The sequence below is a fragment of the Moorena sp. SIO3A2 genome (genome assembly GCF_010672265.1).
GTDB lineage: Bacteria > Cyanobacteriota > Cyanobacteriia > Cyanobacteriales > Coleofasciculaceae > Moorena > Moorena producens.
Genome location: NZ_JAAHHC010000019.1, coordinates 1 through 115,343 on the forward strand (window position 1 = coordinate 1; position 115,343 = coordinate 115,343).

The 115,343-nt window shown below is 43.5% G+C and carries 98 protein-coding genes and 4 pseudogenes; 49 read left to right on the forward strand and 53 right to left on the reverse strand.

Features of this window, described 5'->3' with window-relative positions; all coding sequences use genetic code 11:
- Positions 1 to 872 precede the first annotated feature (872 nt).
- Positions 873 to 1,352 carry a 4-Cys prefix domain-containing protein gene (locus tag F6K64_RS21145; protein WP_008189333.1) on the forward strand — a complete coding sequence of 160 codons (480 nt, stop codon included), beginning with the start codon at positions 873 to 875 and terminating at the stop codon, positions 1,350 to 1,352.
- 250 nt (positions 1,353 to 1,602) lie between these two features.
- Here F6K64_RS21145 and F6K64_RS21150 read toward each other — a convergent pair whose 3' ends face one another.
- Both F6K64_RS21150 and F6K64_RS21155 read right to left on the reverse strand, forming a co-directional pair.
- Positions 1,603 to 2,466 (reverse strand): helix-turn-helix domain-containing protein, encoded by an 864-nt coding sequence (locus F6K64_RS21150; protein WP_161603197.1) that lies wholly within the window; start codon positions 2,464 to 2,466, stop codon positions 1,603 to 1,605.
- Between the two features lie 165 nt (positions 2,467 to 2,631).
- Positions 2,632 to 2,778 carry a hypothetical protein gene (locus F6K64_RS21155; protein WP_154659943.1) on the reverse strand — a complete coding sequence of 49 codons (147 nt, stop codon included), beginning with the start codon at positions 2,776 to 2,778 and terminating at the stop codon, positions 2,632 to 2,634.
- 233 nt (positions 2,779 to 3,011) lie between these two features.
- On the opposite strand from F6K64_RS21155, the gene F6K64_RS21160 reads away from it, so the two are divergent.
- The 4 genes from F6K64_RS21160 (at position 3,012) to F6K64_RS21175 (ending at position 9,934) form a co-directional block, all read left to right on the forward strand.
- The gene (locus F6K64_RS21160) at positions 3,012 to 3,641 is read left to right on the forward strand and encodes a hypothetical protein (protein ID WP_143764240.1); all 630 of its coding nucleotides are present in this window, start codon (positions 3,012 to 3,014) and stop codon (positions 3,639 to 3,641) included.
- Between the two features lie 429 nt (positions 3,642 to 4,070).
- Positions 4,071 to 5,240 (forward strand): cysteine desulfurase family protein, encoded by a 1,170-nt coding sequence (locus tag F6K64_RS21165; RefSeq protein WP_044495099.1) that lies wholly within the window; start codon positions 4,071 to 4,073, stop codon positions 5,238 to 5,240.
- 2,079 nt (positions 5,241 to 7,319) lie between these two features.
- Positions 7,320 to 9,308 (forward strand): ribonuclease E, encoded by a 1,989-nt coding sequence (rne, locus tag F6K64_RS21170; RefSeq protein ID WP_008189318.1) that lies wholly within the window; start codon positions 7,320 to 7,322, stop codon positions 9,306 to 9,308.
- Positions 9,305 to 9,934 carry a ribonuclease HII gene (locus F6K64_RS21175; protein ID WP_008189316.1) on the forward strand — a complete coding sequence of 210 codons (630 nt, stop codon included), beginning with the start codon at positions 9,305 to 9,307 and terminating at the stop codon, positions 9,932 to 9,934. The genes rne and F6K64_RS21175 overlap by 4 nt, the downstream gene beginning before the upstream one ends.
- 34 nt (positions 9,935 to 9,968) lie before the next feature.
- On the opposite strand, the gene rppA is transcribed toward F6K64_RS21175, so the two are convergent.
- Positions 9,969 to 10,643: a two-component system response regulator RppA gene (gene rppA, locus F6K64_RS21180; protein ID WP_008189315.1), complete on the reverse strand. Its 675-nt coding sequence runs from the start codon at positions 10,641 to 10,643 to the stop codon at positions 9,969 to 9,971.
- A 296-nt stretch (positions 10,644 to 10,939) separates the two neighbouring features.
- Here rppA and F6K64_RS21185 point away from each other — a divergent pair, with 296 nt between their 5' ends.
- The 6 genes from F6K64_RS21185 (at position 10,940) to F6K64_RS21210 (ending at position 15,323) form a co-directional block, all read left to right on the forward strand.
- On the forward strand, positions 10,940 to 11,647 hold the full coding sequence (locus F6K64_RS21185) for an SDR family oxidoreductase (RefSeq protein WP_008189312.1): 708 nt from the start codon (positions 10,940 to 10,942) through the stop codon (positions 11,645 to 11,647).
- Positions 11,648 to 11,818: 171 nt separating this feature from the next.
- On the forward strand, positions 11,819 to 12,241 hold the full coding sequence (locus F6K64_RS21190) for a FolB domain-containing protein (RefSeq protein ID WP_008189310.1): 423 nt from the start codon (positions 11,819 to 11,821) through the stop codon (positions 12,239 to 12,241).
- Positions 12,238 to 12,699: a 2-amino-4-hydroxy-6-hydroxymethyldihydropteridine diphosphokinase gene (gene folK, locus F6K64_RS21195; protein ID WP_008189308.1), complete on the forward strand. Its 462-nt coding sequence runs from the start codon at positions 12,238 to 12,240 to the stop codon at positions 12,697 to 12,699. The genes F6K64_RS21190 and folK overlap by 4 nt, the downstream gene beginning before the upstream one ends.
- 215 nt (positions 12,700 to 12,914) lie before the next feature.
- Positions 12,915 to 13,574, forward strand: a complete 660-nt coding sequence (gene hisG / locus F6K64_RS21200) for an ATP phosphoribosyltransferase (protein WP_008189306.1) — start codon at positions 12,915 to 12,917, stop codon at positions 13,572 to 13,574.
- Between the two features lie 431 nt (positions 13,575 to 14,005).
- On the forward strand, positions 14,006 to 14,446 hold the full coding sequence (locus F6K64_RS21205; RefSeq protein ID WP_008189304.1) for a hypothetical protein: 441 nt from the start codon (positions 14,006 to 14,008) through the stop codon (positions 14,444 to 14,446).
- A gap of 103 nt (positions 14,447 to 14,549) precedes the next feature.
- Complete coding sequence (locus F6K64_RS21210) at positions 14,550 to 15,323, forward strand: DUF1350 family protein (RefSeq protein WP_008189302.1); 774 nt, start codon at positions 14,550 to 14,552, stop codon at positions 15,321 to 15,323.
- A 31-nt stretch (positions 15,324 to 15,354) separates the two neighbouring features.
- On the opposite strand, the gene F6K64_RS21215 is transcribed toward F6K64_RS21210, so the two are convergent.
- From F6K64_RS21215 to F6K64_RS21245, 7 genes are all read right to left on the reverse strand, one after another.
- Positions 15,355 to 15,585, reverse strand: a complete 231-nt coding sequence (locus tag F6K64_RS21215) for a hypothetical protein (protein ID WP_075873598.1) — start codon at positions 15,583 to 15,585, stop codon at positions 15,355 to 15,357.
- A 52-nt stretch (positions 15,586 to 15,637) separates the two neighbouring features.
- Positions 15,638 to 18,160, reverse strand: a complete 2,523-nt coding sequence (locus F6K64_RS21220) for a serine/threonine-protein kinase (protein WP_008189300.1) — start codon at positions 18,158 to 18,160, stop codon at positions 15,638 to 15,640.
- A gap of 342 nt (positions 18,161 to 18,502) precedes the next feature.
- Positions 18,503 to 19,603: an IS630 family transposase gene (locus tag F6K64_RS21225; RefSeq protein ID WP_287266254.1), complete on the reverse strand. Its 1,101-nt coding sequence runs from the start codon at positions 19,601 to 19,603 to the stop codon at positions 18,503 to 18,505.
- Positions 19,604 to 19,928: 325 nt separating this feature from the next.
- Positions 19,929 to 20,732 carry a hypothetical protein gene (locus F6K64_RS21230; RefSeq protein ID WP_008189298.1) on the reverse strand — a complete coding sequence of 268 codons (804 nt, stop codon included), beginning with the start codon at positions 20,730 to 20,732 and terminating at the stop codon, positions 19,929 to 19,931.
- A gap of 19 nt (positions 20,733 to 20,751) precedes the next feature.
- Entirely contained in the window at positions 20,752 to 20,997 is a 246-nt protein-coding gene (locus F6K64_RS21235; protein ID WP_008189296.1) for a group II intron maturase-specific domain-containing protein, read from the reverse strand.
- 406 nt (positions 20,998 to 21,403) lie between these two features.
- A complete protein-coding gene (locus F6K64_RS21240; RefSeq protein ID WP_008189294.1) occupies positions 21,404 to 21,649 on the reverse strand; it encodes a DUF4278 domain-containing protein in 246 nt (81 codons plus the stop codon).
- A 1,032-nt stretch (positions 21,650 to 22,681) separates the two neighbouring features.
- The gene (locus tag F6K64_RS21245) at positions 22,682 to 25,129 is read right to left on the reverse strand and encodes a GH116 family glycosyl hydrolase (RefSeq protein WP_008189290.1); all 2,448 of its coding nucleotides are present in this window, start codon (positions 25,127 to 25,129) and stop codon (positions 22,682 to 22,684) included.
- 436 nt (positions 25,130 to 25,565) lie between these two features.
- On the opposite strand from F6K64_RS21245, the gene F6K64_RS21250 reads away from it, so the two are divergent.
- Positions 25,566 to 25,742 (forward strand): hypothetical protein, encoded by a 177-nt coding sequence (locus F6K64_RS21250; RefSeq protein WP_287266256.1) that lies wholly within the window; start codon positions 25,566 to 25,568, stop codon positions 25,740 to 25,742.
- Between the two features lie 188 nt (positions 25,743 to 25,930).
- Positions 25,931 to 26,263, forward strand: a complete 333-nt coding sequence (locus tag F6K64_RS21255; protein WP_287266258.1) for a hypothetical protein — start codon at positions 25,931 to 25,933, stop codon at positions 26,261 to 26,263.
- Positions 26,264 to 26,531: 268 nt separating this feature from the next.
- On the opposite strand, the gene F6K64_RS21260 is transcribed toward F6K64_RS21255, so the two are convergent.
- From F6K64_RS21260 to F6K64_RS21275, 4 genes are all read right to left on the reverse strand, one after another.
- Positions 26,532 to 28,568, reverse strand: a complete 2,037-nt coding sequence (locus tag F6K64_RS21260; RefSeq protein ID WP_287266260.1) for an ABC transporter ATP-binding protein — start codon at positions 28,566 to 28,568, stop codon at positions 26,532 to 26,534.
- A gap of 162 nt (positions 28,569 to 28,730) precedes the next feature.
- Positions 28,731 to 29,888, reverse strand: a complete 1,158-nt coding sequence (locus tag F6K64_RS21265; RefSeq protein ID WP_044495134.1) for a glycosyltransferase family 4 protein — start codon at positions 29,886 to 29,888, stop codon at positions 28,731 to 28,733.
- A gap of 1,264 nt (positions 29,889 to 31,152) precedes the next feature.
- Entirely contained in the window at positions 31,153 to 32,184 is a 1,032-nt protein-coding gene (galE, locus tag F6K64_RS21270) for a UDP-glucose 4-epimerase GalE (protein ID WP_044495096.1), read from the reverse strand.
- 458 nt (positions 32,185 to 32,642) lie between these two features.
- Positions 32,643 to 32,924: a hypothetical protein gene (locus tag F6K64_RS21275; RefSeq protein ID WP_008189281.1), complete on the reverse strand. Its 282-nt coding sequence runs from the start codon at positions 32,922 to 32,924 to the stop codon at positions 32,643 to 32,645.
- Between the two features lie 241 nt (positions 32,925 to 33,165).
- On the opposite strand from F6K64_RS21275, the gene F6K64_RS21280 reads away from it, so the two are divergent.
- Both F6K64_RS21280 and F6K64_RS21285 read left to right on the forward strand, forming a co-directional pair.
- The gene (locus tag F6K64_RS21280) at positions 33,166 to 34,380 is read left to right on the forward strand and encodes a DUF790 family protein (RefSeq protein ID WP_008189279.1); all 1,215 of its coding nucleotides are present in this window, start codon (positions 33,166 to 33,168) and stop codon (positions 34,378 to 34,380) included.
- A 479-nt stretch (positions 34,381 to 34,859) separates the two neighbouring features.
- Positions 34,860 to 35,067 (forward strand): annotated as a pseudogene (locus F6K64_RS21285) (helix-turn-helix domain-containing protein); the annotation flags it as partial.
- Between the two features lie 76 nt (positions 35,068 to 35,143).
- On the opposite strand, the gene F6K64_RS21290 reads toward F6K64_RS21285, so the two are convergent.
- Positions 35,144 to 35,953, reverse strand: coding sequence for a PQQ-dependent sugar dehydrogenase family protein (locus F6K64_RS21290; RefSeq protein WP_008189274.1), 810 nt, complete (start codon positions 35,951 to 35,953; stop codon positions 35,144 to 35,146).
- A 322-nt stretch (positions 35,954 to 36,275) separates the two neighbouring features.
- On the opposite strand from F6K64_RS21290, the gene F6K64_RS21295 reads away from it, so the two are divergent.
- Positions 36,276 to 37,544 carry a GTP cyclohydrolase II gene (locus F6K64_RS21295; protein WP_008189272.1) on the forward strand — a complete coding sequence of 423 codons (1,269 nt, stop codon included), beginning with the start codon at positions 36,276 to 36,278 and terminating at the stop codon, positions 37,542 to 37,544.
- Between the two features lie 92 nt (positions 37,545 to 37,636).
- Positions 37,637 to 39,073: a URC4/urg3 family protein gene (locus F6K64_RS21300; protein WP_008189270.1), complete on the forward strand. Its 1,437-nt coding sequence runs from the start codon at positions 37,637 to 37,639 to the stop codon at positions 39,071 to 39,073.
- A gap of 104 nt (positions 39,074 to 39,177) precedes the next feature.
- Here the strand turns inward: F6K64_RS21300 and F6K64_RS21305 are convergent, their stop codons facing one another.
- A complete protein-coding gene (locus F6K64_RS21305; protein ID WP_008189269.1) occupies positions 39,178 to 40,305 on the reverse strand; it encodes a site-2 protease family protein in 1,128 nt (375 codons plus the stop codon).
- Positions 40,306 to 40,460: 155 nt separating this feature from the next.
- Positions 40,461 to 40,727 carry a hypothetical protein gene (locus tag F6K64_RS21310; RefSeq protein WP_008189267.1) on the reverse strand — a complete coding sequence of 89 codons (267 nt, stop codon included), beginning with the start codon at positions 40,725 to 40,727 and terminating at the stop codon, positions 40,461 to 40,463.
- A 34-nt stretch (positions 40,728 to 40,761) separates the two neighbouring features.
- On the opposite strand from F6K64_RS21310, the gene F6K64_RS21315 reads away from it, so the two are divergent.
- On the forward strand, positions 40,762 to 41,292 hold the full coding sequence (locus F6K64_RS21315) for a 2TM domain-containing protein (RefSeq protein ID WP_008189265.1): 531 nt from the start codon (positions 40,762 to 40,764) through the stop codon (positions 41,290 to 41,292).
- On the opposite strand, the gene F6K64_RS21320 is transcribed toward F6K64_RS21315, so the two are convergent.
- On the reverse strand, positions 41,282 to 42,337 hold the full coding sequence (locus tag F6K64_RS21320; protein ID WP_008189262.1) for a tetratricopeptide repeat protein: 1,056 nt from the start codon (positions 42,335 to 42,337) through the stop codon (positions 41,282 to 41,284). The genes F6K64_RS21315 and F6K64_RS21320 overlap by 11 nt on opposite strands.
- 87 nt (positions 42,338 to 42,424) lie before the next feature.
- Complete coding sequence (locus F6K64_RS21325) at positions 42,425 to 43,090, reverse strand: sigma-70 RNA polymerase sigma factor region 4 domain-containing protein (RefSeq protein ID WP_008189259.1); 666 nt, start codon at positions 43,088 to 43,090, stop codon at positions 42,425 to 42,427.
- 216 nt (positions 43,091 to 43,306) lie between these two features.
- On the opposite strand from F6K64_RS21325, the gene F6K64_RS21330 reads away from it, so the two are divergent.
- From F6K64_RS21330 to F6K64_RS21340, 3 genes are all read left to right on the forward strand, one after another.
- Positions 43,307 to 43,516 (forward strand): hypothetical protein, encoded by a 210-nt coding sequence (locus F6K64_RS21330; RefSeq protein ID WP_287266261.1) that lies wholly within the window; start codon positions 43,307 to 43,309, stop codon positions 43,514 to 43,516.
- 45 nt (positions 43,517 to 43,561) lie between these two features.
- Positions 43,562 to 44,158 (forward strand): hypothetical protein, encoded by a 597-nt coding sequence (locus F6K64_RS21335; RefSeq protein WP_008189255.1) that lies wholly within the window; start codon positions 43,562 to 43,564, stop codon positions 44,156 to 44,158.
- 500 nt (positions 44,159 to 44,658) lie between these two features.
- Positions 44,659 to 45,702 (forward strand): hemolysin family protein, encoded by a 1,044-nt coding sequence (locus F6K64_RS21340; RefSeq protein ID WP_008189254.1) that lies wholly within the window; start codon positions 44,659 to 44,661, stop codon positions 45,700 to 45,702.
- 184 nt (positions 45,703 to 45,886) lie between these two features.
- Here the strand turns inward: F6K64_RS21340 and F6K64_RS21345 are convergent, their stop codons facing one another.
- Entirely contained in the window at positions 45,887 to 46,165 is a 279-nt protein-coding gene (locus F6K64_RS21345) for a hypothetical protein (RefSeq protein ID WP_008189253.1), read from the reverse strand.
- A 286-nt stretch (positions 46,166 to 46,451) separates the two neighbouring features.
- Here F6K64_RS21345 and F6K64_RS21350 point away from each other — a divergent pair, with 286 nt between their 5' ends.
- A complete protein-coding gene (locus tag F6K64_RS21350; protein WP_131826919.1) occupies positions 46,452 to 46,697 on the forward strand; it encodes a hypothetical protein in 246 nt (81 codons plus the stop codon).
- 301 nt (positions 46,698 to 46,998) lie between these two features.
- On the opposite strand, the gene F6K64_RS21355 is transcribed toward F6K64_RS21350, so the two are convergent.
- Entirely contained in the window at positions 46,999 to 47,181 is a 183-nt protein-coding gene (locus tag F6K64_RS21355; RefSeq protein ID WP_131826918.1) for a hypothetical protein, read from the reverse strand.
- A 569-nt stretch (positions 47,182 to 47,750) separates the two neighbouring features.
- A complete protein-coding gene (locus F6K64_RS21360; protein ID WP_008189251.1) occupies positions 47,751 to 48,662 on the reverse strand; it encodes an MBL fold metallo-hydrolase in 912 nt (303 codons plus the stop codon).
- A gap of 737 nt (positions 48,663 to 49,399) precedes the next feature.
- Here F6K64_RS21360 and F6K64_RS21365 point away from each other — a divergent pair.
- Complete coding sequence (locus F6K64_RS21365) at positions 49,400 to 49,558, forward strand: hypothetical protein (RefSeq protein WP_287266262.1); 159 nt, start codon at positions 49,400 to 49,402, stop codon at positions 49,556 to 49,558.
- Positions 49,559 to 49,701: 143 nt separating this feature from the next.
- Here F6K64_RS21365 and F6K64_RS21370 read toward each other — a convergent pair whose 3' ends face one another.
- Positions 49,702 to 50,214 carry an inorganic diphosphatase gene (locus F6K64_RS21370; RefSeq protein ID WP_008189248.1) on the reverse strand — a complete coding sequence of 171 codons (513 nt, stop codon included), beginning with the start codon at positions 50,212 to 50,214 and terminating at the stop codon, positions 49,702 to 49,704.
- A 486-nt stretch (positions 50,215 to 50,700) separates the two neighbouring features.
- Between F6K64_RS21370 and alr the strand changes: the two genes are divergently transcribed.
- From alr to F6K64_RS21390, 5 genes and pseudogenes are all read left to right on the forward strand, one after another.
- Positions 50,701 to 51,927 (forward strand): alanine racemase, encoded by a 1,227-nt coding sequence (gene alr, locus F6K64_RS21375; protein ID WP_008189245.1) that lies wholly within the window; start codon positions 50,701 to 50,703, stop codon positions 51,925 to 51,927.
- A gap of 55 nt (positions 51,928 to 51,982) precedes the next feature.
- Positions 51,983 to 52,084 (forward strand): annotated as a pseudogene (locus tag F6K64_RS38315) (hypothetical protein); the annotation flags it as partial.
- Between the two features lie 322 nt (positions 52,085 to 52,406).
- Positions 52,407 to 53,237: a 30S ribosomal protein S2 gene (gene rpsB, locus F6K64_RS21380; RefSeq protein ID WP_071103950.1), complete on the forward strand. Its 831-nt coding sequence runs from the start codon at positions 52,407 to 52,409 to the stop codon at positions 53,235 to 53,237.
- 158 nt (positions 53,238 to 53,395) lie between these two features.
- Positions 53,396 to 54,049, forward strand: a complete 654-nt coding sequence (tsf, locus tag F6K64_RS21385) for a translation elongation factor Ts (protein ID WP_071103951.1) — start codon at positions 53,396 to 53,398, stop codon at positions 54,047 to 54,049.
- Positions 54,050 to 54,063: 14 nt separating this feature from the next.
- Complete coding sequence (locus tag F6K64_RS21390; RefSeq protein WP_154659941.1) at positions 54,064 to 54,261, forward strand: hypothetical protein; 198 nt, start codon at positions 54,064 to 54,066, stop codon at positions 54,259 to 54,261.
- Between the two features lie 410 nt (positions 54,262 to 54,671).
- Here the strand turns inward: F6K64_RS21390 and F6K64_RS21395 are convergent, their stop codons facing one another.
- The 4 genes from F6K64_RS21395 to F6K64_RS21410 all read right to left on the reverse strand — a co-directional run bounded on the left by F6K64_RS21395 (position 54,672) and on the right by F6K64_RS21410 (position 57,975).
- On the reverse strand, positions 54,672 to 55,502 hold the full coding sequence (locus tag F6K64_RS21395) for an Rpn family recombination-promoting nuclease/putative transposase (RefSeq protein WP_287266266.1): 831 nt from the start codon (positions 55,500 to 55,502) through the stop codon (positions 54,672 to 54,674).
- A gap of 351 nt (positions 55,503 to 55,853) precedes the next feature.
- On the reverse strand, positions 55,854 to 56,744 hold the full coding sequence (locus tag F6K64_RS21400; protein ID WP_287251494.1) for an Rpn family recombination-promoting nuclease/putative transposase: 891 nt from the start codon (positions 56,742 to 56,744) through the stop codon (positions 55,854 to 55,856).
- A 618-nt stretch (positions 56,745 to 57,362) separates the two neighbouring features.
- On the reverse strand, positions 57,363 to 57,554 hold the full coding sequence (locus F6K64_RS21405) for a hypothetical protein (RefSeq protein WP_008189231.1): 192 nt from the start codon (positions 57,552 to 57,554) through the stop codon (positions 57,363 to 57,365).
- A gap of 4 nt (positions 57,555 to 57,558) precedes the next feature.
- Positions 57,559 to 57,975, reverse strand: coding sequence for a hypothetical protein (locus F6K64_RS21410; RefSeq protein WP_008189230.1), 417 nt, complete (start codon positions 57,973 to 57,975; stop codon positions 57,559 to 57,561).
- 462 nt (positions 57,976 to 58,437) lie between these two features.
- Here F6K64_RS21410 and F6K64_RS21415 point away from each other — a divergent pair, with 462 nt between their 5' ends.
- The 4 genes from F6K64_RS21415 to F6K64_RS21430 are packed head-to-tail and all read left to right on the forward strand — an operon-like array spanning position 58,438 to position 59,181.
- Positions 58,438 to 58,668 carry a ParB N-terminal domain-containing protein gene (locus tag F6K64_RS21415; RefSeq protein ID WP_287266267.1) on the forward strand — a complete coding sequence of 77 codons (231 nt, stop codon included), beginning with the start codon at positions 58,438 to 58,440 and terminating at the stop codon, positions 58,666 to 58,668.
- 6 nt (positions 58,669 to 58,674) lie between these two features.
- Positions 58,675 to 58,851, forward strand: coding sequence for a hypothetical protein (locus F6K64_RS21420; protein ID WP_287266268.1), 177 nt, complete (start codon positions 58,675 to 58,677; stop codon positions 58,849 to 58,851).
- A gap of 38 nt (positions 58,852 to 58,889) precedes the next feature.
- Positions 58,890 to 59,018, forward strand: coding sequence for a hypothetical protein (locus F6K64_RS21425; protein WP_287266270.1), 129 nt, complete (start codon positions 58,890 to 58,892; stop codon positions 59,016 to 59,018).
- On the forward strand, positions 58,996 to 59,181 hold the full coding sequence (locus tag F6K64_RS21430) for a DUF4351 domain-containing protein (RefSeq protein ID WP_287266271.1): 186 nt from the start codon (positions 58,996 to 58,998) through the stop codon (positions 59,179 to 59,181). The genes F6K64_RS21425 and F6K64_RS21430 overlap by 23 nt, the downstream gene beginning before the upstream one ends.
- 114 nt (positions 59,182 to 59,295) lie before the next feature.
- Here F6K64_RS21430 and F6K64_RS21435 read toward each other — a convergent pair whose 3' ends face one another.
- The gene (locus tag F6K64_RS21435) at positions 59,296 to 63,741 is read right to left on the reverse strand and encodes an nSTAND1 domain-containing NTPase (RefSeq protein WP_287266272.1); all 4,446 of its coding nucleotides are present in this window, start codon (positions 63,739 to 63,741) and stop codon (positions 59,296 to 59,298) included.
- Between the two features lie 456 nt (positions 63,742 to 64,197).
- Between F6K64_RS21435 and F6K64_RS21440 the strand changes: the two genes are divergently transcribed.
- Positions 64,198 to 64,800 carry a Uma2 family endonuclease gene (locus F6K64_RS21440; protein ID WP_287266274.1) on the forward strand — a complete coding sequence of 201 codons (603 nt, stop codon included), beginning with the start codon at positions 64,198 to 64,200 and terminating at the stop codon, positions 64,798 to 64,800.
- 13 nt (positions 64,801 to 64,813) lie between these two features.
- On the opposite strand, the gene F6K64_RS21445 is transcribed toward F6K64_RS21440, so the two are convergent.
- Positions 64,814 to 68,530: a DUF7379 domain-containing protein gene (locus F6K64_RS21445; RefSeq protein ID WP_287266275.1), complete on the reverse strand. Its 3,717-nt coding sequence runs from the start codon at positions 68,528 to 68,530 to the stop codon at positions 64,814 to 64,816.
- Positions 68,531 to 68,973: 443 nt separating this feature from the next.
- Between F6K64_RS21445 and F6K64_RS21450 the strand changes: the two genes are divergently transcribed.
- Positions 68,974 to 69,111, forward strand: coding sequence for a hypothetical protein (locus F6K64_RS21450; RefSeq protein ID WP_154659939.1), 138 nt, complete (start codon positions 68,974 to 68,976; stop codon positions 69,109 to 69,111).
- A gap of 97 nt (positions 69,112 to 69,208) precedes the next feature.
- Here the strand turns inward: F6K64_RS21450 and F6K64_RS21455 are convergent, their stop codons facing one another.
- Both F6K64_RS21455 and F6K64_RS21460 read right to left on the reverse strand, forming a co-directional pair.
- Positions 69,209 to 69,463, reverse strand: a complete 255-nt coding sequence (locus F6K64_RS21455; protein WP_008189203.1) for a hypothetical protein — start codon at positions 69,461 to 69,463, stop codon at positions 69,209 to 69,211.
- Positions 69,464 to 70,103: 640 nt separating this feature from the next.
- Positions 70,104 to 73,673 (reverse strand): WD40 domain-containing protein, encoded by a 3,570-nt coding sequence (locus F6K64_RS21460; protein ID WP_502708057.1) that lies wholly within the window; start codon positions 73,671 to 73,673, stop codon positions 70,104 to 70,106.
- 866 nt (positions 73,674 to 74,539) lie between these two features.
- Between F6K64_RS21460 and F6K64_RS21465 the strand changes: the two genes are divergently transcribed.
- The 5 genes from F6K64_RS21465 (at position 74,540) to F6K64_RS21485 (ending at position 77,844) form a co-directional block, all read left to right on the forward strand.
- Positions 74,540 to 75,196 carry a helix-turn-helix transcriptional regulator gene (locus F6K64_RS21465; RefSeq protein ID WP_287266278.1) on the forward strand — a complete coding sequence of 219 codons (657 nt, stop codon included), beginning with the start codon at positions 74,540 to 74,542 and terminating at the stop codon, positions 75,194 to 75,196.
- Between the two features lie 98 nt (positions 75,197 to 75,294).
- On the forward strand, positions 75,295 to 76,065 hold the full coding sequence (locus F6K64_RS21470) for an RNA polymerase sigma factor (protein ID WP_287266279.1): 771 nt from the start codon (positions 75,295 to 75,297) through the stop codon (positions 76,063 to 76,065).
- On the forward strand, positions 76,035 to 77,111 hold the full coding sequence (locus F6K64_RS21475) for a tetratricopeptide repeat protein (protein ID WP_287266281.1): 1,077 nt from the start codon (positions 76,035 to 76,037) through the stop codon (positions 77,109 to 77,111). Before F6K64_RS21470 ends, F6K64_RS21475 begins: the two co-directional genes overlap by 31 nt.
- A gap of 53 nt (positions 77,112 to 77,164) precedes the next feature.
- Positions 77,165 to 77,482: a hypothetical protein gene (locus F6K64_RS21480; RefSeq protein ID WP_287266282.1), complete on the forward strand. Its 318-nt coding sequence runs from the start codon at positions 77,165 to 77,167 to the stop codon at positions 77,480 to 77,482.
- The gene (locus F6K64_RS21485; protein WP_287266285.1) at positions 77,479 to 77,844 is read left to right on the forward strand and encodes an aspartyl protease; all 366 of its coding nucleotides are present in this window, start codon (positions 77,479 to 77,481) and stop codon (positions 77,842 to 77,844) included. Before F6K64_RS21480 ends, F6K64_RS21485 begins: the two co-directional genes overlap by 4 nt.
- Positions 77,845 to 77,987: 143 nt before the next feature.
- On the opposite strand, the gene F6K64_RS21490 is transcribed toward F6K64_RS21485, so the two are convergent.
- The 3 genes from F6K64_RS21490 to F6K64_RS21500 all read right to left on the reverse strand — a co-directional run bounded on the left by F6K64_RS21490 (position 77,988) and on the right by F6K64_RS21500 (position 81,443).
- On the reverse strand, positions 77,988 to 79,559 hold the full coding sequence (locus F6K64_RS21490; protein ID WP_287266288.1) for a beta-1,3-glucanase family protein: 1,572 nt from the start codon (positions 79,557 to 79,559) through the stop codon (positions 77,988 to 77,990).
- Between the two features lie 74 nt (positions 79,560 to 79,633).
- Positions 79,634 to 80,227, reverse strand: a complete 594-nt coding sequence (locus F6K64_RS21495) for a phage tail protein (RefSeq protein WP_287266289.1) — start codon at positions 80,225 to 80,227, stop codon at positions 79,634 to 79,636.
- A gap of 160 nt (positions 80,228 to 80,387) precedes the next feature.
- Entirely contained in the window at positions 80,388 to 81,443 is a 1,056-nt protein-coding gene (locus tag F6K64_RS21500; protein ID WP_287266292.1) for a RhiA family protein, read from the reverse strand.
- A 105-nt stretch (positions 81,444 to 81,548) separates the two neighbouring features.
- Between F6K64_RS21500 and F6K64_RS21505 the strand changes: the two genes are divergently transcribed.
- Complete coding sequence (locus F6K64_RS21505; RefSeq protein WP_287266295.1) at positions 81,549 to 81,776, forward strand: hypothetical protein; 228 nt, start codon at positions 81,549 to 81,551, stop codon at positions 81,774 to 81,776.
- A gap of 118 nt (positions 81,777 to 81,894) precedes the next feature.
- On the opposite strand, the gene F6K64_RS38320 is transcribed toward F6K64_RS21505, so the two are convergent.
- Complete coding sequence (locus tag F6K64_RS38320) at positions 81,895 to 82,338, reverse strand: AbfB domain-containing protein (RefSeq protein WP_071103999.1); 444 nt, start codon at positions 82,336 to 82,338, stop codon at positions 81,895 to 81,897.
- A gap of 437 nt (positions 82,339 to 82,775) precedes the next feature.
- Here F6K64_RS38320 and F6K64_RS21510 point away from each other — a divergent pair, with 437 nt between their 5' ends.
- Positions 82,776 to 83,033, forward strand: coding sequence for a type II toxin-antitoxin system ParD family antitoxin (locus F6K64_RS21510; RefSeq protein ID WP_287266296.1), 258 nt, complete (start codon positions 82,776 to 82,778; stop codon positions 83,031 to 83,033).
- Positions 83,034 to 83,387: 354 nt separating this feature from the next.
- Here F6K64_RS21510 and F6K64_RS21515 read toward each other — a convergent pair whose 3' ends face one another.
- On the reverse strand, positions 83,388 to 83,600 hold the full coding sequence (locus F6K64_RS21515) for a hypothetical protein (RefSeq protein WP_287266298.1): 213 nt from the start codon (positions 83,598 to 83,600) through the stop codon (positions 83,388 to 83,390).
- Positions 83,601 to 84,710: 1,110 nt separating this feature from the next.
- Between F6K64_RS21515 and F6K64_RS21520 the strand changes: the two genes are divergently transcribed.
- Positions 84,711 to 85,013, forward strand: a complete 303-nt coding sequence (locus F6K64_RS21520) for a hypothetical protein (RefSeq protein ID WP_287247909.1) — start codon at positions 84,711 to 84,713, stop codon at positions 85,011 to 85,013.
- Positions 85,014 to 85,052: 39 nt separating this feature from the next.
- Complete coding sequence (locus F6K64_RS21525) at positions 85,053 to 86,165, forward strand: FHA domain-containing protein (RefSeq protein ID WP_008177896.1); 1,113 nt, start codon at positions 85,053 to 85,055, stop codon at positions 86,163 to 86,165.
- Here F6K64_RS21525 and F6K64_RS21530 read toward each other — a convergent pair.
- The 6 genes from F6K64_RS21530 to F6K64_RS21555 all read right to left on the reverse strand — a co-directional run bounded on the left by F6K64_RS21530 (position 86,107) and on the right by F6K64_RS21555 (position 98,079).
- Positions 86,107 to 87,393 carry an ATP-binding response regulator gene (locus F6K64_RS21530; RefSeq protein ID WP_008177898.1) on the reverse strand — a complete coding sequence of 429 codons (1,287 nt, stop codon included), beginning with the start codon at positions 87,391 to 87,393 and terminating at the stop codon, positions 86,107 to 86,109. The two genes, F6K64_RS21525 and F6K64_RS21530, sit on opposite strands and share 59 nt — an antisense overlap.
- A 4-nt stretch (positions 87,394 to 87,397) precedes the next feature.
- Positions 87,398 to 90,130, reverse strand: coding sequence for a CHASE2 domain-containing protein (locus F6K64_RS21535; RefSeq protein WP_008177901.1), 2,733 nt, complete (start codon positions 90,128 to 90,130; stop codon positions 87,398 to 87,400).
- Positions 90,131 to 90,810: 680 nt separating this feature from the next.
- Complete coding sequence (locus tag F6K64_RS21540) at positions 90,811 to 91,530, reverse strand: DUF928 domain-containing protein (protein WP_131827273.1); 720 nt, start codon at positions 91,528 to 91,530, stop codon at positions 90,811 to 90,813.
- 334 nt (positions 91,531 to 91,864) lie between these two features.
- The gene (locus F6K64_RS21545; RefSeq protein WP_008177907.1) at positions 91,865 to 94,558 is read right to left on the reverse strand and encodes a CHAT domain-containing protein; all 2,694 of its coding nucleotides are present in this window, start codon (positions 94,556 to 94,558) and stop codon (positions 91,865 to 91,867) included.
- Positions 94,559 to 95,415: 857 nt separating this feature from the next.
- A complete protein-coding gene (locus tag F6K64_RS21550) occupies positions 95,416 to 97,161 on the reverse strand; it encodes an ABC transporter ATP-binding protein (RefSeq protein ID WP_008177909.1) in 1,746 nt (581 codons plus the stop codon).
- Positions 97,162 to 97,398: 237 nt separating this feature from the next.
- Positions 97,399 to 98,079: a hypothetical protein gene (locus F6K64_RS21555; protein ID WP_008177911.1), complete on the reverse strand. Its 681-nt coding sequence runs from the start codon at positions 98,077 to 98,079 to the stop codon at positions 97,399 to 97,401.
- 498 nt (positions 98,080 to 98,577) lie between these two features.
- Between F6K64_RS21555 and F6K64_RS21560 the strand changes: the two genes are divergently transcribed.
- The 6 genes from F6K64_RS21560 to F6K64_RS21585 all read left to right on the forward strand — a co-directional run bounded on the left by F6K64_RS21560 (position 98,578) and on the right by F6K64_RS21585 (position 103,484).
- Positions 98,578 to 98,913 carry a hypothetical protein gene (locus tag F6K64_RS21560; RefSeq protein WP_044491879.1) on the forward strand — a complete coding sequence of 112 codons (336 nt, stop codon included), beginning with the start codon at positions 98,578 to 98,580 and terminating at the stop codon, positions 98,911 to 98,913.
- Positions 98,914 to 99,450: 537 nt separating this feature from the next.
- Positions 99,451 to 99,840, forward strand: coding sequence for a hypothetical protein (locus F6K64_RS21565; protein ID WP_287250233.1), 390 nt, complete (start codon positions 99,451 to 99,453; stop codon positions 99,838 to 99,840).
- A 326-nt stretch (positions 99,841 to 100,166) separates the two neighbouring features.
- Positions 100,167 to 100,445, forward strand: coding sequence for a hypothetical protein (locus tag F6K64_RS21570; RefSeq protein ID WP_131827274.1), 279 nt, complete (start codon positions 100,167 to 100,169; stop codon positions 100,443 to 100,445).
- 126 nt (positions 100,446 to 100,571) lie between these two features.
- On the forward strand, positions 100,572 to 101,702 hold the full coding sequence (locus F6K64_RS21575) for a glycosyltransferase (RefSeq protein ID WP_008177918.1): 1,131 nt from the start codon (positions 100,572 to 100,574) through the stop codon (positions 101,700 to 101,702).
- Between the two features lie 100 nt (positions 101,703 to 101,802).
- Positions 101,803 to 102,534, forward strand: a complete 732-nt coding sequence (locus F6K64_RS21580) for an undecaprenyl-phosphate galactose phosphotransferase family protein (RefSeq protein WP_008177920.1) — start codon at positions 101,803 to 101,805, stop codon at positions 102,532 to 102,534.
- A 389-nt stretch (positions 102,535 to 102,923) separates the two neighbouring features.
- On the forward strand, positions 102,924 to 103,484 hold the full coding sequence (locus F6K64_RS21585; RefSeq protein ID WP_044491881.1) for a 5-formyltetrahydrofolate cyclo-ligase: 561 nt from the start codon (positions 102,924 to 102,926) through the stop codon (positions 103,482 to 103,484).
- 59 nt (positions 103,485 to 103,543) lie between these two features.
- On the opposite strand, the gene F6K64_RS21590 is transcribed toward F6K64_RS21585, so the two are convergent.
- From F6K64_RS21590 to ccmP, 11 genes and pseudogenes are all read right to left on the reverse strand, one after another.
- Complete coding sequence (locus F6K64_RS21590) at positions 103,544 to 106,099, reverse strand: HD family phosphohydrolase (RefSeq protein WP_044491856.1); 2,556 nt, start codon at positions 106,097 to 106,099, stop codon at positions 103,544 to 103,546.
- 95 nt (positions 106,100 to 106,194) lie between these two features.
- Positions 106,195 to 106,563, reverse strand: a complete 369-nt coding sequence (locus tag F6K64_RS21595) for an RRXRR domain-containing protein (protein ID WP_008177928.1) — start codon at positions 106,561 to 106,563, stop codon at positions 106,195 to 106,197.
- Between the two features lie 448 nt (positions 106,564 to 107,011).
- Positions 107,012 to 107,971 (reverse strand): ADP-ribosylglycohydrolase family protein, encoded by a 960-nt coding sequence (locus F6K64_RS21600; protein ID WP_008177931.1) that lies wholly within the window; start codon positions 107,969 to 107,971, stop codon positions 107,012 to 107,014.
- Between the two features lie 80 nt (positions 107,972 to 108,051).
- The gene (gene aroQ / locus F6K64_RS21605; RefSeq protein ID WP_008177933.1) at positions 108,052 to 108,522 is read right to left on the reverse strand and encodes a type II 3-dehydroquinate dehydratase; all 471 of its coding nucleotides are present in this window, start codon (positions 108,520 to 108,522) and stop codon (positions 108,052 to 108,054) included.
- A 9-nt stretch (positions 108,523 to 108,531) separates the two neighbouring features.
- Positions 108,532 to 108,672, reverse strand: coding sequence for a hypothetical protein (locus F6K64_RS21610; protein WP_008177935.1), 141 nt, complete (start codon positions 108,670 to 108,672; stop codon positions 108,532 to 108,534).
- A gap of 753 nt (positions 108,673 to 109,425) precedes the next feature.
- Entirely contained in the window at positions 109,426 to 110,391 is a 966-nt protein-coding gene (locus F6K64_RS21615; RefSeq protein ID WP_008177938.1) for a CHAD domain-containing protein, read from the reverse strand.
- A 14-nt stretch (positions 110,392 to 110,405) separates the two neighbouring features.
- Positions 110,406 to 111,626, reverse strand: a complete 1,221-nt coding sequence (locus F6K64_RS21620; RefSeq protein WP_131827275.1) for an RNA-guided endonuclease InsQ/TnpB family protein — start codon at positions 111,624 to 111,626, stop codon at positions 110,406 to 110,408.
- Positions 111,508 to 112,086, reverse strand: a pseudogene (locus tag F6K64_RS21625) (IS607 family transposase). Before F6K64_RS21625 ends, F6K64_RS21620 begins: the two are co-directional and overlap by 119 nt.
- A 314-nt stretch (positions 112,087 to 112,400) precedes the next feature.
- A pseudogene (locus F6K64_RS21630) lies at positions 112,401 to 112,607 on the reverse strand (1-acyl-sn-glycerol-3-phosphate acyltransferase); the annotation flags it as partial.
- A gap of 129 nt (positions 112,608 to 112,736) precedes the next feature.
- Positions 112,737 to 113,573 (reverse strand): pentapeptide repeat-containing protein, encoded by an 837-nt coding sequence (locus F6K64_RS21635; protein ID WP_008177946.1) that lies wholly within the window; start codon positions 113,571 to 113,573, stop codon positions 112,737 to 112,739.
- Positions 113,574 to 113,664: 91 nt separating this feature from the next.
- Positions 113,665 to 114,306 (reverse strand): beta-carboxysome protein CcmP, encoded by a 642-nt coding sequence (ccmP, locus tag F6K64_RS21640; protein ID WP_044491860.1) that lies wholly within the window; start codon positions 114,304 to 114,306, stop codon positions 113,665 to 113,667.
- Positions 114,307 to 115,343: the final 1,037 nt, after the last annotated feature.

A 115,343-nucleotide genomic window follows, 5' to 3' on the forward strand; every position in this document is an offset into this window, starting at 1 on the left:
AAATACGTTCTCTAATATTTCCATTTTCTTCTATTTTTAAGGCTTTTTGAAGTATTGTTTTTTGCTGTCAGATAATTTTTTGCTGGCATATTTCCTATTATTGGGTTATTTATTAATTTTTATTATACCAATTTAAATGCCGAACAGCTTACCTTGGCTATTTTACATCCGTCTAAGGTTTAATATTAATAATTTAAGATTGATAATCTATCCTAAAAATCGTTAATAGCGATATCTTTATTATTTCATAATAATTAGATTTTTATCAGTAATTAAACGGAGTTAAAATTAGCTGTATTTGGTTATAGTAGTGATACCGTTATATAGCATTTTTAGTTGAGTTGTGAACATAGTCGCGCTTGGGTATTGGCAAAATGCAAGAGGCAAGAGGCAAGAAATTATATAGGGATTTTTGGTAAGGTAAAGAACTGTCATCCTTTTCAAGTGATCAGCAACAAATGCCAAATTGGCATGACAAACAATACCTAATAGACTAAGCTAATAATTAGATTGACATCCCCACGGGTTAAAACCCCGTGGATTCTGTGGTTATACTACAGCCAATGGGTTTAAACTACCTTGGCTTTAAGCCTATCAATAGACTACTAAATCCTTAGGCTATTATTAACAACCTGTCGATTAGTTTGGTGGTGGAAAAACCAATCAAAACATCTGTTCAAAACCTCTGTTGTTTTGGTATGAAGCAGGACTGGCAACCCAAAACTAAAGTAAAGTGCCATCGCGCTTGTGTCCCTCGAAGATTTTTGAGGTTTTGCGATCGCTTAAGTAGCTCATATCAGTAGCTCATATCAGTAGCTCATATCAGTAGCTCATATCAGTAGCTCATATCAGTAGCTCGTAGGTAGGGAACCATGACTTGGTGCATTAATCCCGATTGTTCTAAACCTTACAATACAGAAGATACCCTATTTTGCCAAGCCTGTGGCTCGGACTTACTCTTGGCAGAACGCTATCGCGTGATTGGGTTACTCAGTGACAAAGGTGCTTTCGGTAAAACCTATGAGGTACTTGATCACAACAGTGATCAAAAAAGTAATCACAACACTCTCAAAGTTCTCAAAGTCTTGACTGACTATCAATCTCGGGCAATTGAGCTGTTTGAGCAAGAAGCATGGGTGTTGAGTCAGCTGAATCATCCAGGAATTACCAAATCAGAAGGAACCTTTATCTTCTCCCCCAGAAACCACGAGATCAGCTTAAACTGCATGGTGCTCGAATACATTGAAGGACTAGATTTAGAGGAGTATCAGCACCAACACAACAAGCACCCTATTGACGAAACCTTAGCCTTGGAATGGCTATCCCAACTGTTGACACTCCCCGTCCTTTAAGGACGGGGAGTGTCAAATATATCTCCTTTGGTTTTCGGGTAGTCTGTGATTTGATCTAAACTTTAGCAAAGGGAACAGCGGATCACCGGAACAAAAATTATCACAATTCCTACACGGATTGCTATTTCAATCTAAACTTTTGATTTAAAGTGCAGCATTAACGCAATGGTTTATTTGTAGACAGTTTGCTTATCTTCAGCCTTGACAGTCAACCGTCAACCGTCAATCGTCAACCGTTAACAAAACCTGCTTAACACAGGACTGAACTAGACTTGGTACTCACTCCATTACTAATGTCTTCTAAGTTCTCAATAAAATTACTCCAAGGTTCTGTATAAGTTTCTGTGTAAGTTCTCGAAAAATCTAGAATAGGAGTTTCTTGTGCTGACCCAATCCAACCACTCACTGGAGAAATTAACGGGAAAAGCCACTCATAGTAACTCTGGGGAAACGGAGTACTAGAGAGTTCCATGATGCTCTTATAAAATAGCCCAAACGTCCCTGGGTCAATTTTGTGCTTCTCGACAGCAACTTGGATGAATTCCTCTGGACTCAAGCCTACATAACTTTGGCAGATTGTTACCCAATTCTTTAATCGTCGCCTCGCCTTTAAGCTCAGCGAAATAAATTTAACTCCCTTGAGTTCCTCAAATTTAGGAGACTGATTTAACACCTCCTCTAGGCCGGTGGTATCCGTCGAGCCACTGAATTCCCTTTGCAACCGTTTAGCGATCGCTAAATTAATCTCAACTAATTGCTCTACTGGTCGCCACTGAAGCTCTGCCAAAATTTGCTCCATGGAAATAGGTGGTGTCAAAGTAGAGGGACTCGATTTCTTGTTCCGTTCAATAGCTTCGATCGGGTTTTCCTCACTTACCAAGAAGCTGATCAACTCTTCCGTTGTCCAACCAATACCTTTAGCCAGCCTCTCTAGCTTCTCTAAGCTGGGAGTATTATCAAAATTCATCCAATTTGTCAAGGTGTTGTTAGTGACATTGACTTGCCTAGCAAGTTCCCGGACACTACCAAATTTTTGAGCCAGTACCTTAATCAATTGACTTAGCCTTTGGTGAATTTTGCTGTGTTTTAAGGAACTGTCTTTACTTGTGTCCAATTTTTTTACCACTCTGTTCTGATGAAATAATCTAACACTTCCCGATCCGGTAAGTGTGGGCTCGGGCGTGACCATTATCGGCTTTGGTAGGGAGCACCCTGATCGAAATTGACCCCAACTGGCTATGCGATCGCATAGCCAGAAGCGAAGCGCGTCCATATAGCACTACGCATTCAAATTAGGACATTTTCTTGATGCAATAGCGAGTGGGGGAAACCACGGCAATAGCGAGTGGGGGAAACCCCCAAGACCGCGCTGCCTCCCCAAGACCGTAATGGTGCGTTTTCCGCATCTAATTATTAAATTCGCCACGGGTCGCACCTCTGCATCGCTCCTAAACTCCGAAACGTGAGTCTAGCTTACTTCTGACTTCTGACTTCTGACTTCTGACGCTAAGCGTAGCGCCATACCACCATCCTGCCAAAACATGAATGGACCATCGCTAATCTTCTCCGTGAAAACTCAGTGGCAACTCCCTGGTGGGCAAAAGAGTATCTTACGTATAATCACGGTTGTACAATATTTTTAACAAAATTAGGATGGTTGTGAAAAGGGTTGAACATCGACACCATATGTTAAAGCATCAGAACTGGGATAAAAGGGTAACCGCGAAGCAAAGCAATACCCTTAATCAGGAAAATCAGCAACTCAAAATTAAGTCAGATAAGTGCTACATTCCCATGACAAGTGGCCACGCTGGTTCTTCAACGTTAGTCCGTTGGAAGCAGAAAGTCACTACACAGAAAGTCACTACACAGAAAGTCACTACACACAATCGAGTGAATTTCTCGAGCTACCCACTGTGCCCTCCCCGCTACACCAAACCGGAGAAGCCTGTAGCTCCCCAAGAACAAGTAAGTAACTTAGAAGAAACCTGTGGTAAAATCATTCATCTGCTCTGTACATCTGACTATGGGAAACTGACTCAAGATGAATTGAACAGGAAGTGCCGGTATTCAGAACAGCGACTTGCCCAAGGACTGAAACAGCTTGAGCTTGAAAAGGTAATTCAGTTCAAGTGGGGCATGTGGGTGATCATTAATCACCAACCCATCTGTCCTAAATGTGGTCTCAAAACTCGTGTAGTTAATTCTGCCTTGACACCAGGGAAAATTAAATCAATCTGTTCAACATGTCTCGAGTTAAAGCGTATTCAGTCAAAATTGCCGTTTTGATGAACTGCACTAAATTCTTAAAGGGTGGAGTGCGTTGTGAGGAGAATGAGCAGCGAAAGCTGCCAAAAAATGGAAAATGGACAAGGAACCATCCACAAGCAGCCATTGGATAATGTGATTTATGGGATTTTCACCTGTAGCCATTGGTCATCCAAGAAAACAGTCTCAAAAACTGTTGACTCGAGATCTAGGAATCTGATTTGAGTTGTCAAACCTCTTAGGTGCGCTTTCCGTTTGCTAATTTAATTCGCCACGGGTCGCACGTGATCATGGGGTGATCAGGTGATGGGGAGGAAGTTGATAATAATGTATCCCTTAGCAGTCCTATGGAAATCAGGGAAACCATTAGTTTAATGCAGCATTCCTCCCCTCCTAACTCTACGAGTGTAGGCGGAATATCCAGCTGCAATTTTTAATCAACGAAAAACCATGCATCGCCCAATTTACCTAGACTGCCATGCCACAACACCTATGGATCAACGGGTGCTTGAGGCAATGTTACCCTACTTCACTGAACATTTTGGCAATCCATCCAGTATCAGCCATACCTATGGCTGGGAAGCTGAAGCGGCGGTGAAACAAGGGCGTCAGATTCTGGCAGATGCTATTCATGCCACACCGGTCGAGATCATTTTTACCAGTGGTGCCACAGAGGCTAACAATCTAGCCATTAAAGGGGTGGCTGAGGCATATTTAAGTAAAGGACGTCACCTGATTACCGTACAAACTGAACACAATGCTGTTCTTGACCCCTGTCATTATTTAGAAACCCTAGGGTTTGAGGTGACATTTCTACCAGTAAAAGCTGATGGACTAGTGGATTTAAGCCAGCTGGAGCAGGCTTTCCGTCCTGATACCATTTTAGTGTCAGTGATGGCAGCCAATAATGAAATTGGAGTGTTGCAGCCATTGGCCGAAATTGGGGATCTTTGTCGCCAGCATAATGTACTTTTCCATACAGATGCTGCCCAGGCTATTGGCAAAATCCCCTTGGATGTGCAGTCGATGAAGATTGATTTAATGTCCTTGACAGCCCATAAAATTTATGGACCAAAGGGCATTGGGGCTCTCTATTTCCGGCGTCGTAACCCCAGAGTAAGGCTTGCACCCCAGCTCCATGGCGGTGGGCATGAACGAGGGATGCGTTCTGGTACACTTTATACCCCTCAGATTGTGGGGTTCGCTAAGGCTATAGAACTGGGGTTAGAAGAACAACCCTCAGAATCTCAACGGTTGATGGAACTGCGGGAGAGTCTGTGGAAATCTCTCTCTAGACTAGAAGGTATCCAGATCAATGGTCATCCTACCCAGCGATTGTCCGGAAACCTTAACATTAGTGTGGAGGGAGTAGATGGCGCAGCCCTGATGCTAGGATTACAGCCTGTGGCAGCCGTTTCTTCTGGCTCAGCTTGTTCCTCGGCAACTGTAGCTCCTTCCCACGTACTATTAGCCCTAGGACATCCGGAAAATCTGGCTTATGCCTCCATCCGGTTTGGAATGGGACGCTTTAATACCATGGCGGAAATTGAGCAGGTGGCTGAGCATACGATCACAACTATTCAGTCTCTGCGGCAATCTCAAACAGTCAAAATTAATTGAACAAAATTGTTGAGCGCAGTCCCTAGCCATATTTTATAATTTGGGTGGGGTAACCGAAACCAGCTTTGAAATTGCATAGGTGCGCTCTTACTTGGCGAATTAAATTCGCCACGAGTCGCACCTGAAGCCTAAGCTTCTAGGCTACGATCAGATCGGTACGGCAGTGGTGCTATCCCGGTGAGGTTCCAACGCCCACGGGAACGGGCACCAAGAGAAAGGAGATTTCGCTCCTTAGGCACAACCAATTCCTGCAAGAACTTTAATAGATATTTTCTATTAGCGAAAGAATCCCCAACTATCAATCTTTGAATTAGTTCCGGTGCGTTCAATGTGAGTTTCCCTTGAGTTATCAAAAGAATTGATCTGCTATGATGATTGAAGCTAGCTAAGGCTGTGTGAAAATTCACCGTTAGCAGTCCGGCAGGGTCGAAGCCTATTAACTTTGGTTCTAGTGTTAACCACGACAGGACAAACCAATTCGTCGTCAATCTCTCAATGGTAGGGCGGGAATCGTCGAAACCCCAGTCAGAAAGACAAGCGGGAAACCCTTGAGTAGGCGAATCAACAGGGGATCAGGACATAACACGGAAATACGCGGGAGCGTGGTAGCCCCGTCTTTTTAAAGCGGGGAGGAAACGCGACACGGCAGTTTTAACTGCCGTCAAAAAAAATGTATAATGATGATGTGAGTACAGGCAGACGCCTATGTGATGAAGCGACTCTAGTACCGGAGAGATACCGACCCTCAACGATTACATTGCGCTAATCCTCTTGTGAACGGGTAAATAATTGCAGATCGCAGAGCGTACCGAACTGGCTAAGTGGTAGTACCTGGAAAGCATAATTTTTGCAAGAAAAGTAGCGGGAACTGTTGGGATTGAACTGACTGACAGAACTCAGTAGGGGCGCTTTGACTACGCCTGTAAGATTCGTTTATGGATTCTTAACGAATCCCCGCGTCTAAAGACCGGGGAGTGTCAAATCCCCAACAAGGCAAACATGTGTGCCTGTAAACCCTAAATCTAAGCAGTAAAGCTGCTGAAACAGGGAGATTCAGGAGATATAGACAGAAACCCTGAAGAATATCTTGACCTCTAGTCAGGAAATACTCAAGCTAATAAAAAATCAGAACTTTTGGATAGATTGGTGCCAATTCGGTAGTTTGTGGTAAATCCCGAACAATGCCGATAAGGGGTCAACTGACTTGTAAGTCCTAATCAATGATTCTCCGGAAGTTTCCGGAAAGTCGTCGGATTTACCTGGTATAATTGCCGTAACAGCCACAGAAGCTTGAGATTTGGGAGTCTGCTGATAAAGACTCCAGAAGCAATAATCGAGCTGAGAGCCATTGAAGTATCAAACAATAGTTAAGTTATTCTGTAGTAAATGCATTGGCTGTAAGCAAAAGCGCTTTTGGGATTTTTTCCTGAAAGCCAAAAGAGATACCTCCTCGTCAATTAACAATTGACGTGCTATACACGGCTTCCGGCATCTGCCGAGAATTACCGGGTTAAATTTATCTGTATGAAGCAGTTGTGGAAAAACTCAAGTTAATTAGGTGCCCTTGACCTTGGCGAATTAAATTCGCTGTTTGTCCGCGCCTCCAAGGCCGCGAGGGATTGCTCGCGGCCTTGGGTCGCGCCTTCGGGTCGCACCTCAAAAATTTTCGACTTTGGGACAGAAGATCCTAGTGGAAAGCGAGTCTTAAAGTATAGAACCAATGTCGCGCCTCCAAGTGGTACAATCAACAGAGCCGCTACAATCCCATTCACCAAACCACAAAACCCCCTGTCAGCACCCCCCTCTAAACAGAAGGGGCTTCGAGACAGTTTCAGGGCCATTGACTACAGCCATTAACTACAGCCATTAACTACAGCCATTGACTACAGCCATTGACTAAAGTTGTCCCTCAAACAATGAGCAACAAAATACTCTAATTATTCATAGTATATTTATTAGTCCCTGTGGCCGATCAGTTTAATGGCAGTAAATCACCGAACATTTCAGACCTAGAAATAGAGTACGACTCCTATCGTTAACTGTAGGACTAAGCGTACTACCAAGTTTTGAGGAAATTGCATGCCAAAGCAAATTATTATTGCAGAGCAACATCAACTTGCTGCTGTATTTTGGGAAGATCAAATTCAAGAACTAGTAGTTGCCACCGGTAATCACCAGGTCGGTGATATTTATCTCGGCGTTGTAGAAAATGTCTTACCGGGTATTGATGCAGCATTTGTCAACATTGGTGATCCCGATCGCAATGGTTTTATTCATGTGACAGACTTAGGACCATTGCGCTTGAAACGCCGGTCTGGTGCGATCACCGAACTGCTGACTCCCCAGCAGAAGGTGTTGGTACAAGTGATGAAAGAACCCACTGGTAACAAAGGGCCAAGGCTCACAGGTAATATTAGCTTACCCGGTCGCTATTTGGTGCTGATGCCTTATGGCCGAGGAGTGAACTTGTCTCGGCGGATTAAGAGCGAAAGTGAACGCAATCGCCTCAGAGCTCTAGCAATTCTAATCAAACCATCGGGCATGGGAGTGCTGGTGCGCACCGAAGCTGAAGGCAGAGCCGAAGAAGCCATTATGGAAGATTTGGAAAACCTGCAAAAACAATGGGAAGCTGTCCAGCTCGAAGCAACCTCTACCAGAGCACCAGCCCTACTTAATCGGGATGATGATTTTATTCAGCGTGTCCTCCGGGATATGTACACTGCTGATGTTAATCGGATTGTGGTCGATTCTAGTACTGCAGTCAAACGGGTTAAACAACACTTGTTGAGCTGGAGCGGAGGTCAAGCACCAGAAGGGGTCTTGATTGACCATCATCGCGATCGCATGCCAATTTTGGCATACTTCCGGGTCAATGCTGCAATTCGAGAAGCCCTCAAGCCAAGAGTAGATTTACCATCTGGTGGCTACATTATCATTGAACCTACCGAAGCCCTAACTGTAATTGATGTGAACTCTGGTTCCTTTACCCGCTCAGCTACAGCACGGGAAACGGTTCTGTGGACTAACTGTGAGGCAGCAACAGAAATTGCCCGCCAGCTGCGCCTACGTAACCTAGCTGGGGTGATCGTTGTTGACTTTATTGATATGGACACTAGGCGGGATCAGTTGCAGGTTCTCGAACACTTCAATCAAGCCCTAAAAGAGGACAAAGCCCGACCACAGATTGCCCAGCTTTCGGAACTTGGCTTAGTGGAACTGACTCGCAAGCGCCAAGGGCAAAATATTTACGAGTTGTTTGGTAAAGCCTGCGCTACCTGTGGCGGGTTAGGTCATCTGGTACATCTTCCCGGTGAAGTGGAAGCAGAAGCACTAGAGACCTTAGCACCGATCCCGTCACCGACGGAGCGAAGCATTCCAGAGTTCCCCGAACCCGTAGAGTTATCTCCTGAGAATGATCAGGAGTTGGACTTGCTCAATCACCCCAGTTATCAGGAACGGGGAGCGGTAAATAATCGCCGCCGCCGCCGCCGTCGTATTGATGACCCCGTGATTAGGGAAGAACCAATTACTAGGGGAGTAAATAGGGTGATCTCTGTCTCATCCAACTTTGATGCCATCACAGAAGCCGAGGTATCCACCTCAGGAGTAGAAAAACCCCAGCTAGTCAAGTTTGCTCAAGAGAAGGAACCACCAGAATTGGTCAGGGTTGAAATGAGCCCAGAAGAACAAGATGTTTATGGGTTGATGGGCATTTCCCCTATACTACATTTAGACCGAGAGGTGAAAGATCCTAGGTCAGCAATTATCTCAGTGTTACTGCCGGGAGAAAAAATCGAGGATAATGAAGAAGAATTATCCAATACAACTACCGATTCAACTACCGATTCAACTACTGATTTAACTACCGATTCAACTACCGATTCAACTAATAGTCAATCCTCCATCGACGATCAGCTAGAGTTAGATGAATCAGAATTGGTGCAATCTACTGCTGCCACACCAATTCCAGAAACTGAATCTGATCAACTGAGTACTACCAATGGCACTATTAACAGTCCCCCCATAGTGCGCCGCCGCCGTCGCCGTTCTTCAGCATTGGATAAATGAACACGGACAAAGCCACTGAAGTGTGTGAGTTACCGGATTTATCCGGTACTCCCTCCTTAGTGGCTGGAGTAGATGAAGTAGGGCGAGGTGCCTTATTTGGTCCAGTGGTGGCAGCAGCAGTGATTTTACCTGTATCTGTCCTGCCACAACTGGCTCTAGCTGGCGTTAAAGATAGTAAAAAGTTGTCCCGGAAACGACGCCAAAGGCTGTCTGAAGAAATTCAGGGATTGGCACTGGATTGGACTATTGGTTATGCCACTAGTGCAGAAATTGACCAGCTCAATATCTTACAGGCGTCATTGTTAGCTATGAAACGGGCTGTGCTTAAATTAAAAGTTAAGCCCGATATTTGTCTGATTGATGGGTTACAGGTGTTGCCAGATTTACCGATAGCACAACGAAATCTAGTAAAGGGGGATCAGCGATCGCTTCATATTGCAGCGGCCAGTATTGTAGCCAAGGTGTGGCGTGATGATTTAATCATTCGTCTAGCTGCCAAGTATTCAGAGTATGATTTGACAGCAAACATGGGCTATGGTACCAAAAAGCATCGGTTAGCACTACAAAAATACGGACCATGTCGGCTGCATCGCATGTCCTTTAGCCCCTGTAGTATAACTTGTTAACAAGTTAAATAAGTTGTTTATTAACAAATAACAATCAACCAAACCGATAACCCTTACCATAAACTGTATGGATCAGGGGGGCGGAACCCTTAATTTCGATTTTGCGACGCAACAAACGAACTAGAGCAGCTAAATTGTTACTTTTTGGGATTTCCTCGGATGGCCACAAATGTTGATAAATTTGCTTGTGAGATAATAATAGACCAACATGGCTCATGAAGTACCCTAGCAGTTGACTTTCTTTTTCCGATAGCTCAATTGGGTGTCCGTGGCGATAAGCAATTTGATTGTTTAAGTCTAATTCTAATTGTCCAACCCGTAACCGCTGGCTGGGATGGGCATCAGTCGCAGCAGAACGCCGAAGCAGAGCCCGGACTCTAGCGAGTAACTCCCGCAGTTCAAATGGTTTAACTAGATAGTCGTCAGCACCAGCATCTAATCCCATGACTCGGTCATCTACAGTGTCCTTGGCGGTTAGAAAAAGAACTGGGGTAGTGGCGTCATGCGATCGCATTTGTTGGCAAATTTCTAACCCAGAAATGTGCGGTAGCATCCAGTCTAAGATTAACAAGTCATAAGCGCCAACGCAAGCTAATTCATTTCCTGACGCCCCATTATAAGCCACATCTACAGTGTAACCTTCACGAGTTAATACCCGAGACAGGGGGTCAGTCAGCTCAATTTCATCATCTACTAATAGGATACGCATTTTTTAGCGATTAGCAATTAATCGATTTTGTTGATAGTTGACGGTTGACGGTTCACTATCAATAGGTGCGACCCGAAGGCGCGCGCCTTGAGCTAATTTAATTCGCCAAGGTCAAGCGCACCTAAGTAAAAATTATACGACTTACGCAGGTACTCTATCTGTAGCGTGGGTTATTAACGAACTTGTAAACACCCAATTTATTGATAAATGGGATCAGCTACTTGATATACTGTCTTAGTTAAGATACAGTTAATCACAAGGTAATTATCATTTAAAGGCTAGAAAGACAAACCAGTATGGCTTGGGCATTGGTTACAGGTGGCACCAAAAGGATTGGTAAAGCGATCGCATTAGACTTAGCGAAACACGGCTATGATCTAGCGATTCATTACAACAGTTCTCGCCAAGACGCGGAAATCCTAGGGAAACAGATCCAGTCCCTAGACCGAAATTGTCGGTTTTACCAAGCTGATCTAACCTTTGACCAAGATATGCTCAATCTTTTGCCAAGGGTGAAAGCAGATGTTCCTGAGCTTGATGTGTTGGTGAATAATGCTTCTATTTTTGAACCAGCAACCCTAAAAGAAACGGAACTTGACTTGTTTGACAGTCACTTTGCTGTAAACTTTAAGGCTCCGTATTTCTTTACCCGTGATTTTGCTCGTCTTTATCAAAAAGGGAACATTATCAATATTATTGATACCAGAATCAACAAGAATGATTTTTCCTATTCTGCTTATACATTAGCTAAGAAAGCCTTGGCTAACTTAACCGAAATGGCAGCTTGGGAATTAGCTCCAAATATTCGAGTGAATGGAATTTGCCCTGGGTGGATTTTACTTCCAGCCGGGGCAAGTGAACAGTATATCGAAAAACTTAGACAAAGAGTACCCATGCATAGCCAGGGCAATGAGTCGCAGATTTGTCAGGCTGTTCGCTATTTGCTCTCTAATCAATTTGTTACCGGACAGTTATTATTTGTAGATGGTGGTCAACATTTGTAATCAACTGTAAGCCCTAAGCTTTTCAATTATAACTGATATCTGATAACTGATATCTGATTCTGCTAGCTGAAGGCACCTCAAGTAGCGTGGGCGTAGCGCATCAGCTGATGGCTGATAGCTTACGGCTGATAGCTGACAATAAACTTAATCAAGACTAGATACATCAAAGATATGACACAACTTACTGATATTACATCAATAAAAGTTAATGATTTCGGGAGCAAAAAACAACACAGTTATGTTGAAGCGCTGCTGGAGATAAAAAATTTAAGACTCAGAACGATAATTGGCTTTAATGACTGGGAAAGAAAAACTAAACAAGATGTTGTGATTAATATTAAGGCTGGCTTTACCCCAGGAAATTCTACAAAAAGCGATCGCGTTGAAGATACCCTAAATTATAAAACCCTAACTAAGCGTGTAATTAAAGCAGTGGAAGAAAGTGAGTTTAATTTACTAGAAAAGCTAACCCAGATGATTTTAGATATTGTAATGGAAAATCACCGGATAATATGGGCTAAGGTTAAAGTTGATAAACCTTTTGCTTTGCGATTTTCCGATTCTGTGTCTATAGAATTGAGTGCTAAACGATGAATGAAGTGGTAGTGAATGAAGTGGTAGTGAATGAAGTGGTAGTAAGTGTTGGCTCTAACATTGAACCTAATAAAAATGTAAAGCTAGCAAAAGATAAATTATCAAAAATTGATAATTTTGTTAATGAATCTCGATTTTACCTAACAAAACCCATAGGCTTTACTGATCAACCGGATTTTCTAAATGGTGCCTTTTTAATTCATACAGAAGACGGTTTTGAGACCTTTCGTCAAAAACTTAAACAAGTCGAAATTGACCAAGGGCGGGTTAAGCAAGAGGTGCGACCCGTGGCGAATTTAATTCGCCAACGGAAAGCGCACCTACCCAATAAAAATGGACCGCGCTGTATAGATTTAGACATTGTGGTCTGGAATCGAAGGATTGTTGATCCTGACTTTTATCAGCGGGATTTCATTAAAAAAACTGTGCTAGAGCTGATTCCTGATTTAAACGTTTAACAAATAACTAATGACTTACCCCCCGGAATCATAAGTATTCAACAGGTGCGACAATCAAGCGAATTTAATTCTTAGTGCTAAGAGCGCACCTAAGGACATGATCGGGTTGGTGATAATTTGAGGAGCACGGGCTTCTATAATTGAGCTTCTACAGGTATAGTTGATCTGATCAGTGAACTAATTGACCCCCTGCCAAAGCTCCCGAAGCTCCTTATATGATTACCATCGCATTACCCAAAGGCGCACTCCTAAAAGACAGCATCAAGCTACTGCAATCCGTTGGCTTAGACTTTAGTACCTTCCTAGACTCCGCCAACCGCCAACTCCAGATTCAAGACCCCAGTCAAACTGCTCAAGCTCTACTGGTACGAGCTCAAGATGTACCGGTTTACGTGGAATATGGTCAAGCTCAGTTGGGGATAGTTGGTTACGATGTGCTACGGGAAAAAACCCCGGCAGTGGCTACTTTAGGTGACTTACACTTTGGTTATTGTCGCATGTCATTGGCAGTTCGTGCAGCTAGCTCTTATCTAAGCCCTTTGGATTTGCCAGCTCATGGTCGCGTAGCCTCCAAGTTTGTTCACTGTGCTCGGGAATATTTCAATAACCTGGATTTGCCAGTGGAAATTATCCCACTCTATGGTTCTGTTGAACTTGGTCCGATTACTGGGATGTCGGAGGCAATTGTGGACTTGGTGTCCACAGGTCGTACCTTGAAAGAGAATGGCTTGATTGAAATTGACATTTTGTATGAGAGTACAGCACGACTGATTGCCCATCCCATCAGTTATCGCCTCAATACTGATGGTATGAACAATTTGATTGAGCAGATTCGAGACTTGACTCAGGTCAGTGCTGAGTCCTTAGTGAGTTAGTTATGAGTCTTTAATCAGTAGGGTGCCTTATTAACGCACCCTTACAACTAGAGTTATTCCGTAAGTACTGTAGAGTTGTTTAGCATAAACCTTTACAAAGTAATGCGACACTTATAATATATGATAAATGACATAAAAATAATCATAGTGATTAACTAATAAAGTCTCAATATGATTCATATTAGTTGTCAATCTATCTATCAAGAATAGCATTTTTTTATAAAATTAGTACGCCTCATCTTCTTCATCTCCCCTCTCCCTATAGTTGCCTATAGACTGTTACCTCACTAGACACTTTCGGGAATTGTATGGATAAGTGCCGCTAACCAGTTTTCCTGATACTGCCCCATAAGCAGTGCTAATTGTCATGGGCACTCAAGATGTGTTCTCAACTGTGTGCTCATAATCATCTCAACTAAACGAGACTCAAGATGAAGGTAAAAAATACGTTAATTGCTGCTGCAACTGCTATGGTTTTGGCTTTTGCTTCAGGGTTAAATGCTCAAGAACCAGTTATTGGTGATATCAACACCGGATCAGAATTGATTACCTCGGCAATTCAAGGCTTAGCTTCTAACAAGCAAATCATTAATGAGTGCGGTAAAGAGTTAATAATTGAAGATATTACTAGTGTTACTCAAGATTTACCTAATATCGAAGCCTACCCTACACTAGGAGAAATTCAATACAGGATTTCCTTCACACCTGGAGCTAATACTAATCCTAGCTACTGCGCTGGTAGCTTCAAGAGTCGCATGAAGTTAAAATTAAACGGGCGATACCTTAATCCTAGGGGTGCAGAATTATTATCTACTCCCAACACTTATGAATTTCGATTCATGATACCAGGTCAAGAAAACACTCAATTGTAAATTCAGAATGCCTAAATTTTATATGATACTACATTAATAAAGTACTCTAGGGTACTCTACAAACTTCTTTACAATAAAAGAGGTAAACCCTGTAGAGTATGGCATGGACTGGCAAGAGATATCTGGTAACTGGGTTTTAATCCCCAATCGTCCCACCGGGATTATCCATTTCCTGGGTGGGGCGTTTATTGCTACAGCACCCCACGTAACTTACCGATTGTTACTGGAAAAATTAGCAGCTCAACGGTATGCAGTGATTGCGACACCGTTTGTGAATACCCTCGACCATATTGCGATCGCACGAGATGTACTCAACCGCTTCGAGACTACTCTAAATCGCTTACAGGTAACCAATGTTTTAAGGAAACGGTATCTACCCATCTATGGTATTGGCCACAGCATGGGGTGCAAACTGCATTTGTTGATTGGCAGCCTCTTCAGTGTAGAGCGAGCTGGTAATATCTTGATTTCCTATAACAACTATTCCGCTGACCGTGCCATTCCCTTTGTGGAACAGTTAAACCTAAATCCTATCTTCCAGGTCGAGTTTACTCCCTCACCCCAAGAAACTAACTATCTGATTACTCAACGCTATCAAATCCAGCGTAATTTACTGATTAAATTCACTGATGACGAGATTGACCAAAGTGTTAGCTTGACCCAAACCTTGCAGAAACGTTTTCCAAATATGGTTGCCCTACAGCGGATACCAGGAAATCATTTAACACCTTTAGGGCAAGATGTCACGTTAAACCCAGGAGCAGTTTTTACCCCATTGGATGCCGTAGGTCAGTGGGTCAAGCAAGAAGTCTATCGCGATTTAAATCGCTTGCAACGGGAAATTTTGCGATGGTTGAATCCTCTAGCAGTGGCCTAATGTTGAAGGTTTAAGGTTGAAGGTTTAAGGTTTAAGGTTTAAGGTTAGTAGGTTCAAGGTTAGCTGGTTCAAGGTTAGTAGGTTCAAGGTTGAAGGTTAGCAGGTTGAAGGTTAGCAGGTTGTTCGCCTTTGGCGTTCGGTGTAGGGTAGGTTGTCTGTCAAAATGCAGAATGTAGAATGCAGAATGTAGAATTCTAAATTCTAAAATGTTGTTCGCCTTTGGCGTTCGGTGTAGGGTAGGTTGAATCTTGAAAGTAGACACTTAACATTCAACTGGCCTATTGACTGACTAATCACTTGACTAATCACTAGGATCAGGTTTCGTCAGACTCTAGCACTGTGGTAGATTCCGACAACGGAACAGTTTTCTGTGAACTCGAATAATCACTATCGGGCATGGTTTCCTCCTCTAGCACTGTGGTAGATTCCGACAACGGAACAGTTTTCTGTGAACTCGAACAGTCACTATCAACCATGGTTTCCTGTAGTGCTGGCACGGTGGAAGCCTCAGATTCTAGCACTACGGATGACTTAGGGCTACTAAACGAGAATGTTGGCAAGGTTGTGGTTAAAGGTTTCAGTGCTTCTAATACCTCCTGAGCCGACTGATAGCGACTTCGGAAGCTATAGCGCACCATTTTGTTGACCACTGTAGCTAATTCAGGACTGACCTGTGCCTTATCGAACCAAATTACTTCTCCAGTTATGGGATCTGTGGGTAATTTGCTAGGAGGTATGCCAGTAAGCGATCGCACAGCAATCATACCTGTGGCATAAATATCACTGTTAAATCTTGGACTACCCACAGCTTGTTCATTAGGCATATAACCTTTAGTACCAATGCCCACTGTGAAATTAGTCAGGTTTCGTCTTGGATGCAATTGATTAGTAATTTGTTTAACAGCGCCAAAGTCAATTAGCACCAGCTTGTGATCTAATTTGCGCCGAATTAGATTATCGGGTTTAATATCTCGGTGAATCACACTGTGACTGTGGACAAACTGCAATACCTGTAGAATATCTACCACTATGGCAATGACGTTGGCTTCAGGAAGAGGTTTCTGTGGTAACTCATCGCTGAGAGGATGACCATTAATGAACTCTTCAACTAGATAAAATTCTTGATTTTGATCAAAATAGGCTAACAGCTCAGGTATTTGGTGATGTTTGCCCAACTTTTCCAGAATTTCTGCTTCGGTGTGAAATAACCGTCGAGCCAGTTGCCAGTGTTGAGGATTATTGCTAGCAGGTTTGAGCTGCTTGACCACACAGGTCGGATTTCCCGGTCGTTGGGTGTCTTCAGCAATAAAGGTTTCGCCAAATCCTCCAGCACTAAGTCGTTTGATGATTTGATAGCGTCCACTTAACTTAGTAGCAAATAGTTCCTGTTCCGTTTCCTCCAGCAAATTGCGTAAATCATCCTGTCCAGAGATAATTTCTTGGACAATCGGCGCAGAAACGTAATGTTTGAGAGTTTGGCGTAGTTGCTGTTTATTCTTCAGGTCTTGCATTGCTCCCATAGCGCTACAGAAAATACCACTGAGAGTCATGCTAACTAAAGGCACTGCTGTAGGCAAAATTAGCCGCCCATACACGAAAAATAGATAACTGATTCCTCCCCAAGTGATTACCCCGAGCACTGTCCAGCCTAGGCAAACTTGCCATCGCTTAATCCGACTGAATAAGTACCTTACGACAGTAACCCCTAAGAAGATCAACACTCCTCTGTGGATAGGATTGGGAATTGCTTGGACAATGGCACGACCTTCGAGTAGTGTTGCGATCGCATTAGCATTGATTTCCACCCCAGCCATTCTGTCGGACACAGGAGTCCGATGAAAATCTGGTAATGAGCTAGCAGTTGGTCCAATTAACACAATCTTGTCTTGGAAAGACTTACCATCTTCTAGGCGAGTGTGCCAGCGATTATCGTCTAAGACATACCAGAAGGGAATAGATGGAAATACATCCGAACCGTAGAAGAAAATATTCTCTGCTTTGGGTTTCGTCCTCAGTCCTGAGTCTTGAGCAGCTGCCTTCGCGTAGCGTGGCCTTTTGGCCAAGGTAGCCTCGTTAAAGGAAGGTACTTTAAAAATCAGCTGATTAGATGTTTCTGCCAATTCTGGATTATTCTTAGCCCAAACTTTGGGATACTGATTGGCTAGACGATAGATTCTGCCATCCGGCTCAACAGGATAATTAATCGAACCTACAGATAGCTGGGGTGTCTCAAACAAAGAATTTGGCTTAACTAGCTTGATAGTCTCACCTTCAACAGTTTCGTAAGTCTCATACATAGCGGCCAGAGTAACCTTTTCGCCATAGTTTTTTAGCACCTCTCTCAACCGTTGATCATCTGCCTCACCGTAACTACTGGGACTATCTAACACAAGACTAACCGCGACAGACCTAGCTCCGGCAGCCATCAGCCGCTCAATCGCTGTAGCATAAGCAGCTCGTTTCCAAGGCCAGCTTTTGATAAGTTCTAAATCAGTTAGTGCTTGAGACTGATCATTAGAATAGGATTGATTTAAATTCAGAGACTCCTCATCAATTGCCAAAATCACTATATTGTCTGGGGGAGTCACCGGAGCCCTAAGTTGGAAAAACCAAGCTTGGGTTTGTCTTTCCATCCGTTGCACTCCCTCCCAATCACGAGCCGTTGAAATTGCTCCGAATAGGGGAAAAAAAACAGCTAGTATAAAACCTAATCTAGCTGGATTTAACCGAGTGTTATGCTGTGATGATGTATCTTTATTTGTAGAAATATCTGTATACTGAGTTGGTGTATGGGAAGGAATAATCTTCCCGAACCACCCCCTAGGATTAATAAACATTTTGAGTATTTTACTCGTTTATTATCTATAGTATCGAAGCAAATTTATTAGCTGCATAAAGATTATTAAAGCCTGTTTGAAAATTTGCTTAAGGAGTATATAGCAATTCTCATAGCTATGAGGTACAAAATTTCGGTATTTTAGGGAACAGCGGATCACCGGAACAGGGAACAGGAACCAACCCCTAACCCCTCCCAGGAGGGGAATAGGTAATAGGGAATAGGGATGCGCTGCATCAATACAGGGAATCAAAGTCAAAGAATACTGTACCTCATAACTGCGATAAACGCTATAACCTAAACAGAACTTATACTAAATCCGGTTTATAAAAGCTTATAAACTTTAGTCATAAGTTAACCAATGATAATTAGTTAAATTTTTAATCTCTGAGGTCATGGTTTGAAGGAGCTGACAACGAGTTACTAAACGTTCTTCAATTTCATCTATAGTTTGAAAATATTCATTCACCAGAGGTTCATCTATCAAAGACCACAATCTCTCTGCTGGTTGTAGTTCCGGAGAGTAAGGAGGAAGAAATTTCACAATTATTCCCTCTGGTATTTTTACCTGTTGACTCCGATGCCATCCGGCATTATCTTCTACTAAAAGAATAACTTTTTTAGGTTCCCTTGACCCAAGGTCAAGGGCTTCTTGATAAATTCCCACATCTAATGCGAAGGCTTGATCGACTAAACTTAACCATTGATTGTTAACTCTTGGTATTAAATAGCAGAGAGTTTTTCCGGTTTTTGGTTCAACAAATCCATAAATATATAACCACTCATAACGATGTTGGACTACTGCTGTAGGTCTTTCTCCTATAGGAGCCCAGATTTTTTTGATAATTGGCTTTAATCCGACTCTGTGTTCATCAAAAAACCAGACTTCTACCTGAGTATCGGGAAATTTTGATCGTAATTGTTGGACTATCAAAGGAAAATTATCCTTAAATTTTTGTTGTTCAATCAGGTCTCCTTTCTGATGTTTGGGTCTGGGTTTCTGCCAAGAATATTTGGACTTTTTTAAGTAATCCCACCCCCTTTGATTCCAAACTTTTTTCTTTCCGGTTATAGTTTCAATCCATCTAGCTACTTTTGGTCCAGTCCATATTCCTCCATCTGGTGGTCTTTTTTTAAGTTGAACTGTTAATTCTTGGAACTGTTGTTCGTTTAATAATGGCTTTTTTCCTCTGGGATGGTTAACGCTTTTTTTCTTAAGATTTTTGACTCCTTGTTCTCCCAATTCATTATATTTTTTAATAATTTTAAAAGCATATTGATAGTTAATTCCTACAGCGACTGCTGCATTTTTTATTGTCCATCCTAGAGAAATTTTCCATAGTAAATGCCATCTTCTTGCTTCTACAGGGTCTTGAGAAGCTCTGTATCTTTTTTTCAGTTCACTATTACTCAGATGGTCAGCTAAATAAGCTTTTTTGGGCATTTGAAATTCTGTTCTTGTATTAAGTCTATTATAACCGGATTTAGTATTACCCCAAACTGCGTACCCTCATCTCTACGTAGTAGTAGAGTAGAGTGCCTGATTAAGGCACCCTACAGGTAGAGTCACTGCCCAATATCATGTCCGGGAGCATCGGTATTGTAAAGGTTGGGTAATTGGTAATTGGTAATTGGTAATACCAATTTCATCTCGCCATCTTCCTACTCCCAGCTCCGAAGTCCCAGCTCCGAAGTCCCTACTCCCTACTCCCTACTCCCTACTCCCTACTCCCTAAAACCATTGAGAACTACTATCAATGAAATTGATATTACGTCATCCCAACCCGTTTGGTTCTTAGAGTAACATTAACCCCTTCAGTGGATTGCTCCAATACTAATAATGGCGTTGGTTTTGCCTTTTGATCCCAACGCATGCAAACAATACGTCCTTGAATTGTTGGTTGCCAGGTATCATTGTCCGCATCTGGACTAAGAAATGTTTCAATACAGTCAATAATTTGGCTAACGGTTGCCGAGGTGCGTTGAGTGGGTAATTTCATTAACTTAACTTGAATGCGGAAAAGCACTCCCACACTGCGTTTACCTCGAATTTCAGTCTCGTACTTAACATCAAATATTTCATTAATTTTACGACCTGACGTACTAGCAACACCGATAACATTTCTAGAGTCTTGAGTAGGTCGTAATGCTATACTGATTAACTGTTTTATTCGAATTTTAATTTGATTGATAACTCCAAAGTGGAATACCTCTTCTTCCATTCGCATTCTGAGGTAGTCCAGATTAAATTCCCGCGAGTGAACCAAATCGGGATTGGATTCCATTTTCCGGATGGTATTAAGCGCCAGCTTTAACTTTTTTCGGAGATCAGCAGTTTTATACTGCTCCAATTTGAGCTTTTTGTCCTTATCCTTGAATTGCAGCTTACCATACACTACTAATCCAATCACCACTAAAGCTAGTCCAATAGACACAAAAATCCAATGATTCAAATTCCCCAGTTGCCCAGCAGACCCAGACGTATTGGGAATGGTAGATGGAGGTGAGGATGCAATTTTCACAGGTACAGAAACCTCAGTCCGTGATTCTCTGAAGATGAGATGATGGGACATAATCACTATCGAATAAAACTCAAAACCTCTTAACTATAAGGAACCAGAGAGAGTGTCTTACACTGTCAATTTTGCCGGAGCGGTGATCATTTCGCCATCCTCTTACAATTGGTGCAAGTTTTTCTGCCTTAATCTTAGCTCCATAATTCGAGTTGTTGACGATGTTTTTGACTTTCTTTTGGAACCCTTTGTGCTTCTCCTGAGAAGGAGAGCTACGGAAATTTCCCTTGTCCGGTGCAGGGGTGGAGCTTCCAGCCATATCCATCCATCGGTTATTAGTTTCGATTAGTTAGTCTTTGGGTACTAACCTATATCATAACCTGGTGTTCGCCACCAGTTTCTAGCTATAAGGAGGCGAACTAGCTCAACCAATCATCCAGAGGTTTTCCTCAGCAGAAGCGTCCCAAGGATATAACGGGCTTTCCCCACCCCTACGGGAAGGCATCCAAAGCATCTATAGTATTGTGCCAAGTATTGTGGCAATTTGGGTAAGCCATTGAAGCCTTTTGCATGAAAGCCTTTTGCCTTAGTTTAGTAATAGTGTTGCTATCGTGGATTACCCAAAGCCCAACTTAAGGAACAATTTCAAGATACTCTATAGCTTATGTATGTAAGCATTCAGCTAAGGCCGATTGGCGCTATAGCTGATCTGGGATAAGGCAATAGCTTAGCTATTTAGAACAAGGATGCTTTGCTCCGTAACGTTGCTTAGTAAAATCAATCGGTTTACCCCAAACAACGTGGAGATAATATGCCCCACGATACTTTAATTTACCGATAGCTTCCGGTAAAAGCACACCGTTGAGCTTTGGCTGTCGCCAACGGACACCACGATACTTACCAACAATTTTTTCGGATTTCATCTCAAAATTTACCGGATCATTTTCATAGGTAATACCACGGTAAGTGAATTTCATTATTTTATCCTCTTAATTGTTTGTTATATCTGTAATTGATCACTCCAAGTCAGAGCCTATACTTAGAGAATGCCCGAAAGTTAGACTAACGGAACAGTAAGCATTCAGCCTAGAGCTATCAGCTATCCGCTGATTGAAGGTTGTCCAAGATAACTCATGTACTCGCTCCTCTCAGGAAAATTTCTAAGTTTTGCTTGATTGAAAAACTGACGGATTTTGTGCTGATAGCTCAATGCTTACAAGTAACAAATCTGGTTGACTGACTTTACTCCTAAAACCCTTGATTTTATGTAGAGAGCAGTTGAGGAGTAGCGAAACCAAAGCAAATTATTGCCAAGGTTGGTTTCACTATGTTAAAATAATCCCTGGCAGAGAAAAAATCACTCAACCAGGTAAAAAATTTACCGAAACAGCAATAAAATTGGCGTTGCTGAATTAAAGAATGAATGCGCGATTATCTGGTTTTATGACAGCCCCCTAAATCCCCCAAGCGAGCAATCCCTCGCTTGGGGGACTTTGAGAGTTTTGTTCCCCCCAAGCGAGCAATCCCTCGCTTGGGGGGCTAGGGTGTGTTTTCAAAGTTTTCCGCAAGATATTAGATCCCCCCCAGCCCCCCTTATTAAGGGGGGAGCCATACTCAAAGTCCCCCTTTTTTAAGGGGGATTTAGGGGGATCTCGGAGTTTGAAGACACGCCCTAGGGGGGCAAAACCATACCCAGAATCAGCAACGCCATAAAATTAACTATCATCCTGACGGTGCGCTTTCCAATGGGCGAGTAAATCCCCCTTGGGTCGCACCGCAAGATCCCCAAGCTGCTGTAGCTTGGACTATCAATCAGGCTTGCTCCCTTAGCTACCTTCTTATTGCTAAGTTCATCATCAGGACATTATAAAATTTGGCTATAGGATTTTCCGTTGAAAAACCAGCGATTAGGGCATCTTGCTGATAGTGTGGCAGTACGTTCCCGTAGCGGCTCCAAAGGAGCATCGCATAACTAAGGGTACATAACCCCCGCCATTACCTGTCTTTTTCTATTTGGTATTATCCTTAAGGATTAAATAAACTGCCCAAATCCCCATGGCTCGCAAATAGTGACTAGCCCGGAATGTCCCTGCTGCTGTAATTGCTTCTGGTGTCCTAAATTGCAAGCCATGATCGTAAACCTGCCTCACCACTGCTTCAGTTATACGTAAAGCTTCATCTTTCATGCCTTGCTGAATCAGAAATGCTGCTAATCCAAAATTAATTCCTGTCCACACTTCCATCGGATGAGTGGCATCGGGATCTTCTGGTGTGCCATCGGGTCTGACTCCATTAACTGCTCCGAGTTGACCCTGATGGAACTTTAAAAAACAGGCATCATAGACAGTCTTGAGGGCTGAGAGAGTACACTCTGGTGGCACAATATCCGGTAATCCCAGTAACTGAGCATAAAATTGACCACACAACTGGTCTGCCATCACCACATCTGAGCCACTTTCACTATCTAGTTGATAGTACTGCCCATTCCACAGCTTTTCTTGATAAATTGGCATAGCTTGTGCTAACCACTGGCGATAGCAGTCAATGGTGTCTTGAATGGAATCTAGCTCAGGTACTTCTACGAATGGGGATGTTGGTGGATAATTTTTGGTCAGAATTTCTCCAATTGCGATCGCACTCTCCAAGGCCGCTAACCACAACCCCCCACAATAAGCACTTACTCCCTGCAATCGCCAATCATCAAAGGTCTGATCTGGTGCGCCATAGTTTTCTGGTATCCCATCTCCGTCTTGGTCAAACCTCTTGAGATAAGCCAGTGCCTTGACAATGGATGACCAGCACTCCCACAAAAATTCTATATCTGTAGCGCTATAGAAAACAAAATCCCGATAGACTTGTAAAACAAAGTCACTGGCTAAATCCTTCCACTGGTTACAATCCTGGTAGCTAGTATAATTAGTTTGTTGCCAAGGATGCTCATTAGGAGCTCCTAGATCATGGGGAGTAGCATCCGCAATTTTACGTACAGCTTGAGCTTGGTTGTATCCAATAATACGCAGTGTTTCATCGCTGGTCGGGATAGCTCTGGCAAAGGCTTCTAGCACCGCTTTATCCAGTTTCGGCCACAGCATTGCTAGGGCAAAAGAACCATAGAGCCGCACATCCAGGCTTTCGTACCAACGGTAATCTAGACATTCTAATACACCAAACTGTCCAATTGGGTCAAGTTCAGTTGCTGCTGTCCAGAGAGTACCGCCATCCGTGAGCAAGTACAGCTCATTAAACAAGGCCATCTTGAACCAATTCGGTAAATCTTCCTGATTTAAAATCGGTTCTTGCCATGATTCAATTTGTTCTCGCCACAGATCATGGTGCTTGAGAGCAGTGCGCACCATCGGCCAGCCATTATTACCGTTGCGTCCAAAAAAGTCCGTGTATCTCCGGTAATAGTTAATACCTAATTTAAATTCCGTCACCGGGAAGTCCCAAGCCAGGATAAAGGGAATTTTGCGGGTTTTACCTGGACGAAGAGTGAAGCGAATTGCGATCGCGCAGGCAATTTGTTCTCCTGGTGCCGCTGGGGTTTCATCTTGATGGTCTACCAAGCTACCATCCGTAGCAAAGGTATCCCAAACCTCAGCACCATCACCAACTGGATTCCAGCGACCGTGGTAGAACACCTCCATACTGGGATTAGTAACTGTAGCCAGGCACAATTGCCCTTCCCCTTCTTTAATATCATCCCCCAGTCTCACCCGGTCTAGAACAAATCCGACCCGATAGTGATCCACAATCCACTGATTCAAATTCCCGGTACTATCTCCCCACCGAGGCTGGTACTCATACACCGGACTACCATCATCCCTTACCCGCACCTCGGGATTTTTAATCCCATTGGTAAACCAACCCACCATATTCTGCCAAGTGAGCATGATGCTAACGGTAATCGGGGTATCAGTAGGGTTGTGAGCCGTCCACTCAAACACCGCCACCGGGTAACTACTTTCCTGATAACATCCTGCCCAAATCGGAGAAAACTGCTCACAGGTTAGTTCAGTCTGAAAGACATTTTGATAGGTAAACCAACTGCGAGGATACAAAGCATAGTAGTGACCAGAAACCTCTGAGCTGTTTTCCTCACTTTTGCCTTGGGTTGGATACCATTCCCAAGAGCCTAGCTTACCATCCTCTGGTGGTTGAGTGCATAAAGCATAAGCCTGGGCTAGAGAATGCTCTGGTTGCTCAAATACACTAAATTGACAAGCGGGGAGGCTTTTAAAGATGTGTTCTCCCCCATCCAAGTGCCATAAATTAAAATCTCCTCGGGGAGAGCGACCAATACAACCAGCCCCAAATCCCCCCAAGGGCATCCCATGCCAAGGCCCATCATCCAGATTACTTGGGTAACGAACAGTATAAGGGTTATCCCAGCCTAGTCCCAGGGGACGTTGCCAGCTACACTCAGGAATTTTTGGCCGTGGTGGTTGATAGATCATTCCCTGATTGTCACATGATCACCTAACTATAGCTGCTTTAGTCAGTTGGGTCAACCAACAGCCCCTAGCCACGCCACTGATCTGCTTGGGTCGGACAAAACTAAAATTAATTCTTGAAATAGGGAGCAGGGAGCAGGGACTTCGGAGCAGCGATTTGTACCTCATGGGTATAAGAGTCAATCCTTCCCCTTTGATACACATTTTGTTTATTTTGTCAATGCTTAAGTCCTATTTATGAGGTTTTACATGAGTTTTATGAGGTTTTACATGAGGTTTATGAGGTTTTACATGAGGTTTTACATGAGGTTTATGAGGTTTATGAGGTTTTACATGAGGTTTTACATGAGGTTTTACATGAGGTTTTACATGAGGTTTATGAAGTTTTACATGAGGTTTTACATGAGGTTTATGAGGTATAATAGCGTTTCTCATAGCTATGAGGTACACATTATTTTTTTCTCTTCCCACTTCCCATATCCGCTGCTCCCATATCCGCTGCTCCCTGCTCCCTGCTCCCTGCTCCCTGCTCCCTAAAAACTTAGGTGCGCTTTCCGTAGGCGAATTAAATTCGCCACGGGTCGCACCTCAGAAATTTGTACCTCACCAGTCGTAGAATTGCTATCTGAGTTTTTACATGAGTTTTTACATGAGTTTTTACATGAGTTTTTACATGAGTTTTATGAGATTAAAAACTGTGGAGAATACTAATCTAGTATGTGTAGTGAAACTAAAGAATGTAATCAATTCTTTTTTCCTACAACCCTTTGTAAACAGTCAATCTAACAGGAGTTAGTAGTAACAATGGTTACATCTGATGGTGAGCATGACGAGCATATCTTCGGTCTTGTTGATAAAAACGGCAAGATTATATCTTGTAAAGATCCAAAAAATCCAGGCTTCACAGTTGATAAAAAGCGAGGAGGAGTTTACATTATAAATTTTGATCAGGCATTTGCAGAATGTCCTGGAGTAACCTGTACAATTTATGGGTATTCTTGGATAAGTTATCAAATGTCTATTTCAGTCGTTGAAATTGAACGTAATCGCTTCGTATGCCAAACTTCAACACCCGATCATCCTCAAGATAGTGGTTTCAGCTTTATTGCTGTTGGTTATAAGCCGGAAGCTGACTAGGTGACATGAGCCCTAAAAAGCTTAGTATATAAGGCTTTGATGCCAATGAGCTTAGGGAAGATACAGTCCCCAATTAACCCTAGATTCATTTAATAGCAAGCTCAAACCCTTATAACTAAGGTCAGTTCAGGATAAGAAAAAGAGCTATCAGCTATCAGCTATCAGCGATTAGCTATTAGCTTTGGGCCAAGGCTCACGCTACGGTAATCGCTCAGGGCTGACGGCTGACCGCTGATGGCTGAATGCTTACGAGAAAAGGGATCACAAATCAGGCTGTTGATTTTATAGTTGAGCTTTCTTCTAAATACTCCAAGGTTTTAAGCAGACGAACTGCTGAGTGATAGGCTTCTTCAGTTAATTCATGACGTTCCTGAGGGCTATCCACTAGGTCATTAACCACTAACTGCAAGCAAACAATCATTGGGGTCAGGTGAGTTCGCACTTCATGGGAGGTCTTGACTAACTCCTTTTTGACCACATTTTTAACCTCTCCATTGCTATTGTGCTCAAACTGCATCTTGTACAAACGAGAGTAGTAACCTTCCTTGTTAAGCAGTTCCTCATGGGTACCAATCTCAACCACTTTCCCTTTGTCCATAACCACGATTTGATGAGCTTTTTGGATCGTGGAGAGTCGGTGAGCAATCACTACCGTTGTGCGATCGCGACAGAGTTCATCAATAGCTTGTTGTACTAGCCGTTCGGAAACCGTATCTAAGGCACTGGTTGCTTCATCTAAAATTAAAATATCTGGATTCCGCAGCAGTGCCCGGGCAATGGCCATGCGTTGGCGTTGTCCACCGGATAAGAGTACACCGCGATCGCCTACTTTGGTATCAAACCCTTGGGGTAATTGCATGATAAATTCATAGGCATTGGCTCGTTTCGCTGCTGCAATAATATCTTCCTCGGTCACATCTGTCATTCCATAAGCAATATTGTTGCGCACCGAATTATTAAATAAAAACGTATCCTGACTAACAACCCCCATCGCTTGTCTGAGGGAACGGATATCGTAATCCTTCAAATCTTTGCCATCGATAGTGATTCGTCCTTCAACTGGGTCATAAAATCGTGGCAACAAATCTGCCAAGGTTGACTTACCGGCACCGGAAGCACCTACTAATGCCATAGTAGTGCCTTTAGGAATCGACAAATTCACCCCATTGAGTACCGAATCCTGATGACCAGGATAGGCAAACGAGAGATTTTCAATGCGAATTTCTTGGGATAGCTTTGTGTAGATATTTTTGCCATTGGTCATGATCGGTTTGTTGTCTCGCCGCAAAAAATCAGCCACGATTGCTGTACTAGCAGACACATTAGCAAACCGACTTCTTTGCCCATTCAACTGACTGATTACTGGTAACAAACGGAATAGTAAGAATAAATAAATCCCCAAAACAGTAGATATCGCTTCCAGTTCTTCTGCTGAACTATCTTGCAACAAGAAGTTTTTGCCCACAAATACGATAGCTAAAATTGCCAAGATTCCCGAGACTTCATTGATGGGGTTAATTGCTGCAAAATTAGCCTGGGATTGAAATTCAGCCTGTTCCCTTTCATCAATAACTTTTTCAATCCGTTGATATTCATCTTGTTCATTACTAACTGATTTAATTAACCGAATACCAGTTAATATTTCTAGTAATGCTCCTGAATATCCTCGGGATTTTTCTGATAGAATTTTACCAAATTTCTTAGAGCGCTTAACAAAAACTTGATTAATAATGAATACGCCCAATAGTAAAATACTTGTTGCAATAGTGAGTTGCCAGGAAATCGATATTAGAAGAAATACAAATACAAAAATTGTGATTACCGTCGTAAATAATTGAATGGCAATTTTAATGGCATTAGCGGCTCGACCAATTTCTTGACTAATCCGATTTATAATATCACCAATTTTGGTCTTAGCATAAAAATCTATATCCACATCCAGGAGTAATTTAATCCCTTCTTTACGAAAGGTATTAATTATTTTTTTGGATAAATGGGTAGACACTAAGATATTGACATAGTTAGCTACATTTTTCAGGACAATGGCTAAGAGCACTACCAGTACCATGAACAGCAAGCGATCGCCCCCTTCAAAGCCTTCAAAAAAAGCCATGGTTTTCTGAATGATAGGCGGGGCTTTGCTTAAATCTAGTTTCTTTTGACCTAAAAATTCCAGCACTAACGGCACAATTATGGTTGTACCGACACTATTAAACATGGCACTGGAAAATCCCAGCAGGACAGTAAAGACAATCAAGATAGGATGCCGTAGTGCGTAGCTAAGGAGTAATCGATTAGGAGACATGATTACTGTTTTTTTTATTGTTGAGTGTTGACTGTTGACTGTTGGTATAGGGGAAGACTTACGTATGCTCCATTCAAGCATAAACAGTCAACAAAAAAGCTGTTAGTTAAAAAAGCTGTTAGTTAGTGATCCAAATTATATTATGTTGAACAGCGTAGCAGATTATAAATCAGCAATAACATCTGCAAGAACTGCCGCCATGGCATCAACACTATGGTATTTTACACATAGCTCCCTGGCTTGAAGTCCTTTATGATTGGCAACATCTAGATTCTGAAATATCTGTTGAATCCCCTCAGCTAGTTGTTGTGGCGAACTAGGCTCAACCAGATAACCGGTATCACCTAAAATTGTTGGGATATCCCCAACACGGGTAGACAAAACTGGCTTAGCCATTGCCATACCATCTGTCAATTTTAAAGGAAACTGAGCTCTAGCCGCCAGAGTATCTCGCTGGGGAACCACCACAATATGAGCCGCTGACACGACCTCTGGCATTTCTTCGACTGGGGTTCTGGGCAATTTAAGAATCCAACGTCCCCATTGTTTGATCAGTTGTTGATCATAATCATCATAGGGACTGCCTCCTACAATCACCAATCTTAAGTCTGGCTGATTGAGATACTCTAGCGCTACTAAAACATCTTCAACTCCTTTGTGGGGTCGTGGCGCACCAGGAAACATTAATACCCGATACTCCGATAACCCATAACGCTTCCTGCTCAGTTCTGGGTCATAGTGCTCGGGGTCAAACAGATCGGTATCTTTACCATTGGATAGATAGACACCACCGAAGCGTTCCTTGAGAAACTGAGTATCTATAGTGATAGCGTCCGCATAATTGACCAAGTTTTCTAGCCATTTGATATAGAGGGGATGGTCTGGATATCTCAATTGACCATCTTTGGTAATAATATCCCTACCGAACTGTTTAAGGGTTGGACGATACTGCCATTGGTCCCCACCATACCAACTTAGCTCCCAATCATCCATATCTAGAATGATTGGACGACGGCTAGTAAACTTTTTCAGCACAGACAGACCAAAACTGGTGGGTTTGGGTTTTACGGCATAGATAATATCGCCATCTATCTTTTTTAACAGGTCTCGGCCAGCGGTTAAGACTCCAGGATATTTACCACCAGGGACGGAAGTAATGGTAAAACCAGAAGGAGGAGTGGCATATAACTCCTTCCCAAACATAAATCCCACAATGTCTATGGCATAGTTGAGCTTTTTCAGGACTTGTCCGAGCAAAAATGCCCGGATAGCACCACCACCGGACAAGTCACTGACAACTAGGGAAACTTTTTTGTTCATCGGATTTTGATAAAACTGGTACACGATACATGGTGATCAACCTCTCGTGTGAAAGTTATTACTCCCCTTGGGTTTAGCAAGATGTCCCAATTACCACGCACTAATGCTCAAGACAGAGGGAGTCGGGAGCTTGTAGGGTGGGCAAAAACCATTTGATTCTTTTGAGTATTCATGATTAGATTACTTTGCCCACCCTACTAATGGTCTAATGGTCACTAAAGAGGAAGTCGGGAGTCGGGAGTCGGGGTAACAAAATTGAATTTACCTCATAATTATGGAATTGTCCGATAATCTCAACTCGGGAGCTATTCGGAAGTGCTTACCAGCTAAACCCAAGCGTGCTAAGGGTCAAATCTCAGGAAGACCAACCATTACCTGTCGATTTAGGTGGGGTGATTGACACTTTGCTAGATAAACACTTTAATCAGGGAAATGCAAAATGGCGCATAGAATCAGTATTCCCGTTTCAACTGCTATAATCTCAGGTGTGATCAACTATCAAGCTTTCCACACCCTAATCTAATCAAACAAAAAATCGACGAACGACACTAAGGGTGCATCTCCTAAAAGCTGTTTGACACGGTGGTGCGTTACGGGGCGGGCTATCCAAACCCTGACTACGAGGCGAAAAATGAAGGCTCCCCTAACACACCCTACGCAAAATTTTCAAATATGAGATGCACCCGACATTAACCCCTAAAGCGTTGAACGTTTCAGGGGTGTGGTAGATGGAAATTTAGAAAATAGGGAAGAAAGGGAAGAAAGGAAACAGAGGGAACATAGGGAACATAGGGTTAGTAAACAGCTAGAGAAAATGTCGCAGAGTCTACCAAAAACTCTTATTATTTGTTAGACTTAAATTATGGTAACACCGACAGGGATTATTATGTAACTTAAATTAAAGCCGAAAACCAAGGTAAGATAGTTGCGGTTACATCCCGGTGTTAGACTTTTTTGACATTTTTATGGCGCTCGCGGGATATTCCCGAGAGCTTTGGGAGATACCCCCTGGATGCTATTGCATCTTGCCTTGGCGATCCTTGGTCTATCTTGGTAGACTTTGGTAGCTAAAAAGTATCGGACGTAAGAGTTGACCATTGCGGTGCGCTTGACTAGGTCAAGCGCACCGGTACATCCAGCCAATTGGTAAAGCTGTCCCTATGTGCCTACTCCATAGTTTGATTAGGCGATAATAGTTAATTTTTAATCATACCCTACACCGAACGCCTAAGGCGAACATTCTTAATTCTTAATCCTTAATCCTTTATGCGACGGGAACTCTAAGGCCAGCATCCTTGAACCCATGGCGCTTCTGATGCCATTGCCAGGCGTTGGATAAGATGGTGTTTATATCGGAATACTGGGGATACCAACCCAGAAGTTTTCTGGCTTTGTCACTACTACCGACCAAAGCGGGCGGATCACCAGGACGGCGATCGCATTCTATAGCTTTGATGTTTTGTTTTGTGACAAATCTGGCTGCCTCAATCACTTCTTTGACTGAGAAGCCGTTGCCATTGCCTAAGTTAAAGATTTGACTATCCCCACCCTTTAACAAATAGTCCAACCCCAAAACATGAGCAGAGGCTAAATCCTTGACGTGAATATAGTCCCGAATACAAGTTCCATCAGCTGTGGGATAATTGGCACCAAAAATGGAGATCGACTCCCGTTTACCTAAAGCAGTAAGCAGCACTAAGGGGATAAGGTGGGTTTCGGGAGTGTGATCTTCCCCTAGCCTACCCTCTGGGTCAGCACCAGCAGCATTAAAATAGCGGAAGGTTACGGATTTTAAATCATAGGCGGTATGGAAATCCGATAGAATCCGCTCTACCATTAATTTACTCGCCCCATAGGGATTAATTGGGTTTTGGGGATGATCTTCTGGAATCGGTACAGTTTTTGGTACCCCGTAGGTAGCACAGGTAGAGGAAAAGACTAATTTTTTAATTGATGCTGCTACCATAGCTTCCAGGAGTGTTAGTGTCCCGGTGACATTATTGCGGTAATATTTAGCCGGGTCAGTGACCGACTCTCCCACATAGGCATAGGCAGCAAAGTGCATTACTGCACTGATATCATAGTCTCTAAAAAGATTGTCGAGTAATACCCGGTCATTGGTATCACCGACAACTAGCTTCACCTTTAGAACATCTTCGACTATGTCTCGATGACCATAGACTAAATTGTCTAGAACCACCACGTTGTAGCCAGCTGCCAAGAGTGCTAATACAGCATGGGAGCCAATATATCCGGCTCCCCCTGTAACTAGCACAGTTGCTTTGGATTGCGACACTTGAATACCTCGCTAGTCTAGATTTTTGCTTTTACCAAATTATTCCCTGGGATTGCTTGTAATTCCGCAAATTTGGGTAAAATAGTAATCCCATATGGAGATGCCAGATTTGATTTGGTGATGCTTGAACCTAATTGTGACGCAATAGTCAAGCTGATTCATTATTCCGGTTAATTATTCTGGCTTCAAGCCCCACCTCCTAGCGGTAAGGGGGTTGTGGGATTCAATGCCTGTCAGATGCGCTTTGACAACAGTTAAAACAATGTCCCATCCATCAGGATGCTCACGGGGAAGTGCTTATCTAGTCTGGGATAAGGTAGTATTTCTGAGATAATCACAACCAAGATGGATGTCTTAAGGAAACCCTGAGGCTAATAACGGCTAATAACAAAGGCTTGGTTGTCATCCCACACTTTCGAGACCGGAAAGTGTGGGTAGTTATCACTGTGCGTCCCTAATCAAGTAACTTGACAATCAACTAATTTCACACGACCAGTCTGAACATGATCAAATATCCGATTAATCTGGTGGCGTTCTGCGTCGCTTATATTGTAATCGCAGAGGAAGGCACTCGTCAGCTGTAGATACTCTTGACGGCTCAATTGACCCCTGGTAATCATCTGGTTTACCATTGTCTCTATGTCCAGGTTGGATTGGCGTTCAGGTGTAGACGCCACAGATTTATGCTTTAGTCGGTGGGAAATCAAAAATGGCGATTCTGGGGATAGAGCGATTTTCATGATTATTTAGCACCTCTGTATAATTCAATCGAGCCAACCTGAATGGTTAGGGTCAAAGGAAGTATTGTGAGTAAAGAATAAATTTTGATGCTAGAAAAGACAGTTGACTAGGAACCTCCTTGACCATTTACTCTCTGTACCAGGCAAGCTGGCAGTGTCTTTACCCGTTGCTCTTTATCATGACACCGCCATTACCAGCAAGATATCACAGCAAAGAAAGAAAAAAAACACTTAATTATTAATGCTACCGACTGATTTGCTAATTAGTAGACAAAATGGCGAAGAAATCATTCCCAAACGGTTGCTGATTAACAATCAGACCTGTGCTATGGCAGCTGAGTTAATCCACTGCTTTATTGAGGCTACTGGTAGTACCCAAGGGGAACTAGACCGTAAGTTGTTGGATTGGGAAGGAGATAGCCCTGACTACCGGGTTAAACGAGGTTTAGCCCATATTCTTAAAACGAGCTTCAGTACCTTTGAAGTTGTTAGCCCCATAGACCCTAAGGCACTCCGCCAACGAGTTTTTGCCCTGGCGGCTCAATCTGTTCCTAGTCGCCAGGCAACTCAGACTACTCTAGAAAGCCTGAGCACTGCTTTATCTGAGGAATTAAACCAGGAAGTGTTGCCTGAGCAAATTTCTAAAGGACTTTATGCGGATTTACAAGAAAATCGTATTCTGACTCAATTCGATCACCCAGCACCAGAGGCATTACTGCATCGCTATAATTTATCTCAAGTTCAGGGTATTTTTTATCGGGCATCTGAGATGACTCTGAATGCTCATCGGAATGTTCCAGGGGAGTATAAGCTATTAATCCGCTATTTGAAGTTGTTTCAGCTGATGACTTACATTGAAGGGGATGCGGACCATGGCTTCACGATTACTATTGATGGACCGACTAGTTTATTTAAGCCGAGTACTCGCTATGGTTTAGCGATCGCAAAACTGATTCCAGCCTTACTACACGTTACTAAATGGAGTCTCAAGGCTACCTTACAAAGCCGTGACTCTTACAGCGGTACGATCAAGACGGGGCATTTTAGCCTTAATGACCGCTGTGGCTTGGTGACTCACTATCCCCCTGGTAAACCTTACGACAGTATGTTAGAGGCTTCCTTTGCTAAGCGTTGGGAATCTCAGAAAACTGAGTGGGTATTAGAGCGAGAAGTGGATTTAATTCCTATTCCTGGTAGTGTGATGGTGCCCGACTTTCGGATTGTTCATCCTGATGGGCGAAATTTCCTATTAGAAATTATTGGTTACTGGCGTCCAGAGTATTTAAAGAAGAAATTCGCTCAGGTGCGCAAGGCCGAATGTGACAATTTGATTCTGGCGATTTCGGAACGGTTAAATTTGGATAAAGCTGGGGTTACGGTGAAGAATTTGCCAGCTCAAGTTGTTTGGTTTAAGGATAAACTTTCACCGAAAGCTGTGTTGGAGCTTTTGGAATAGTTTGGGAAAATGTATTCTTGTTAAGTGCGTAGTGGAGTGACCATGTTAAATTAGTGTAATAGAGCCAGGGAGCGGTGAGAACCATGGGTAGAGGAAGACGGGACAAGATGGCACTGAGTACAGAGCATTGGCATTGACTCGAAGCAATTAGCCGGATTGACACTCCCATCACTAAATCTTTCGCGTAGCGTGGCCTTTTGGCCAAGATTATAGTGAGGGATTCTTAAGAGTATAAAACCCTTAACGGCTGAGCCAAACAGCCTCTACACCCTCCGTTCAAATCATTGGGCTTACTTTTTCAAGGTTTTTATTGGTTTATCCTTCTAGCAGAGGCTTTTCAGCTTGCCGACCGGCACCTAAAAGGTCCATTAATATACGATAATCCTAGCATAGATTATCAAAAAGCGCAACAGATCCAGTCTCCAATTCCCCTCCCGCTAACATGCGCGGGTATAACGGGAGTCCCCTTGGAGTTGAATGATGGACAGGCACCAGCCCAAAAAATCCTTCATGCACAAATCTTTTTGATGTCCGATGAAGGAGAGCTGGCAATCGAGTTCATGGACAGATAACGAAATCCCTCAAGCTCTGAATCGGCATCGCAACACAGTGGGTCGAATCCGCCAGGGATTTCTAGAGAAAGGGGAAGCGCTAGCATTGGAAAGATTTGCGAGAAGAAAGCCCCCGGTCATTGGTGACAAGTTAAGAGAAAAAGCCTTTTGTCAAGAGGGGGGATTGCCTCAGGGTTCAAGTCGTGTGAAACTCAGAACAGACAAGTAATTGAGCCATGGTGAATCCTGATGAGCGGCCACCGAAAAACCCACCGAGACCATGCCAAAAAGACCCAACGTCCGTGAGCTTCGGTATCGCTAACAGGGTAGCCATCACTACCGCCATCAGCTACAGCAATGTAGAGCAAGCCATAATCATCATCCCCTGGTTTAGCATTGGGATTAAAGCCCAATTGTCCAACATTATGATCTGGGTAAGGCTCTTCAATGCGCAAAATCTCACGGGATGTTCCGACAAAAGTATTGCTAGAAGGGTTTGTTGCCTTCCACTCGCGAATTACATCGTGGTGGGCACTTTCGATAATCTTCTTGTTACTGTCAATAATTGGTTTGGTAACGGGGAAGTCAGGAGTACTGCCAGTTTTAACTTCGCTAGTTACAGTATAAAAAATTCCATTCTGAGCAAATTCTGGATGAAAAGCAAAATAAGCGAAGCCCTGTTGAGGAGTTTCATAAGTAAAGTCTGCACAAATTAATTTTTTCAGATTCATATAAACAGTAGCAGTGCCGTCAACAATGACATACAACTTGCCACGCATATCGTTAACAAATAATCGTCCGCTACCATCTCCTGCATGGGTAAGCAGGTTCAAGCGAGCAGCTTTGTTTCTTCCAGTTCCACTATTGGGAATTTGAACAACTTCTTCCAATCCCACAGAGAGTTCTGACTTTTTAATTTGCTCGGGAATGGGATCGGTTATCTGGGCAGAAGAAATCCTGCCAACAGCAAAGATGACCAATAATAGTGATAAAATAAAACATAGAAGGCGATTTTTTTTCATAGATACATAATATTAATGCCCCTAAGTTAAGAGCGCGGACGCTAAAAATATAATAAATCCAAAAATACGAAACCCCTTGTTATAACTAGCTTGTGAGACTAGATTGTGAGCAATTTAGGTTGGAGTCATGGTGGCATAATGTGGTTTTTTGTATGTTACAGATCAAGGCACTGGTTGCATAATTCTTGCCCACTATAGCAATAGTAATAGAAACTACTGATAGTCCTGTTATAAATTGTTACTATAGTAGTTTATCCCTATTAACCAAGTCTTAGATACTAAGACCTAGACACTCGTTGGTGCATTCTACAGATTAACTATAATGGAAGATTCAAAAACTATAACCAAACCCAAGCATATTGTTTTAACCTCCCATCCTAACTCTTCTAGATGCAATTCTCCAGCAATTAACTGGGGAGAAAGTGACCCCCTCAAACGAGGACCTATTGTCGGTACCTTAGTTAACTCAGCTCATCGCAATGTTATTGGTACTCACTCAGGCTCCTATTCAGTGTATCGAGCTTTAGCCGTAGCCAGTGGCACACTCGAGCCCAATCACCGCCCGGATCTCACCAACACTGCTCCCATCGTTCCCATTGGTCCTCATCCCAGTTGGACTGACCCTAATTTGATTGTCTCTCTCGACCCCTTTGGGGCGATGGTAGGTGAGGTTTATAGCGATTTATATCAGCAGGGATATGACATTAGACCCACGATTGCCATCACCAAAGCTCATATTAATATGCCAGAACTACAGGATGCTGTAGATAAAAAGCGTTTAGCAATTGATGGCAAAATTATTAAAAACGATGGTAGTTTAGTAGTCACTAAAGTAGCAATTGACCCGGTTTGGTATCTACCGGGAATTGCCCAGCGATTGGACATTCAGGAAAGTTACCTGCGCCGTGCTCTATTCCAGCAAACCGGTGGCATGTTCCCAGAACTGATCACTCGCCCCGATTTAACGGTATTCTTACCCCCGATTGGTAGTATCACTGTTTATTTAATTGGTGATGTAGCAGCCATTACTGAACCCAATCGACTGCTGGCTGTACGAGTTCATGATGAATGTAATGGTTCTGATGTTTTCGGTTCCGACATCTGCACCTGTCGTCCGTATCTAGTCCATGGTCTAGAAGTCTGTGTCCAAACAGCCCAAGCTGGAGGTGCAGGTGTCATTGTTTATTTCCGTAAAGAAGGTCGCGCCTTAGGTGAAGTAACTAAGTTTCTAGTGTATAATGCCCGGAAACGTCAGCAAGGAGGTGATAGCGCTAATGCCTACTTCAACCGTACAGAGTGTGTCGCTGGGGTTCAAGATATGCGCTTCCAAGAACTAATGCCTGATGTGCTCAATTGGCTGGGAATTAAACGAATTGACCGTTTTGTCTCCATGAGCGATATGAAATATAACGCTATCGTTGAATCCGGTATTGAGATTATTCAGCGCATTCCCATTCCAGAACATTTAATTCCCGCTGATGCCCAAGTAGAAATCGCTGCCAAAAAAGCTGCTGGTTATTACACTGAAAATACAACTGAACAAGATGCGATCGCATTAGCTGAAATTCAAGGGCGCGGTTTAGCCGATTAGTATTTATCGTCAATAGTCACAATAGTCAATAGTCAATAGTCAATAGTGCTTAGTTAACCCCGAATTGCCTATTCCGTAATTTCCTGTTGCCTATGTCACCTGTGGATAATGCACAACAGCAGTTAATCGCTTACTTAAGAACCCCATTGGCAATTCGGGAGAGATGCGATCGCATTTTCACCTTAGCTAGTGCTGACCAGTTGCAGTACTTTCGCTGCAATTTAACCAAGCTAGAGCAAGTAGCTAACTATGTCATCGAGGTAATGCACCAGCACTACCCCGATTTCCAGATTCCATTTCATAGTCGCTGGCGGCATTTTGAGGTAGGAAATGTCCCTCGTCTTCGGGAACTAGACCAGAAATTGGCAGGATTCACTCCACTCCAAAAAGCCCAAACCAAATTCGACTTAGTCATCATTAGCGTCCTGCTCGATGCTGGAGCTGGCAGCAATTGGCAGTATCATGAACCAGAAACCGGACTAGTGTTTCGCCGTTCCGAAGGATTAGCCGTTGCTAGTTTCCGCATGTTCTGTCAGGGAGCTTTCTCCAGCGACCCAGACCTACCTTGGCAAGTCGATGCCAAAGGACTTCAATCCTTGAGTGCCCACCACTTAGCCCAGGGATTCCAGGTCAGTCAAACCAATCCACTCATAGGCATAGAGGGTAGGCTAGCCTTACTACAGCGCTTAGGGCAATCCCTAGCTATTATACCACAGATGTTTGGCAAAGTCAATCCTCGTCCTGGCAACTTAGTAAATTACTTGGTAAATGACTTGGTAAATTACCACTGGCTAGATCAGTTGCAGGTTACCAAGGGATTGCAGCTTAGCAACTTAAACCTTGAAAGTTGCCAAGACAACCAAAGCTGGGTCAAGCCACTTACAGATTCACAACCTCCCCAGGAACAACCTGCAACTTGTCAACCAGCTAACCTACAACCTGGCAACCAACAACCTGCAACCTGTGAACCTGCCAACCTTCTGAGTGCCACTAACCTATTCAGCACCGTCCTCGAAGGATTAGGGGATATTTGGCCAAAACGAGAATCAATAGCGGGGGTCAACTTAGGGGATGTGTGGCAACATTCTGCTCTCAAAGGGGATAACTATGGTTCCGAGTATGTACCATTTCACAAACTCTCCCAGTGGTTAACTTACTCCCTATTAGAGCCATTGCAGGAACTGGGTTTAGAGATTACTGAACTTGAGCAGTTGACCGGCCTAGCAGAATATCGAAATGGGGGCTTATGTTTAGATCTAGGATTACTAGAAGTCAAGGATAGCGCTATTTTACAACAGTCTCACTTACCCAGCTCCGAAGTGATTATTGAGTGGCGAGCACTCACCGTTAGTTTGCTAGATCAAATAGCAGGAACTATTCGTCAACAACTGAACCTGAGTGCTACTGAATTGCCACTAGTAAAAGTTTTACAAGGAGGAACTTGGACAGCAGGACGTAGAATTGCTGCTCAATTAAGACCAGGAGGCTCTTCCCCGATTCAGATAGAAAGTGATGGCACAGTCTTTTGACAAAATTTGACCTGCTCAATTGGGTACTCAAGTCTAGTTGGGTGATCTAGTAGTTGGTTCATTTACCCATTACCCCTTACCCATTACCCCTTACCCATTACCCCTTACCCCTTACCCTCAATAGCCTTTTTTCGTTCTTCGAGGATACTGCGAATGGAAGCTGTATCCAGAATTCCCATCACTACACCGTTGTCACTAACCACAGGTAGCTGCTCTAGCTGCTCTTTCTCCATAATTTTGACAACGTCTAACAGGGAATGGTCTGATTGAACAGTTCTCAAAGTCTTAACAGACTTAATCAGTGCTCTTACTGGAGTCACCGGCCAATTAGAGGTAGGAACAGTTTTGAGATCATCGACTATCACAACTCCTAGCAGTTGGCCCGCTTCATCAGTTACTACAAACTTGCGCCACTGATTTTTACCGATAATGTACTCGTTGGCAAACTCCCTTAGAGACAAATCAGCGAATACAATTGGGCTGTTGGCAATGACCGCATCTTCTGCTGTCAACCCATCGAGCTGGTCTTGAACCATAGCAGATTGGGCAGACATGCCAGCATTTTGCAGCAAGAACAAACCAATTAAGGCAAACCAGATGCCATTAAAGCTACCATAAAGTAGGATTGGAAGCACTCCATAAATAATTCCTCCCCAACCAAAGAACTGACCAACACGGCTAGCAAATAACACACCTTTGTGTGGGTTGTCCGTAACTTGCCAAACCAGTGCCTTCAGGATGTTACCCCCATCTAGGGGTAAGCCAGGAATTAAGTTGAACAATGCTAAAGCCAAATTGATGGAGGCGAGGAGTCCAACAATTGATGCCAATGAACTAGCTAGATTAGCATTAGCCTGAACGGCATATAGTAGAGCAAATAGTAGCAAACTAACAGCTGGACCAGCAATCGCAACTAAGAACGCCTCTAGTGGACTTTTTGATTCTTTCTCCAGGCTAGCTAGACCACCAAATAGGAAGAGAGTGATAGATTTAACCTCAATTCCCTGCTGAATCGCTACAAAACTGTGTCCTAGTTCATGAGCTAAGACAGAGGCAAATAACAAAAGTGCAGTCACAAATCCTAAAAACCATGGCAAAACACCGCTCAATCCTGAAAAATTTGTTAAGTCACCTCCGAAATCAAAGGTGACTAAAGCTAGGACTAGAAACCAGCTTGGATTCACATAAAAGGGAATCCCAAATAAATTCCCAACACGAATACTGCTGTTCATGCAGACTACCTCAAACTCTCCTAAGACGTTTTTTTATACCAAGTTGGCTTCTAAGGTAGTAGATAGGTTATGGTTCATAGTTAACATTTCATGAAAAATAGTTCATGAAAAATAGATCATGATACCATTGCCAGTTATCCTTGGCAGTAAAGGGTTTATCGCTTTTGCCAATCAACAATCAACCAAGAGCAATGAACAATTAACCTACCTGAAGGCAACTCGATAGTAGTTTCGTCTTTCATGGTTCTATCGTAACGAAATGTAAAAGATTTGCCGATTGCTAAAATGCCGTAAAATCCGTCCACGCTTAGTGCGGTTTTAGGAATGCAGGTGGTTTGACCCCTCTCTGTTTCCATCGGCATAATAAAATTAAGCACCGCTCTTAGCTCAAGCGTGTTTAGAGCAACATCTTCTTTAAGCACTACCCCCCTTCCTACTAGTAAAACTGACTAAACGATGTCCGTCTTTCAAACCAAAAGCACCCACTCTTACAACCAACAAGACATCCAGCAAATCCTCAATCTAGCCCTGGCACGTCAGGAAATGGTTGAAGAATTTTCCCGTGAACAGTTGGTGGAAATTGCTTCAGAATTAGGGATTTCAATCCACACTCTCTTGGAAGCAGAACGAGAATGGCTAGCCCAACAACAAGAACAGCAAAAACGTCATGAATTCAATAGCTACCGACGTAGCCAATTCAAAAAAAGTTTTGGAAAATTTGTAATCGTTAATAGTTTTTTATTGGCGATTAATCTAATTAACGTTGGTTTTAACTTTGCTGCCCTGTCTTGGTCTTTATATATTTTCTTGTTCTGGGGTTTGTGGATAGCACTCAGAGCCTGGAATACTTATCAAGTACAGGGCGATGACTACGAAAGAGCTTTCCAAAAATGGAAACTTCAAAACCAGGTCAAACAGATAGCCCAATCAACTTATTCTAGTCTCAAAAACTGGATTCAAGACCAAGGACTAACTACTAAGGACTAACATAAATAATTTGAGCTAAATCGCTCATCAACAATGTTTCTTCCTGAATATCTCCTAAAGCATGAGCCACTGCGATCGCTTTTTCATAAAAAGCCCGAGCTTCCAACAAGTTACCAGTGTCTTGATATAACTGGGCAAACAACTTTAGAGCAACAAGCTCTTCACGGCGATTGTTTTGTTCTTGTGCCAAAGCCAGATATTCCTTCAGTGCTTTCACCGCTTGCCGATTCTTACCTGTAGCGATATGGGTTAACGCTATACCCTTAATAGCACGAATCTGATTGAACACATTGTCAACTTTCTCAGCCAGTATCTGGGCAATGCGGTAAGAATACAAAGCATCTTTTTCCCGTCTAGCGGCGAGATAGGCATCTCCCAAGTTATTCCGGATATTCGTCTCACCCAACTTATCCCGAGAGCGACGCCGTAAAACTAGGGCAGCTTCATACCACTTAATCGCCTCGGGATAATTTCCCCCTTGAGCTGCCACTAAGCCTAAATTATTCAGACTCAACCCTTCACCGTCATCATCCTTAATAGTACGGGAAATGGTCAGTGCTTCCGTAAAAGCTTCCTGAGCCGCTTTGAGGTTTCTCGTTTGCAGCAATAATATTCCAATATTATTTATACTATAAATCTGTGGCTGAAAACTTTGTTGAGAACGGGCAGCACCCAAGCCTCGGCGCAAGGCTCGCTCTGCATCTTGATAGCGTCCCAACTTGGCGTAAGTCTGACCTAGGGAATTGTAAGTCTTACCCAATCCCTCAAAGTCACCAATTTGCTGATAAATTTCTCCCGCTTGGGACAAATACGCGATCGCTTCGTTCAAGTTACCACTCTGTTTGGCCAGCTCTGACTGTTCCAGGAAAAAATCTGCCCGATTTCTTGCTCTGCGGTCACTACGATTGTCTAAAGGGATTGCCAGTTGTTGGTCGATGCTCCGAGTCTGACCCCAAGCCATAGGGCTAGCCAACATTACCAAGGGAATAAAGGCTAGCGCTATGATTCCGGAAAGACTAGTCAGCAACCTGCTATGATTCGCCATACCAAAAGACTCCGTTTGATCAACGTTTCTGCTATTGTTGAACCTATAATCAAAGTACCCCGATCAAGGGTGCAAACTAACCGCCCCTTATTCACTCAAAACCGGTACTGCAAATAGATCAGATTCTTCTCGATTCTTGGCTTCGACCCCCAGATAGACCACCCTAATATCATCTGGTAAAGCAGCTTCCAACAGTTCATAGCCTTCTTGGAGTTCAGTTCTGACTTGAGCTGGAGTAATCATTTCTCCCTCCGCTTGCAGATAAGCCGCAATTCGCGTTTCACTCCAGTGAAAGGTCTGAGCCATGATTACCATCAACCGCACCGCTGGTGGCAGCTGTTCCAATGCCATTTCCAGATAACACCACAAGGGTGGTGGTGCTAAATTCAGGTTATAGTGAATAGATTCCACTGGTGGCAAGTCGGCCTGGTTAATACAAACCGCCGTTAGGTTTATAATCTGGTTTTGGAAGGACGTTGACTCTAGTCCATAATCCTCCCGCAAATCCATGCCACCCAGTTCGTGATAGATGTGACGCCAAGTCAGAGCAAATAGATATTCCGCCTGTACAGGCGATCGCGCTGAGTGGCGCACTAATGTATAGACAATAGGACTGTAGCGACAGAAAATTGCTGTAAAGTACTTCCCTTCAGACCGATGACGCTGAAACAAAGTCAGCAATTCCTGATCACTATGATGAAACAGTGATTTAATAAGTGGATGCTTAGATTCAGGAAAATTGGGAATTTGCACAATCTTTCAATAAAACCTGTAATTAGGAGAATTAGAGAGGTGCCCTTGACCTTAGGGAATTTAATTCGCCACAGGTCGCACCTGTAGATGCATCCTGATCTCACCACAACCCCCTCGTGTTGAGAAAGGGGAAATGCCGATGATTAACTGGCATTGGAGTTGATCAATCTCCAAACCTAGTATCCTAGGTCTGGACTAGACCTCAAGATGAAGGAGATGGATGCCGATACCAAGTCTACAACCTGTGGTGCTCCGATGCTCCTTCAGTTGAAGCTAAAATTGAGAAAAAGCGTTCGCGTAGCGTGGCCCAAAGGCCATCGCCAAGGTGCGCGCCTCCAAGGCCGTGAGGGATTGCTCACGGCCTTGGGTCGCACCTCAATGTCTGATGGTAATAATATTACCTACGATTGGACAAAAAGTTCATAAGGACCTTTAAACTAATTTATCCAGTTGCTAACTCTGTTTAAGTTTATGATTCTATCAGTTGATATTATTTCCTGGCTAACTTCGCCCCTGCCTCTTGGCGCATTTTTACCCTCTTTGCCTTTAGATAGCCTGTTTTCCACTCAAGGTATCATGGTGATGCTCCTAGGGGCCTATGCCTTTGCCATGTGGATGTTTTTGACCAGCGCTCCAAAAGTTCACACCATCATGGTGTCTGATTTGGCAATAGCGCGACAGTTTTATGAAGGCTTGCTAGAGTTATCCGCAGCAGAAGTCCCCCTACATTACTACTATAATTACGAGCAAACCATGGGGAGTACCAGCATTGACCCCCTATATATGTCAACCAATCTGGGAACCACCCAAGCGACCCAGTTCAGTGGTGCTGATGGGCTATGGTACCAGTTAAAGAAGAATACCCAGCTCCACGTGATTTCCGGAGCTAGCTTGGGCAATAAAAACCAACAACGTCACGTGTGCTTTGACCATGAGTGCTTGGATCAAGTTTTGATGCTGGTGCAGATGAGACGGCTGAAATACAAAGTGCGCACCCTCAAGCCCCTGAACTTTTTGGTCAAGGATGTGGACGATCGTGTAATTGAACTGGCAGAAGTTTCTAATTAGCGGTTAAATCAATAATGGTGAGTTAATCAGGGATTAGGCGGGTAACAATTGCGCGTAGCGCACCAGCCTAAGGTTTTACGCCTAATCACATTTACCAAAAATTTTGGGTAATCGCGCCCCGTCCTTATAGGACGGCTTTCTTTTTAAGTTAAAACTTGACAGTTTTCGCACTGCGTGTTATTATAAAAGTATAAACAAGAAACCAAAAACTAGATAAATACTATCTAATCATAAGTAGACAACGTAAAAAATATGTAAGAGATACATATTGCGTAATTTGGTCTAACGACTTAAACGTCTATGAAAAAAAATTAGATAAAAAAAGTATCTATCTATATGTAAAAAAAAGGTAAGGTACGGTGGGGCACACCGAAACCTAGATCTATAATATCTAAACTCTTATGGAGAATTGTCCTCTACCTTTCCTGGTTCCGACCTGGTTTGGCAAGACAGCTCGTTGAAGTAAGAATCCCCGTCCTTATAGGACGGGGATTGTCAACATGTTTGAAGTCATTATCGCAGTACTTATTGTTCTGTTGGGTTCAGCCATCTGTGCTATGGCAGAAACGGCTTTGTTTTCAGTGCCTATCGTTAAAGTCCGACAGTTAGCGCAGTCAAACAAGCCTACACCGTTAGCACTACTGGCGATTCGCAAAAACATGAACCGGCCCATAGCTACCATTGTTATTCTCAACAACACCTTCAACATTGTTGGCAGCATCGTAATTGGTTCCCTTGCTGCTAGGGTCTTAGGAGAGGCTTGGTTGGGGGTTTTTTCAGGTCTATTTACCTTTCTCATTATTGTATTTGGGGAAATTGTCCCGAAAACCCTTGGTCAGATCTACGCCCAAAACATCGCCCTACTCGTGGCTCTACCAGTTCGGTTCTTAACCGTTGTGTTTACCCCTCTGGTGTGGTTGATGGAAAAAATTACTGCTCCGTTTACTAAAGGTCAAAAACTTCCTACCACCAATGAGGCGGAAATCCGGTTTTTAGCGAAGGTTGGGTATCAAGAAGGGGTGATTGAAGATGATGAAGCAGAAATGATCCAACGAGTATTTCAGTTAAATGATTTGACTGCATCTGATTTAATGACGCCGCGAATCCTAACCACCTATTTACATGGTAATACCACTTTGGCTGACGCTAAACCAAGCATTATTGCTTCGCCTCACACCCGGATGCCTGTGGTTGAAGACTCTATTGATAAAGTTATTGGAATTGCTCTCAAAGATGAGTTACTCACAGCAATCATTGAAGAAAAACATAACCAACCCCTTGCTTCTCTGATTCGTAAAGTCCGCTTTGTCCCTGAAACTGTTCGGGCTGATAAGCTACTGAAAACCTTTCAGCAAACCCGTGAACATCTGATGGTTGTACTGGATGAATATGGGGGTGTTTCTGGTGTAGTCACCCTGGAGGATGTACTGGAGGTGCTAACCGGTGAAATTGTTGATGAGACCGATCGAAACATTGATCTACAAGCAATTGCTCGTAAACGGCGAGAAAAAATGTTGCAATCTTATGGTCTTGATCAGGATTAGTTTTCGGAAAAGAATAAAGAGATAATTTTTATTTGAGATGTAAACAGATGATTGATAAAAAAAGCGATGCATTGCTGCTATCCTTTTCCTGTTCCCAGATCCGCTGTTCCCAGATCCGCTGTTCCCAGATCCGCTGTTCCCAGATCCGCTGTTCCCTTTAAACCAAGCTATATAAATTAAAAAACTAGATTTTTTGACATATTTGATAAGCTTTTTCTTCTGATTCTTCAAGAATTTGAAGTTGTGAGTATAGCTTTTCAATTGTCTCTTGATCGGGACTTTCTAGCGTCAAATTAAAAACTATACTATTGAATTTATTTTGGGCTGTTTTGACAACTTCTTCAGCTTTCCTACAAGATGGATTTCTGAATAGTTGATCAAGTTGAGGAAAACACCCACTTAAGCAAAACGTTAGTATAAAGATTATTATTCTCTTAGCTTGGGCAATAGTAGCAAATTTCATCAGACAAGGGTGTACCTTAAGTTAAGTCTAATACCCACTACTTAAGGAAATCTAGAGTTTCAGGAAATTTCATCAAAACCTTGGCCGTGGGCCACCCTTCGCGAATGAACGATTCCACAACTCAAGTACCTAGGATTTCAAGTCTTTTCTAGAGCATCACTTCAGTCAACAGAGTCTTCTGTTGGTTACTAATATACAGATCCACTATACAGATCCATGCTTGTGCGCCTTTACTGAGTGATCAGTATCGACCTCAGTTTTTAGTTATCTTCCCACTGGCACAAGCTTGAGATCATCTCTGCCATTAAGCGATCGCTTATGTCAATTTGCTCTAAATCCCCTTGACCAATTCCACATCACCTTGAATTATTACGAATCTGGATTTCTGTCCGATCGGATAGCCTTTAGGACACTATTTTTGGGCTTATCCGGTGAAATTGAGGCAAAAATCAGCCAAAAGGGCAATATACTCTATATCGGACAGGTAATATCCCACAGGTATTTAGCCCATTGGTATCAGCCATTTGGCTGATTTTTGCTATGAGGGGTCACACCCCTCACCATTTGTGATAAATTTTAATTAGTAGATGCACCCTGATGATCGAGAGAGTCAAAAACGTGGCTCTCTTTTTTTTTGGGCATAGGGATTGCCTCAGACGAGGAGCGTTTTCCCCAATCACTTGCCCCAAGCCAGCTGATCAAGCTGATCAAATAGACATTTTTAATGCTTTAATATCATGATTGAGAACTATTGCGAAATATATTTACCTGACAGGACGACTATTGAACTGTAGCGCTATATATTAAAGGATTGGGCTAATCTAATAGAAAACTTAATTAGAGGGATTTCCAGTAACCGACAACCACCAGGGTGAACCATTGGGTTCAGGATCAGTACCCCGAAAGCGAGTAATAACCAACAGCATTCCCCAGAGTGCGATCGCGCATCGCCAGTGGGATAAATGCGATGCTCTCGAAGAGCCGCTACGGGAACACACTCTGGGGAATATCAACACTACGTGACATCTCCCGACGCTGCCCTAACGGGACAGGGCGGGCTTCTTACCAACTCCAGCTACTGCTTTTGGATACAAGGCCGTAGGCCACGCTACGCGAACGATAAGCTTTATTAACGACACGGTCAGAAGTTACCCCAGCGAGCAATCCCTCGCTGGGGCAGCCTTTATGGTTAGTCGGCTATGGGTAAAGGGTTAAAACTTTATGATTAAGGCAAGAGACGAAACCTTAGATCAGGTCGCCTTTATAACAATAGTTTTAAACCTTTTCTGCATAACCTACAACCCAAAAAGGCGACCTGATCTTACGGTAACTTCAAACCCTATTCTAAGGTTTCGTCTCCGGGATGCCCCGACCCGCCGGAACAATACAAAAAGTTATATTTTTATTTGGTAGGTGGCGGTTAGCTCTTTATTTATCTTCCCTACCATTTCTAGTATATCACATTGGTAAGCTTCGTTCCGGAGCTTACCCCGCGCTTCCCATACGACACTTAGCCAATGAAGGTAAAGTGCGGGGCTTCTCGCGGTTCAGCTAAAATTCCAGCACTATAGTCATACCTAATAACCTATACCCTTGAACAAACAGGCAAAACCATCCCCTCGCGAGCCAGTAAGTGATTACCATTGAAAGACTGGAGTTGCTTTTCTAGTTTGTCGAGATAATCATCATTATAGTCAGGATGATAACGAGACATAACTATGCGCTTAACACCTGCCACCTTTGCCGTTGCTATGCCAGTTTGCCAACGCTGATCTTGCCAAATCAAAGGTGAATAATTAGACAGATCATCTCCTGTGAGGGGAAAGGGAGCATCCAAAATTAGCAAATCTGCTTGACGGGATAGGTATCGTAGATTTTCATCAATGGCACCCCAACCATTGGAGTGAGTAGTGGCGTACACAACAGCATATCCTTGCCAGTTTACCCGATAGCCCATTGCTTGATGTGAGTCATTAAGAAGCACAGCCTCTACAGTTACATCATCTAGGGTTACTGTATGACCTGACCTCAGCCCGTGAAATTTCAGATCTGACTGCATGACCTGAAGGGGCACTGGAAAATTTGGAGCAATCATTTGCTGACCTAGACACTGTTCAATGGATGCCCCATCAGGTGCTGCTGCTCCATAGATATGAAAACAGTTACCAGGAATAAACGCAGGAGTAAAAAAGGGAAACCCTTGAATGCTGTCCCAATGGCTATGAGAAAAAAAAATGTGAGCTTCTATGGGCATTTGCTTAAGCCAATGATTTCCCAGCACCCGCAAACCACTGCCACCGTCAAAGATTAAGCGTTTTCTACCAACACGCATCTCTACACAAGATGTATTGCCACCATAGCGAATTGTATCTGTCCCAGGAGCCGAAATTTGACCCCTAACGCCCCAAAATCGGACGCTCAAGTCGCCTCCAGTGCCATTGTTTAGGCTGGGTTTAGCCTTATAGTTGCCTCGTGTGGGTGCTACTAGATTTTGCATCTTGAATCTGTGAATTACGTCAGCCTAAGTTATAAATTATTCCCATTGGTAGATTCCGACTAGAGGATACTCGGGTGAAAATGAGTAACCATCAGGGTTAACCACTACTTTCTGTTAAAGTGGGCGGATTTCATACATCAAATTGAATACATCAAGAGTAAATAGATGGGGGAAAGCAACCACAACAGCCCCAGTAATTTAGTCAGATCTCTAATTTGGAACCTTTCAGCCCCCCTAAACAAGTTAAGATACAGTTATGCTTTCTCTTAACTGTATCTTAAGTGTTGGTTAATTTTAACGGATTTAGGAACAAACAGTTTGTGACCTATGTCACAAACGCATCAAATTAATTCAATCAATTAGAATGGGAACTGGTAAATCATCGGTTATCCCTTGATCGGTCAGCTTTCATTTATCGGAAGTCAGCCCATTTCCTTATAGCTTAACCTCGACAGCTAAACCAAAAGCTCAGTGTATGCCCATCTCAAGTATAACTGCTCACCCCATCCCATCCTCACCTGATTATCTCCTCACCTAAAAAGGTAATATCTTTTAGCTTCATCCGCAATTCATCTCACATCTCAATGCTACGCCATGAGTGTGAGATGAATTGCGGACAGGATCGAAGACCGTGTATACTAAATCTAGTAGGGAAGACAAATGAAGAGCTAACCACCACCTACGTGCCTAAGAAAAAACTCAAACTCATTGTATGTTCCGGCGCGGAGGGGCATCCCGTGTCATTAATAAACCTTGCCGAACGCGCCCCGCGTGGCCTACGGCCTTGTATCCTAACTGTTGGGTGGAGTTGGCAAGAAGCCCACACTGAACTCAAAGAGTCAGTGTGGGAGTATGTCACCTTCTGTTGGGATCACTCCCTGACCCTACTTGATTAGGGTTGGGGTATTTTTTGTTATGCTTGCCCTTAAAACAGAGAATGGCTAATCGCTTTGCTAGCTTTCTAGCATCTAACCATTAGCCTAAGAAAAGAAACTCTAGTGGAACTCATCTCACCGATGAGTCCCTACTTGATCAGTCCCTACTGCTTATAGTTGTTGATTGACTCTTCCACCAAAGGCATTACCTGATCAAGATCTTTCCATCCTAAAATTTTAGTGACTTTTTTTTCCAGATTTTTGTATGTCCTGAAAAATTCAGCAATTTCATCCAACCGATGGGGCGCGATATCTTGGAGAGTTTTTACTTCAGCGTAGCGAGGATCCTTGTCAGGAACACACAGAATTTTTTCATCCCGATCACCTCCATCGATCATTTCCAGCATCCCGATTGGTCTAGCGGTAATCACACAACCAGGGAACGTAGGTTGATCCATTATCACCATACCATCAAGAGGATCACCATCATCTGCTAGAGTGTTAGGGACAAAGCCGTAGTCATAGGGGTAGTGTACCGATGCATAAAGTACCCGGTCAAGGGCAAAGGCTTCTAGATCCTTGTCAAACTCATACTTATTTTTACTACCTGCGGGAATTTCAATTAAAACGTTGATCAGACCTGGTTTAGGTTGAGCAGGAATCTTTGATAAATCCATGAACTATATGTTTCAAAAAAACAGCAGATGTGGGTTATCTCATCTTTAGTGCTTAAGACATCCTAATAGCTGCTTTAATACTTACCCAAACAAATCCCATAGTTCAGGATTTTTTAGGTAGGTAGAATAGCCAACCGATCAGATTATCCTGAGCAGGGTGCTAAGCTATCAGCTATCAGCTATCAGCTATCAGCTATCAGCTATCAGCCAAAGGCATGTGGCCACGCTAAGCGAACAGTTTATGCGCTACGCGCACCCTACTTGAGGTGCTTTTGAATAAAATAAGCTGACGGCTGACGGCTGACTGCTGTTCGCGTAGCGTGCGCGTAGCGCATATGCTTACGCAGGGTGCCGTTCAATGGCAGCTATATTGAACTACTAGCCCCGTGGAACATTGTGACATCTCACAGCAACTTTTCAAAGCGTCATTCGACCTATAGTGTGTAATGTGTGTGTAATGTGTGAGTGATTGAGGAGTGAAGTGCTATGGGAGAGCTTCAGCAGAGGATTGGTATAACACCATTACAGTCGGAATCTGTCACACAAATCCTACGGGATGATACTGACTGCCTAACTGACTCGTTTTATCCTGGATTACGCCAAAGAGCCTGGGCCGAAATTGATCAAGTTGCTCTTCATCACAATTTACGGCAAATACAGCAGCTTTGGCGCCATCCTACCCAACTAATGGCAGTGGTGAAAGCGGATGCTTATGGCCATGGTGCTCTAACCGTTGCCCGCACAGCGATAGAGGCTGGTGCTGGGGGGTTATGTGTTGCTACTGTCTCAGAGGGCATTCAACTCAGGCAAGGGGGAATTAAGGCCACTATACTCTTGTTGGGAGCGACTAATACCCCAGAACAAGTCAAAGCGATCGCTCACTGGCAATTGGAACCAACTCTGTGTAATCCTCAACAAGCGTTAGTGTTTTCGGAAACCTTGAGTGGTCTAAACCAAAGCCTGCCAGTGCATCTGAAACTAGATACAGGAATGTCTCGCTTGGGAATGCCTTGGCAAGATGCCATCGAGTTTGTACGCTTAGTCCAACAATTACCTAACTTGGAAATAGCTAGTGTCTATTCCCATCTAGCCACTGCTGATAGTCCTGACCCCACAGTGATGAGACAGCAGCATCAAAGGTTTAAAAACGCGATCGCACAATTGCAGGCTGGTGGCATAACTCCACCCCGATTACACTTGGCAAATTCCGCTGCCACCTTAACCGACTCAGCATTGCACTACGATTGGGTGCGTGTCGGATTAGCCGTCTATGGTCTCTACCCAGCAGAGCATCTTCAAAAGGTTATTCACCTCAAGCCAGTGATGCAGGTAAAAGCGCGGATTACCCAAATTAAAACTATTCCCCCTGGCACTGGTATCAGCTATGGCCATCAATTTATTTCAAATCGACAGATGCGTCTAGCAGTAGTCGGTATTGGCTATGCTGACGGTGTTCCCCGAAATCTCTCCAATCGCATCAATGTCATCATCCGAGGGCAGCAAGTTCCTCAGATTGGCGCAATTACAATGGATCAGCTCATGCTCGATGTTAGTGATATTCCTAATATACAAGTTGGGGAAATTGTTACCTTAATTGGACAGGATGGGGAAGAGCAAATCTCAGCAGATGACTGGGCTATGGCTTTAGGCACCATTTCCTGGGAAATTATTTGTGGTTTTAAGCACCGACTACCCCGTGTAGTAGTCGGGTAAGCATTCAGCGGTCAGCGGTCAGCGGTCAGCGGTCAGCGGTCAGCGGTCAGCCGTTAGCCGTCAGCCGTTAGCCGTCAGCGGTCAGCGGTCAGCGGTCAGCGGTCAGCGGTCAGCGGTCAGCGGTCAGCGGTCAGCGGTCAGCCGTTGGCCACGCTAAGGGAACAGCCGTCAGCTTATTTTATTCAAAAGCACCTCAAGTACCCTGGCCTACGGCCAATGGCTGATCGCTGTTCGGTGTAGCGTGCGCGTAGCGCGTAAGCTGATAGCTGATCGCTGATCGCTGATCGCTGATCGCTTACCAATTAACAATTTTAATGTTATTAAAATAAAATTTATCCATCTAATCCCTTTGCCATATGGGATTCAGAATGTGTTACCCTAAAAGGGTTTTGTAAACATCGCACATCCAGGGTTTCGGGTGTTTCTAAAGGGAAATCCACCTGGATGGAGGTTAAACCCGAATTAGGAGTTAAAAAATTATGCCTGTAGTTTCTTTAGCTGAAATGCTAGAGTCAGGGGTTCACTTTGGTCACCAGACTCGCCGATGGAACCCCAAGATGGATCCTTACATTTACACTGCTCGTAATGGGGTCCACATCATTGACTTGGTACAGACAGCTCAGCTGATGGAGGACGCTTATCACTATATCCGCACCTCATCAGAGCAGGGCAAAAGATTTCTGTTTGTGGGTACTAAGCGACAAGCGGCTGGAATTATTGCCCAAGAGGCAAGCCGTTGTGGTGCCTACTATGTCAACCAGCGCTGGCTAGGTGGTATGCTCACCAACTGGGAAACAATTAAGACCAGGGTGGAGCGACTGAAAGATTTAGAGCGTCGGGAAACCAGTGGTGCCCTTGACTTACTGCCAAAAAAAGAAGGCTCCATGCTGCGTCGGGAACTAGGCAAGCTTCAGAAGTATCTAGGTGGCATCAAAATGATGCGTAAGGTTCCCGACATAGTTATCATCATAGACCAAAAGCGTGAGTACAACGCTATTTTGGAATGTGAAAAGCTAAGTCTACCGATAGTATCACTATTAGATACAAACTGCGACCCTGATTTAGCCGATATTCCGATTCCAGCTAATGACGATGCGATCCGGTCGATTAAGCTAATCATAGGTAAACTCGCTGATGCCATTTACGAAGGCCGTCATGGTGAGCTAGACACCGCAGAGGAATATGAATACGAAGAATTTGAAGAGGGATTAGATGAGTTCCCAGACGAGGAGGAAATTCAAGAGACTGAACAAAGTGAGGAAATTGAATCCGTAGATCAAGGAGATAACCAGGATACTGAGCAAGAATAGTTAGTTGTCTTCGAGCTTGAAGCCCTACGCTGAATTTACCCTTTGATAAAAATCAACTAGTTTTCAGCGTGGGCTGGGAAGCCCATACTCACGGATCGAGTAGTGTGGGAAGATATCACGGTGTAATCAGTTTCACTAACAGTAGGAACAAAAACAACATGGCAATTTCAGCACAACTTGTCAAAGAGCTACGGGAAAAAACCGGCGCTGGCATGATGGATTGCAAAAAAGCTCTCGTAGAAAGCGACGGAGACATGACCAAAGCGATGGAATGGCTGCGGAAAAAAGGCATTACCTCAGCTGAGAAAAAATCCGGTCGTGTGGCAGCAGAAGGAATTATCGGCAGCTACATCCACACTGGTGGTCGAGTCGGTGTACTCGTAGAAATTAACTGCGAGACCGATTTTGTTGCCCGCCGCGACGAGTTCCAAGCCCTAGTCAAGAACGTCGCCATGCAAGTGGCAGCTTGCCCTAACGTTGAATACGTGAAGGTCGATGACATCCCTCAAGAGATTGTTCAAAAAGAAAAAGACATTGAAATGGGTAGGGATGACCTAGGCAAAAAGCCAGAAAATATCAAAGAGAAAATTGTTCAGGGTAGGATTGAAAAACGCCTTAAAGAACTCTCCTTGATGGATCAACCTTACATTCGTGATCAAAGCATCACAGTGGAAGAATTAGTCAAGCAATGTGTTGCCCAGTTGGGTGAAAACATCCAAGTGCGTCGCTTCACTCGCTACGTTTTGGGTGAAGGTATTGAAAAGGAAGAAAGCAACTTTGCTGAAGAAGTTGCTGCCCAGATGGGTTCTTAAACCGAAGCTTACCTTTGAGCTTCATCCTTGAGCTTGATCAACACGCTTCAGTGAATCTGGGAGTAAGCATTCAGCTATCAGCCGTCAGCCGTCAGCCGTCAGCCGTCAGTCGTCAGCCGTCAGCCGTCAGCTTATTTTATTCAAAAGCACATCAAGTAGCGATGCAGCGCGGTCTTGGGGAGGCAGTGCGGTCTTGGGGGTTCCCCCCATGAGCAACTGCCGTGGTTTCCCCCACTCGCGCTTTGCATCAAGACAGCGTGGCACAGGCTTCGACGCTGTGACCCATAAGCTGATAGCTGATAGCTGATAGCTAATAGCTGATAGCTGATAGCTAATAGCTGATAGCTGAATGCTCACATCTGGGAGATAGGGAAGATCAGCTAGTTTAGCAGGAGCCTCACACCAAATCAAAGATTATGGTGTGAGAGGAATGCGCGGTTCCACCAGGGGGTTAAATGCCCCCGTATGGAACCAATCACAACGCTTTCACAGGCAAGTCGTCAGATGGCCCTGATCGCTCCAAGGGCAGACTTGACCTAACCAGGTGTTCAAGGCATTGTAAAGTTGGGAGTTTTTTTCACAGCATTTCTAGAGTATGAGTGGTATCAACTCCATGTGAGCATTATTGGTCTAACTGTGACAACCAGCTCAACAAATCTTCCCAACTTTTTAACTCAAAAATAATATCTGTTAACCCTTCCAAATTTGACAAAGACAAACCTTGAACTACATTGTTTATTTCCTCGGTCTTTTCTGGGAATCGTTTTTTCAGCAGACGCATCACCAAAATCTGTGCCTCAGTGATGCGACCTTCAGCATTCACTTCCTGATAAAATCTGGTCTGTTTCCATTCAGTAAGTCCAAACATCGCTTCTAATTCCCTCCAAGGACGTTCAGGAAATTTATAGACTAAGGCTTGTTCTATTAATTCTATCGCATTTCTTTGCTGTGCTACTGGTAGAGCCCTCGCACATCTTTCTAGTTGTCGTACTCTGTGTTGGACATTGGCTTGAGGTTCTACTACCAGCCGTACCAGTCCCAATCCGATTGAGTCTGAGGTGTCTGGAGTTTCATCAAGGTAAATTGAGCGCAGATATCCTGTTTGGACTTCGCCATCGTAACATCTGGGAATCCCTGTATCCAAGCTGCGCTTAGCCCAAAATACTACCGCTTGCCAGCCATGTCGCCAACGATTTTGTCCTAAGTAGACAAACACTTCTTGCATCAGGCGGTAGTACAAGTCTTCATCTTTCTGAAATTGGACTTCTACGAAATAAATAGGGTCGCCATCTCGTTTGGGGAGAAATACGCCGTCGGTGCGTTTGGCAAGTTCTTTGAGTTCGACGGCCTTAAAATTATAGTTTTGTGCTAGTTGAGAGTTTTCTTCCAGGAGTTCAAAGAAAGTACCAGGGAGGGTTTGGAAGACTTTATAAAATAGGCTGTCAGTGCGCATTAGTCTGCATTGCGAGGAACTGGCATTTGGGTTATCTGGCCAATATTATCATCGGTTGGTGTTATTTTTTGATATTATTTTTTTATAATGACAAAGGTGTACGCCCATATATAAAGTGCTCTTCTGATATCGAGTCCGCCTCAGCAGTTGAACTATCAGTAAGTCTTGGGGAGTAATTTGGTGGGCAAAGGGAAAAGGGGGTATTTGATGAATCTATTGGTAAAGTTTCCCCTTGCCCACCCTACGAGTTCTGCGATCGCTTGACCTAACCAGGTGTTCAAGGCATTGTAAAGTTGGGAGTTTTTTTCACAGCATTTCTACAGTATGAGTGGGATCAAATCCATGTGAGCATTATTGGTCTACCTGTGACAACCAGCTCAACAAATCTTCCCAACTATTCAACTCAAAAATAATATCTGTTAACCCTTCCAAATTTGACAAAGACAAACCTTGAACTACATTGTTTATTTCCTCGGTCATTTCTGGGAATCGTTTTTTCAGCAGACGCATGACCAAAATCTGTGCCTCAGTGATGCGACCTTCTTGATGACCTTCTTGGTGACCTTCTTGGTGACCTTCTTGGTGACCTTCTTGGTGACCTTCAGCCTTAACTTCCCGATAAAATCTGGTCTGTTTCCATTCTGTGAGTCCAAACATCGCTTCTAATTCCCTCCAAGGACGTTCAGGAAATTTATATACTAAGGCTTGTTCTATTAATTCTATCGCATTTCTTTGCTGTGCTACTGGTAGAGCCCTCGCACATCTTTCTAGTTGTCGTACTCTGTGTTGGACATTGGCTTGAGGTTCCACTACCAGCCGTACCAGTCCCAATCCGATTGAGTCTGAGGTGTCTGGAGTTTCATCAAGGTAAAGTGAGTGCAGATATCCTGTTTGGACTTCGCCATCGTAACATCTGGGAATCCCTGTATCCAAGCTGCGCTTAGCCCAAAATACTACCGCTTGCCAGCCATGTCGCCAACGATTTTGTCCTAAGTAGACAAACACTTCTTGCATCAGGCGGTAGTACAAGTCTTCATCTTTCTGAAATTGGACTTCTACGAAATAAATGGGGTCACCGTCCCGTTTGGGGAGAAATACGCCGTCGGTGCGTTTGGCGAGTTCTTTGAGTTCGATGGCCTTAAATGTATAGTTTTGTGCCAGTTGAGTGTTGTCTCCCAGGAGTTCAAAGAGAGTGCCAGGGAGGGTTTGGAAGATTTTATAAAATAGGCTGTCAGTGCGCATTAGTTTGCATTGCGATGAACTGGCATCTGAGCATCTGGGCTATCTGGCCAATATTATCATCGGTTGGTGTTATTTTTTGATATTATTTTTTTATAATCACAAAAGTGTACGCCCATATCTCACGGGGTGACAAGTGAATTAAAAAGTAGGTAGGTTGTGGGGTGTAGGGTATAGGGTGTAGGGAAAAAAGAAGAGCAACACCTTGTTAGTAGAGAAAATTGAATTGGGTAATGGATGATTGAATCAGGGAGAGTGAGGCTTGATGAAACCCACATAGCAGTGATATGTACCTTCATTTTAACCACACCCCACACCCGGTCACCCTACACCCAGTCTCCTTTTTAACTTTGTTGTCACCTCTAGAGACTTTATGCTCATCTTTCCGCTAGAAAAGATGGGGGATGCCAACCATTAATTGTCCATCGAAACCGTGCTTCTACAACGAGGGGATTATTCATTTTAAGCGTAATGACTGTTACTCGTCCCACAGGGGTTAGTCCTTGAATTTTTGTGAAATCCACATTCCATGAGAAATGTTCATCCCAATTCTGAGTGCGGGGATTAAATAAGTGAACAGTTTGACTAGTTAAAGGGTCGAGGGCAACAGTTGTATCCGATTTAAATTGGTTGCAGGTATAGCAGGCGAGGCAAACATTTGAAAATATGCTCTTTCCCCCAATAGAGCTGTGGTAAAATGTGATCGTAAGTTAAAGGAATACCACTATTTGCTTCACTAGTTTGGCAATAGCAACAATAACGGCGATCTTGGCGATCGATCTCATTCTTCAAAGATATTGGAATATAGGCCATGAGGTTACACAATACTTTGAGGAACTGGGTAACCGCGCCATTTCAGGAGAGCCGCTGCATGAGCTTTGCGTAGCATAAAACGATCTGCTGAAATCTTAAGCTGCTCAAGTTCAATCTGTTCTGCATCTGTTAAAGAACGCTCTTGATTTTGAGCTAACAACCAGTAGTGACGCTCCATTTCTTCCGGTGTTTTTTTACTCTGGGCAATCGGCCACAAAGCTTGGTCTTCCAACCTATCTAAGGCAGCTAGATCTGCTTGAAATTCTTCAGGTACATCAGACCAATTGGGGGGACTACCAATTTGTAAAGCATGGAGCATGACAGCTTCAAGAGAGCGTTCAGTTGCTTGGGCAGTGTTGACCAAGCGCTGATAGAGGAAGTCAGGAATTTGCAGAGTAATGGTTGTTGAAATAGAATTCATGACGGCATCTCCTCAAAGCGCAGTCCGTTAAGAGTCTATTGTAGCTCAGGGGGTAGGGTGTTAGGCAGGGTGTAGGGTTTAGGGTGTAGGGTGTAGGGTGTAGGGAAAAAAGACCGAGCTTCGCGAAAGTTGCTAGGGATGGTTGAATCGGCTAATGTACGATTAAATCAGGTAAATGTTGGTTAATGAAGCCTTTTCTAGCTAATTTGTGTACATGCCTATTTTCACCACACCCCATACCCCACACCCCACACCCTACACCCTCCATCCTTGTGGGATAGCCAGGGGATTGTCTGGTGTGGTGGCTATGTTTCCTACTCCAAAAAGGCCAGAAATATGGCAGTCATGTCATATAATCGAAATTTCTGATTATTCTTTGAGGAAGGACTAGCAGACGTTGACCCAGAGTTATTAATCAGACTCCCATTCAATGAACTGATCTATATCAACAACTCTGGAAATGTGGAACGATTGATCAAGGAATTGGATGGGTCGAATCCAGAAATAGTCCCTCTCTTAGTTGATCAATGGGGAATAATTATCGATGGCAATAGTCGCCATGCCGCAGTTGAAGCATTAAATGCAGGTTCAGATGGCAAAAAATTCCCAATAGTCCCAGTAGAGATTAGGAATTTTTGTGACAACCTAGAACGACTAAGGCAACTCAAGTTACGAAATAGCTATCTTGTCTAGACCAAGATGCAGCAATACATAGAAGTTCAACTGATGCTGCAAATTGAAAAACAGGAAGTTGAGCGGAAAAAGAAAAGAGGAGAATATACCGCGATCGCAAGACATGGCAGATCGATTGATCGAGTTGCAGCGACCGTTGGTTCTGGTAGAACTACTTTACAAATTGGCTTCATTGTGGTTTAGGCTATTCAAAAAGAGGAGAATGCTGATCTTGCCAAAAAGTGGTCAAAACTTCTGGAGGCACTGATAAGATCGCCTATGACATCTTATCAGTGCCTCCAGAAGATCGTGAAGCTGTTATAGATCAGCTTTATAACCCAGAAGGAAATGCGATTGACCTTGGCCTTTAGGCCACGCTACGCGAATGGTCACGCTACGCGATCGCAGGTTCAAGCCTTATCCCTCCCTCAGCTTGAAGCTTTGGGGGAAGCGTTGTTGGGCTTTACGAAACCCGAGGATTTGGATGAATGGATGCGTTCACTATCTGTTGCTGATAGCAAATCGAACTCGTAGGCCAATCGCACTTTTGTCCCAACAGTTTTAAAAAGGCGATTGCAAATTATTAGACAATTAGAAAGATGAGCCAATTGCCAAAAACACAATCGTGGCTACCAAAACTTTTAGGAACTACTTGTTAACATTGTCGCAAAGATGGCGATCGCTTTTCTCAATATTGGGGTTATTCTCCAAATAGTCACGCACCCAATTGCAACCCCGCACCATCAGTTCATCGAAGGATTCAACCCGCCAAAACTTAGCGATGCCGTCGTTTCTGACCATAGCCAGTAGCTTACCATCAGGACTGAAGGTTAGGTCTTTGACCTGACCTCTGTGCTCTGCATTGAACTCTGCTACCTGCAACTTGCTCTCTAAGTCCCACAGCTTAACAATCCCGTCCAATCCTGCCGTAGCCATTAACTTGCCGTTAGGGCTAAAACTGATACTAACTACTCCGTATGGATATGCTGTTGTGAATTCCGCCACCTTTTTGCCAGACAAATCCCATAATTGGGCAGTACCACTACCACTAGTAGCCAGTAGGTTACCATCTGGGCTAAAAGTCATACTATATCCAGAACCTTTAAATTTAGCTAACTGCTTGCCCTCCCAGTTCCACAAATATACAGTACTATTTTCCACTAGACCTTGTTCTAAAGTGGCAAGTTTGTTGCCATTGGGACTAAGACTGACACTTTTAATATCACCTTTGAGATCTTCAAATTTAGCTAACTGCTTTCCCTCCCAATTCCACAAAATAGTATCGTCTTTGTCTTTGTTGGTTAGCAAGAAACTGCCATCGCGTAGTTGGGACTTTTTGGATTCGGTTTTAAGCAATGTTCTGTTTTTTACATCCCACAAGCGGATAATACTATCCTCTCCACTAACTGCCAATTGCTGACCATCGGGGCTAAAAATTACCCTCGAACTCCGCCTTTCTAGATTAGGTCCATTGAATTCTGCCAACTTCTTCCCTGACAAGTCCCACAAGCGGGCGTTTCCATCCTTTTCTGCGGTGGCAAATTTGCTGCCATCAGGGCTAAAACTGAAGCCGTCGAACGAGATTTCCTGCTGCCCATTGAATTGGGAAAACTCTTTGCCATTTAAATCCCACAAGCGGACAGTACCGTCGATTCCTGCGGTCACTAATTGCTTGCCATCAGAACTAAAAATCACACCAGATCCCCCGCCTTGATGTCCTTTGAATTCACCCAACTCATTGCCCCACAAGTCCCACAAGCGGGGAATATCATCTTCTCCTGAACCAGCTAGTAATCTGCCGTCGGGGCTAAAAATCACATCACCAAAAGCTCCTTTTAATTGCCCCACCTGATTGCCCAACAAGTCCCAAAATCTAACCGTACCGTATTCGGTACTGCCATAGGGTCCTGTGGTAGCAAGCCAAGTACCATCTGGACTAAAAATTACCTTTTCAACTAATACATTGCCTTTTAATTGCCCTATGTATTGACCTTTTAAGTCCCATAAGCTAACTTTGATACTTCCTTCATATTGATTACTATCAAAACTCCAATAACGGGTAGAGTTAACAGCAGCAAGCTTAGTACCATCGGGACTAAAAACTACATGAGTCACCCGATCTTGCCCTCCTTTAAATTCAGGTATCTGTTTGCCATTTGCATCCCATAAGCGGATACCTTCATCTCCAGCGATCGCAATTTTGCTGCCATCGGGGCTAAAGCTGACACTCCAGACATCACCACTACGTCCTTTGAATTCAGCTAATTGCTTTTTGCTCTTTAAGTCCCACAAGCGGAGAGTGAGTGGACTGTAATCGGATAGGCTGCCATCAGGACTAACCTTGTTACTAGCTATGATAAGTTTGCTGCGATTAGGGCTAAACTTGATGCTTTTGAGAGAGTGCTGAGGCTCCAGGAACTTAGCCATCAGTTCGCCTGACTTATCCCATAAACAAATGAGGTTGTCCCAGTAGCAGTCGAAACCATATTTTTCAAGATTTGCTAGTTTGCGACCATTGGTACTAAGACCGCTAATCATCTGTCCTTTATCTTGTTCGAGGCGATCACGCTCTCTAATTCCATAAACTGCCTTTTGCAGCGTTGCTCTTACTCGAGCTTCAAGCTTGCTGTCTGGCTTAAATAAGGATAAGTATCTTGGCCAATCTTTAAGAGATTTGCTTGCCCGTAAACTGTTAAGCAACGCATCTAACTCTTGGTTGAGCAGGTTTGCTTCTGCTGCTTCTCTATTAGCACTAATTTGACCTATCAGAACATCTCTCTGTCCAATCAAAGAAAATACTAAACCTGTACCTAACCCCAGCATAACTGCGATCGCAACACCCCAATTCCGACGAGTATTAAAGCTTTTTCGTCCAATACTGCGCTGCAAAAACTCAGCTTCTACTTGGTTAAGCCAATTATCATCGGATAAAGATACCTTTTTCAACAAATCAAGACGTGGGTTAGTATGCCAAAGAAACTTTGCCTTTTGCTGGCTTTTCCACTCCACCGCCGCAGGAGTCAACCGCCGTTGTAGAAGTAAATTTTCCTCATCTAAATGTTTCCACTCCAGCAACCTTTGCCAACCCCGCACCAAAGCATCATGGGCTGGTTCTACATAAAGATCACCATCAGCATCTTCTCCTTTCACCAATAACCGTGCATTGGTAAAACGCTCAATTACTTCCTTGACTAAACCATTTTTCTCTCCCGGATATTCTAATTCTGATAAAGGGACGCGCCTACGGGCTAACTCACCCCCAGTCAGGGCAACCATCCGCAGCATTACATGACGGATAACTTGGTCATAAGCGGGGTTTTTATTAACTAGCGCCTGATATTCTTCATCAGCCCTTTGAGTTAGCGATCGCATTACTCCCCCCAATTCCATATAATCGGCTTGAGTCAAGGCCCGATCAATAGTGATTCCTCTGTATTGTGCCTGCCGTTGTCGCCTTAAGTATTTCAGATACAGTTCGCTCAAGGCAAAAGAAAGCAAGGGCAATGCTCCCGGCATATCCGCCACTTCATCAATCAATTGTTCTACTAGTTCATGGGGCTGAAAATACATCACCCGTGCTTGAGCCGGTTTCTCAATGGCTTCCTTTAGTTCCCCTCGCGTCATCCCTGATACAATAAATCGTCCGTTGTGCCAACAATTTTTAAGCACAGTATTTCCCACGTTATAGTCTGTGGGGACAAACCTTAAGCCAGCATCCCTGACTTGGGCTTCAAAGTCAGACCGTAGGGTTAATATTACCCGTAATTTATCCCCATGAGCATTGATAGCTGTGAGTATCTGTTGGAAAAACTCCTTACGCTCATCTAAGTTTCGACAGAGTGTAATAATTTCTTCGCTTTGGTCAATAAACAGTAATAACTTAGAATTGGGGTTATTTTTTGCCCAAACATCAATGCTCATTGCCAGGTTATGCTCTGGGTTTTGTGGCTCAACATTAGGTAAGTTAGCATTACATAGCACATTATTTAACCCTTGCAAGGGCGTCTCACCAGGACGGATGGGTGGCAGAATACACCAAGTTTTATATTGCCGTAGGTTGGGAATTAATCCTCCCTTGACCAAGCTAGATTTACCAGAACCGGAAGCACCCAACACCACTGTTAAGGGATTAGCTTTGACAAAATTCTGTAACTTTTCTACTAGTAATGTTCTACCGAAAAACAGAGCACTGTGTTTCTCCTCAAAGGACTTTAAGCCCCGATAGGGATTTTGTGACTGATCTAAAGGTGGTGCTGGTGGTAAATTAAGTTCATGTCCGGGAGAAAGAAAGATATATTCTCCCTTATCATGCTTATTTAAACACCAAATTCCAGGGGTTTGTCGCTGACGGCATTTTCCTGTGGGAATTTCGACTCGATCCCGTAAATGTAAATATAATTCTGTGGCTGTAATTACCCCATCTCCAGCTGGTTTACCATTCGTAGCAGGAGGATAGATATCTGCTGCACCTTCGAGAGCGTCTAATAATGCACTAGCAAAAGGGGAATGATTACCGACTTGACCGCGTACGCTATCTAAATTAAAGTTATCTAAAGCCTTTTGGTCAGAAGCTGAGGACGTAATAATTTGCCAGGCTGGGTCACTAATAAAACGGTCGTATCGTTCTTGGTGAATTACTTCTGGCGATGTGAGTAAATCCCTAGTATTCGACCAACGGAAAGCACCAGCAAAACAGCAGTCTAGGATACCCAAGAAATGACGACAAGGTAATGAAATGAAAGCATCGTGTAACTTCGTCATGGGCAGATAACTATTAGTATCCCCCAGTTTGGCATCTTGAGGAATTAAGTAACCAGCCGGGCCATCATCCCCATTGAGTGCAACTCCATGACCAGCAAAGTAAAAGAATAAGCGGTCATTTTCAGTAACTTGTTCGGGTAAGGTATGAAATAAAAATTTGTGGAAGTTAGACAGAGTTGCCACTTCGTCTAAGCAGACCCAGACTTGGTAATCATGCTTGATGCGGAGAATTTTAACTAGTTTTTTGGCATCGTTGACGGCGGTATTCAGAGGAGAAATACCGTTGGTGTAGTTATTGATGCCGATAATAAAGGCGAAATTGCGGGAGAACATGTTATTATAAAAGCACTGATAAAGATAACTTTAATACTAGTGATTTGAAGCATCCAATTTTGGCAAATATATATTTTTATGTGGGCGGGATAATAACGCTCACACAGCTGAATGGAGTATAGTTTTTCCAAATTGGAAGGGTCTCTATTTATTCATCAAGAGAATCTATTTACTTTATGAAGAGATTATTAGTTTTGTAATAAATCTTTACATATCGCCTTGGCAGACAACCCCTAGGGCGTGTTTTCAAAGTTTTCCGCAAGATATTAGATCCCCCCCAGCCCCCCTTATTAAGGGGGGAGCCATACTCAAAGTCCCCCTTTTTTAAGGGGGATTTAGGGGGATCTCGGAGTTTGAAGACAACCCCTAGGGTCATGGGCGGATATATCTTTCCCCTCTTGTATCCAAGCCTTTTTATGCAATCAGCGTGTTTACAAACTAGATACAAACCCTATAATGACTAGGCTACTCATTCAAACCCAAACTGTCCCTGTGATGGTGAATCTTCCTGGGATCATCCCCATGACTGCTGCCCAGTTTTCTGAATTCTGTTTAGCCAATCGAGATCTACGAATTGAGCGCACCGCCAGTGGAGAAGTTGTGATTATGCCCCCAGTCTTTTCCGATACAGGCAATCGGAACCTTAAAATTGCTCAACAATTGGCTAACTGGGCTGATCTCGACGGTACGGGTGAAACCTTTGACTCCAGCACCGGCTTTACCTTGCCCAATGGAGCGATCCGCTCTCCAGATGCCTGTTGGATTAAACTGGAGAGCTGGAATGCCTTAACCGAGGAACAGAAAGCTTCCTTTGCCCCCATTTGCCCCGACTTTGTGATCGAGTTACGTTCCGCCAGCGATACACTCAGTGCCTTGCAAGACAAAATGCAAGAATACCTTGATAATGGCACATCACTGGGTTGGTTAATCGACCGCCACAACCGGAAAATTTACATTTATCGTCCTAATCACAAACCAGAGATTTTGGACAATCCTGAAACCGTTAGCGGTGCTCCGGAACTGGCGGGTTTTGTGCTAAAAATGACCAAGATTTGGTGAAAACAATTTACCATCATTGACCTAAATTATCGCTTAGTTGAGATTGATTACTAGGTTCGGTATTATTGGATGGCTTTAATACCAGCCAACCCACAATAGCCGCGACTAATACCCCAACTACCCCAATAATCCACCATTTCAGTGCTTTGTTTTCTGGAGAATTATTAGTAATAATATTAACTACAGGATTTGCAACTATAGTATTTGTAGCAGCAGTTTTAGATCCAAAGTCAGAGTTATTTTCTAGGGCTTGAATCACCGCCTGAGAAAACGCAGTTAACCCCACTGGTTCAGCAAAGTAAACCAGGTGATCGCAGCCGATTTCCTGGATTTGCGGTTGTGGATTCCGGTCTGAACCTACGCTTTTTATACTTTGTACTGTAACAGCGATATCATTGGGTTGCTCAAAGAAAGCCATAACTACAGCTTTATCAAATAACTTCTGCATTAGTCGTTGCAAGGGACTAGAAGTTTGATTGGCTTCTGCTTTCAGGGCGGCAGGAATAATAGATGTATTACCAGCAATAATTGAGTAAGGTACTTTGGGGTCGGGACTTGCTGCTAATTGTTCCAAAAACTCAGAACCAGGATGCATCTGGTCTAGGGAAATATCAATAGTTTCAATCTCATCAACAAACCGGTTAATAGCCTTAAGCAAAATCCCCATCACTGGTACTGGCCAAGTAAATTCTGACAGCCCATTTAAACCGATACTTAAGGTAGCTAATGCCCAATCTTCAACCGTAGACCAAGGGGAACCAGCATTGGGTGTACCCAGCATAATTAAATGCCCAACTACCTGATTACCTCCTTCTCGTTCAATAAACCAACGAGAAACCAACCCTCCCATGGAGTAGGCGACAATGTGAAAAATTTTACCGTGGTTCTCCCCTAACCCTACAGCTTGTAGTCTCTGCTTCAGCAATTTAGCATTCTCTACAATTGAGGTATTTATAGTCTCATAATCATAGGTAAGCACCAGATCATACAATTCGGCCAGGGGTTTTTCTGTTCCATCCACCTCAACCTGGGCGGAGCGAAGGCTGGGCAGCAAGCTCTTGGTATTGCCAATAATACCGTGTATGTAGAGGACTATGCGTTGGGCTTGGGCAACCCGCGACTTGACTTGTTCAACATCTCTTGTATAGTTGACCACTCCAGAGCCAGTGACATCCGCTGCTGCCAAAATTGGGTAATTAAACTCTAGCCCCAGTTGTTGAAACACTACTTTTTGGAAGAAAATTCGGATCGAACCCCCCAAGCTGCGGCTACCTTCACTAATTGGTTCTGTTAACCGTTCCAGTAAAATCTCCGTTTTGCCCTCCGGGGTAGACCGAGCCCGTCCCAAAGGCAGGAAAAACTCCCCATCGTAGCTAATGGGTAACAGTTGTTCATTAGAAGCAAGGGGTCGATCAACAATAACTTTCAGGGGATTTTTCGGTGTAACGGCTGACGGATTTTCCACCTCAGTTAATTCCAGCGCGCTTAAACCAGGATCCGTTCCCCGACTGCTAGTAAACTCAAATGACTCAATGCCCGGATGGTCCTCCCGCAGTATCGGTGGTAACATATGATTACCTAAATCCCTGGTTGATTGGGTGAGAGTGGTTAGACGTGCCTTTGCTCTAAATTCGGAATGGGCGTATAGGGCGGAACCTACTCCCAGAAAGACAGACTCGTCCCCTGTGGGAATAGGAGTACTGTGTAGAGGACGCACGGTAGTAATGCTAATTTGGCTAGTTAACCAGTCATCATAGATTTCGTATTCTTTTGGTCTGCTGGGGAGGTCACGAGCTGGAATCCTTTGCATCAAGCGGTTCAGGGTACCATGACCGCGATGGGCTGTAGGCACGGGACGTTGAGGTAGGTCAAGTTTTGGTTGTTCGAGCAAAGTGGCATCAAATTCCGTGGAGCAGACAATCAGTTTGAGAATATCTTTAACTTCCGTAATCCCCGCTTGTTGCCATAGTTGTTGGGGCACCGTAGGACAAATCGGATTGCCGCGATTAACCCAGACTTGATCTCCCTCTTGCCCCCTTGGTTGCAGAAAAATTCCGCCCCCATCTAACAACTCAGCTGAGACGGCGTAACGGTCGGTTAAATCGAGCAGGGCGCAATAAAGCGGCTCATTACTGGTGTTTTTCAGCTTAATTTTCAATGTGGGCGATCGCCACCTGCCATTTTCCTGTCGATATTCCAGGCGAATGTCAGTATCTAGCAAAGGTTGCCCATCCTGCTGGTAAATCAGCATTTGCACAGCATCGGGGCGAATGCGGCTGGTAGCTGGGCTGGCCAGTTCAGTGATAGTCAGCCAACGGGTGATATGTTCTAATCGCTGAATCGCCTGCAAGGCAGTGGCATCGGTGTAACCTGAAATGGCAGCCACTAGAGGACGGTCATCCGCTGGTCGTGTAATTAAATAGTTACCGTCACGAGCCAGTAACTTAAACTCGGCAGCTTCAGGGGTTGCCACTTCCCGAACATACAACGAAGGCTGATTGTGACCAGTGTTGAGCAGGGTGCTACGGGCTAATTCTACACCAGCTGATTCTCCTGACAATAAAACCCCTTTCGGTGGCAGGGGCAGACTAATGATCACTGCTTTCCAGGTCATTTCGGGATCTAAATCCCCAATACCACTAATTTGAACTTTACTCAGCTGGGGCATTACTGCCAAAATTTTTGCCTCACCTACTGCCGTTGAGAGTTGACGTAGTTGTTCTATAGGGGTGTCAAAGGGAAATAAGGCAAGTATTGTAGTCTGATCTCGAACCGGTTGAGAAATGCCGTGAACTGCACCACCATCAATCACCCAGTCGTGGTTTTTGTCATAGAAGACAGTAAAGTAGGGTGTGCGGTTAGCGATCGCACCGCCCAGAAAAGGTTGGTCTAAATCATTCAACTCCGTCGCTTCGATTTGGGGAGATTGGGCGTTGATCTTACTGCGGACTAGGGCATTGACACGCTTGAATAAATCCCGATAAGTCAGGCTGCCATTGGCTTTCTTTAAGGTATCCAGTAAAAAGTAAGAAAACGCACCTCTTGGTTGGCCATTGCTGTTGAATTCTTTCGCCGTCTCACTATCTCGACAAGCGGCTAGGACGATATGTTTTCCTGTAGGGAAACTCCAACCACTAGGATTTTTTTCTGGGCTGAGGGCAGCTGATAATTTGTCAGTTTCACTCAAGGAGAAAATAAAACTATCCCAGGGTCGCTGACGTTTGTCGGTGGAAGTTTTACGAATTGCTGTTTCTGCTTCTAGTTCGCCACGGGTTGCAGAACCCGAGTGACAGCAGTCTAAAATAATAACAGTGTGGGGGTTGTTCTGAGCTACCTCAGAAATTAGCTTGGCTAACTCTTTATCAGCCAAGTCCCAACCCCCCTCAGTGCGACTGTCATAACAGACTAGAGTTTCATCCAATCGGTCTGGTTCTATTGTCCAAAACTCTTGTGGGGCTTGCTCTTGAGAACCATGTCCCGCGTAGTAAAAGAAAGCAACATCTTCACGGCTAGCTTGACACAAATGCTCCCGAAAACCATCAATAACTGCCTTACGGGTAGCATCTTGATTCAAGAGTGTGCGGATGTGAAGTTTATCTCCATCTGCAGCGACCCGCCCTTGCAAATAGTCCTGTATTTCTAGGATGTCATTGACACAGCCATTCAAAGAAGGAACAGGACTGGGATATTCATCAATAGCTACCAGCAGCCCATATATATTGTAGGTCATGGCATTCTCTTAATACTTATTGAAGGAGTTCCAGTTTTGTTAATTCCTGATTGAGATCCCCCTAAATCCCCCTTAATAAGGGGGACTTTTTCATCTAATTCCGTGCTTAATAAGGGGGAATTTTTGCTCTAATTTCCTCCTTCATCAGTAGCACTTTTTGCTCTAATTTCCTCCTTCATCAGTAGCACTTTTTGCTCTAATTCTATCCTTCATCAGTAGCACTTTTTGCTCTAATTTCCTCCTTCATCAGTAGCACTTTTTGCTCTAATTTCCTCCTTCATCAGTAGCACTTTTTTATCTAATTCTATCCTTCATCAGCAGCACTTTTTTATCTAATTTCCTCCTTAGTTAAGGGGGGTTAGGGGGGGAGCAGGTCAAAGTTGCAGAACAAAAGTACTATGTACCATTAGAGCAAGCTTAAACCCATGAGGGGGCTATAGATAATGTACAAATATTCGGCATTTGTGACATGCTCCCCTGATGACCTATTACCCATTACCTATTACCCATTACCTATTACCCATTACCTATTACCCATTACCTATTACCCAGATAAGCGTACAAATGTTCTGCATAAGTGACATGCTCCCGGTTAGGGGGGATCTATGTACCTAATTACAAAGGTGACATGCTCCCGGCTGAGTTGGTCAATTCTCGCCCAAGAATATAACTCCTGGATTATAAACCTCTATCGGTTTTTCCTGGAGAACGCTCACTAGTAGTTGGATTAGATTCTGGTGCGGGAATTTCTTTAGTGTCTTGATTATCTGTTTCGACATTTTCATCACTCGATTCAGCTTTTACTTCAGCTTCTTCAGGAGTTGTTACTGTTTCCTGAGAGTCGGAGCGAGCGTCCCCTAAGGGGTTAGTATCGCCAGATGTATTTTCTACTACTTGATCTTCAGAATTTTGGTTAGGTTCTGTATTTTCCATAGCCACTTTTTTTAACCCCAACTGATATGATACAGGGTAAGCGCAAGACTCAATAAAGAGGAATTATTGGCGTTGCTGATTCTGGGTATGATTGAGCCCCCCTAGCCCCCCTAACCCCCCAATACTGCGGTGGGAGCAGTGGCGAATTTAATTCGACGACTGTAAGCGCACCGGGGGGGGAAGAGCACGGATGCAACGCTATTTTACAGATGGGGACCAACGGGGGCTTTCCCAAAACCAGAGGATTTAAATTAATACTTCAATTCAGCAACGCCGAATTATTCTTAACAATAGCGATAAATAAGCGCTATAGTGCTAAGAATCAAGGCTTACTATGGTCATAATCCTTGCCCTAGATCACATTTTGGCTGAATATTTCTTGAGCTTACCCTGCTGTATGATAATAATCTCTATTTATACTATAGCATATTAAGAGCTGATTTGTCAAGGGATATAGAACCATTGCGCTGCCAGGCTTTAATTCAGGGTATTTTGAGCCCTGAATTAAAGCTCCTGACTCCTCGGATAGGTAGGGTACTTGCGTATACAAAAAATACCAATTCAAGTAGGGTGGGCAAAGTAATCTCCGACAAGAATACTCCAAAAAACCAAACTGTTTTTGCCCACCCTACAAGCTGGCTTAGCCTTTCTCTACTGCACCTAGAGCTTTTAACGTGTTTTTCTGAGGTTTTGTTAACCCAATGGCGTTTTTAATATTCATCCCTTCATAGGGTCGATCAATTCTCAGGGTTTTTACACATTTACCGGTTTCCACATCCCAAAGCTTAATGGTTTCATCTTCGCTGCTACTCACTAACACAGGACGATTAGGACTAAAGGCAATTGACCGGACTGCTTTGTGGTGTCCCTGAAATAGTTTAAGAACAGTACCTGTAGTGATATCCCAAAGTTGAACAGTCTGGTCATCACTGCCACTGGCTAAAGTCTTGCCATCTGGACTAAAGGCAATGGTTCTGACTCGAGATGTGTGACCGGATAAGGTTTGTAGACATTGCCCCGTCTCAACATCCCACAGTTTAATCGTCTGGTCTCCACTGGCACTCGCCAGCAGATTTCCACTGGGACTGAACACAACCGATAAAACCCAATCCCCGTGACCTGGCAATGTTTGTAGACAGCTTCCCGTACTGACATCCCAAAGTTTGATAGTGTTGTCATGGCTACCACTGGCTAGGATTTTACCGCAGGGACTGAAACTAATAGTTTTGACATGGTGAAGATGCCCTTCTAAGGTGTGCAGACATTCTCCGGTATGCCAATCCCAAAGCTTTACGGTTTGGTCACGACTGCCACTGGCTAAAATTTCTCCCTCTGGACTGAAGCTGACCGAATGCACCCAACTATCGTGTCCCCACAGGGTTTGCAAACACTCTCCTGTATTTGCATCCCAAAGTTTGATAGTTGTGTCGTCACTGCTACTGGCCAGAATCTGATCGTCTTTGGGAGCAAAGGTAACGGATGAGACCAGATTAGTATGTCCTGACAAGATTTGTAGACATTGCCCCGTCTCAATATCCCACAATCTTACCCGTTGGTCTTCGCTGCTACTGGCCAACATTTCACCATCTGGACTAATAGCAACGGATAAGATCCAATTACTATACCCCTCCACTGTTCTTAAACATTGTCCTGTGTGGATATCCCATAACTTCATGGTTTGGTTTTCACTCACACTCAGCAAGGTTTGACCATCGGGATTAACAGCAACCAACCAAATTCGTGAAGGGTAGCTATTACCTAAAGGGGAATTGCTATACTCGTGCAACGTTTGCAGACATTTCCCGGTTTCCACTTCCCAGATTTTAACCGTTGTATCCTCACTACCGGTGACCAGTGTTTTACCATCTGGGCTGAAAGCAACTGACCACACATAACTGTTGTAGTCTGGTAAGGTTTTGATACACTCACCACTGGCTAAATCCCAAAATTTTACCGTTGTGCCATCACTTCCAGTTACCAATGTTTGTCCGTCTGGGCTAAGGGCAATCGATAATATCCAATTGATGGAGATTTCTAGGACTTGCAGGCAAGAACCAGTGTTGACATCCCAGACTCTCACCGTTTGGTCTTCACTGGCAGTGACCAACCTTTGTCCATTGGGACTGAAAGTAGTAAAAAATACCGGATTCCTATGGCCTGACAAGGTTTGCAGACATTTTCCGGTGTGAACATTCCACAGCTTTACCGTTTGGTCATGGCTACCACTGGCTAAAATGTCTCCCTCTGGACTAAACCCTAGGGATTGCACCCAACTGGTATGGCCTCGCAATGTTTTTAGACATTGCCCGGTCTGGACATTCCACAACCTGATGGTTTGGTCGTTACTACCACTAGCTAAAATTTCTCCCTCTGGACTAACAGCCAGGCATTGCACCCAAGCCCTATGACCATTGCAGGTAATAATTTGTTTGATATTGGCAACATCCCACAACCAAATCTCATTATCCACACTGGTTGCCAGGAGTTTCCCATCTGGGCTAAAGGTCGCTGATAAAACTCCTCCTAAGGTGCGAGTCAAAGCCGACTTACTTAAATCGGCATTGGAAAAGTTGACTCCATGCAAATTCATGCCCTGTAGGTAAGCTTGCCAAACCGTTAAGTTAGAAAAATCATAGCCAGTCAGGTCAAGATTAAGCTGCCAGAGTAAATTGAGAACATTCCCCCCGGCATATCCTGGTTTTCGAGGGGGAAAAGACTTCAGTTTTGATAAAATTTGATTCAAATAGTTTTGCACATTTTCCGAGAGACCAAGCAGGTTGAGTAGTTGCTCGGTAATCGGTTTTAGAATCAGCTCAATTTGGGTAGTTCTCAGATAATCTTTGGCTTGGGCTTTGATTAAGGCACAGCGCTCCAATAGTGCTATTTCTCCCGTTTGAATTTCGCAGAAAATCTGTTCAATTAAGCGATCGCTGACATACTCCATCACCACGGGTTGTTGAGTAAATTTACCCGAGGTCTTCTCAATCAGTGACCGCAATTGGAGAGATTCTAAGGTTTCTAATAAATGTTTGAAGGAAACCGCTGGAATACTGTCCCGTTGTAGCTCCTTAAATGAAACCAATTCTCGATTAATTGTCAACCAGTACATCACCTGTTTTTCTAACGTTGACAAGCGATTAAACTGCTGATCGAGTAAATCGGAAATATCACCAAATACAATAGTGCCTTCTTCTAAAAACTGAGCCACGTCGCCGTCAAACAACTCATAAATTGTGGTGGAAACAATCTTCAACGCTAAAGGATTGCCTGCATAAAACTTTATCAGTGCTTGACATTCTTCTTTTGATACAGAAAAGCCTTTTTCTGCGAGAATTTTTTCCCCTTCTCCCTCGGTTAAACCAGGTAACCTCAGGGAACGAATGGGAGCATTTACACCTTCTTTATTTCTAATTTCTCTGGGTTTCTCCCGACTAGTCAACACCAGACAACTTTGATGGTTAGTCTCCCCCCAGCTTCTGAGCAGCTGCCCATAGCCTTCATATCCTGGGCGATAGGCTCCTGCCCGTTGGTCAGGGGATAGAATTGACTCTACATTATCTAAGATGAACAAACAACGCTCTGCCCGCAGATAGTCGATTAAACAGGATATTTTACCATCTAAGCTTTCTGGTAAAGTGGTTTCTTGCTGATGGGACAAAAACCCAATCAGGTCGGTCAAAAGCTCGTGAATGGGTGGCGCATTACGCAAACTTCGCCAAATCAGGTACTGAAATTCCGATTGTAGAAGCTGGGCTAACTTGACAGACAAAGTTGTTTTACCAATTCCACCCATGCCAATTAAGGTAATCAGTCGGCAATGGTCACTAATAATCCATTGTTTGAGTGTGGCTAATTCTTCCTTGCGCCCGTAGAAATTGGTAACATCAATTGCTTCTCCCAAGTCTTGGCGTTTGCTAGAGCTTCTGATCTGTGGGTTTTGAGCTACAGTCTGGGATATTACATCATCTACAGCCTGGGATGGCAGGTCAAAATCTAAATTGGCAATGGCTCTCCATTCCAGTGCCAATTTATGACAAATTTCTTCAAAAGTAATATAGTCAACGGGTTTGCCAGTTAGGAAGTTGCTAACTGTGGCTAAGGCAAACCCCACATCTTCAGCCAAAGCCCTCTGGCTCGGAAAACCGTTACGCCTGACTGCCAGTTTAACTTTTTCAATGCACTCCTGACGAACTTTGAGCGACCTGGGCATGGCTGATGGAATCTTGAATGCCGGAATTATACCATTGACAGACGAAAAGTCAGTCACAAATTATTCACAAGTTAGTCACAAGTCAGATCATCTCAGGCGGTAAGTCAGTATGCAGTCGGGTTTTATGAATATATAGCAATTTAAAGCAAAAGGCAATAGGCAATAGGCAATAGGCAATAGGCAATAGTTCTTTAGGGTGCGTTAGGGCGTGTTTTCAAAGTTTGTCGCATGATTATGATCCCCCCCAGCCCCCCTTAAAAAAAGGGGGGAGCCATACTCAAAGTCCCCCTTTTTTAAGGGGGATTTAGGGGGATCTCCGAGTTTGAAGACACTCCCTAGGGGCGCTCACCCTAATTTTCAGCCTCAAGCCCCGGGTTAGGTTGCTGCCCGTAACGCACCACTGAGTCAAACAACTGCTATATATTCTAGTAATTTTATCCTAAAGAAAACCATGAATGTGCTTTATAAAAAACTATTAGCCAGAACAACATTATGGCTAGTGTTGGAAATTTTACTCAACTTCCTTGGACTAGATAACCTAGCTGATTACAGCGAATTTATTTTTGATAATAATTTCAGCATTCAGCATTCAGCATTCAGCATTCAGCTTATGCGCTATGGGCAGGGTTAACTAGGAAACCAGAATAAAACAGTTCAGCATTCGTTTAATTTGAGTGAATTCACAGCGGTTGTGGCCAACGGCCAAGAGCTTTTACCCAGACTTTAAATTATCATTAATCTCGAACTATTCAATTCTACCGTTTCGCTATGGGCACGCTACGCCAACCAGGTTTATTTTAAGCTGAAGCCTGATAGCTTAATGCTTACGAATAACCCCAATTAATTTATCATAATTATATTTCACCATGACTAATCAACAACTCTTGACCAAAACCATTGGTATTGATGTTAACCAAGTTGCTGATTCAAGCAGTGAAGAAGCTACTAAAGCCGAAACCAGTAAGCCCGAGTTAAATTCAGACGAAGGTTTGCCATTACTGATCAAAGCAATTATTGAAGGCTTTGTTGATGGGGTGCTGATTATAACTACTAACCAAGAGTGGTTTCATGCCAATGAGTCTGGACGTCGAATGTGCTCTCAAATCTCTCAAGGTAAGTCACCGATAAATTCTATTCCTGAGCCAATTTGGCGAGTTTGCCAATCATTAATTGATAGTCGTGAGTTGTTTAGCGATCGCAAACTAATTATCGAAGATGAAATTAAAGTGAATAAGTCAGTTGAGTTTCGGGTTAGGGTGAGATGGTTAACCTTAGAATTATCCCGCGACCCTTATCTGTTAGTAACCCTAGAGAATAAACATCAATCTACCAAAAATTCCGCTATCACTGATGTTATTAACTATGGACTAAGTCAACGGGAGGAGGAAGTCTGGTTACTAAAAAAAGCCAACTTGACTTACGAAGAAATTGCCCAACAGCTATATATCAGCCTCAATACGGTTAAGAAGCACCTGAAAAAAATTTACGTTAAACAAAAAGAAGTGATGCAGCATCAAAATTAATATATACAGCGTTTTTCGTAGCTATGAGGTACACAGAATTGTTTCCCGATTCCCGATTCCCGATTCCCGATTCCCGATTCCCAATTCCCTAAAAAAAAATGAAAACAGAAACAAAATTAGACGATATTAATCTATTAAAACGTATATCTAAAGGCGATCGCACTGCCTTTTGGAAATTATGGCTACTCAATCAAGACTATCTTTACGGTCGGTGCGTAACTTGGATGGGAGGCGATCGCACCAATGCTGAAGAAGCATTAAGTTTGGCCAGAATCAAGGCGTGGGAGAAACTACCACACCACGCCGAAAAAATTACTAATCCCAAAGCATGGCTAACTCGAATGACTCATAACCTGTGCGTGGATCTGCATCGAAAACGCCACAAAGCTGCAATCGGTATGGAGAGCATTGAAGAAATGGCAGTGGGAGAACACCAAACATTAGCGTCTAGTCAGTACTCTCCTGAGTCAGCTATTCTCCGTCGCGAGTTAAAAATGTACATCTGCCGTGAAATAAAGGCTCTGTCTCCCCAACTGCGAGAGCCTTTTGTGCTGCATTTTTACCAAGATATACCCTACTCAGACATTGCTAAAAAACTTGCTCTATCGGTGGATAGCGTTTACAAACGCATTCAAAAGGGGCGAGCAATTATGGAAAAGCACTTAAAGCGGTATCTATCAGGAATGGATGATTATCCTCCTTTGTTAAAAGAAGTTGTAAAAGATGATTTTTTCGATGAGTTTAAAACTCATAAATCAGTTACTTCATCTCAAACTCCGACGACAGAGTGCAAATTTGAGCAAATTAATGATCAGATTAATTATCAGGTAACAGCGATATGTCTAGAAACACTACCCCCTGTTTGGTAACCTTATCCCAGTCTTCATCCCAGTCTTCAAAGATCGAGTTAAATGTAAAACTGGTATTAGATAAAAAAAACACCCGAAAACAGCAGAAGTTGAAAACCTTAACTAACTATGTGCAGCAGTATCCCTCTGGATGGAAAAAACGGTTGGAATTGGCTGATTTACTCTATGAAACTGGAAACTGGGAGCAGGCTGTTAAGGAGTATGACCAAGTTATTCAGCGGCAACCTCAATTAATTCAGGTAAGGTTGAAACTCGGGAAACTTTTACAGTTGATGGGAGAGGTGGCTAAGGCAATTGAGGTTTATCACAGTGCTTTGCCATTATCCAGTAATGTTGCTACTGGGCATCATATCCGGGGTTTGATAGAAGTCTGTCGCCGTCAGCCAGACAAAGCAGTAAAAGCCTTTGAGACAGCGGCATCTTCTGAGCCAGAAAATCCCTCTCACTGGCTGGCATTGGGGCAAGTTGAAATGAAACTGGATCATCCTCACGCTGCTTTGAACGCTTTTGATAAAATCTTGTTACTTCAGGCAGATGATATTGTGGCTTTGATTCACAGTTATGACGCACTCCTAGTAGTAGGTGATTTTCAGTCAGCAGAGTTGAAGTTAAGTCGAGCAGAAGAGTTAGCTCCTGGTGATTACTCAGTTTTAAAACGACGCTTGGCCTATCGTTGCCAGATGAAATTAGTATTGGGTAAGGAAGGGAAGCAGACTAAAAAGATAGTTAATGCTGTATTGAAACTGGCTCCCCACTCCGCTGATGCTCATAAGTTGCAGGCTGACTATTATCGGTTGCGAGGAGAATCAGCAAAAAGCCTGGCTATATTGAAGCAGTTTACTGAGGAGTATCCAAATAATCCTAATGGCTGGTGTTATTATGCCCGGTTTTTGTCTGACAGGGGTGAAAATAAGAGGGCGGTTGAAGCTATTGAGAAAGCTGATCATCTATACCCGAATAATTGGCTAGTTTATGGAGCATTATGTAATATTTTGAACAAGTCACCCCTTATGCCTTTATTAGCAGGAGAGGGTGAAATAACTTGAGGAGGGATATATTTGTTATTATAAACCTATCTACAGCGTTTTGTATCACTAAAATGACACAATCATCTTCCCATCACACTGTAAGGCGAGGACGGGTTTTTCCGGAGAAACGACTGTCTCCTGAAGAAAAAGCCAGAATTAAAGCTGAAGATGCAGTATTTTATAAGCGTTGTCGAGAGGTCTTTGAGCGAGTACAACCAGAGTTGATTCAAGAGCATTATGATTGGTTTATTATTATTGAACCTGATAGTGGGGAGTATTTTATCGATGAAAATGAAAAGGTAGCGCTGGCAAAATCACGTTCTCAACATCCACAAAAAAAATGTATTATTATGCGAATTAATGAAACAGGAACTTGTGGAACAATATGATCCAAGGGGAATTTAATAATCGAGGAGAGTTGTTTTTTGAAGTTGGCTTGATCTCTGCTGATGGAGAGATTGTTCCCGTAATGGCGATGTTAGATACAGGGTTTACGGGTTGGTTAGCTATTGATAATCAAGATGCAGATAGTTTAGGGTGGAGAAATTATAACTATACAAGAGATATGCAAACAGCAAGGGGAGAAGCACAGTTTAATTTATATGAGGCCAAGGTGGTTATTGAGGAAGAGGAGTTTACGGTTGAGGTGTTAGGAGGGAATGAATTGGTGAATATTATTTTAGGTGTTTTGTGGTTACGAACAAAGCGTTTAGTTGTGGATTTTCCCATGGGAGTGTTAACCCTAGGATAAGTGATTGGCCTATGGCCACGCTACGCGAACACACTGATAGTTAAAGAGGTGCGTTACACTTTGTTAACGCACTCTATAAGATCAGCGATCGCACTAGTGCTTCGTCAACTTCAGATTAGCGAAGTTGTAATTGTCTTGAAAAATTATTCATTGAATGCCGTTAATGTAAGGACAATTTCTGTTGGTGAAGTATCAACGAGAGTGCTACTTTGGTCACACCTATCATCATAGGAAAAAGCATAACACTTTCCATTAATACTCAATTCGTGCAAAATTTTGGCATAGTAATTGGTGATTGAATTGAGATAATATGTAGATGGATCACACCAAGTTGATGAATCACTATTCAGCAAAATTGTTCGATTCAATGCTGATGACACTTGATTTTTAATATCTCCATCAATGATTTGATATAAATCGCTACCAGTCGGGTTAAAAACACCATCACAACCAAAGACATTATCAGAGGTTGGTTTTTTAATTGTATGTTTGGTATTACCTGGCGTTGTGACAAAGTTAAAGACGTTATTTTCATCAACACTTCCCGTTGAAATATAGGTCGCACCATTGTACGGTAATGCTTGCAGCGTTAATTCATTGGTTTTATAATATTTCCAACATTGGTCAATATAAGGATCAAAGTAGGTTGAATCAAATGTGGAATCTTTTTGCGGTGCTAGGATTCTTAACTGTTTATTATCAGCAGTGCGAATCAGTGATTTAAAGGTAGCATTTGCTTGAAATTCAGAAAATACTTTACTCCTCGACACCGAGAACCCTACACTCTGGGTCTTATTGCCTATTAGTTTGGCAGTAATTGGCAGCCCGAAGAAATCCACGCAAGTCGTATTACAATAAATTATATTGTCTGGAGTGTAGGTAAATTCAAATTTATCAAAAATGATATTATAATTGGGATCTGTTGCTACGTTAAATGCTGGACCTACAAAGCCATCATCCCAAATAGGAACAGTTAAAGGTTTACCAATCGAGAGCCAGCATCGACCAGAAATAAAGGGTGGAGAGAAGGTAATTGAGGCTTGAGAAGCGAGGTTAAAAAATGGAACATCTACTTTCTGATCCATTGGGGGAGCTTTTTGCCAATTACCGTTAGTATCGATGAATCCCCATTTGCCTGATTGTTGTCCAATGATACCGAAATAAATATCCTCATCCTTGTACTGAACCGTACTATTGACAATCGATAACTTCAATTGTTGATATGGGGTAAAATTGCCGGTGCTGCGTTTTGCCAAAGCAACTAAATTAGCATGAGCCTTTGACAGAAACAAGTGGCTCTGAATCAAGCTGCTGATGGAATTATTGGCAGCTAACGCCGGGGGTTTTCCTGGAGTTACGACTTGTCCTCCAGTGGGAGTATCTGTGACAGGGTAAGGCACTGCATCCACTTCAATCAAAACTTCACTCTCTTGTTCCTTTACATTCCATAGCACCGAATCTTCAGTGCTTTTAATAAGCTCTTCTTGGTTGTAAATATTGAAGTATAGATCGGGTTGTCTGTCTGAAAATAATTCTCGGAAGTAGGACTTATCGAACGACAGTTGAAAAGTACCATCAGCTTTGGTCATTGCACTGCCAAGTAGATCGTCAATTATGAGATCCTTATCCCATGCTTCGACACGTAAACCAGCAACCCCCTGACGAGTTTTATGTCCAATTATACGACCAGAAATGTGAAATGTTTTGTTTGTCATAGTATTCTTCCTTTTCAATAGGTTTCTAAAATCCTTTCGTTGCCTCAAACCAAACTACAAGAGCTGAAAACGTACTACCTATACTTGATGATGTAGTTAACCGAAATATTTTTGGGTCGAGTTTCGTACATACTGATGCGAGCAGGGTTATTGGGAGGATCGTTTGTCTGCTTCATCTCGGATGGTATACCACCTACAACAACAGGGCCTTGTTGTGCTTGTGCCGACAGTCTTAGGGTGTTGTAGTTGTGTTGATGTTCTTGAAAAGCATCACACTGAAGTGAGCCGATACCGCTACTTTTACCACTGCCGTCTGGACCAATTCGTTCAGCAGCTTCTGGATCTAATCCAGAGCCAGCATCAACTCCTCTCATAAATAGTCCACGGTAATCAGGGAGTCTAAATTTATCGTTCCCTTGTGTTCCATAAAGTGTTCCGATAACTGCAAATAGTTCAGGGTAGGCATCTATCTCAAGGTAGCGACCATCACACAACATCCAACCTGATGCTTCAGGGTAGATGATGGGGATGTCGGCATTCAAGCTACCGGCTTGTGCATCTTGGCTTGAGCAACCCGATGAAGGGAAAATATTGTTCGCATCGCCAGTGACGGGATGGATTTGCCCAGCAAATGGGCAGACTGTACCAATAGGAACTTCATTTAGCATAATTTCTCCTGTTTGATCTCTTTGATATGGCTTTTTTGATGGTGATAACAGCTATGAATCCCTAGCTCCCTCTCCCAAGCTTGAAAGAGGGGTTAGGAACTTTGTTAAGTTTTGATTCAAACTTTGAACATAAGCCTAAAAGCTATTCATAGCAATGCTTTCAGCAGCTTTGGAACTTGGTAACAGCTTCCCTTGAGGCCGATGTATAACAGCTTAAATCTGTGTAAGAGACACTTGAGGAGTCCAAAGACGCACACTTCTCTGCCTGTAGTAATGATGTCGGTGCATTGTCTTCAATTGCTTTAACAATTGCATCCATTGCAGTAGCACAGGCTAACGCTGATTGGCCTACAACTTTAAATGTACATGCAGCGCGATCAAAACTAGAAAAATTGTCAATGACAACCCCTGCTGCATTAGCAATCAAATTTTGGTGGCTATACGCCCATTTTGCTACTGTTAAAGCACCAAAAAATAACGTGGCAGCAAACGTATAGTTAATGTCTAGTCCAGGAATACCTTTTTGAACTTCACTATCGTCCAAGACTTCATTGAACTCAGAACCAATTGATCGGGAAAGTGTTTGAACTTGTTCATAGTTAGCAACCAAAGCGTTCTGATAAGTAAGGGCTAGCTTAAGCGTGGAACCATCAAGTGTGGCAGTCAAAACAGCTTTATTCATTCCAGATGGAAATTGAACTTTCAATGGACCTACTATTACATTACTGGATATCACTGTTCCTAAGACCAAGTCGTTAAATATACCTACATAATACGTGGGAGTTACCTTAAACTGACCACCACTACCACTATAAACGTCTCGCTTGTAAACAGATGCATCCCCTGACATTCCTATACCAACATCAGCTAATTGGTTTGACTCATTGTTAATTACAATTAACTCTGGTTTTTCTGCATCCCCATCCGGTTCAAGCTGCTGAACACCATCCTTAAAAACAACCTTCCACTTACTTCCTAATGAGATATTATTTAACTTTTGGGATGCTTTATAAACACCTACTCCTCCGGTTTGTTTGTAATTAGCGAGAGCAACAATATATTCAATATCCCAATCAACTCCAGATTCTCCACTTCGCGGCACTGTAGTTTTTTTCCAAGCTACACTGTCTAACCCTATTGAGTCGGGTATTTCTTGAAATACTACCATAGTCCAAGTGCGATCTGTTTGGTTCTTAAAGTCAACAGAATAAGTCATTTGATTAGTCTCCAAATTGAGTTATTGGTTTTTGTTGGAGTTTGGACAAAATGCTAATTTCTGTCCTCTGTCCTTACACCCTTAAGACGATCTCAAAACCCAATTTTGGAATTTTTCGAGTTAGCACCAATTTTTTTTCTCGACTCACCCCATTTAAACCCACTTCAAAACTCAAAACCCTTTTGTAAGCTAACTTGTAGTCGTTTCAGTGTGTTGGTTGAGAAAGGGATGCTCGTCAGCCGCTACGCGATAGCCGCTACGCGATCGCTCAATTATAAAAAGCAGTCAGCAAAAAAAGCGATCGCCTATCTTGTAGCGATCGCTCTAATTTAGATGGGTTTATCCTGTACCCCTAAGGGTGCTTTTTGTAATAGGGGTCTCAGCTCACGGGGTGACAACCCCGTCAGGGTTTACCCACCTGTTTGTCGAGTCTAATTATTACAGCTTTGCTTCACTGAATAAAACCTTTGACTATACTAAAGGTGGTATCTCTCTTAAAGAGTTCACTGCCATCTGATTGATGAAGGTACAATTGATAATTTTGATGCCTTATGTAATAACCAGGATAGTTAATTGACTCAAAAGAGAAGCCTCCATTTCCATACAATCCTGGTACGATTTTGAAAGTTGCATCTTTTCTGAAAAGATCGCTTCCATCCGATGTATGTAGTTTGATTTCGTAATTTTGATGTCTCAAAAAGTGATCGGGATAATTAACAGACCTAAAAGAGAAATAAGCTTCGTTATCTAGCCCCGGGACTAATACAAAGCTCGCGTCTTGTTGGTCTAGCTCAGATCGAATAGGTTCAATGTAGAACATGAAACCCTTGTGGCGAATATACCGATCAGGGTAATTCACAGACTGGAATGACGAATTCATCATTTCTTTCTCCATTTATTAATTTTAGACTTTGGACAAAATTTGAGTTTCTGTCCTCAGTCTCTACACTCTTAAGACGATCTCAAAACCCAATTTTGGAATTTTTCGAGTTAGCAGCAATTTTTTTCTCTCGACTCACCCCATTCAAGCCATTGCAAAGCCCAAAACTCTTTTCTCACCTAACGTGTAGCTGTTGCAGTGTGTTGGTTGAGAAAGGGATGCGTGCCCATTGAGCCGCTACGGGAACCCATTACTGATAGTTAAACAGGTGCGCCCACATCGGTTTCGGGAAGCTTGTCACCCAGTCAGGCCAGGGCACAGGCTAAGTAATAACAACCGTTAACATAGGCGTTGGAGTTGGATTGAGTGGGGAGCCAGTCTCTACATTGACAATCCATTGGCAATTATTGACAATGTAGCTATAAACAAGCAGTAAGCAACTAAGTATCCCAATGGACACAATGAACATTGCCCTGCCCTCGGAAATGAAAGAGTTTATTCAAGCTCAGGTAGCCGTAGGGGGTTATAGCAGCGCTAGCGAGTACATTCGAGAGCTAATTCGAGCTGACCAAAAGCAGAAAACTAGATACGCCCTAGAAATGGAAATTCTCAAAGGACTAAGTAGCGGAGATCCAACACCGATGACAGCCCAGGATTGGGAAGATATTCGCGCCAATATCAGACAGCGGTTTGACCAATCCGGGAAATAATAGCGTTTCTCATATTAATTAGGTACACAGGATTTTTTCCCTACTCCCTATCTCCCTATCTCCCTATCTCCCTATCTCCCCACACTCCCGACTCCCTAAAAAAAAATCGGTCAAGTTTGGGTTAACCCCAATCCTTGACCGAATTCTGTACTTTAACGTTCCACAAATACAGCTGAGCTGCACTCAACTATCGATAATTTCAGATCAACTACGGCATGATTCCCGAGTTACTCAGCAACTGCTGGAAAGCAAGAACATCCCAACTCATTCTGCTTCATGCCGCTTAATTTTCCTCCAAAAAACATCCTTCACAATTCCTGATTTGCCAGGGGGCAACCCTGGCAATATCCTATCTTAATCTACGTAAAAATATCGAATCAAAAAGGTCATAACCTCACCAGGCTTTCCGGTAGGCTCCGGAGTGCTCCACTCGTCTGGCTCCGCATACTTAAGGGAATAAATGGCATTAATTGTATTGCGAACCTTTTCAGGAGAACCCACCAATAAGAGCTTGGCTTTCTTGGGTTTAGAACCTTGGTTGTCAGAAGGAGGAAAATTGTTACTCATCTGAAATTATCAATGGAGTTTTTGTACATTATTAATTTATCAATAAATTAAGCCAGTGTCAAGGGGTTTAGAAATTTTTTTTTATTAAGAAATCGGGAATCGGGAATCGGGAATCGGGAATCGGGAATCGGGAATCGGGAATCGGGAATCGGGAATTTGCAATAGAGATTAATCGTAGGGTGGGCAGTGCTTGAGAGGGATAAAATTAGCTTGTAATCGGTTTAGGCACTGCCCACCGACATTAAATTAACTAAAAAATAGAATCGGGAATTTGCAATAGAGATTAATCGTAGGGTGGGCAGTGCTTGAGAGGGATAAAATTAGCTTGTAATCGGTTTAGGCACTGCCCACCGACATTAAATTAAGTAGAAAATAGAATCGGGAATCGGGCATCGGGAATCGGGAATATGCAATAGAGATTAATCGTAGGGTGGGCAGTGCTTGAGAGGGATAAAATTAGCTTGTAATCGGTTTAGGCACTGCCCACCGACATTAAATTAACTAAAAAATAGAATCGGGAATTTGCAATAGAGATTAATCGTAGGGTGGGCAGTGCTTGAGAGGGATAAAATTAGCTTGTAATCGGTTTAGGCACTGCCCAACGACATTAAATTAACTAAACAATAGAATCGGGAATCGGGAATCGGGAATCGGGAATCGGGAATCGGGAATTTGCAATAGAGATTAATCGTAGGGTGGGCAGTGCTTGAGAGGGATAAAATTAGCTTGTAATCGGTTATTTAGCCACTGCCCACCGACATTAAATTAAGTATAAACTAGGAGTTAATTGTCTATATTTTTGATAACCCTAATCGTAGGTTGGGCATTGTTTTATACCGATACTATCAGCGTGTAATCCGTTGGTTATGCACTGCCCACCAAGATCAAATTCACTAAAAAATAGATAAAAATAATCCTAGGGTGGGCAGTGCCTAAGACCGATAAGATCAGCTTGTAATCGGTTTAAGCACTGCCCACCCTACATCTACATCTTCTCTAGATTTTTAATAAGATTACTGGTCAGGTGGGCAGTGCCTAATACCAATTCAAACCCTGACAATCCTTTTGGTACCCACTGCCCACCCTACATCTACATCTGAAGAATGAAGAATGAAGAATGAACAAATTCTAAAAGTGCGATTGACCTTAGGTCACGCTACGCGATGCTCGGTACGAGCCGCTACGCGATCGCAAAAATGGTTTGTGCTAGGAACCCTCCAACCTCTCCCCATCTCCCCATCTCCCCATCTCCCCATCTCCCCACACTTCCCCCTTCTAAACAACCCGATATATTGTACTCAAGTACAAACCGTTATAATTGATTCAGTCAGTTTCAGTAAATCCCTGTCCCACATTCATCTAGCTATTGATCAGGCAGCATTCCATCGGACTATCCTGTCGGCGGAATGCTAAAAAAAGCACTACTCCCATCACTCTTCTAAACAAAATCTAATGTCTGGTAACTCACCCCCACTGATTCAAACCCTGACCCCAGACCGTTGGGCAGGATGGAGCATGGACTTTATCGGGGCAGGCTATATTGCTTTATTTGTCAAAAATGGTCGGTGTGTGCGGGTATGGAAGCCAGGGCGTCATGTCAGCTTCGCCCTACCCTGGCTAGAAAAATGTGAACTGCTCCTAGTAGACAGCAAACTCCGGCACTTGCCCATTACCTCCCAAGGAGACTTTCTATCCCGGGATCAGTATCTTGTCAATGTCTCTTTGAATGTAATGTATCAAGTGGTAGATGCCAAACGAGTTGCCCTAGAAATATCTGACCCCATTGCTGCCCTAACTAGTGCCGTTAAAGATAGTTTAGGAGTAGCAATTAGTCACCTAAGGATGGAACAGTTAACCAATCAGGGACGAGTAGAAGTCCGACAATACATTCTCGACCATGTTGACGTTTACTATACCGTAGGCTTTTCCATCGAAGATGTGCGAGTCAGTGACATCAGCTTTCCTAACACACGGGGGATAATTCGTCAAGTCGAAGGGATGAGTGCTCGACAGGAAGCAGAACATGAAGCCGTCCTAAAAATGCAGATTGCCAATGCTGGTCGCCCAGAACTCTCCCCACCACCAATCCAGCAAGTCAATATCCTCCCTGGTGGAGAAGCTAACTCTAAACACTCCATTGTCAATCAGGAAGTACCTAGGGCTACAATTCCAGACGAATCAGCCGCCACACCCAGTCTGCCCATTCGCGATCAACCAGTACTTGCCCCAACCGTACTTTTTTCCAATCCTACCCCAGCAAGCAAGGGGCGTTTAGTAAACCGTTCATCCGGTGCCATGATTGTTTTGTCTGCTAATCCTTTCACCATTGGCAGAGAACCCACGAACACCCTAGTGTTAGAAGATGCGATGTGTTCTCGCAACCATGCCCAAATTCTCCAAATTCCAGAGCCTCAGGACAAAGTGCGCTACCAAATCATTGATGTGGGTAGTTCCAATGGTACTTTTGTGGACCAACAGCGGCTTAGTTCCCATCAACCCTTTTGGCTTAGTGCAGGAAATGTGATCCAGATTGGTAATCAGGAATGGACTTTCCAGTTACCTTGAGCAGTTGATCCGCATCTAATACTCTACGAGGCAGCATTACCGTAAAAGTAGTGCCAACGCTAACATCACTGTTTAGACTAATTGTCCCACCATGAATATCGACACATTTTTTGACAATGGCTAACCCCAGTCCAGTACCAGAAATATTTTCTACATTCGAGCCTCGATGAAAAGCATTAAATAGATTATGTTGCTCTTTCCTAGGAATGCCAATCCCGTCATCACTCACCTCAAAAATAACTTGGTTATTTTGACAGGTAAACTTGATCAAAACCTTGCCTCCATTAGGGGAATACTTGATGGCATTGTCAATCAGATGGGTAAGGATTTGCAGTAGCAGCTTAGAATCAAACAACGGTCGCCCACAGTCTTGATCAATGTTTAAAATCAGGTGATGTTTATCACCATAGTGCTGTTGCATGTCATCCACTAGATCACGCACAAATACCCCTAAATCCAAAGGAGTAGGCTGAAACTCCAGTTGTTCAAATTCTGCCTTATTCAGGAACATCACATTACCCATTAAGTCCGTTATCCGTTGAACAGCTGCTCGGATCCGTTGAAAATGTTGGCTTTGTTTAGATTTATCCCATCGATGGCAGTAAGCTTCCAGCAGTTCAGAACTGGAGAGAATGCTGGTCAAGGGCGTGCGGTACTCATGGGAAATGGCTATGATCATCCGAGATTTAAGATGATTGAATTCTTGTTCTTGGGCTAGAGCTTTGCGTAGCTGAGCTTCTAATTCTCGCAGTTGCTGGTTTGCCTGTTGTAGATCAGCAGTGCGTTCCGCTACCCGCTCCTCTAAGTACAAATTTTGGTCTTCTAGTTGTTTGGTCAGGAAATGCAGTTGTAAATGCACCTTGAGACGGGCTAACACTTCTTCAGTCTGAAACGGCTTGGTGATGTAATCTACAGCCCCCAGGGACAAACCTTTGATCTTATCAACCGTGTCATTCAGAGCAGTCATAAAAATCACTGGTATTTCATTAGTTGCCGGATTAGATTTCAGTCGGCGGCAGGTTTCAAAACCATCCATTACCGGCATGATTACATCTAACAAAATTAGATCTGGTGTTGCATATTCGCTCTGATCGATAGCCGTTTCACCATCAGTTGCTACCAATATTTCCCATCCCGAATTTGCGATCGCTTCCGACAACACTTTCAAATTCGTGGGATTGTCATCAACGATCAAGATAGTGGCTTGATCAACTTTAGTGATAGTCATGGATTTACCCCCTGAACGATTTTATAAATTCCCGAATTTGCTTAACCTGAAAGCTAGTTGCTAATTGCCTTAACTCCTTGGCAAAATGCCGATATTTTTTATCGCTCTGTTCCAGTTCAACCAAGGTTTTATCTATGCCATGGATATTGCCTCTTTTGGCCAATTCAAATAGCTGATCAATTACCTCAGCTGGTGGAGCAAAAATTTCACCTGTCTCCAGTGATAGATTTTCTGAAGTTATACTTTCTAGGTTGTTATTATGTTCATAAATCCAATTAATTTTTAAATATTTTTGTAACTGATTAAAAAGATAATCCATGTTAATTGGCTTAGATAAAAATGCATCAGCTCCAGTCTTTATACTGTTTGTTATGTCAGTTTCAAAGGCACTAGCAGATACAACCATAATCACTACATTTGGCAATTGCTGTGATTTCCTAATAGCACCGATCATTTCCAATCCATCCATAATTGGCATCACAATGTCTGTCAAAATTAAATCGGGCTTAATTTCTGTTGCTTGCTGATAACCTTCTTGACCATTACTTGCTTCAAAACAACGAAATCCAATCGACTCTAGTAGGTTAATGAGTAACGAGCGATTGTTGAGATGATCATCCACTATTAGTATGGTTGGACGTTTCCCTTTAATGCCAACAATATTGCTGCTGTCTACGACTGTTTCTTGCTGGGGCGATTCGGTAGTGGTTGCTAGTTCCAAATCTAGCCAAAACCTACTTCCCTCACCTAAGGTACTTTCCACTTTGATTTCACTCCCCATTAGGGAAATAAGCTTCATACTAATTGCCAATCCCAAGCCAGTGCCTTCTGATTGTTTTTTAGTATCTCCTACCTGCTCAAACGGCAAAAAAATCTTTTTCAATTGTTCTGGAGTCATCCCGACACCAGTATCTTCAATTTGAAACCTGATTGTGTGGGAAGGGTCACCATTCAACGATGAACCGATTAAACTTACTTGAAAGGTCACACTTCCAGTATCAGTAAACTTAATCCCATTACCCAGTAAATTAATTAAAACTTGCCGCAGGCGTTTTTCATCCCCATAAATACCCACTGGCAGCTGAGGCTCGGCATGGTAAATAAACGATATACCTTTTTGCTGGGCACGAATCCGACAAATTTCTACCACGCCCATCAAGAATGAAGTAAAATGAATATCACTTTTGTGCAGCTCTAGTTTCCGAGCTTCAATTTTCGATAGGTCTAAAATATCATTGATTAAAGTAAGTAAATGGGAGCCACACTGGTGAATAATACCGATGCCATCCAGGTCTGATTTACTTATATTTGAAGAGCGTTTGAGGATTTGAGCGTATCCCAGAATGCCATTGAGGGGAGTGCGCAGTTCATGGCTCATGTTAGCCAAAAATTCGCTTTTTGCCTGGTTAGCAACATCAGCAGCTACTTTGGCTGTTTCTAATTCTTGAGTGCGCTCCTTAACTTTGACCTCCAGAGTGCGAGAATAATCTTGCAATTGCTGGTTAGCTTGTTTCAATTGCCATTGATTCTGGGTATTAGTTCCTAAAATCGCCGATAAACATAGAGCTATTAATGGGGAAATTACAGGAATCCACCAACCTGTTAGAAAGACTAAATAGCTACCACCGACAATCATGCCCCCTGTCATCAAAATACTCAGAATTAATTTGCTCAGGAGATGTTTTCTTAACCAGTTAGTCTCTGGTAATACCCAACTTCCTACGGCTCCGATCAACGAACAGCAAAAAATCCACAGCCCCTGTGCGTTAACATACCATACTCGCAGCAGAAGTCGTCCATCAAGTGCTGCACTCAACATCTGGCTGGCGATATTGGCATGAATAACAACACCAGGCATTTCCTGAACGATAGAGCTGAGACTGCTATCATAGGGCGTCGGAAAAATGTCGTTAAGGCTCGGTGCAGTCATACCAATCAAAACAATGCGATTGTACAACTGCTCCGGCGAAATTCTATTGCTCAGAACATCACTGATTGAAACTGTATTGAAGCGCTCCTGGGTGCCACGGTAATTCAACAATATTTGGTAGCCTCCAAGATCTGCACCTTGATAACCAGCATTTTTCTCGGTTAGATTGAAAAATCTTGCTTGACCTAATTGGTAATACTCGCGCCTCCCATCGATTTTTTTGAGATTGATTCCTTTGGCTTGAAGATACATCAAGCTCAATCTAACCCCTAAAGTAGGTATATCCTTACCGGATTCATCTGCTGCTGATATCAAGCTTCGCCTTACTTTACCATCCCCATCTAGCACCAAATCTGCTAGAGCAACTTGATCTCGTTGTGCTAAGGTCGGAGGTGGGGCAACTCTTTTATCCCTCACGAGGGACTTCACTCCAATCAAGTTGGGTGTGGACTTCATCACCTCAACGAACTCCTGATAACCAGGTTCCACTGGAAAATCGCGATAAATATCCAGACCAATACCTTGAGGCCGGTATGCTTTAATTTTTGTGATTAACTCAGCTAAAACAGCATCAGAAATCGGCCATCCTCCCAGTTGAGTCAGATCCGATTCATCTATGGTGATAATCACAATGCGATTATCAATGTCTTCAACCGGACGCAGGCGAAAAAATTGATCCAGGGTAGCCCACTCCAGTAGCTGGAACCATCCTGCCGTATCCAAAACAGTGACTAGTGCAGCCACAACTGGAGCTATTATAAATACAAAGCGCCATTGCTTCAAACGCTCTTTAAAGTGAAGCCACATTCCCCTTAGTCAATCTCTAATCTAGGTCAGGTTTGTTCTCTACCAACCTTGGTGAGAAGCCTATAGGCGCTTCTATTGGTTGGCAGGATTCCAGGAATAGCATCGACCGGTAGAACTGCTTTTGTGGTGAGTCACTAACCCGTCGATAACTTACCTACAGAGTTCCCAGTAAATCCTGACTAAGTAACAGTCTTGAGAAAAAAAGCAAAAAAGGGATAAAAATTGACGTTGCCCAATTATGGAATGATTGAGGCTAATTGGTAATGGGTAATTGCTAACTGACTCAACTATAGCAATTATCATAGCTATGAGGTACACAGAATTTTTTACCTCTTCCCTCTTCCGACTTACCTGTTATCTGCTCCGTTATCTGCTCCGAAGTCCCTGCTCCCTGCTCCCTAAAACCGAATAATTTGTACCTCACCCAAAGAATAATTGCTATATACTTGATTGAGTTTCTTAGTTCAGCTATTGACAGGATAGGACGGAATCAATTCCGTAAGTTGTTTTAAGCCCCATGTTAAACCCCTGGTTTAAAACCACGGGTTTAAGAAGCGAGATTTTTTGGATTTATCACAGATCAGCTGCTAACTAACCCCTTGAGCCCCATAGGGTTAAATCCTTGCTTTGCAAGGATTGCAGGATAAGAGTTGATGGCCTGATGTTCAGTGATTTATAGTTTATTTATTGAGCAACGGCTGGTTAGCGATCGCATTTAGTCCTACTGATTGTAACAGTTCTTCCCAATGGGAGCGATAGACTGAATTTCTTGGTTCAGCTCGCCTTAAATCAGCGAGGGTAGCGACAGTATCGACCCAAATCCCATCTTTAGCCAACAATGAGGCTTTTTTCAGTGAGGCTTTTAATGTGTGCTGATTCATCAAGGTAGAATTGGCTTCAACTCGACGAATCCATCCAGTTACCTCAGGACTATCTGGTTCTAAATACTCCCCACAAATCATCACCAAAGACCACTGGTAATTCTTACCGACCTTTAGTGGTGGAGCCTCAGGTGGTAATTGAACCGCCATTACACCTGGCTGATTAGGCAGACGTATAAAGGACTGGTAATGATGGTTTCGCTGTTCATCCTCGAAACTTAAAAAAGCTTCTTGAGCTGAAGTCTGAGGAACATATACCAGCAAAGTTGGACGTTCTGCTACCGTTAAGCCCAAATTAGTGGCTGGCATCAGCGGTGTGACTGATGAAGTGGTGGTTTTAGCATCAGAGAAACAAATATCTTCACCCCGGGAAGCTCCTCCCCTTGCTCTCTCCGGTCTTGGATTCTGCGTATTTCTGAATCCGATCGCCTGAGTTGGCAAACTGTGGATGAGATTCATTCCTAGGAATAGTAAAGTAAAACAAAGTGGTAATCTCACGGCTAATTTGTTTGATTTCATAAAATATTTCCTATTGCTGCAGGACTTTCTTTATGATCATGCTGGGCACAGAAAGCAGAGCAGATTATTTACCGCTTTCTAATTTTTATTTTGAGGGTTGCTAGAACTTTCAATATAAACGCCTAATGTTTGCGTTCATGTTTGTTTTATGTTTTATTTCTAGTATGTTTGATGCCCAATTGTCCTCTAAGAATGTGTTTGAAAAGTCCTTCGATTAGAGATAGAGCAGTCGCCAGGGCAGTTAGGACATGACAAAAGTCTCACACCCTTTGTAAGCGCAAGAGTTTGACTTCTGACTTCTGACTTCTGACTTTTGACTTCTGCTATAGAGCAATTACAACCAATTTCCCACTAACACAAAGGGAGCCCAGTAGACAGGATGGTTATATTCCCCTTTCAATAGCGCTAACTGAGCACGGCGCAATGCTTCAGCTTTAGTTACACCTGCTTGAGCCAGATACTTGTAAAATTCAGCCATCAGCTGAGCAGTAGATTCATCCCTTACTGCCCATAGGGTAGCTAAGGTGCTCCGTGCTCCCGAACGTACTGCTACTCCAGCTAACCCCAAGACAGCACGATTATCCCCTCTAGCAGTTTGGCAAGCACTGAGTACCAATAATTCAATGGGATTAGTGTCTTGTCTTTCTCTTGAGCGCAGTAGTGAATTGAATTGCCGGACATTAATTCGATCGTTCCAGGCTAAAACAAACGTCTCATCGGCAGTACTACTAAACTGACCGTGGGTTGCCAGATGTAATACTGGGAAAGGTTGTGCATCAACAGCGTTTTGGAGGTTGCTATCAGTAAACTCCTGATTCAAAAGCACTGTTGTGGAAATTTTTGAGGAAATCTGTTCTAATTCTCGCTTTACTGCTGGCAACGGCTTAAAACCTTGGCGACCCTCACTCAGCCCAGCAGTTATAGCTTGGATCTGGTTTGATTCAAGGGAGCGTGGATCTAAAAGCTGCAATCCTGGACTTAGAGCTATGCTATATTTCTCGATCAAATACTGTTGACCATCATAGAGAGCGGACATGGGTAAATTCCGCAAAGAACCATCTAGCACAAATACTAGAGTGGTGATGCCGTGGTCTTCTAACTCAGATTCTGCAGGTCTAATCAGCCAATCATAACCTTGCTGATAGAGCTTGAGACGTGCTCGCTCAGAAAAAGCTCTATTCAAAGATTGTCGCATCCGTCGGAAGAACTGCTCCAGCTCTGCTTGAGGTATATAAGTTTGGTAGTGACGGAGGGCTTGTCCTGGCACAGAAACAATCACCTCTAACCGTTCTGGCAAAATAATAGGATAAATAACTGCCGCTTTCTGGTCAATTTGGTCAATCTGCCTCGGTTGACCTTTTAAACAGGCTTCCTGGAAAAAGTTCTCTAATTCAGCTAATTGCAGCGATTCAATAACTTGCATCGCCTTTTTCAGGTGGTCTTGACTAATTTCTGCTGAGCCTTTTGCCTGGGATACCCCTCCTGGCTCAGGGGTGGTGACAGAAGGTTGCAGTAGTAATTCAACTAGCTCTCGATAGATCGGTTCGACAGTTTCAGTGAAAGAAAATTGGACATCTCGATTGATAGCGACTAAGTCTGAGCGCAGTGACTGGAGAGTTTTGACCGCTGAATCGTAAGCTGCGATCGCTTCGTTGATATCCCCCTGCTGTTTGTGCAGCCTCCCCAGTTGCCAAGCTGCACGAGCGGCAATATCTGAGGCATGATTACCTTGGGCAATCTGTAGAGCATTCTCTGTTAACCTCAAAGCCTCGGACCACTGCTGGGTTTGTTCATACAATGAACCTAACTGAGTCATGGCATAAGCTTGAGCTGTTGGATCCCCCAATTCCATGGCTTGTTGCACTGCTCGTGCCAGAATTTTTGCGGCTTTTTGGATAGGTATAGGCACCCCTTGTGACTGTCTAGTTGAAGCAGCTGCCAACTTTGACAAGCTCTCAGCAAAGTTGACCGCAGCATAGACTGTGGTTCGACTGGGGGGCTGCTGAGCTAGATTAGATTCAATGGCAGGCAATAGTGCGATCGCTTTCTTGTGCTGGTCTAGTTCTATATAAAGGCTGAGTTGGTTGAGTTGTGCTTCAGTTTGAATTTGTGGGCTAGTTGCTTTTGTGACCACTTGTTGGTAATACTTCAAGGCGGTTTCCGGCTCTTGTAAGTTTCTGGAAGTATTTCCCAAGCTGAAAAGAATGTGACTGGTATCCGTGGCAGAATCTAACTTCTGGGCGATTTCCAAACTTTGCTCTAAAACTTCCCTGGATTCGTGTACATCTCCCACTACTTGCAAAGCCACTCCCAAACTCCGCAATCCCTTGACTTTAAGCAGGGAATCATCTTGAGCTTGGAGCTTTTCATTGACAGCTTCTAAGAGTTTTCGCGATCGCCTGTAGAAGCCCATAGTTTGTAGGGCTTGAGCCTGGTTAATCTGGCTACCCAAGATGCCAACCTCATCCCCTAGAGATTGATACGTAGCTTCTGAGTTTTGCCAACTTTCCAGAGCAGATTCCGTTTGTCCCATCGCATTTCTGAGACTGCCCTGAATAGTCAGCGCTTGAGCCAAAATCGACCCTTTTTCCCTAAGTTGTATACCCTGCAAAATCTTCAAACTTTGGTCAATAGCACTCTGGGCTTGCTGCCATTTTCCCAATCGTTGGTCAGCTAAGGAGAGATAGCTCAAGCTCAAAGCTTGTCCCACTTCATCACCTTGTTGCTCAAAACCAACAGCTGCCTGTTGCCAGACAGCAGCCGCCTCAGCAAATCGTCCGGCTTCATAGAGAGTTCTGCCTTGCTCTAGCAACTCTGAACCATGCTTGGTGGGTTCTAGCACAAAGGTTTGGGGATTAGAAATAGCACTAACGAGTTGCTGGTTTCCACCGACCTTTGCTCTACTCCCCAGTACCGAATGATCAGGATAGGCTACAGCAGGAACTACCATAGTCACTATCAAAAAGGTTAGTAATCCTAACCAGATAGTATAGTGACTAGATTTGGGAAGCTTACCTAGCTTGCTCATCATCTATGTCCAATAACTACCAGCAAATTTTCTTGGGCTCCCATAAATTTCTGTCATCTTAGTTATTAATTAATTATTAATTAGTTATTAATTAGGTGAATATTAGCCATGACCGGAACATACTCTTCCCCAATATGGGAGCTAATCGGGATTAGTTCTATAGTTCCCACTTTTCTTGGCAAGAGCGTCAACCAACAAACTGCGTAAAAATTGGGTTCGATGACCCATTCCCTGTTACCAGTTGGGTTAACGGGGGTGTGAAACGCTGATTGGGTATCACTATAGATGCTTAATCAACAGCTTTTGTGATAATATACGGTTATATGGCGATTGGGGCTGTGGCTCAGCTGGATAGAGCAAGCGCCTCCTGAAAAATCGGGCACCATGGAAGAAATTCCGTGAGTGAATGTGGTCAAATTCGGTGAAACCTAAGGGGTATTTAGCTTATTCAGTACTCTAAGGCAATACCGAGCCAAGCCTGAATCTGTGTGCGAGTCATCGTCGAGGTTAAATGCAGGAAGGTGGAGAGACTAGACGGCCACCACCTAAGGGGTATTAACCTTAAGAGGTATTAACCTAGGGTGAAGGTATAGTCCAGAGAGTGGGGAAACTCACACCAATCTGAAGCGCTAGGTCGCCGGTTCGAATCCGGCCAGTCCCGTTGATAAGCTATTAGCTATTAGGTACTTTGTAAGCATTCAGTGGTCAGCGGTCAGCTTATTCTATTCAAAAGCACCGATTGCGCTACGCGCACGCTGCGCGAACAGTAGCGTGGCACAGGCTTCGACGCTGTGACCTAACCCATAAGCTGATACGCGACACGCTGATAGCTTACGGTATGTTAACTACTTCAATAACTACTTCAAAACTTCTTCTAATTGGTGCTGCTCCCAAAGAAAGCGATAAATACCAGGTTGTTGTAGAAGTTCACCATGAGAACCAGTTTGGACAATTTCCCCTGCGTCCATTACCAAAATCCGGTCAGCTTTAGCAGCAGCTGAAAGTTGATGGGAGATAAAAATTACAGTTTTGCGCTGGACTCCTTCCGAGAGATTGTCCAGAATTTGGGTTGCTGTCTGATTATCAACACTCGAAAGTGCATCATCAAGAATCAGCACTGGTGCATCCATCAGCAGAGCTCTAGCTAAAGCAGTACGTTGTCGCTGCCCCCCAGACAGGGTTATTCCCCTTTCCCCAACAATTGTTTCGTACTGCTGGGGGAAATTCATAATTTCCGGGTGAATTTGGGATTGCGAAGCCGCGTATTCTACCTCTGAGTGTTCGCTGATTGGTATACCGTAGCAGATATTGTTTTTAATGCTAGTGCTGAACAAGAAGCTGTCTTGAGGAACATATGCGATCGCATTCCGCAAGTTCTGCAAGGGCAGCTTAGTAGTATCATATCCATCCAAAAACAGTTGACTAGCTTGAATATCCAGCAAACGAGGCAAGGCATTAGCCAGGGTAGATTTTCCAGAACCAATGGCTCCCACAATCGCTACTGTCTCACCTGCATTAATCGTGAAGCTAACATTTTTCAGGGCAGGAGTTTGACTGCTGGGGTAAGTGTAACTCAAGTTGACAGCCTTGAGCTGACCTCTTACTGGGGTTGGCAAGCTAACTGAATCTGGGGCATTGGTAATCCGAGGCTGAGCCAAGAGAATCGACTCAATACGATCAATACTCACTTCACCACGTTGATAAGCAGTGATGGTAAACCCTAGCAGTGCTGTGGGGAAGACTAAACGTTCAGTGTAGATAATCAGCGCCACAAAGTCACCAATACTGATAGCACCGGACTCAATGGAACCAGGACCAATAGTTAACAGCACCAGTAAGCTGAGGTAAGTAAGAGCCTCAATTATTGGAAACAGAAAGTTTCGTGTTCTTGCCAAATTGAGATTTGCTCCCAAAAGCTGCTGATTGATTTGATGGAACGCACGACGCTCGTTTTCTTCCTGAGCGTATATTTTAATCATGGCGATACCACTCATATCTTCCTGAATCAGCTCACTGAGGTTAGAAAGTTTCTCCTGGACTTCTTGTTGTTGGCTGCGCAGTTTCTCACTAAATAGCTTGACAATAATCAACATCAACGGATAAACCGCCAAGGCTAAGAACGTCAACCACGGATCAATGCCAATCATAACCGGCACGGTCAAAGAGTAGGCAAACACCGTATTTGCCAGACTCAAAACTGCAAACCCCAATAGACGCCGAATATTATCCACATCACTGGTGGCTCGGTTAATCAAATCACCGATCGTGTTCTGAGAAAAATAGGCTGGTTCCAATGTCAGCAAATGCTTAAAAATCCGTTGCTTCAGGTCAAATTCCACTTTGCGCCCCACTCCAAACAATAGGATGCGCGAAGCCATCCGAATCCCCCACATCAATGAGGTGAGTATCAAAATAAGCAGCACAAAGCTCCAGACTTGGTCGAAGCTCAAGGTTTGACTCAACTCGTCAATAGTATCCCTGATCAGTAAGGGGATATAAACACCAAGTCCATTGACAATAAGGAGGGCAAAAATACCTAGGGCTGACTGTCGCCAGTATGGGCGCAGGTAAAGCAGCAGTTTTTTTAGACGGGAATTCAGCATGTTACAATACTATACAATTCCCATCCTGGTTACAATCTTAAACAATTCCCTTCCTTTAGGCTTAACCTTTCACCAAAAATCGGGGAGTACTTAGCCTCAAGGGAACCGCAAATCATAAATTACCGACCCTTACTGAAGGTGGGAGCCGAGGGTGGTATCGGTTTACTTCCGATGAAACCAGAAACCCACACTATACCCGATTGGGTTCATGTGGGTAGTTAACATAATGTCTATATTTCAAGAAACATCTCTTGCGGTCGGCGATTCAACTTCTGTACTGGTAACTGGTCTTCCTCGTAGTTGGAAGTAAATATTGCTAAAGAAGGTGTTAATTACCCTGGTAGTCTGGTCAAGGGCTCCGATAGAAGGGATAAAAGCTTGGATGCCAAGGGCTTGATTGGGTGGAACAAGTTGAGCCAACACAGCGTCCCTAGGGAAAGGACTAGCATTAGTAGTAAGCTGAATTGATTCCCCATCGGGAACAAAAGCAGTGAGGGTTTCCTCCTGCCACCCGATTGTTTTGGCCATTTGAACCGCAGGTTGGTTTTGAACGACTCCAGGCCCGAGAAGTTGAGCCAGCCGATTAGATAGAAAAGGGGTGCTGGCGACAAGCAAGACAAAAAATCCCGTCCAAATCAAGGTAGGTCCTGGGTTAGAGATATTGTCACCTTTAATTCGCATTGCTCCTAGGAACCAAAGCAGAAGTGCTAAGCCCAATGGTTGAAAGGGAAGTGAGAAAATTGTCCATATCGGTGAAACCAGGGCATTGGTTGGGGTGAAAAACAGCAGGACAATAATGGCAAAAACCAAAAAACCCCCAAGCCAGGTGAAATACTGTTTAGGGATGATTTCGAGCAGCAGCTTGGCGAGCAAAAATCCAAGCACTACCCATAGCAGGACTAGAAATAGTAGTTGCATAGTGAATACCTTGTAAGTTTTTGACCGTTAGCTGTTTGTTGTGGAAGTTTGATCCGACAACTCAACCTCCTATCCGGCTAGTCGTATTCGGCTAATTGATCAACTGTGGTAATTTGATAGGCATAAATCCCTCAAATCGTGGCGACATGCTCAGTTTGAGGAATATCTCAACAGGTAAATCACCCCAGTCTGAATTGCCTTAACACCGGCATTATACTTGCCATTGGCTGCAAAGGGTCACTTTGAAATTGGTGTGAGTGGGATCAAACTAGGAAACGTTTTCTGTCAAAGGGGTTGAAATTTTGCTATTTCAACCAATAATCATAGAATACCCTTGGCGAATTAACAGGGGATATTTGGATCTGACCCCATTTAATAGCAGACTAGGCAAGACTTCATACTCCATGCCTGTTTGCCTCGCGCCGATATTGATGGCCGATATTGATGGCCAATATTGATGTTTGATTGAAAACGTTGCCGGTGGATAAACCAGCTCAAATGGGAAACACTTCATACAACACGACCCCTACCATACAAGAGTCGCTGACGGTGGAAAACCGCATCAGTCGTTTGGAATTAATTGTTGGACAAATCGGAGAGGCAGTGCTTGCCACTACCGAAACTATAGACCGTCTGGCTGACCGGGTCGATAACTTTGTGATTCAAGTGCAAAACCAAGGACAGCAAGTCCAACAACAAGGCTACCAGCTTTTTGCTCTAAGTGATGCGGTGCAAACCTTGGCAGAAACTCAAAATGAGTCTCTAAAACAGCTTGAGCAAGTCACACAAACCTTGCAACAGCTTGCTGCAGCGATTGAAGCAGGGGAACACTGACTTTCCTGGCTGTTGAGTTACGCACCAAGCTTGTCGATTTAGACTGGGTATGGGGTGTGGAAAAGATCGGGTTTGGGGTAAGAATAAGGCTAACCTCCTTTTGGAGCATACTTTCGTCTTTCAAAACCCCTCAAAACTTTTGGGGATTATTGACAGGTTTATTGAGAATAAATTGCTCCAAAGCATTCCCAGGAAACTAAGAAATCTCGTTCAGTTATTTGAACCAGTTAAAATTATGGCTCAATCAGGACTTACGCAGCAACTCTACTTGTAGGGTCTCCCTCAGGACCCTACACCATCAGCATGTTTGTTGCCCAGTTTTGCGTAAGTCCTGTCAAAGTCAGCCTACACCCACGCGCTCACCCTATCCTGACTCTGAACGCCGTGCATTGAAGAGTGGAGTGTTGTGGAAATGAAGCTAAAGCTTTCCAGCATGGTAAAAATATGCTACCACAACGAGAGTACCCAAAACTGATTAGGAGAGCATTAATGCATTTTCCAACGCGGTACTTCCTGCTTGTTCCGGCGACTGTACTCATGAGCTTATTGACCGTTAGCTGTAGTGGCAAAAAAGTTGAATGTCAGAAAATTATTGAAGTGGCGAACCAGGCAGTTGAAGAAGCTAAAACCCTGACTAATGGTGGAGAATCAAGTGATCCCGAGGCAATGCTCCAGGCAGCTAATGCTATGGAGGGGGCATCTCAAGACATGGAATCGATAATAGTTAAGGACGAACAGCTCCAAGACTATCAAGCTGGTTTTATTAAGATGTATCGCAATACCAGCAAGGCGACTCGCGACTTTGTAGAGGCTTTTAACAAGCAAGACCGCTCAGCTGCGGAGGAAGCCTTGAGCAATTTGCAGAAAGCCACCACCCCAGAACCAAAATTAGTGGCGGATATTAATACCTACTGCTCAGCTAACTAGGGGGTTGAAACAGTTAATAAAACCCTATTATTACCTCGACGTCTGTATTGCCAGACAGGTTGTTTAGATGTCTTGTGGTGGGCTGACTGCGCTATAGAATCGCCGTCTAGAGCGCAGCTGAAAAACCCGATATTTTTATATGCTAGTTAGGCAATACCCAAAATACCGTAGCTGCTAGGTCTATAGTAAATTTACCATTCAAGTATATGGTATGTTTCGTTTCTCAAGTACTGCCAGTAGTATATGTGAAGTAACCCAACTTGCTTCGCTAACAGCGAAGCAAGGACGGTCTTATTCGTCTTTAGGATTTCCCGCTTCATCCGCCGATGCCACGTTGGGTACTCCCTAAGAATAGAAAGTCCAGAACTGAATCTGGTGATGGTCTTACTCAGCGTCCACAGGCAGTCGCCCGTCTTCCACAGGCAATAATTCTTTTTGCCGCTTGGTTTTCGCCGTTTGTAACGGTCGTGCCAGTTGATTTATGTCTAAATGACATCTTGCGCTTGCCTTTTCTGCACGCTGTTGCGAACGGTGGTCGAGTTCGTTTACGCGCTTTGACTACATCTCTATTCCACCTAGCTCGACTATCATCAGCCCATGCCTAACCATGTAGACCTAAGCCAGTTATATTCATATTAGCATATAATCAACTATTTGACTATCCATCCCCACCGTCAAAGTTGGATGGGGAATTCCGCCATTTTTGTTAAACAATCTGCCTTTGAGATCTAATGAAATATGCCTTGGTTCATGAGTGGTTGACTCCCAAAGCAACTGGTGGCTCAGAACTGGTAGTGCAAGAAATACTCAAACACATTGATGCTGACCTGTACGCCCTGATTGATTTTGAATCAACCAATCCCCAGAGTTATCTATATCAGCGCTCTATTGGCACAACATTCCTACAGAACTTACCCTTCGCTCGTAACGGGGTTCAGAAATATCTGCCGCTGCTACCCTTAGCGATTGAACAGCTGGAACTAGGGGAGTATAATATTATACTCTCCTCTTCCCATGCTGTTGCCAAGGGTGTCCTTACTAGTCCCCAACAACTGCACATCTGTTACTGCCATACGCCCATGCGTTATGCCTGGGACTTGACCTTTGATTATTTGCGCAGTAGTTCTATGGGACAGGGTTTTCCAGGGTTGATCACTCGCTATCTGCTTCATCGGTTACGTCAGTGGGACGTGATTACAGCAAATCGGGTGGATTACTTTATTGCCAACTCTCATCACACAGCACGGCGGATCTGGCGCTGCTATCGGCGTAGGGCTGAAGTTATTTACCCACCGGTTAATATTGAACGTTTTCCTTTCCAGGAAGAAAAAGAAGATTTTTATCTGACCGTTTCCCGGATAGTAAGTTACAAACAAGTATCTTTAATTGTTCAAGCTTTTAATCAACTGGGATACCCTCTCGTGGTGATTGGTGATGGCTCAGATTTAGCAGGGATTCGCAACTTGGCTCACAAGAATGTAAAATTTATGGGATTTCAACCCAATGAGGTGGTTGAGCAGTATATGGCTAAAGCTAAAGGGTTTGTCTATGCTGCCTGTGAGGATTTCGGCATTGCCCTGGTGGAAGCCCAAGCTTGTGGTACGCCGGTGATTGCCTATGGTGCTGGTGGGGCACTAGAAACAGTTCTAGATATTCGGCAACATTTAGACAGTGGTACAGGTCTATTGTTTCCAGAGCAAAGCTCAAGGGCTTTGATTGAAGCCATGGAAACCTTTGAGACCTTGGCAGGAAAGTTTAATCGGGAAGCGAGCCGGTTAAACGCTGCCAAATTTGCCCCCAACATTTTTGCTGATCGCTACCTGACATTTTTGGAAAACTGTTATCAAGACTACCAGTTTTAATTTCTCTGGTAAAAAATTAAATATCCTAGCTGGCTATGCGCTATAGCGAGTGTCTCGTAGCTTTATGATTATGACGTGTGGTGTGAATTGAAGGAGTGAGATGACTGCCGAAAGCCAACTTAACTCCGTCAAGATATTGCGAGCATTCGTGAAGCGAGGTTTTCAGCCCCTCGTTTCACGTCGTAGACACAAGAATCTGACTCGCTATCGCTTAGACGGAAATTTTGCCAAGCGACTGTTTGATGTGACCTTTTCCCTATCAGTTCTGATTTCGTTTTTTCCCGTTTACCTGCTACTGGCATTGCTAATTGTGATCAGCTCACCTGGACCAATTTTTTATGTTCAGGAGCGGGTGGGTAAAGACTACAAACCTTTTGCTTGCCTGAAATTTAGAACTATGGTGGAAAATGCCGACGAAATGTTGCTAGAGATGATCGAAAAATCCCCTCAGATACGGGAGGAATTTCAGGATAATTACAAGCTCAAGGATGATCCTCGAATTACTGGAATTGGAAAATTTCTACGGCTGACTAGCTTAGATGAGTTTCCTCAGTTCTGGAATGTACTCAACGGACAGATGAGTGTGGTTGGTCCAAGACCGTTAGTGCCAGAGGAATTGCCCAAATACGGGCGTCACATGGATAAAGTCTTGACAATTCGACCCGGAATTACTGGCTTATGGCAGGTTTCTGGACGCAATGACATACCTTACCACCGCCGTGTGCAAATTGATGTTTACTATGTCAGTTTCCGGAATTTTTGGCTGGATTTATGGATCATCGTGAAAACCATTGGTGTTGTTATTTTTCCCAAAAATAACGGTGCTTACTAGAGGTAACTAGTGCCTGCTAGAGGAGAAATTAGGTAATGGGTGACATTAGGTAATGGATCATGGGTAATGGGTAATAAGCCCAGTTGCCAATTACCCATTACTGATACCAAGTTGCTCTCAAACCTATTATTTAAGCTATTATTTATTGCTTAAGGGCTCAATTGAACGGAATGGGGAGATGGGAGTGAACAAGCTCCTATCTCCTACCCATGTCTTGATGCAGTCGCTCATGGGGGTTTCCCCCAAGACCGCTTAGGTGCGCTTTCCGTAGGCGAATTAAATTCGCCACGGGTCGCACCTCTGCATCGCTAAATGCAAGTCGGTATGATTACCTACTATCAGCATAGTTTGTTGATATGATCGCCCTATCAAACCGGAGGGAAGATCAGATGAACAAAGCAGAACTACGCCGATCCCTGCTTCAAAAGCGCCAGTCTATGTCTGTAGAAGAATGGCGGCAAAAAAGCGATCGCATCTGTACCCATCTACAATCTGGCGTCCTAGTTACCCAGTCACAAACAGTTTTAGCCTATTTCAGTTTTCGACAAGAACCAGATCTAAGTCCCCTATTTACAGACACTAAGCACTGCTGGGGACTACCCCGATGTGTGGGAAAATCTCTCTTCTGGCATACCTGGAAGGCGGGCGTTCCATTGCAAAAAGGAAATTATGGTATTTTAGAACCCAAACCTAATGCTACCACCCTAGAGCCAAAGGATGTGAATTTAATCCTTGTACCCGCTGTGGCTTGTGACCAGCGGGGGTATCGTTTGGGCTACGGTGGTGGTTTCTATGACCGACTGCTGAATTCACCAGAGTGGGATTCTATTCCTACCATCGGCATTGTATTTGAATTTGCCTATATACCTCAACTACCCATTGATGAGTGGGACAAAGGCTTGCACAGTGTTTGTACAGAAACAGGATTCAAGAGGGTGGAACAGATCTGAAATTCCGTGTTTCATACTGTTTCATACTCTTGCTGTACAAAAACTTGAGACTTCGTACTTCATTTAGTAGACGATTGACAATTAAGCGCTCCCTTTGGATAAGCAATACGTTGGTGATTATATTGTTGCCAAACTCTGATGAACACTTGGGCAATTTTTGATAAATCCTGCCGGGTTAGCCCAGAATCGACTAATTGGTTGTCCTGCCAGCGAGCTTTGAGAATTTTATTGACCACCGTAAGAGCAGTTTCCGGAGTGACCTCTTTGAGTGAGCGTAGCGCCGCTTCACAGGCATCAGCTAACATAACTACACCAGTTTCCTGGGACTGGGGAATTGGACCGTCATAACGAAAATATGACTCGTCCACAGACCCAGTACCTTCAAGTTGAGCTTTTTGCTGAGCCTGGAAATAAAAATAGGAAATCAGCAATTTCCCCTGATGCTCTGGGATAAAGTCCCGCACTGCCTTGGGTAACTGGTGCTTACGAGCCATAACCAGTCCTTCGGTAACGTGCTTTTTGATAATTTCAGCACTCTTGAAAGGATCATTAATCTGATCATGCTTGTTCGGACCACCCATTTGATTTTCTATAAACCCTAACGGATCGTGCATTTTACCAATGTCATGGTAGAGCGTACCTGCCCGAACCAGTTCCACATTACAGTGGAGTTCTTGAGCCGCTGCTTCTGCCAAAGAAGCAACAAACAGAGTATGTTGAAACGTTCCAGGTGCCTCAGTAGCTAGACGCTTGAGCAAGGGACGGTTGGGATTAGACAATTCTGCCAGACGAATCGGTGTCACCAGGTCAAACAAACGTTCCAGGTAAGGTGATAGCCCCAGGGCGACAATACTCCAAGCTAAGCCAGACAAACCTAATAACAAGGCTCCTGGCAGAACTGCAGACCAAATTGTACTAGCAGTGGCACTAATAATCAGATTGATAATCAGGGAAACGACACCTTGAGTTAAGCCCACCCCAACTCCGAGCAGAGCCAATTCCTCTCGCGATCGCATTCGTCCTGCCATCAAGGCACCCAGTAAACCACCAGCAACATTTGCTAGTACTTGTTCTCCAGTGACTTCCATACTAAAGGTCACTAAGCCTGTCAGTAAACCCACTACTGTCACGCCCATCGTAGACCCATAAAAGTTCCCTACTAACAAAGCAATAGCAGGCATAGTGTAGGGAATCTCGAAGAAGGGACTCTTGAAAAGTATTGATATTGGCATACTCAGGGTCAGTAGCAATACCAAAATGTAGTCCCGCCGTCTCCATTTCGGGTGAACTCGCCGTTGCACTAAGGCAAAGATGCCCACCGTAGTAGTAACCAAACCACCAAATCCCATCAAACCCAGCCAGTTAATTCCTCGACGGCTTAAGTCGAAATAATCCAGTAGTACAAAGTCTGTTTGAGTGATGGTTTCACCTTCGGTTACAATCACATCTCCTTTCCGCACTGAAACCATCATTGGTTCCACTTTTTCTGCTGCCTGTTCTGCTATGAGCTTGGTTAATTCTTTGTTTTCGATCAAGTTGGGTTCTAAAACTCTCACTAGTAAATACTTGGCTAGTGGTTGAGCTTCCTGGGGCATAAGGCTACTCAAGTTTACCTTCACCGCCTCTTGGATCAGATTTGGTGGTAATCCTGGAACAATGCCTTGGGTCAGGATGCGACTAGCAGCCTGCTTAATGACTATGCGGGTTTTCTGCCAATCTTGATCTGATAGATCGAGTACGGAAACATCATTTAGGCTACTGAATTCAGGGCTAAGGTATTCTGAGAGCTGAGGCAACACCTGAGCATACTGTTGGCGAGCAGCAGATATTGACTCAATCAGAGCTGAGAACTCTTGTTCAGAAGACTTTTGACGGTAGCTTTGCAGTTCACTTACTGCCTGAACAAAAGCTACATTTAATGAATTTTCTGGCGGAGTCGGTGGTTTGGCTTCAGAATCAAACCCGTTGCCATGGTTATCGATATCTGAAAATGCCAAGATAGCCCGCCATTCCCATTCCTTACTTTGCCGTAGATACCGCTGGGTGGCGATGGATAGTACATCAGTCTTTACAAAAGGAAAAACACCGCTGTTAGTGCGCAGTTCTTCGACAGCGTCCAGAGACTTATCAAGATTTTGATAAATTCCTTCTGTAACAGATTGGTCAATCATCAAGACTGGTTGAGCACCTCTTTGAGCTTCTTTGCGTCTCTCAGCCGTGGTCTTAGAGTCCTCAACTATAGCATCGAATGGTGCCCGGATTGTCTGTGGTGCTACTCTGTCTTCACGTAGCTGTGGCTGATTGTAAAAGCGCCCTCCCATAACACTGGTCAGGGAAACCACTGCTAAAGTCCACATTACAGGTAGAGTAATTCTCTGTTGAATTTGGTGCTGGCTTTTGCCCCAATCTTTTCCTGAAGTTAGGCTAGTCGAAGTGCCTTCACCATGGGTTGGAGACTCTCTCGGCTGTAGAGGTTGTCCTTTCAAATTCTCCTGCTGTGGGCTAACTGAGGATTTGGCAGCACTAGAGGAGTTAAATCCCAAAAAACTGCGAAGGTGCTGAGATGTTCGCCGTAATTGCGTGATCGGCTGCGTCAGCGAATTGAACGTTTTCATAGCACAGGAATGGCAATGTCTGGTAACAGTAGCGGTCTGCTCACAATTTGCTGTGTGGTGGTGGCATTTTGCTTAAAGACATCTACATTTATTTATTATTCATAAAAAACACTGGAAAGTTTGCCTCCACTCATTTTAAATCCACTCATTTGACATGGGTAGAGCCCACGTTGCGTGGGAAACTTCCAGTGACAATCAGGCCTTGTATACTGTAACAGTAACTGGAGTTTGCGAACAGAAAACTTCATTAAAGTGGTAATTATGGTTTCGTGGTTACCTTGGTCAATCCCCATGGCTATTGGTTGGGTTTGACTTCCAGATGATTCACAGACCAACTTCACCGTAAATACGCCTAGGTCATTATTTACAACTTTAGCTTTTCTTTCTTTGATCCATTCCCTAGGGGAACTTGGGGTAATTTGCATTAGTGGCTGTCGAGTTGGTGATAAAATGGCTACTCCCATGGAGATAATCCTCAATCATGGAGTTATAAGTCCCCTCGACCACCTAATCCAAGATGATTCCTGTCGTTAACCGCGACTGAAGTCAGCAGTCTTGCAGATACTCCAGCTTAGGGGTTGTGGCTGGAAGTTCTTACCAGGATTAGGCTCAATGGTCTAGTCACACTTAGGCTTAAGTCTTACCCCATAAGCACCCTTTATTGCGGGGTCAGTAACAGAATATAATCTCAGACTTCACTGATTTTTAGCTGACAAGGCTCAGAAGCCAGTGTTTTTTTAGATCATCTTAGTTTAACTGGTTTATATTGGTTTTACCTATAGCTGTGGTAGCAAATTCAACACCACGGGTGCAACACAGGCCATGAAAATTTTATGTACCATCAAGTTTCAGGCTACAGCCCCTTGTAGGTGGAGCTTCATTTTTGGTTTGACAGTCCGTTGATTGAACAGCTTATCGCGATCCGATCACTCTTGGTGCTACCACAGCTAGCTTCTGAAACTCAGCTATGGCTGAAACATCATATACACCTGACCACACTGCCAACAACTGGTCTGCTAATTGCCATTGGTCAACCCCAGTACCGCTGAGGTTAAGCGCCATCAGCCAGGGCACTGGAATACCGATGATACCGTTATAGGCACCAGCTAAAGCACCTGTTAAGGCAGCAGTAGTTTGTGATTGATAGCCTGTAAGAGCTGCACGAGTTACACAGAGGCGAAAATCTTCTGGGGTGTTTAGGAAACAGTACAATGCTAAGGCAATCGATAAAGAGCAGTCATCCTCAGACTCATTTCTACGCCTTTGCTCTCGACGCAGCTGGATAACAGTTTGTTCTAAACTTGCCCCAAGCTCGAGTAGAGTTTGTAATTGTTCCAAGTGTTGCACCCAGACCTTTTGATTTTGATAGTTCCCTAGGTAGGCAATGATTCTGGAAATCAGGGTAGGGCAGTCAAGTTTTTCGGTAAGGGCGATCGCTGTCGCCCAAGCTATTGTCAAGACACTCTCAAACCTTTCAGAATCATTTTGCCAAATTGCTGCCGCCTCTAGCAGTTTTTGGCGCAACTTGACTTCATCTTCATGAAAAAATAATGCTATTGGTAAGGTTGCTACTGCTGCTTCGCTACTGTTGGCAGTCCCTTTTAATGAAAGGATAGAGGGTTGAGCCTTTTCACACTGCACTAACCAATCTCCTAAATCGAGGTTGCCACAGCGAATCAAACTTTCAATACCACAAGTAGCAATCTTGCTCCAATGGGAAATCGTCTTACTCAGACCAGCATCCCCTTGGGATGGCGGTCGAAATCTTACTTGAGCTGGTCGTAACTTTTGGCAGCCACTCCCAGCCAGGATTTCTCCCACAAGGCTACCTAACAAGGCACCTCTAAATCGGTTCAAAAGTGAGTACCGCATCCATATTTTGTCAAGAAATCTAGTGTGCTTTTAAATTGCCTTTTTCAACCCGCAAGGCAGCACCCATCAAATTTTTGATTTTAATTACCAATCGATTTTCTCAATGTAAGAACTAGAGCCTGTAACCCCAGTCTATAGCTGTTAGCTCCAAAACCACTAATCTGACCGACTACCACTGGTGCCATGAACGAATGATGTCTAAAGGCTTCTCGTTGATAGATGTTGCTAAGATGAACTTCTACAGTTGGCAAGGCTACCGCAGCTATTGCATCTCGAATAGCCACACTGGTATGGGTATAAGCAGCAGCATTAATTAAAATCCCGTCGTGGTGTCCTAAAGCTTCATGTATCCTATCGACTAAGATACCTTCATGATTAGACTGCAACGCTGTCACGCTTGCCTCAAGCCTTTGCCCTTCTTGCTCTAGGAGATAGTTAATCTCATCCAAGGTGACAGATCCATAAATACCTGGTTCTCGCTGTCCCAGTAAATTAAGATTGGGACCATGGAGAACCAGGATACTTAGACGTTTTCGAGAATCACCGGACACAATGACTATCTAATTCCGACGACACCTTGGGTCATTAACAGGAATGGGGATTGGTTCTGGTTCAGGCTGAGCCTCAGGACCTAATAGCGCTTCAATAAGCTTGCGCGCCCATTCTTGAATTTTTTCCAAAACCTTTTCTATATAGTCCATCAAGCAAAAAGCTCCTATAAGACCACTTGTATCTTTTCTTTTACACTTTCAGTTCCCTAACAGGTTAAAAACCATTACTGCTTTTTGAGCAGATCAGCAAGGGAATCAGTCTTGCCTAAGGTTTTTTTGGCTTGACCATGACTCTGAGAAAGGAAAAAGAACAAAGTGTTGTATCTATTATGTTAATAAGGCTAGCACATTTTATACAATTCATTCAACCAAGATACATTAACCGTGTTTATACCCTCACCAGCATAAGACCTATCAGTTGCCTGACCGAAAAATTGGGGAGTGTGAGGGGTGAGGTCTATACGCCCCTAGCTTTAGATATGGGGTTAGCATCACCCCTGACATAAAACAATTGAGGGATTCGGCGTTTCATTTGTTCTGTTTGTGTTATGATGTTATTACTGGCCTACCACAGGTGAGAAGTCGTCGGTATCACCAATTAATCTACGACGTAAAGCGATGGTAGCAGCAAGGGAGCGAAAAACCCTAAAAACGCATGGACTCTAAAGAGTACCGACCAAAGCGCAAAAGTTAAGTTTTTTAGTCAAAGGTAGGGCGGGGCACGCCCAAACCCTGGGAGAGTTATTCCAGTAAGCTTGTGGAGAGCAGACCGCTGGGTACACTTGCTTAAACTAGATAATGCGTTTGTAGACGGTTATTTGGTGCGAGGAACGGTAAAACCCTTGTGTATTAAAGTCAGCTCGTCGAAACAAGAATCCCCTGGCATAAGCGCCATGGGGAGTGTCAATCAGTCAGTAATATTTGCCGAAAGGCTTGCCTGGTTTCGGGCTTCAAATAATTCTGTTGTAAGGTTTGCCACTGTTGCCATGATTTGTAGCGGTTGGCCTGTAGTAACTGAGCCAACTGGGGAGCGTTATGCTTTAGGTCTGAGTGAAAGACAGAGTTTAAGAATTCGTCTAAAACCATACTGTCCTGAATATCACCTAAGATGCCTTGAATTTGCTTCATATCTTCGACATAGTCCTTATAGGTAGGACTATAGAGTTCAGTAAATAGATTCATTTGGTAACGCACCCGCTTGGCTTGCTTGCGTAGATCGTGAATCATTGATCCACGAATGGCTAGCAGGGACTCAACTGCTGCTGGTTTCAGCTGCTTGGGAGTTTGGCTACCAGTATCCTTAAGATCAACGCCCACTAGCCAAGCGGGGTGGAGTAACAGGCGGCTGACAATGGGTAAGAGTAAATCAGGTAATACTGCAGCCGCTGGCATCTGAGCCATTTCTTTATAGGTGGGTTTTTTTAGCCACAGTTTTAAGGTTTGCTTAAGCTTTTGGTGTGGCTTACCTTGCAGAACGTCCCGAACTTGTTTTAAAGCTTTGCACCGCTTTTTTTCCAAGTAAACGTAGGCTTGCTTCAATGCTTTCCGTTCTTTGGTCGGTAACTTGGGTTGGTAACCTTTGTGGAGGGTTTCTTGGAGGACATCTAGATCTCGAAGACTCCCTAGAATACGGGCAATCTTACCAATCTGTTTTTCAGAGGCTGCTTTGGGCAAGACTACGGCAGGGGTAAAACTAGTGACGGCGGTACGCAAGCGCCGCATTCCGATACGCATTTGGTGCAGCTGTTCGGGATCTCGATCTTCGAGAACGGCGGCTTCGTGACTAAGCATTTTCTGGAAGTGTTTCTGAATTCCCAGATAACTCCATTCTCCAATGGTTTTGGTTTGGGGTAATACTAGTTTGTTCATCGTCCCAGATACGTTTAACCCGGTAATTCGTGGGCTTCGCCGGAATCCGTGTATAGCACGTCAGTAATTGACGAGGAGGTATCTCTCAAAGCTTTCAGGAAAATCCCAAAAGCGCCATTGTGGTCTCGATCAAGTGTGTGTCCGCATTCAGGGCACAAAAACTTCTTAGATCCGCCTAACTTACGGTGAACATGGCCACACCTTGTACAAGTCTTGGAAGTGTACTCTTCAGATACGTCTACTACAAAACAACCTCTTTTAGTTGCCTGATGCTTCAACGTCATCTTGAATCGGTAATGTGCCCAATTCATCATTGCCCTAACTGTTTTACTTCTGATTTTCCTTTTAGCCTTACCGACCATTTGTGATGTTTCAAACTTTGGTAAGTAAATAACTTGATATTCAGAAGTTAGATAGCAAGAAATTTTCTTGTGGGCTTCATCAATTAGGTTACGAATTTTTACCCTAATCCTTTGAGCAGCCTTCCTTAACTTAAACCTCTTTCTCTTGTTAGGGCGTCCCTTGGCCAAGGCTGCCTGACAAATTAATCGATCTAAATGAGAACACAGGCGATAAACCCTTCCAATGTCCCCAGTCCCTAAGTCTATAAATCTCTGGCCATCAAATCCAGTTAAAAAGCTCCTCACGCCTGGGTCTAAGGCGATTGCTTTTTGAGGGATAGGGAAATTATCTTGGTCTGATTCAACGGCAAAGCTAATAAACCACCGACCTCGATCAATGCTAAGTATCGGCTCGTGAGTCATTTTCTCAGGGAGTGGTTCACTGCTAGTGAACGTTAATCCTTTGGTCTGTCTAGGATAAAAGACACCTTTGGAGAAATTAGACTTTTGGAATCGAATAGATTGGACTGGATCGCAGTACCGCCTAAACTTAGTATGACCACCAGATTTAATAGCAGCTTTGTACGCTTCAAAAGCTTGAAACACTGCTAATTGTCTAGGGTTGTAGGGAGTTTGATTTACCCATTCAGGAACATCTAACATCACCTTTTTCCTGAGGTCATACTTCCCAATTTTTGTAGTTTTGAGGATGGCGACCGCTTTATTGTAACACCATCTAGCTGCGTTAATCCAAGTTCTCCATTTAAGCTTCAGTTCAGTTCCCGGGTAAACTCGGATCTTCTTTGATAGCAGTTTTGTACTTCCTGAGACCGTAGAGTCGGCAACTGAAGACATGGACAATGGCGAGGATATTCTCCACCATCTCTCCCTCATAAGATAGGTCTGACTGGTTGAGAACCAAGATCTTGCCACCGTTTTGCGTAACATACCATTCGATAAGTTCAAATCCGAATCTTGGCCTACGGTCTTTGTGTGGGACCACAACCAGGTTGATATCTCTTGACATGACCCGTCCCAATAAGGTTTTAAGACCTTTTCGCTTGTAGTTGAGTTCTCAGCCGATGTCAAAGATGATTTCTGCTTCCGGGAATTGCCCTTGGCAGAACGCCGCTTGCCTTTCGAGGTCGTCTTTTTGTTTTTTGCTTGAAACCCTGGCGTAGATGACGACTGGCTTGTTTGGGACTTGTCCAAGAACGGAGTCAACATCGTACCTCTGTTGATTACTTGGGGTTCTAATGGTTTTGATTTTTCCTGCTTGATCCCAGTATCGGAGTGTTCGCTGTGATACTCCAAGGATTTCGCAAGCCTTTCGGGGTGGAACATAACGCATCAGCGGTTAGTAATAATTGGCTTTCTATATACTGGTACCAGAGTCTGCCGATGAATTCCAGACACTGCCGGAAAAATAATCATCTATTAGCTACAGTCTGAGGTCTAGCAAGCCAGACTCTTGAGATTGAGGTTGAGTGGACTCAGGATAGTTAGAGTCCAAAGCTTAACCTCAAGTTAACCAAAATCCCACTTTGATTAACTTGAGGTTAAGGATAAAAATAATGCTATATATTTTTACTTAGTCAGAGAATATTGTCAAGTTATGATCAGACTTTCCATAGAGGTTTGCAGCTCATGAGTCAGGTCAACTATAGCTTATCTAGCACCATGACGACTGGCTCGATAGGCTGGGTAAAACTCAGAGACCGATATTGGTTTACCAACTCTCATCTGTACCCTTTGCTTACCTAATCGAGGACGATCAAAGGGGTTGCCACCCTTGAGGCGAGTCACCAGATCCCATAGCAGTAAGGTTGTCTCAACAAACCGCTCGACGGTGGGTTTTTCCAGCACATATTGACCTGGTGAGATAAATTTTAGGGGCGGTTGGGCATAACTCATCGGTGTCTGGTCGATAGTGTCTGTTGGATGATACTTGCAGCACTAACTGATTAATCGAAGGTTTGATTGATTGTGATCAGATGTAGTGATCTAAGGATGGATAGTTCCATCAGGCATAATTGTTTCCCTTAGATTAGCTTGGCTTAGTTCAGCTTCAATGATAGTAGCCCCAGTTAAGTTAGCTTTACTGAGGTTAGCGCCCCTCAGCTTAGCTGTAGTGAGGTTAGACCCGCTTAAATTAGCTTTGGTAAGGTTCGCCCATCTAATGTCAACCCCGTAAAGGTCTGCCTCTGCTAGGTTAGCTCCAAACAGATAGCTTCCACTCAGGTGAGCTTCTGCTAGGTTAGCCCCTGGACACTCAGCTTTGTATAGGTAAGCCCCAAGCAGTTCAGCTTGATGAAGATTAGCATTGCTCAGATTAGCATGGCAGAGATTGGCAGCCATAAGGTTAGCCTCAACCAGGTTAGTCCGTCTTAGCTTTGCCCCACTTAAATCTGCTTCTGAGAGATTAGCTTTGAGCAAGCTAGTGCCAATTAGGTTAGCATTACTCAAATCAGCTTCCATCAGGTTAGCTAGGGTCAAGTCAGCCCCAATTAAATTGGCACCATTTAGGTCAGCCCTGATCAGGTTAGCTGCTATAAGTTTAGTCCCAATTAGCTCTGCCGAGATCAGTTTAGCTTTGATTAGTTCAGCATCTTGGAGGTTGGCATTACTGAGGTTAGCTTGACTGAGGTTAGCGCTAATCAGTTTAATATTGCCTAGATTTGCCTTTTTTAGGTTAGCTTTTGCTAAGTTTACCCTTTCAAAGTTAGCCCCATTGAGGTTAACTTCGCTAAGGTCTGGTTCTAGATCTAGATTTGTCTTTCTCCATTCTGTCCATCTCAATGGATCTTGTTTGAGTAGAGCAAGATGTTCTAGATTGGCCATTGAGGTTCTCCTTCACATTATGTAGCGGTGCCAACAAAGACTTTAACCCAATGGCACTACATTAAGGGATCAGGTCAGGAAGAATTCCTTTCTATTCCTTGCGCTTGGCAGCAGGATGTTCACGACCACTCACGCTTTCAATAGCAGTCAGCGCTGCTTGAGACGCTGCTAATATATCCCGTTCTTCTCCGCCTAGGTAGAGGCGTCCAAAGCTGCCCACTGCACTAATTTGTAAGATGTTAATTAAGGCGGATTTCTCTGCTTCATTGGCAGCTAGGGCAGCATAGGCAGCTGGCTCAACTTCTAATACATATAGGGTTTGCCCTGCTAGCAACATTTGACCGCGCCGTGTGCGATTAATTAACTGGGTCTGGTGGGCATCAATATTACGGATAATTTGGCTAGAAATGACCCGAGGTTTGAGCCGATCCTGTTCACGGACGCCCAGTGCGTCTAAAATTGCTTTGCCAGCTGTACGGGTTTCCCCTTGTTTATTAGCATGCACCTCTAGAAGTCCGTAAAGCCGTTCGACCACCAGCACTCCTGGACGCACGGCAGTGGATTTGAGGGCAATATCGGTAATCCGGTTAATTTCAATACCTGGTGAGATTTCAATCCAAAGGGAGGTATCTCCTGGTAAGGGCAAAAATCCTAACGCTACTGTTCCCATGTAAGCGGCGTGCTGAGGCTGCAAGCTGTCTATGTATACGTAACTGCGTAGTTCAATACCCAAAGTTTATATCTGTTCCTTTTTTAGTGACTAGAAGTTGTCCAAAAGGCAATTCGCACTCACAGAAGCCTACCACACCTCTCGACCTTCTGGTTTACCCCAGTGAACCTCTTCACTGATTTCGACTTGATTGGCTAGTAATTCATCTAGGGTATATTCTTCAGGTTATTCTACCGGTCCCAAGACTAATTTTCCGTCTACAACCCTGGAGATTATATTCATCTTTAGTCCCTACTGCTAAGCAATGGCTTTGGGAATTATAATGGCTAAGGAGTTTCTCCACCTACTGATATCCGTTAGTGAAGCATCTCGGTTGGAGATTCGTAATGGTGTTGATTTTATGAATTTTAATTACAGATATACAGCCGCCATAAAACTATGGTAAATTCAGGGGTATTAGTTTCTTTTTAATTCAATTGTCTGCTGCGTTTTTTTGCTATAAATCTGATAATTATTCCAGAAAATATCCATCATGGCTTTTAATATGATTATTTGTTAATTAATTTAATTTTATTGCTAGTTTATTTTTTTTGCCTATAAATTATATATCGTAATTATCTGGATATTTTATTTATATCTAAGTTTTTTTTGATAGCATAAAAACTATTATAATAAAGAGTATTGTTTGATCATAACAATGATCAAAATAGCGTCAAAAACTCTTGTTTATCTTTTATTAATTTTTATTTAAACAGTATGATTTTATTTATAGACAGCAATAAGTATTATCACTATCACTTAAATCTAGTCTTGTTTGGTTGAGCTATGAATTGAAAAACGTCTCCAATATTACATTTTTAAGAGTCCGTTGGTTATCGATAATAATCTGGTTGATAGGGGATTGGTTAATGCTTTGGTTGCTCTTACTGATATCTAGTTTATTTAAAGCTCCGATGGTAACCTGTTCACTAATCAAAGCAAGAAAACGTAAGGTGTTGCGTCAGTCTTAGAATGAATAGGAGTAGAGTGGGCATCCTGCCCGCCCGAAAATATTGATAACAGGCAAGATGCCTGTTCCACAAAACTATTCACATCATTCC

Excerpts from the sequence above, each read along its gene's own strand:
- F6K64_RS21450 (WP_154659939.1), top strand. The coding sequence starts at position 68,974 with ATGTACAAATATTCGGCATTTGTGACATGCTCCCCTGATGACCTATTA.
- F6K64_RS21635 (WP_008177946.1), bottom strand. The coding sequence starts at position 113,573 with ATGGCCAATCTAGAACATCTTGCTCTACTCAAACAAGATCCATTGAGA.
- alr (WP_008189245.1), top strand. The coding sequence starts at position 50,701 with ATGGGAGAGCTTCAGCAGAGGATTGGTATAACACCATTACAGTCGGAA.
- F6K64_RS21620 (WP_131827275.1), bottom strand. The coding sequence starts at position 111,626 with ATGAGGGAGAGATGGTGGAGAATATCCTCGCCATTGTCCATGTCTTCA.
- F6K64_RS21335 (WP_008189255.1), top strand. The coding sequence starts at position 43,562 with ATGATTCTATCAGTTGATATTATTTCCTGGCTAACTTCGCCCCTGCCT.
- F6K64_RS21315 (WP_008189265.1), top strand. The coding sequence starts at position 40,762 with ATGTCCGTCTTTCAAACCAAAAGCACCCACTCTTACAACCAACAAGAC.
- F6K64_RS21275 (WP_008189281.1), bottom strand. The coding sequence starts at position 32,924 with ATGAAAATCGCTCTATCCCCAGAATCGCCATTTTTGATTTCCCACCGA.
- F6K64_RS21210 (WP_008189302.1), top strand. The coding sequence starts at position 14,550 with ATGGACTGGCAAGAGATATCTGGTAACTGGGTTTTAATCCCCAATCGT.
- F6K64_RS21360 (WP_008189251.1), bottom strand. The coding sequence starts at position 48,662 with ATGCAAAATCTAGTAGCACCCACACGAGGCAACTATAAGGCTAAACCC.
- F6K64_RS21370 (WP_008189248.1), bottom strand. The coding sequence starts at position 50,214 with ATGGATTTATCAAAGATTCCTGCTCAACCTAAACCAGGTCTGATCAAC.
- F6K64_RS21260 (WP_287266260.1), bottom strand. The coding sequence starts at position 28,568 with ATGTCTCCTAATCGATTACTCCTTAGCTACGCACTACGGCATCCTATC.
- F6K64_RS21320 (WP_008189262.1), bottom strand. The coding sequence starts at position 42,337 with ATGGCGAATCATAGCAGGTTGCTGACTAGTCTTTCCGGAATCATAGCG.
- F6K64_RS21230 (WP_008189298.1), bottom strand. The coding sequence starts at position 20,732 with ATGTCCCATCATCTCATCTTCAGAGAATCACGGACTGAGGTTTCTGTA.
- F6K64_RS21535 (WP_008177901.1), bottom strand. The coding sequence starts at position 90,130 with ATGTGGCTTCACTTTAAAGAGCGTTTGAAGCAATGGCGCTTTGTATTT.
- rne (WP_008189318.1), top strand. The coding sequence starts at position 7,320 with ATGCCAAAGCAAATTATTATTGCAGAGCAACATCAACTTGCTGCTGTA.
- F6K64_RS21345 (WP_008189253.1), bottom strand. The coding sequence starts at position 46,165 with ATGAAATTTGCTACTATTGCCCAAGCTAAGAGAATAATAATCTTTATA.
- F6K64_RS21510 (WP_287266296.1), top strand. The coding sequence starts at position 82,776 with ATGGACACAATGAACATTGCCCTGCCCTCGGAAATGAAAGAGTTTATT.
- F6K64_RS21580 (WP_008177920.1), top strand. The coding sequence starts at position 101,803 with ATGACTGCCGAAAGCCAACTTAACTCCGTCAAGATATTGCGAGCATTC.
- rpsB (WP_071103950.1), top strand. The coding sequence starts at position 52,407 with ATGCCTGTAGTTTCTTTAGCTGAAATGCTAGAGTCAGGGGTTCACTTT.
- F6K64_RS21340 (WP_008189254.1), top strand. The coding sequence starts at position 44,659 with ATGTTTGAAGTCATTATCGCAGTACTTATTGTTCTGTTGGGTTCAGCC.
- F6K64_RS21190 (WP_008189310.1), top strand. The coding sequence starts at position 11,819 with ATGACACAACTTACTGATATTACATCAATAAAAGTTAATGATTTCGGG.
- F6K64_RS21410 (WP_008189230.1), bottom strand. The coding sequence starts at position 57,975 with ATGAATTCTATTTCAACAACCATTACTCTGCAAATTCCTGACTTCCTC.
- F6K64_RS21540 (WP_131827273.1), bottom strand. The coding sequence starts at position 91,530 with ATGAAATCAAACAAATTAGCCGTGAGATTACCACTTTGTTTTACTTTA.
- F6K64_RS21240 (WP_008189294.1), bottom strand. The coding sequence starts at position 21,649 with ATGAAATTCACTTACCGTGGTATTACCTATGAAAATGATCCGGTAAAT.
- F6K64_RS21515 (WP_287266298.1), bottom strand. The coding sequence starts at position 83,600 with ATGAGTAACAATTTTCCTCCTTCTGACAACCAAGGTTCTAAACCCAAG.
- F6K64_RS21220 (WP_008189300.1), bottom strand. The coding sequence starts at position 18,160 with ATGTTTATTAATCCTAGGGGGTGGTTCGGGAAGATTATTCCTTCCCAT.
- tsf (WP_071103951.1), top strand. The coding sequence starts at position 53,396 with ATGGCAATTTCAGCACAACTTGTCAAAGAGCTACGGGAAAAAACCGGC.
- F6K64_RS21145 (WP_008189333.1), top strand. The coding sequence starts at position 873 with ATGACTTGGTGCATTAATCCCGATTGTTCTAAACCTTACAATACAGAA.
- F6K64_RS21545 (WP_008177907.1), bottom strand. The coding sequence starts at position 94,558 with ATGAGCAAGCTAGGTAAGCTTCCCAAATCTAGTCACTATACTATCTGG.
- F6K64_RS21305 (WP_008189269.1), bottom strand. The coding sequence starts at position 40,305 with ATGAACAGCAGTATTCGTGTTGGGAATTTATTTGGGATTCCCTTTTAT.
- F6K64_RS21185 (WP_008189312.1), top strand. The coding sequence starts at position 10,940 with ATGGCTTGGGCATTGGTTACAGGTGGCACCAAAAGGATTGGTAAAGCG.
- F6K64_RS21255 (WP_287266258.1), top strand. The coding sequence starts at position 25,931 with ATGGTTACATCTGATGGTGAGCATGACGAGCATATCTTCGGTCTTGTT.
- F6K64_RS21175 (WP_008189316.1), top strand. The coding sequence starts at position 9,305 with ATGAACACGGACAAAGCCACTGAAGTGTGTGAGTTACCGGATTTATCC.
- F6K64_RS21165 (WP_044495099.1), top strand. The coding sequence starts at position 4,071 with ATGCATCGCCCAATTTACCTAGACTGCCATGCCACAACACCTATGGAT.
- F6K64_RS21245 (WP_008189290.1), bottom strand. The coding sequence starts at position 25,129 with ATGATCTATCAACCACCACGGCCAAAAATTCCTGAGTGTAGCTGGCAA.
- F6K64_RS21530 (WP_008177898.1), bottom strand. The coding sequence starts at position 87,393 with ATGACTATCACTAAAGTTGATCAAGCCACTATCTTGATCGTTGATGAC.
- F6K64_RS21400 (WP_287251494.1), bottom strand. The coding sequence starts at position 56,744 with ATGCGCACTGACAGCCTATTTTATAAAATCTTCCAAACCCTCCCTGGC.
- F6K64_RS21585 (WP_044491881.1), top strand. The coding sequence starts at position 102,924 with ATGAACAAAGCAGAACTACGCCGATCCCTGCTTCAAAAGCGCCAGTCT.
- F6K64_RS38320 (WP_071103999.1), bottom strand. The coding sequence starts at position 82,338 with ATGGAGAAAGAAATGATGAATTCGTCATTCCAGTCTGTGAATTACCCT.
- F6K64_RS21485 (WP_287266285.1), top strand. The coding sequence starts at position 77,479 with ATGATCCAAGGGGAATTTAATAATCGAGGAGAGTTGTTTTTTGAAGTT.
- F6K64_RS21280 (WP_008189279.1), top strand. The coding sequence starts at position 33,166 with ATGCTACCGACTGATTTGCTAATTAGTAGACAAAATGGCGAAGAAATC.
- F6K64_RS21615 (WP_008177938.1), bottom strand. The coding sequence starts at position 110,391 with ATGAACAAACTAGTATTACCCCAAACCAAAACCATTGGAGAATGGAGT.
- F6K64_RS21480 (WP_287266282.1), top strand. The coding sequence starts at position 77,165 with ATGACACAATCATCTTCCCATCACACTGTAAGGCGAGGACGGGTTTTT.
- F6K64_RS21525 (WP_008177896.1), top strand. The coding sequence starts at position 85,053 with ATGTCTGGTAACTCACCCCCACTGATTCAAACCCTGACCCCAGACCGT.
- F6K64_RS21395 (WP_287266266.1), bottom strand. The coding sequence starts at position 55,502 with ATGCGCACTGACAGCCTATTTTATAAAGTCTTCCAAACCCTCCCTGGT.
- F6K64_RS21235 (WP_008189296.1), bottom strand. The coding sequence starts at position 20,997 with ATGGATATGGCTGGAAGCTCCACCCCTGCACCGGACAAGGGAAATTTC.
- F6K64_RS21440 (WP_287266274.1), top strand. The coding sequence starts at position 64,198 with ATGACTAGGCTACTCATTCAAACCCAAACTGTCCCTGTGATGGTGAAT.
- F6K64_RS21295 (WP_008189272.1), top strand. The coding sequence starts at position 36,276 with ATGGAAGATTCAAAAACTATAACCAAACCCAAGCATATTGTTTTAACC.
- F6K64_RS21475 (WP_287266281.1), top strand. The coding sequence starts at position 76,035 with ATGTCTAGAAACACTACCCCCTGTTTGGTAACCTTATCCCAGTCTTCA.
- F6K64_RS21550 (WP_008177909.1), bottom strand. The coding sequence starts at position 97,161 with ATGCTGAATTCCCGTCTAAAAAAACTGCTGCTTTACCTGCGCCCATAC.
- F6K64_RS21595 (WP_008177928.1), bottom strand. The coding sequence starts at position 106,563 with ATGGGAGTAGCCATTTTATCACCAACTCGACAGCCACTAATGCAAATT.
- F6K64_RS21330 (WP_287266261.1), top strand. The coding sequence starts at position 43,307 with ATGGATGCCGATACCAAGTCTACAACCTGTGGTGCTCCGATGCTCCTT.
- F6K64_RS21495 (WP_287266289.1), bottom strand. The coding sequence starts at position 80,227 with ATGCTAAATGAAGTTCCTATTGGTACAGTCTGCCCATTTGCTGGGCAA.
- rppA (WP_008189315.1), bottom strand. The coding sequence starts at position 10,643 with ATGCGTATCCTATTAGTAGATGATGAAATTGAGCTGACTGACCCCCTG.
- F6K64_RS21420 (WP_287266268.1), top strand. The coding sequence starts at position 58,675 with ATGCAGCAATACATAGAAGTTCAACTGATGCTGCAAATTGAAAAACAG.
- F6K64_RS21250 (WP_287266256.1), top strand. The coding sequence starts at position 25,566 with ATGAGGTACACATTATTTTTTTCTCTTCCCACTTCCCATATCCGCTGC.
- F6K64_RS21490 (WP_287266288.1), bottom strand. The coding sequence starts at position 79,559 with ATGACAAACAAAACATTTCACATTTCTGGTCGTATAATTGGACATAAA.
- F6K64_RS21265 (WP_044495134.1), bottom strand. The coding sequence starts at position 29,888 with ATGAACAAAAAAGTTTCCCTAGTTGTCAGTGACTTGTCCGGTGGTGGT.
- F6K64_RS21500 (WP_287266292.1), bottom strand. The coding sequence starts at position 81,443 with ATGACTTATTCTGTTGACTTTAAGAACCAAACAGATCGCACTTGGACT.
- F6K64_RS21405 (WP_008189231.1), bottom strand. The coding sequence starts at position 57,554 with ATGGCCTATATTCCAATATCTTTGAAGAATGAGATCGATCGCCAAGAT.
- F6K64_RS21520 (WP_287247909.1), top strand. The coding sequence starts at position 84,711 with ATGAAGAATGAACAAATTCTAAAAGTGCGATTGACCTTAGGTCACGCT.
- F6K64_RS21460 (WP_502708057.1), bottom strand. The coding sequence starts at position 73,673 with ATGCCCAGGTCGCTCAAAGTTCGTCAGGAGTGCATTGAAAAAGTTAAA.
- F6K64_RS21565 (WP_287250233.1), top strand. The coding sequence starts at position 99,451 with ATGAGCTTATTGACCGTTAGCTGTAGTGGCAAAAAAGTTGAATGTCAG.
- F6K64_RS21430 (WP_287266271.1), top strand. The coding sequence starts at position 58,996 with ATGCGATTGACCTTGGCCTTTAGGCCACGCTACGCGAATGGTCACGCT.
- F6K64_RS21610 (WP_008177935.1), bottom strand. The coding sequence starts at position 108,672 with ATGGACTATATAGAAAAGGTTTTGGAAAAAATTCAAGAATGGGCGCGC.
- F6K64_RS21555 (WP_008177911.1), bottom strand. The coding sequence starts at position 98,079 with ATGCAACTACTATTTCTAGTCCTGCTATGGGTAGTGCTTGGATTTTTG.
- F6K64_RS21455 (WP_008189203.1), bottom strand. The coding sequence starts at position 69,463 with ATGGAAAATACAGAACCTAACCAAAATTCTGAAGATCAAGTAGTAGAA.
- hisG (WP_008189306.1), top strand. The coding sequence starts at position 12,915 with ATGATTACCATCGCATTACCCAAAGGCGCACTCCTAAAAGACAGCATC.
- F6K64_RS21465 (WP_287266278.1), top strand. The coding sequence starts at position 74,540 with ATGACTAATCAACAACTCTTGACCAAAACCATTGGTATTGATGTTAAC.
- F6K64_RS21225 (WP_287266254.1), bottom strand. The coding sequence starts at position 19,603 with ATGCCCAAAAAAGCTTATTTAGCTGACCATCTGAGTAATAGTGAACTG.
- F6K64_RS21445 (WP_287266275.1), bottom strand. The coding sequence starts at position 68,530 with ATGACCTACAATATATATGGGCTGCTGGTAGCTATTGATGAATATCCC.
- F6K64_RS21435 (WP_287266272.1), bottom strand. The coding sequence starts at position 63,741 with ATGTTCTCCCGCAATTTCGCCTTTATTATCGGCATCAATAACTACACC.
- F6K64_RS21290 (WP_008189274.1), bottom strand. The coding sequence starts at position 35,953 with ATGAAAAAAAATCGCCTTCTATGTTTTATTTTATCACTATTATTGGTC.
- F6K64_RS21590 (WP_044491856.1), bottom strand. The coding sequence starts at position 106,099 with ATGAAAACGTTCAATTCGCTGACGCAGCCGATCACGCAATTACGGCGA.
- F6K64_RS21600 (WP_008177931.1), bottom strand. The coding sequence starts at position 107,971 with ATGCGGTACTCACTTTTGAACCGATTTAGAGGTGCCTTGTTAGGTAGC.
- F6K64_RS21205 (WP_008189304.1), top strand. The coding sequence starts at position 14,006 with ATGAAGGTAAAAAATACGTTAATTGCTGCTGCAACTGCTATGGTTTTG.
- F6K64_RS21575 (WP_008177918.1), top strand. The coding sequence starts at position 100,572 with ATGAAATATGCCTTGGTTCATGAGTGGTTGACTCCCAAAGCAACTGGT.
- F6K64_RS21470 (WP_287266279.1), top strand. The coding sequence starts at position 75,295 with ATGAAAACAGAAACAAAATTAGACGATATTAATCTATTAAAACGTATA.
- F6K64_RS21560 (WP_044491879.1), top strand. The coding sequence starts at position 98,578 with ATGGGAAACACTTCATACAACACGACCCCTACCATACAAGAGTCGCTG.
- folK (WP_008189308.1), top strand. The coding sequence starts at position 12,238 with ATGAATGAAGTGGTAGTGAATGAAGTGGTAGTGAATGAAGTGGTAGTA.
- F6K64_RS21570 (WP_131827274.1), top strand. The coding sequence starts at position 100,167 with ATGCCACGTTGGGTACTCCCTAAGAATAGAAAGTCCAGAACTGAATCT.
- F6K64_RS21300 (WP_008189270.1), top strand. The coding sequence starts at position 37,637 with ATGTCACCTGTGGATAATGCACAACAGCAGTTAATCGCTTACTTAAGA.